94 protein-coding genes and 3 pseudogenes (1 of these 97 only partly in view) are annotated in these 115343 nt (G+C 66.3%); 54 read left to right on the forward strand and 43 right to left on the reverse strand.

Annotation, left to right across the window (positions count from 1 at the left end):
• Window positions 1-39 precede the first annotated feature (39 nt).
• Window positions 40-909, reverse strand: coding sequence for a LysR family transcriptional regulator (locus BX604_RS22835; protein ID WP_098553149.1), 870 nt, complete (start codon window positions 907-909; stop codon window positions 40-42).
• Between the two features lie 138 nt (window positions 910-1047).
• Here BX604_RS22835 and BX604_RS22840 point away from each other — a divergent pair, with 138 nt between their 5' ends.
• Window positions 1048-2226, forward strand: coding sequence for a multidrug effflux MFS transporter (locus tag BX604_RS22840; RefSeq protein WP_098553150.1), 1179 nt, complete (start codon window positions 1048-1050; stop codon window positions 2224-2226).
• A gap of 151 nt (window positions 2227-2377) precedes the next feature.
• On the opposite strand, the gene BX604_RS22845 is transcribed toward BX604_RS22840, so the two are convergent.
• Together BX604_RS22845 and BX604_RS22850 are read right to left on the reverse strand one after the other, a co-directional pair.
• Complete coding sequence (locus BX604_RS22845) at window positions 2378-3307, reverse strand: agmatinase (RefSeq protein ID WP_098553151.1); 930 nt, start codon at window positions 3305-3307, stop codon at window positions 2378-2380.
• A gap of 39 nt (window positions 3308-3346) precedes the next feature.
• A complete protein-coding gene (locus BX604_RS22850; protein ID WP_244109145.1) occupies window positions 3347-4603 on the reverse strand; it encodes an MFS transporter in 1257 nt (418 codons plus the stop codon).
• A 204-nt stretch (window positions 4604-4807) separates the two neighbouring features.
• Between BX604_RS22850 and BX604_RS22855 the strand changes: the two genes are divergently transcribed.
• On the forward strand, window positions 4808-5758 hold the full coding sequence (locus BX604_RS22855; protein ID WP_098553153.1) for a LysR family transcriptional regulator: 951 nt from the start codon (window positions 4808-4810) through the stop codon (window positions 5756-5758).
• A gap of 188 nt (window positions 5759-5946) precedes the next feature.
• Window positions 5947-7134, forward strand: coding sequence for a beta-propeller fold lactonase family protein (locus BX604_RS22860; RefSeq protein ID WP_098553154.1), 1188 nt, complete (start codon window positions 5947-5949; stop codon window positions 7132-7134).
• Window positions 7135-7253: 119 nt separating this feature from the next.
• Here the strand turns inward: BX604_RS22860 and BX604_RS39075 are convergent, their stop codons facing one another.
• Window positions 7254-7463 carry a hypothetical protein gene (locus BX604_RS39075; RefSeq protein WP_179894853.1) on the reverse strand — a complete coding sequence of 70 codons (210 nt, stop codon included), beginning with the start codon at window positions 7461-7463 and terminating at the stop codon, window positions 7254-7256.
• A 268-nt stretch (window positions 7464-7731) separates the two neighbouring features.
• Between BX604_RS39075 and BX604_RS22870 the strand changes: the two genes are divergently transcribed.
• The 4 genes from BX604_RS22870 (at window position 7732) to BX604_RS22885 (ending at window position 11202) form a co-directional block, all read left to right on the forward strand.
• Window positions 7732-8187, forward strand: coding sequence for a hypothetical protein (locus BX604_RS22870; RefSeq protein WP_098553155.1), 456 nt, complete (start codon window positions 7732-7734; stop codon window positions 8185-8187).
• Between the two features lie 97 nt (window positions 8188-8284).
• A complete protein-coding gene (locus tag BX604_RS22875) occupies window positions 8285-9097 on the forward strand; it encodes an alpha/beta fold hydrolase (protein WP_098553156.1) in 813 nt (270 codons plus the stop codon).
• Between the two features lie 180 nt (window positions 9098-9277).
• The gene (ampC, locus tag BX604_RS22880) at window positions 9278-10447 is read left to right on the forward strand and encodes a class C beta-lactamase (RefSeq protein WP_098553983.1); all 1170 of its coding nucleotides are present in this window, start codon (window positions 9278-9280) and stop codon (window positions 10445-10447) included.
• 92 nt (window positions 10448-10539) lie between these two features.
• Window positions 10540-11202, forward strand: a complete 663-nt coding sequence (locus BX604_RS22885) for an ankyrin repeat domain-containing protein (protein WP_098553157.1) — start codon at window positions 10540-10542, stop codon at window positions 11200-11202.
• Between the two features lie 108 nt (window positions 11203-11310).
• Here BX604_RS22885 and BX604_RS22890 read toward each other — a convergent pair whose 3' ends face one another.
• From BX604_RS22890 to BX604_RS22905, 4 genes are read right to left on the reverse strand one after another with little or no spacing between them, the layout of a single operon-like run.
• Complete coding sequence (locus BX604_RS22890) at window positions 11311-12099, reverse strand: ABC transporter substrate-binding protein (RefSeq protein ID WP_098553158.1); 789 nt, start codon at window positions 12097-12099, stop codon at window positions 11311-11313.
• Window positions 12100-12140: 41 nt separating this feature from the next.
• Complete coding sequence (locus BX604_RS22895) at window positions 12141-13577, reverse strand: FAD/NAD(P)-dependent oxidoreductase (protein ID WP_098553159.1); 1437 nt, start codon at window positions 13575-13577, stop codon at window positions 12141-12143.
• Window positions 13574-13873, reverse strand: coding sequence for a (2Fe-2S)-binding protein (locus tag BX604_RS22900; protein ID WP_098553984.1), 300 nt, complete (start codon window positions 13871-13873; stop codon window positions 13574-13576). Before BX604_RS22900 ends, BX604_RS22895 begins: the two co-directional genes overlap by 4 nt.
• Window positions 13866-14990, reverse strand: a complete 1125-nt coding sequence (locus tag BX604_RS22905) for an NAD(P)/FAD-dependent oxidoreductase (protein ID WP_098553160.1) — start codon at window positions 14988-14990, stop codon at window positions 13866-13868. The genes BX604_RS22900 and BX604_RS22905 overlap by 8 nt, the downstream gene beginning before the upstream one ends.
• Window positions 14991-15139: 149 nt before the next feature.
• On the opposite strand from BX604_RS22905, the gene BX604_RS22910 reads away from it, so the two are divergent.
• Window positions 15140-16054, forward strand: a complete 915-nt coding sequence (locus BX604_RS22910) for a LysR substrate-binding domain-containing protein (RefSeq protein ID WP_098553161.1) — start codon at window positions 15140-15142, stop codon at window positions 16052-16054.
• An 85-nt stretch (window positions 16055-16139) separates the two neighbouring features.
• Here BX604_RS22910 and shc read toward each other — a convergent pair whose 3' ends face one another.
• Window positions 16140-18203 carry a squalene--hopene cyclase gene (shc, locus tag BX604_RS22915; protein WP_098553162.1) on the reverse strand — a complete coding sequence of 688 codons (2064 nt, stop codon included), beginning with the start codon at window positions 18201-18203 and terminating at the stop codon, window positions 16140-16142.
• Between the two features lie 52 nt (window positions 18204-18255).
• Between shc and BX604_RS22920 the strand changes: the two genes are divergently transcribed.
• Window positions 18256-18978 (forward strand): TetR/AcrR family transcriptional regulator, encoded by a 723-nt coding sequence (locus BX604_RS22920; protein WP_098553163.1) that lies wholly within the window; start codon window positions 18256-18258, stop codon window positions 18976-18978.
• 21 nt (window positions 18979-18999) lie between these two features.
• On the opposite strand, the pseudogene BX604_RS22925 reads toward BX604_RS22920, so the two are convergent.
• From BX604_RS22925 to BX604_RS22940, 4 genes and pseudogenes are all read right to left on the reverse strand, one after another.
• A pseudogene (locus tag BX604_RS22925) lies at window positions 19000-20387 on the reverse strand (amino acid permease).
• Window positions 20388-20665: 278 nt separating this feature from the next.
• Window positions 20666-21607, reverse strand: coding sequence for a citrulline utilization hydrolase CtlX (gene ctlX, locus BX604_RS22930; RefSeq protein WP_098553164.1), 942 nt, complete (start codon window positions 21605-21607; stop codon window positions 20666-20668).
• Window positions 21608-21669: 62 nt separating this feature from the next.
• Entirely contained in the window at window positions 21670-22749 is a 1080-nt protein-coding gene (locus BX604_RS22935) for an ornithine cyclodeaminase (RefSeq protein ID WP_098553165.1), read from the reverse strand.
• A gap of 253 nt (window positions 22750-23002) precedes the next feature.
• The gene (locus tag BX604_RS22940) at window positions 23003-24109 is read right to left on the reverse strand and encodes a helix-turn-helix transcriptional regulator (RefSeq protein WP_098553166.1); all 1107 of its coding nucleotides are present in this window, start codon (window positions 24107-24109) and stop codon (window positions 23003-23005) included.
• 396 nt (window positions 24110-24505) lie between these two features.
• On the opposite strand from BX604_RS22940, the gene BX604_RS22945 reads away from it, so the two are divergent.
• Together BX604_RS22945 and BX604_RS39080 are read left to right on the forward strand one after the other, a co-directional pair.
• On the forward strand, window positions 24506-24757 hold the full coding sequence (locus tag BX604_RS22945) for a hypothetical protein (RefSeq protein ID WP_098553167.1): 252 nt from the start codon (window positions 24506-24508) through the stop codon (window positions 24755-24757).
• A 345-nt stretch (window positions 24758-25102) separates the two neighbouring features.
• Window positions 25103-25267, forward strand: coding sequence for a hypothetical protein (locus BX604_RS39080; protein ID WP_175800679.1), 165 nt, complete (start codon window positions 25103-25105; stop codon window positions 25265-25267).
• Window positions 25268-25472: 205 nt separating this feature from the next.
• On the opposite strand, the gene BX604_RS22950 is transcribed toward BX604_RS39080, so the two are convergent.
• From BX604_RS22950 to BX604_RS22965, 4 genes are all read right to left on the reverse strand, one after another.
• A complete protein-coding gene (locus BX604_RS22950; protein ID WP_098553168.1) occupies window positions 25473-26807 on the reverse strand; it encodes an MFS transporter in 1335 nt (444 codons plus the stop codon).
• Window positions 26808-26946: 139 nt separating this feature from the next.
• Window positions 26947-27687, reverse strand: a complete 741-nt coding sequence (locus tag BX604_RS22955) for an SDR family NAD(P)-dependent oxidoreductase (protein ID WP_098553169.1) — start codon at window positions 27685-27687, stop codon at window positions 26947-26949.
• Between the two features lies 1 nt (window position 27688).
• A complete protein-coding gene (locus BX604_RS22960) occupies window positions 27689-28426 on the reverse strand; it encodes a GntR family transcriptional regulator (RefSeq protein ID WP_098553170.1) in 738 nt (245 codons plus the stop codon).
• A gap of 35 nt (window positions 28427-28461) precedes the next feature.
• A complete protein-coding gene (locus BX604_RS22965) occupies window positions 28462-29013 on the reverse strand; it encodes a VOC family protein (RefSeq protein WP_098553171.1) in 552 nt (183 codons plus the stop codon).
• Window positions 29014-29253: 240 nt separating this feature from the next.
• Here BX604_RS22965 and BX604_RS22970 point away from each other — a divergent pair, with 240 nt between their 5' ends.
• From BX604_RS22970 to lpdA, 3 genes are read left to right on the forward strand one after another with little or no spacing between them, the layout of a single operon-like run.
• The gene (locus BX604_RS22970) at window positions 29254-31485 is read left to right on the forward strand and encodes an alpha-ketoacid dehydrogenase subunit alpha/beta (protein WP_098553172.1); all 2232 of its coding nucleotides are present in this window, start codon (window positions 29254-29256) and stop codon (window positions 31483-31485) included.
• Between the two features lie 35 nt (window positions 31486-31520).
• Window positions 31521-32792 (forward strand): dihydrolipoamide acetyltransferase family protein, encoded by a 1272-nt coding sequence (locus BX604_RS22975; RefSeq protein WP_098553173.1) that lies wholly within the window; start codon window positions 31521-31523, stop codon window positions 32790-32792.
• 8 nt (window positions 32793-32800) lie between these two features.
• The gene (gene lpdA, locus BX604_RS22980; RefSeq protein ID WP_098553174.1) at window positions 32801-34198 is read left to right on the forward strand and encodes a dihydrolipoyl dehydrogenase; all 1398 of its coding nucleotides are present in this window, start codon (window positions 32801-32803) and stop codon (window positions 34196-34198) included.
• A gap of 162 nt (window positions 34199-34360) precedes the next feature.
• On the opposite strand, the gene BX604_RS22985 is transcribed toward lpdA, so the two are convergent.
• Window positions 34361-35302 (reverse strand): dihydrodipicolinate synthase family protein, encoded by a 942-nt coding sequence (locus BX604_RS22985; RefSeq protein WP_098553175.1) that lies wholly within the window; start codon window positions 35300-35302, stop codon window positions 34361-34363.
• Window positions 35303-36249: 947 nt separating this feature from the next.
• Here BX604_RS22985 and BX604_RS22990 point away from each other — a divergent pair.
• The 8 genes from BX604_RS22990 to BX604_RS23025 all read left to right on the forward strand — a co-directional run bounded on the left by BX604_RS22990 (window position 36250) and on the right by BX604_RS23025 (window position 47109).
• Entirely contained in the window at window positions 36250-37299 is a 1050-nt protein-coding gene (locus BX604_RS22990) for an ABC transporter substrate-binding protein (RefSeq protein WP_257146399.1), read from the forward strand.
• Between the two features lie 42 nt (window positions 37300-37341).
• Complete coding sequence (locus BX604_RS22995; protein WP_098553177.1) at window positions 37342-38235, forward strand: branched-chain amino acid ABC transporter permease; 894 nt, start codon at window positions 37342-37344, stop codon at window positions 38233-38235.
• Complete coding sequence (locus BX604_RS23000) at window positions 38228-39115, forward strand: branched-chain amino acid ABC transporter permease (protein ID WP_179894858.1); 888 nt, start codon at window positions 38228-38230, stop codon at window positions 39113-39115. Before BX604_RS22995 ends, BX604_RS23000 begins: the two co-directional genes overlap by 8 nt.
• Window positions 39112-39903 (forward strand): ABC transporter ATP-binding protein, encoded by a 792-nt coding sequence (locus BX604_RS23005; RefSeq protein ID WP_098553179.1) that lies wholly within the window; start codon window positions 39112-39114, stop codon window positions 39901-39903. The genes BX604_RS23000 and BX604_RS23005 overlap by 4 nt, the downstream gene beginning before the upstream one ends.
• Window positions 39900-40619, forward strand: a complete 720-nt coding sequence (locus tag BX604_RS23010; protein WP_098553180.1) for an ABC transporter ATP-binding protein — start codon at window positions 39900-39902, stop codon at window positions 40617-40619. Before BX604_RS23005 ends, BX604_RS23010 begins: the two co-directional genes overlap by 4 nt.
• A gap of 74 nt (window positions 40620-40693) precedes the next feature.
• A complete protein-coding gene (locus tag BX604_RS23015; protein ID WP_098553181.1) occupies window positions 40694-42013 on the forward strand; it encodes an NAD(P)/FAD-dependent oxidoreductase in 1320 nt (439 codons plus the stop codon).
• 460 nt (window positions 42014-42473) lie between these two features.
• Complete coding sequence (gene dapA / locus BX604_RS23020) at window positions 42474-43400, forward strand: 4-hydroxy-tetrahydrodipicolinate synthase (RefSeq protein ID WP_257146400.1); 927 nt, start codon at window positions 42474-42476, stop codon at window positions 43398-43400.
• A 241-nt stretch (window positions 43401-43641) separates the two neighbouring features.
• Complete coding sequence (locus BX604_RS23025; RefSeq protein WP_098553985.1) at window positions 43642-47109, forward strand: indolepyruvate ferredoxin oxidoreductase family protein; 3468 nt, start codon at window positions 43642-43644, stop codon at window positions 47107-47109.
• Between the two features lie 715 nt (window positions 47110-47824).
• Here the strand turns inward: BX604_RS23025 and BX604_RS23030 are convergent.
• The 3 genes from BX604_RS23030 to BX604_RS23040 all read right to left on the reverse strand — a co-directional run bounded on the left by BX604_RS23030 (window position 47825) and on the right by BX604_RS23040 (window position 49963).
• Window positions 47825-48583, reverse strand: a complete 759-nt coding sequence (locus BX604_RS23030) for an ABC transporter substrate-binding protein (RefSeq protein ID WP_098553183.1) — start codon at window positions 48581-48583, stop codon at window positions 47825-47827.
• 122 nt (window positions 48584-48705) lie between these two features.
• On the reverse strand, window positions 48706-49479 hold the full coding sequence (locus tag BX604_RS23035) for a maleate cis-trans isomerase family protein (RefSeq protein WP_098553184.1): 774 nt from the start codon (window positions 49477-49479) through the stop codon (window positions 48706-48708).
• A 136-nt stretch (window positions 49480-49615) separates the two neighbouring features.
• Window positions 49616-49963, reverse strand: coding sequence for a RidA family protein (locus tag BX604_RS23040; RefSeq protein WP_098553185.1), 348 nt, complete (start codon window positions 49961-49963; stop codon window positions 49616-49618).
• Window positions 49964-50426: 463 nt separating this feature from the next.
• On the opposite strand from BX604_RS23040, the gene BX604_RS23045 reads away from it, so the two are divergent.
• Entirely contained in the window at window positions 50427-51668 is a 1242-nt protein-coding gene (locus tag BX604_RS23045; RefSeq protein ID WP_098553186.1) for a D-amino acid dehydrogenase, read from the forward strand.
• A 122-nt stretch (window positions 51669-51790) separates the two neighbouring features.
• The gene (locus BX604_RS23050) at window positions 51791-53173 is read left to right on the forward strand and encodes an aspartate aminotransferase family protein (protein ID WP_098553187.1); all 1383 of its coding nucleotides are present in this window, start codon (window positions 51791-51793) and stop codon (window positions 53171-53173) included.
• A gap of 180 nt (window positions 53174-53353) precedes the next feature.
• Here the strand turns inward: BX604_RS23050 and BX604_RS23055 are convergent, their stop codons facing one another.
• Complete coding sequence (locus BX604_RS23055; RefSeq protein WP_098553188.1) at window positions 53354-54076, reverse strand: GntR family transcriptional regulator; 723 nt, start codon at window positions 54074-54076, stop codon at window positions 53354-53356.
• A gap of 541 nt (window positions 54077-54617) precedes the next feature.
• Here BX604_RS23055 and BX604_RS38515 point away from each other — a divergent pair.
• Together BX604_RS38515 and abaF are read left to right on the forward strand one after the other, a co-directional pair.
• Window positions 54618-54797 carry a hypothetical protein gene (locus BX604_RS38515; protein WP_143748079.1) on the forward strand — a complete coding sequence of 60 codons (180 nt, stop codon included), beginning with the start codon at window positions 54618-54620 and terminating at the stop codon, window positions 54795-54797.
• A 104-nt stretch (window positions 54798-54901) separates the two neighbouring features.
• Window positions 54902-56281, forward strand: coding sequence for a fosfomycin efflux MFS transporter AbaF (abaF, locus tag BX604_RS23065; RefSeq protein WP_098553190.1), 1380 nt, complete (start codon window positions 54902-54904; stop codon window positions 56279-56281).
• A 208-nt stretch (window positions 56282-56489) separates the two neighbouring features.
• On the opposite strand, the gene BX604_RS23070 is transcribed toward abaF, so the two are convergent.
• Window positions 56490-57122 carry a helix-turn-helix transcriptional regulator gene (locus BX604_RS23070; protein ID WP_098553191.1) on the reverse strand — a complete coding sequence of 211 codons (633 nt, stop codon included), beginning with the start codon at window positions 57120-57122 and terminating at the stop codon, window positions 56490-56492.
• Between the two features lie 189 nt (window positions 57123-57311).
• Between BX604_RS23070 and BX604_RS23075 the strand changes: the two genes are divergently transcribed.
• The 5 genes from BX604_RS23075 to BX604_RS23095 all read left to right on the forward strand — a co-directional run bounded on the left by BX604_RS23075 (window position 57312) and on the right by BX604_RS23095 (window position 62378).
• Window positions 57312-58436 carry an asparaginase gene (locus tag BX604_RS23075; RefSeq protein WP_098553986.1) on the forward strand — a complete coding sequence of 375 codons (1125 nt, stop codon included), beginning with the start codon at window positions 57312-57314 and terminating at the stop codon, window positions 58434-58436.
• 99 nt (window positions 58437-58535) lie between these two features.
• Window positions 58536-58946 (forward strand): RidA family protein, encoded by a 411-nt coding sequence (locus tag BX604_RS23080; RefSeq protein ID WP_098553192.1) that lies wholly within the window; start codon window positions 58536-58538, stop codon window positions 58944-58946.
• 29 nt (window positions 58947-58975) lie between these two features.
• The gene (locus BX604_RS23085) at window positions 58976-60298 is read left to right on the forward strand and encodes a dicarboxylate/amino acid:cation symporter (protein ID WP_098553193.1); all 1323 of its coding nucleotides are present in this window, start codon (window positions 58976-58978) and stop codon (window positions 60296-60298) included.
• 114 nt (window positions 60299-60412) lie between these two features.
• Window positions 60413-61384 carry an ornithine cyclodeaminase family protein gene (locus BX604_RS23090; RefSeq protein ID WP_098553194.1) on the forward strand — a complete coding sequence of 324 codons (972 nt, stop codon included), beginning with the start codon at window positions 60413-60415 and terminating at the stop codon, window positions 61382-61384.
• A gap of 25 nt (window positions 61385-61409) precedes the next feature.
• The gene (locus tag BX604_RS23095) at window positions 61410-62378 is read left to right on the forward strand and encodes a threo-3-hydroxy-L-aspartate ammonia-lyase (protein ID WP_098553195.1); all 969 of its coding nucleotides are present in this window, start codon (window positions 61410-61412) and stop codon (window positions 62376-62378) included.
• 174 nt (window positions 62379-62552) lie between these two features.
• On the opposite strand, the pseudogene tnpA reads toward BX604_RS23095, so the two are convergent.
• Window positions 62553-62973: pseudogene (tnpA, locus tag BX604_RS23100) on the reverse strand (IS200/IS605 family transposase); the annotation flags it as partial.
• Window positions 62974-62983: 10 nt separating this feature from the next.
• Between tnpA and BX604_RS23105 the strand changes: the two are divergent.
• Window positions 62984-63436 (forward strand): annotated as a pseudogene (locus tag BX604_RS23105) (RNA-guided endonuclease InsQ/TnpB family protein); the annotation flags it as partial.
• Window positions 63437-63688: 252 nt separating this feature from the next.
• On the forward strand, window positions 63689-64369 hold the full coding sequence (locus tag BX604_RS23110; protein WP_098553196.1) for a GntR family transcriptional regulator: 681 nt from the start codon (window positions 63689-63691) through the stop codon (window positions 64367-64369).
• Window positions 64370-64659: 290 nt separating this feature from the next.
• Here BX604_RS23110 and BX604_RS23115 read toward each other — a convergent pair whose 3' ends face one another.
• A complete protein-coding gene (locus tag BX604_RS23115) occupies window positions 64660-66831 on the reverse strand; it encodes a glycoside hydrolase family 28 protein (protein WP_098553197.1) in 2172 nt (723 codons plus the stop codon).
• 573 nt (window positions 66832-67404) lie between these two features.
• Between BX604_RS23115 and BX604_RS23120 the strand changes: the two genes are divergently transcribed.
• The 4 genes from BX604_RS23120 to BX604_RS23135 all read left to right on the forward strand — a co-directional run bounded on the left by BX604_RS23120 (window position 67405) and on the right by BX604_RS23135 (window position 71505).
• Complete coding sequence (locus BX604_RS23120) at window positions 67405-68391, forward strand: TRAP transporter substrate-binding protein (RefSeq protein ID WP_098553198.1); 987 nt, start codon at window positions 67405-67407, stop codon at window positions 68389-68391.
• The gene (locus BX604_RS23125) at window positions 68388-68966 is read left to right on the forward strand and encodes a TRAP transporter small permease (protein WP_098553199.1); all 579 of its coding nucleotides are present in this window, start codon (window positions 68388-68390) and stop codon (window positions 68964-68966) included. The genes BX604_RS23120 and BX604_RS23125 overlap by 4 nt, the downstream gene beginning before the upstream one ends.
• 4 nt (window positions 68967-68970) lie before the next feature.
• Window positions 68971-70323 carry a TRAP transporter large permease gene (locus BX604_RS23130; RefSeq protein ID WP_098553200.1) on the forward strand — a complete coding sequence of 451 codons (1353 nt, stop codon included), beginning with the start codon at window positions 68971-68973 and terminating at the stop codon, window positions 70321-70323.
• Between the two features lie 90 nt (window positions 70324-70413).
• Window positions 70414-71505 carry a lactonase family protein gene (locus BX604_RS23135; RefSeq protein ID WP_373562432.1) on the forward strand — a complete coding sequence of 364 codons (1092 nt, stop codon included), beginning with the start codon at window positions 70414-70416 and terminating at the stop codon, window positions 71503-71505.
• A gap of 136 nt (window positions 71506-71641) precedes the next feature.
• Here the strand turns inward: BX604_RS23135 and proP are convergent, their stop codons facing one another.
• The 7 genes from proP to BX604_RS23175 all read right to left on the reverse strand — a co-directional run bounded on the left by proP (window position 71642) and on the right by BX604_RS23175 (window position 82492).
• Entirely contained in the window at window positions 71642-73111 is a 1470-nt protein-coding gene (gene proP / locus BX604_RS23140; RefSeq protein WP_098553201.1) for a glycine betaine/L-proline transporter ProP, read from the reverse strand.
• Window positions 73112-73588: 477 nt separating this feature from the next.
• Window positions 73589-74656 carry a porin gene (locus BX604_RS23150; protein ID WP_098553203.1) on the reverse strand — a complete coding sequence of 356 codons (1068 nt, stop codon included), beginning with the start codon at window positions 74654-74656 and terminating at the stop codon, window positions 73589-73591.
• 231 nt (window positions 74657-74887) lie between these two features.
• Entirely contained in the window at window positions 74888-76882 is a 1995-nt protein-coding gene (gene acs, locus BX604_RS23155; protein WP_179894859.1) for an acetate--CoA ligase, read from the reverse strand.
• Window positions 76883-77139: 257 nt separating this feature from the next.
• On the reverse strand, window positions 77140-79053 hold the full coding sequence (locus tag BX604_RS23160; protein WP_373562433.1) for a sigma-70 family RNA polymerase sigma factor: 1914 nt from the start codon (window positions 79051-79053) through the stop codon (window positions 77140-77142).
• Window positions 79037-79354 carry a high-potential iron-sulfur protein gene (locus BX604_RS23165; RefSeq protein WP_098553204.1) on the reverse strand — a complete coding sequence of 106 codons (318 nt, stop codon included), beginning with the start codon at window positions 79352-79354 and terminating at the stop codon, window positions 79037-79039. The genes BX604_RS23160 and BX604_RS23165 overlap by 17 nt, the downstream gene beginning before the upstream one ends.
• Window positions 79355-79430: 76 nt before the next feature.
• On the reverse strand, window positions 79431-80690 hold the full coding sequence (locus tag BX604_RS23170) for a c-type cytochrome (protein ID WP_098553205.1): 1260 nt from the start codon (window positions 80688-80690) through the stop codon (window positions 79431-79433).
• A 74-nt stretch (window positions 80691-80764) separates the two neighbouring features.
• Window positions 80765-82492 (reverse strand): methanol/ethanol family PQQ-dependent dehydrogenase, encoded by a 1728-nt coding sequence (locus BX604_RS23175; RefSeq protein WP_098553206.1) that lies wholly within the window; start codon window positions 82490-82492, stop codon window positions 80765-80767.
• 637 nt (window positions 82493-83129) lie between these two features.
• On the opposite strand from BX604_RS23175, the gene BX604_RS39710 reads away from it, so the two are divergent.
• The 4 genes from BX604_RS39710 to BX604_RS23195 all read left to right on the forward strand — a co-directional run bounded on the left by BX604_RS39710 (window position 83130) and on the right by BX604_RS23195 (window position 87514).
• Window positions 83130-83993 (forward strand): energy transducer TonB, encoded by an 864-nt coding sequence (locus tag BX604_RS39710; protein ID WP_098553207.1) that lies wholly within the window; start codon window positions 83130-83132, stop codon window positions 83991-83993.
• Between the two features lie 10 nt (window positions 83994-84003).
• Window positions 84004-84723, forward strand: a complete 720-nt coding sequence (locus BX604_RS23185) for a MotA/TolQ/ExbB proton channel family protein (protein WP_098553208.1) — start codon at window positions 84004-84006, stop codon at window positions 84721-84723.
• Entirely contained in the window at window positions 84720-85148 is a 429-nt protein-coding gene (locus tag BX604_RS23190) for an ExbD/TolR family protein (protein WP_098553209.1), read from the forward strand. Before BX604_RS23185 ends, BX604_RS23190 begins: the two co-directional genes overlap by 4 nt.
• 68 nt (window positions 85149-85216) lie before the next feature.
• Window positions 85217-87514 carry a TonB-dependent receptor gene (locus BX604_RS23195; RefSeq protein ID WP_098553990.1) on the forward strand — a complete coding sequence of 766 codons (2298 nt, stop codon included), beginning with the start codon at window positions 85217-85219 and terminating at the stop codon, window positions 87512-87514.
• Here the strand turns inward: BX604_RS23195 and BX604_RS23200 are convergent.
• Window positions 87499-88500: an alpha/beta fold hydrolase gene (locus BX604_RS23200; protein ID WP_098553210.1), complete on the reverse strand. Its 1002-nt coding sequence runs from the start codon at window positions 88498-88500 to the stop codon at window positions 87499-87501. The two genes, BX604_RS23195 and BX604_RS23200, sit on opposite strands and share 16 nt — an antisense overlap.
• A 248-nt stretch (window positions 88501-88748) precedes the next feature.
• Here BX604_RS23200 and BX604_RS23205 point away from each other — a divergent pair, with 248 nt between their 5' ends.
• The 6 genes from BX604_RS23205 (at window position 88749) to pqqE (ending at window position 94245) form a co-directional block, all read left to right on the forward strand.
• Window positions 88749-90755, forward strand: a complete 2007-nt coding sequence (locus BX604_RS23205; protein WP_143748081.1) for a sigma-54-dependent Fis family transcriptional regulator — start codon at window positions 88749-88751, stop codon at window positions 90753-90755.
• A 299-nt stretch (window positions 90756-91054) separates the two neighbouring features.
• The gene (pqqA, locus tag BX604_RS23210) at window positions 91055-91129 is read left to right on the forward strand and encodes a pyrroloquinoline quinone precursor peptide PqqA (protein ID WP_006410019.1); all 75 of its coding nucleotides are present in this window, start codon (window positions 91055-91057) and stop codon (window positions 91127-91129) included.
• 64 nt (window positions 91130-91193) lie between these two features.
• Window positions 91194-92117, forward strand: coding sequence for a pyrroloquinoline quinone biosynthesis protein PqqB (gene pqqB, locus BX604_RS23215; protein ID WP_098553211.1), 924 nt, complete (start codon window positions 91194-91196; stop codon window positions 92115-92117).
• Between the two features lie 4 nt (window positions 92118-92121).
• Window positions 92122-92841 carry a pyrroloquinoline-quinone synthase PqqC gene (gene pqqC / locus BX604_RS23220; RefSeq protein WP_098553212.1) on the forward strand — a complete coding sequence of 240 codons (720 nt, stop codon included), beginning with the start codon at window positions 92122-92124 and terminating at the stop codon, window positions 92839-92841.
• Window positions 92838-93119, forward strand: coding sequence for a pyrroloquinoline quinone biosynthesis peptide chaperone PqqD (pqqD, locus tag BX604_RS23225; protein ID WP_096508948.1), 282 nt, complete (start codon window positions 92838-92840; stop codon window positions 93117-93119). Before pqqC ends, pqqD begins: the two co-directional genes overlap by 4 nt.
• A 1-nt stretch (window position 93120) precedes the next feature.
• Window positions 93121-94245: a pyrroloquinoline quinone biosynthesis protein PqqE gene (gene pqqE, locus BX604_RS23230; protein WP_098553213.1), complete on the forward strand. Its 1125-nt coding sequence runs from the start codon at window positions 93121-93123 to the stop codon at window positions 94243-94245.
• A gap of 29 nt (window positions 94246-94274) precedes the next feature.
• Here the strand turns inward: pqqE and BX604_RS23235 are convergent, their stop codons facing one another.
• The 5 genes from BX604_RS23235 to BX604_RS38525 all read right to left on the reverse strand — a co-directional run bounded on the left by BX604_RS23235 (window position 94275) and on the right by BX604_RS38525 (window position 100398).
• Window positions 94275-96659 (reverse strand): LPS-assembly protein LptD, encoded by a 2385-nt coding sequence (locus BX604_RS23235; protein WP_441301359.1) that lies wholly within the window; start codon window positions 96657-96659, stop codon window positions 94275-94277.
• Window positions 96660-96693: 34 nt separating this feature from the next.
• Window positions 96694-99030, reverse strand: a complete 2337-nt coding sequence (gene bamA / locus BX604_RS23240; protein ID WP_098553992.1) for an outer membrane protein assembly factor BamA — start codon at window positions 99028-99030, stop codon at window positions 96694-96696.
• Between the two features lie 11 nt (window positions 99031-99041).
• A complete protein-coding gene (locus BX604_RS23245; RefSeq protein WP_098553214.1) occupies window positions 99042-99362 on the reverse strand; it encodes a hypothetical protein in 321 nt (106 codons plus the stop codon).
• Window positions 99363-99501: 139 nt separating this feature from the next.
• Complete coding sequence (locus BX604_RS23250) at window positions 99502-99876, reverse strand: hypothetical protein (RefSeq protein ID WP_143748082.1); 375 nt, start codon at window positions 99874-99876, stop codon at window positions 99502-99504.
• 315 nt (window positions 99877-100191) lie between these two features.
• Entirely contained in the window at window positions 100192-100398 is a 207-nt protein-coding gene (locus BX604_RS38525) for a hypothetical protein (RefSeq protein WP_143748083.1), read from the reverse strand.
• A gap of 107 nt (window positions 100399-100505) precedes the next feature.
• Here BX604_RS38525 and BX604_RS23255 point away from each other — a divergent pair, with 107 nt between their 5' ends.
• Both BX604_RS23255 and BX604_RS23260 read left to right on the forward strand, forming a co-directional pair.
• The gene (locus BX604_RS23255; protein ID WP_098553216.1) at window positions 100506-101765 is read left to right on the forward strand and encodes a hypothetical protein; all 1260 of its coding nucleotides are present in this window, start codon (window positions 100506-100508) and stop codon (window positions 101763-101765) included.
• A gap of 414 nt (window positions 101766-102179) precedes the next feature.
• Window positions 102180-102536, forward strand: a complete 357-nt coding sequence (locus tag BX604_RS23260) for an STAS/SEC14 domain-containing protein (RefSeq protein ID WP_098553217.1) — start codon at window positions 102180-102182, stop codon at window positions 102534-102536.
• 112 nt (window positions 102537-102648) lie between these two features.
• Here the strand turns inward: BX604_RS23260 and BX604_RS23265 are convergent, their stop codons facing one another.
• On the reverse strand, window positions 102649-102960 hold the full coding sequence (locus BX604_RS23265; RefSeq protein WP_098553218.1) for a DUF4148 domain-containing protein: 312 nt from the start codon (window positions 102958-102960) through the stop codon (window positions 102649-102651).
• A 672-nt stretch (window positions 102961-103632) separates the two neighbouring features.
• A complete protein-coding gene (locus BX604_RS23270; RefSeq protein WP_098553219.1) occupies window positions 103633-104052 on the reverse strand; it encodes a winged helix-turn-helix transcriptional regulator in 420 nt (139 codons plus the stop codon).
• Between the two features lie 272 nt (window positions 104053-104324).
• Between BX604_RS23270 and BX604_RS23275 the strand changes: the two genes are divergently transcribed.
• The 5 genes from BX604_RS23275 to BX604_RS23295 all read left to right on the forward strand — a co-directional run bounded on the left by BX604_RS23275 (window position 104325) and on the right by BX604_RS23295 (window position 107412).
• Window positions 104325-105197, forward strand: coding sequence for an NmrA family NAD(P)-binding protein (locus BX604_RS23275; protein WP_098553220.1), 873 nt, complete (start codon window positions 104325-104327; stop codon window positions 105195-105197).
• Window positions 105198-105276: 79 nt separating this feature from the next.
• The gene (locus BX604_RS23280; RefSeq protein WP_098553221.1) at window positions 105277-105648 is read left to right on the forward strand and encodes a DoxX family protein; all 372 of its coding nucleotides are present in this window, start codon (window positions 105277-105279) and stop codon (window positions 105646-105648) included.
• Between the two features lie 576 nt (window positions 105649-106224).
• Window positions 106225-106428, forward strand: a complete 204-nt coding sequence (locus BX604_RS23285; RefSeq protein WP_096508928.1) for a cold-shock protein — start codon at window positions 106225-106227, stop codon at window positions 106426-106428.
• Between the two features lie 275 nt (window positions 106429-106703).
• Window positions 106704-106928 (forward strand): hypothetical protein, encoded by a 225-nt coding sequence (locus tag BX604_RS23290; protein WP_098553222.1) that lies wholly within the window; start codon window positions 106704-106706, stop codon window positions 106926-106928.
• Window positions 106929-107055: 127 nt separating this feature from the next.
• Window positions 107056-107412, forward strand: coding sequence for a lysozyme inhibitor LprI family protein (locus tag BX604_RS23295; protein WP_098553223.1), 357 nt, complete (start codon window positions 107056-107058; stop codon window positions 107410-107412).
• A 55-nt stretch (window positions 107413-107467) separates the two neighbouring features.
• On the opposite strand, the gene BX604_RS23300 is transcribed toward BX604_RS23295, so the two are convergent.
• The 3 genes in view from BX604_RS23300 to BX604_RS23310 are tightly spaced (at most 3 nt apart) and all read right to left on the reverse strand, a layout consistent with a single transcriptional unit that may run on beyond the window.
• Window positions 107468-108949, reverse strand: coding sequence for an efflux transporter outer membrane subunit (locus tag BX604_RS23300; RefSeq protein WP_098553224.1), 1482 nt, complete (start codon window positions 108947-108949; stop codon window positions 107468-107470).
• 3 nt (window positions 108950-108952) lie between these two features.
• On the reverse strand, window positions 108953-112279 hold the full coding sequence (locus BX604_RS23305; protein ID WP_098553225.1) for an efflux RND transporter permease subunit: 3327 nt from the start codon (window positions 112277-112279) through the stop codon (window positions 108953-108955).
• Window positions 112276-115343 carry the 3' portion of an efflux RND transporter permease subunit gene (locus BX604_RS23310; protein ID WP_098553226.1) on the reverse strand. The gene runs 67 nt beyond the window's last position, so the window shows 3068 of its 3135 coding nt (coding positions 68-3135); its start codon lies beyond the right edge, outside the window — the gene reads right to left on this strand; its stop codon occupies window positions 112276-112278. Before BX604_RS23310 ends, BX604_RS23305 begins: the two co-directional genes overlap by 4 nt.

The following is a 115343-nucleotide window of genomic DNA, read 5'->3' on the forward strand; positions in this document are numbered from 1 at the left end:
GCGGATCGTGGCGCGCCGCTCGGCCGCGCGTCAGCGTCGTCAGTGCGCGAACGTCTCGACGAGCGCGTCGACGACGACGCGCACCCGCGCCGTATGGGCCAGATCCTGATGGAGCACGAGCCACGTCTCGTACGGTTGCGCGCGCTGCCGTTCGGGCCAGATGCGCACCAGTTCCGGATCGCGTTGCGCGAGGTACGCAGGCAGCTCGCCGAGCGCGAGGCCGGCGCGCACGAACGTGGCGAGCATCAGGCTCGAATCGAGTTCGGCCACGATGCGTCCGTCGGCGGCCGATTCGCCGGCGAGCGTGTCGTGCTGCCGTTGCGTGACGCCCGGCTGGTAGCGCGCGATGTCGTGGCCCGCGAAGCGGCTGCCGGGCTGCGGTTCGCCGAAGCGCGCGAGATAGCGCCGCGTCGCATACAGCCCGACGTCCCAGCGCGCGAGCAGCCGCACGATCAGGTCGGGCGGGTCGGGGCGAGTCGTGCGCACCGCGATGTCGGCCTCGCGCCGCGCGAGATCGAGGACGCGCGTCGTCGTGCTCAGGAGCACGCGCACGTCGGGATGGCGTTGCTGCAGGCGTTCGATCGCCGGCACCACGAAGTCGACCGCCAGCGCATCGGTCGTGGTCACGCGCACTTCGCCGGCCACGCGCGCGTCGGCGCCTTCGCTGCGCCGCTCGAACGACACGGCCAGCCGCTCCATGCCCTCGGCGGTGTCGAGCACCTGCCGGCCGCTGTCGGTCAGCACGAGCCCGCCGGTGGTGCGCAGGAACAGCCGGCTGCCCAGCGTGCGCTCGAACGCGCCGAGGCGGCGCCCGACCGTCGTCTGGTCGATGCCCAGTTGCTCGGCCGCGCCGCGCAGGGTGCCGGCGCGGTGCGCGGCGAGAAAGATGCGAACGTCGTCCCAGTTCATGTCGTGCCGAGGTGATGCGAATTTGCAGGTAGATCGTGCGATTTCGTGCATTTTCACATGCACGGCCGATCTCTACCATGCGGCGCCTGAGTTCGATCACATGCGCGCCGGCCGGACCGGCGTGCGAGGAGCCTTGTCATGCCGCGTCTTTCCCTGATCCTCGTCGTCGCGATGCTGAGCGCATTCGGCCTCGTCGCGTCGGACGTCTACCTGCCCGCGATGCCGGGCATGGCCGCCGATTTCGGCGTCGCCGGCTGGCGGATGCCGCAGACCGTGTCCGCGTACCTGCTCGTGCTGGCGTTCGCGCAACTGGCCTACGGGCCGCTGTCCGATCGTTACGGCCGCAAGCCGGTGCTGGTGGCCGGCATCCTGGTCTACATCGGCGGCTCGCTCGGCTGCGCGTCGGCCGGCAGTTTCGCGACCTTCGTCGCGTGGCGCATGGCGGAAGCGGCCGGCGCGGCGGCGGGGCTCGTGATCGGCCGCGCCGTGATCGCGGACACCTGCGACCAACGCGTGTCCGCGAAGGTCTACGCGGTGGTCTATCCGCTGGTGTCGCTGTCGCCGGCGCTCGCGCCGGCGATCGGCGGGCATCTCGCCGCGTGGGCCGGCTGGCGCGCCGACTTCGTGTTCGTCGCGGCATTCGGCGGGGCCGCGCTCGCGAGTACGCTCGCGCTGCTGCCGGAAACCCGCCCCGCGCATGCCCGCGCCCGCACGTCGCCGTTCGCCGGGTTCGGCCGCGTGCTGCGCGATGCCGCGTTTCGCCGCTATACGGCGGTGGTGTGCGCGATCTACTGCGCGTGGTTCGTGTACCTGACGCAATCGCCGTTTCTGTTTGCGGCGGCGGGGCTGGACGAGGCGCGCCGCGGCTGGCTCTACCTGCCGCTGACGGCCGGCATCATCGTCGCGAACGTCGTGGCGAAGCGCCTGCTCGACCGCTGGCCGTACGACCGCATCGTCGCGGCCGGCATCGCGTGCTTCGTGCTCGGCGGCGTGGCGTTCGGCATCGCGAGCGCGTGCGGGGTCCCGGGCGTCGCGGCGATCGTCGTGCCGATGTGCATCGTCAGTCTCGCGAACGGTTCGTCGCTGTCGCTGGCCGTGTCCGGTGCGGTGGCGGGCCGGCACGGTCATGCGGCGACCGCGTCGGGGCTCGTGGGCTTCTGCCAGATCGGCAGCGCGGCGCTGGTCGCGACGGGCGTGAGCGCCATGGCCGGCACCGGCCGGACGGTGCTGGCGGTGTCGATCCTCGTGCTGTCGCTCGTTGCGCTGGCGGCGTGCGTGTCGCGGTCGCCGGCCGCGGGGGCGGTCGATCCGGTGTGACGCGGGAACGGGAAACGGGGCCGGTCGCCATCCCGCACTACCCTGTCATGGCTGCAAGGGCGAAGAAGTTGGCCCGCCGTCGGCGGGCGATGATGGCGATCGTTCCGATCGCAGCTATCGGCGTGCCGGAGGCCGCGCCGGGCCGCGACGCTTATTGCGCGAGTCGTCGCGCGCTGGTGCCGATCACGTTGGTCAGCAACCGTACGATCGTCAGCGCGGTCATCTCGCGCACGTCGAGCGCCGGGTGATATTCGACGATGTCGATCCCCGCGAGCCGCGCATGGGCGCACAGGTGGCGCAGGATCCCGCGCGTCTGATGGAACGACAGTCCGCCCGGCAGCGGCGCGACGACGCCCGGTGCAATGGCCGGATCGAGGCCGTCGATGTCGACGGTCACGAACCACGGCGCATCGTCGGTCAGGTGCCGCGTGACGGCCGCGATGCCTTCGTCGTGCACGACGTCCGCCGGAACCAGCACGTTGCCCGAGCGCAGCGCGTCGTCGACGTCGCTCGCCCGTGCGCTGCCGCTGCCGCGCAACCCCACCTGCACGATCCGGTTCACGAACGGCATCTCGCGGATGCGCCGGATCGGGCTCGAATAGCCATGCCGCTCGCCGTTTATTTCGTCGCGGAAATCGAGGTGCGCGTCGAACTGCAGCACGTTCACCGGCCCGTGTTCCGCGAATGAGCGCACGCACAGCGCCGGAATCGAATCGTCGCCGCCGAGCACGATCGGGATCGCGCCGCGCTCCAGCAGCGACGCGACGGCGGCGGTCACGGCCGCCGCGTTGCGCGCGACGTCGAGCGTGCCGGGCAGGTTGCCGCAGTCGACGCAGGTCGCGTCGGTATCGCCGAACAGCGTGCCTTGCAGGTCGAAGTCGTAGTGCGTGATCTGCCGCCCGTAGCGGAAGCTGCGCTCGCGCACGCGGTCAGGCGCGTTCGACGCGTCGCAATGCAGCAGCGCCGGGCCGTACGGCACGCCGTAAGGCGCACCGAGCACCGCGAACGTGGCGCAGACCTTGTCCGTATCCGGCTCGATACCCTGGGCAAGAAACGGTACCTTCGGTGAATCGCAAAGCATGTTGTCCTCGTGAAGTGGTCGCGGGTAATCGTGCGGACGTCAGTCGGCGATGACGTGTTCGAGCACGTCGTCGCGGATCGGGCCCAGCATGAAGATGTAGATCAGGCAGCCGATGATCGCCATGATCGACGCCGAGATCAGGCCCGGCGTGAACGAGCCGGTCGCGTCCTTCAGCAGCCCGATCACGGCCGGGCTCGCGATGCCCGCGAGGTTGGAGATGCAGTTCTGGAAGCCGGCGACCGTGCCGGCCACCGAGCGCTCGCCGCGTGCAGACACGTCGGCCGGCAGCGCGAGAATGCTCGACGTCGCGACCGATACGCCGAAGAACGCGATCGACAGGAGCAGCAGCGCGAGCCATGCCTGCGTCGCGAGCCCGGCGAGGCCGATCGTCGCGCTCAGCGCCATCCCGACGACGATGCAGACCTTGCGCGCGAAATTCAGGCCATAGCGGCTGGCGGCGATGCGGTCGGAGATCCAGCCGCCGACCCACGATCCGACCAGGCCCGCGAGACCCGGCAGGATCCCGTAGAAGCCGAGCTGCAGCAGGCTGAAGCCGCGTTCCTTCACGAGGTAGGTCGGGTACCACGTGATGAAGAAATAGACGACGTAGCCCTGGCACGCGAAGCCGAGCGACATCGCCCACACCACGCGCGACGTGAACAGCTGGCCCCATTTGATGCGAACCGGCGCACGCTTCCCGGTGGGGGCGTCCTGCCCGACATGCTTTGCTTCGGCATCGTTGACGAAGCGGCTCTGCGACGGAAACTCGCTCGCGACGCACAGCCACACGACGACCCACACGAGCCCGATCACGCCGGTGAAGATGAACGATGCGCGCCAGCCGTATGCGGTGATGATCGCGGTGCAGATCGGCAGCGCGATCAGCGTGCCGCCGCGCGCGCCGCAGTCGTAGATGCCGGACGCGAGGCCGCGTTCGGTCGGCGGGAACCAGCGCTCGACGAATTTGGTTGCGGACGGGAAGGCCCCGGCCTCGCCGACGCCGAGCAGAAAGCGCAGGCCGAGCAGCGATGCGCCGCCGCGCGCGAGGCTCGTCGCCATCGTGAAGGCCGACCACCAGACGACCGCGCCCGCGAACACGAGCTTCGCGCCGAATTTGTCGACCAGCATCCCGGCCGGGATCTGGCATGCCGCGTAGGTCCAGAAGAAGGCACCGAGGATCAGACCCGATTCAGCGGACGACAGGTGCAGCTCCGTATTCATGTACGGCAGCGCGACCGCGAGGTTCGCGCGGTCCATATAGTTGGTGACGATCGCGAGGAACGCGAGAAACACCATGAACCATCGGAATTTCGTGGGCTTTTGCGCCCCTGAGTTCGATCTTGTCTGCATCGTTGTCCCCTGACTTCGCGGATCCGCCGCTCTTGTGTTCAAAGGCGTGATTTCAGCGAATTCCGCGCTGTTCCGCCAATACATTGTCGGACCGGAGTCCATAACCGTGGGTTATGCTCTCGCGATGGCGAAGCGTTTGAAGGAGAGGACATGGCAAGGCGAACGCTCAACTATCACCAAGTGGAGTTGCTGTACGAAGTGGTCCGGTGCCGCACGCTGACGGCGGCCGCGCGCAACCTGCACATCTCGCAGCCGGCGGTGACCAAGCAGTTGAAGCTGCTCGAGGAGAGCCTCGGCGTCGAGCTGTTCAAGCGCGAAAAGGGCCGCTTGCTGCCGACCGCCGAAGCGATCCTGCTGTTCGAGCAGACCGAGCGGACCAATGCGAGTCTGCACGCCCTCAACGAACTGGCCGACGGCCTGCGCGCCGGCACGCTCGGCCGTCTCGGCATTTGCGCGTATCCGGCGGTGACGGAGCGGCTGTTGCCCGAGGCGATCACGGTGTTCCAGGCGAAATATCCGAAGGTGTTCGTCGAGGTCGCGATCGAGAATGCGGAACGGATGCTCGATCTGGTCGAGAGCCAGCAGATGGATCTCGGCATCTGCGCACCGTTTCGCGCGATGCGCAACGTCACCGAGCAGCACCTGCTCGATTCGACGATCGTGTGTGCGATGCGCGCGGACGATTCGCTGGCCGTGCGGCGTACGGTGACGCTCGCCGATCTCGAGGAAGGTGGGCTGACGAGCGTCGATGCGCTGGAAGACATCCCGGCGCTCGAGGCGCTGCTGTCGGCAACCGAGAACCGGCACGTGATCCAGGCGCGCGTGTCGAGCTCGGCGCTCGCGTGCCGGATGGTGCAGTTGGCCGGGCGCCGCGCGATCGTCGACAGCCTGACGGCCGCGTCGATCGATGCGACGGGCCTCGCGTTCGTGCCGATCGACACGATTCCGCCGCGCCGGATCGCGATGCTGCGTCCGTCGCTGCGGCCGGGGAGCGCGCTGACCGAAGCGTTCTGCCGGATTCTCGAAAGCCAGGCGCAGCGCCTTCAGGTCGACATGACGCGCCGGTGCCGCAGCCCACGGCGCGGGGCTGCGCGGTCCTGATCCCCGCTTCGCGGGCGATGCACGCGGCGTCTCTCCGTTCGGCGGCGTCGACCGGTTGCGGCGGCGCGGGACCGCGCACGTCGCGCCGGCTTTTTGCGCTTTCGTGCATCATGCGACTGCATCGACCCGTCGAGCAGCGGGGTCGTGCCATTCCTTGCGTCCGCAACCGATCCGGAGAACCGACCGCCATGCATTCGAACCCTTTCCGCCTGCGCCGCGCCCGCCTGCTCGCCGCGCTGACCCTTGCCACGACCGCCGTCGCCGCGCAGGCGGCCGACTGGATCGTGTCCGGCAACGACGGCAAATACCAGCGCGTCGAAGGGCGCGACACTTATCTCGCGGCGCCGCCCGCCGATACGCTGACGCTGCTCGACGCGAGCGTCTTCCCGCCGAAGGTCGCGCTGCAGGTCGACGTCGAGAACGGTATCCAGGGGCCGCCGCAGGCCGTCGCGATCACGCCCGACGCGAAAGTGGCGCTGGTCGGCGCGCCGACGCGCTACGACACGGGCGCGAAGCAGCTCGTGTACGACACGTTCCTGCAGGTCGTGAGTCTCGACGCGTCGCCGCCGGCCGTCACGCGCATCGAACTCGGCACGCATCCGCAAGGCATCGCGATCGACCGCTCGGGCCGGCTCGCGCTCGTCGCGAACGTCGACGGCAGCGTGTCGATCCTGCGGATCGACGGCACGCACGTCACGCTCGACGGCAACCTGAAGATCGGCAAGAAGCGGCTCGCCGGGATCAGCTTCACGCACGACGGCAAGCATGCGCTCGTGTCGCTGCGCGACGAGCAGGGCGTCGCGGTGCTGAACGTCGACGACGGCAAGGTGACCGACAGCGGTACGCGCCTGAGCACGGGCGTTGCGCCTTACACGATCGACGTGTCGAGCGACAACCGCTGGGCGGTGGTCAGCAACGTCGGGCTCGCGGGGCTGCCGGGCTACCCGGGCACGCTCGCCGGCGACGCCGATTCGATCGCGCTGATCGACGTGTCGCACGTGCCGTTCCGCACGGTCCAGTACCTGACGGTGCCGTCGTTGCCGGAAGGCGTCGCGATCTCGCCGAACGGGAAGTGGATCGCCGTGCAGGCGATGGACGGCTCGAACCTGACGCCCGACAACCCGGGCCGCCACAAGCTCGGCAAGGTGGTGCTGTTCGAGATCCGCGATGGCCGCGCGGTGCAGGTGAGCGAAGTGCCCGGCGGCGAGGCCGCGCAGGGCATCGTGTTCACCGCGGACAGCAAGCACGTGATCGTGCAGTTCAACGTCGAGCGGCAGCTCGCGCTGTATGCGGTGGAAGGCGGCAAGCTGCGCGATACGGGCAAGCGCATCGCGCTGTCGGGCGGGCCGTCGTCGCTGCGCACGTTGCCGCGGTGACGGGCGGCGCATGCGCCGGAACGGCATGCGCGTCGTTCCGGTTCATGCGCGAGCAAGCGGGGTTGCGGTGAAAAACAGGGCGTGCGGTCGCGAAGGCCGCGGCGTGCCGCCGCCGGCCGTTACGGACGCAGCACGTCGAACCCGCCGAACACGACCACGCCGCTGAGCGCGATCATCGCGACCGAGTGCTGGCCGAAATAGAGAATCGCGGCGGCGAGCCACGTCGTCAGGCAGAAGGCGCCGATGCGGGCCATCGTGAATACCTCGAAATGCGTGATGAAGCGTGCGCGCGGCGCGGCCGGCGCTTCGTTGCGTCGACGCGAGCGCACCGCACGCGACGTGCCGGCGCTGGACGACCTGGCGGGGGTGCTCGACCGGGCGGGCGCCGATACGGGCGTGCCGTGCGGCGCAGCGGGGAGCCGCCGACGCGTTGCATCGGCAGACCAGCCGGCGATTTTACCAGCGCGACGGGTGCGTCAATCTGGCCCCTTCGGGAAATTCGCGTCGTTAAAGTTTCGTCGGACGAATGCCGTAAACCGATTGGAAGGTATTCCCGATCAACCGATACGAGTCGCAGACTCACGACGGACCGACACGATGCAGATCGCTCTCTCCTCAGCCGCGCAGACCCCGCTGACCACCGGCGATGCGGCCGCCAGCCCGTCCGGCACGGCGGCAGCCTCGACTTCGACTTCGACCGCCACCTCGACAGCCTCGGCCTCGGCATCCTCGCCGACGAGCGGCGCCGCGTCGTCCGACGCCGCGGGCCAGACGCTGGGCGCGTCGGGCGGGTCGGCGGTGGACCCGGCGGTCGCGCAGTTGAAGCAGCTCATCGAGCGCTTGCAGAAACAGCTCGCGCAGTTGCAGCAGCAAATGGCGAATGCCGGGCAGCGCGCGAAGAACGATCCGGCCGCCGCGATCGAGCAGCAGTCGCTGAGCGCGGAAGCCAGCTCGATCTCGGCCGCGCTGTCGACGGCGATCGCGCAACTCACGCAGGCGCTCGAGCAGGCGGGCGGCTCGACGTCCGGCGCCCTGGTGTCGACCCAGGCCTGACAGACCGCCGCCGCCCCGCATGTGCCGGTGCGGGATGAGCGCGCGCGGCGCGCATTACAATCGGAAGCTCGTCTCTCCCCGACAGGACGGCAGAACGATGAATGCGCCCATCACCGACGACGACCTCGTCCGTTTCGACACGCAAGGCGGCACGCCGCTGCCGCCGGCCGACACCGAAGCCTGGCTGGACCACGATGGCGCGCGCATCTGGCACGCGTCGTTCGGCCACGGCCCGCCGGTCGTGCTGCTGCACGGCGGCCTCGGCCACGGCGGCAACTGGGGCAACCAGGTGCCGGCGCTGCTCGCGGCCGGCTATCGCGCGATCGTGATCGACAGTCGCGGCCACGGCCGCAGCACGCGCGACGACCACCCCTATTCCTACGACCGCATGGCCTCGGACGTGCTCGCGGTGCTCGACGCATTGCGCATCGACCGCGCCCGCTTCGTCGGCTGGAGCGACGGTGCGTGCATCGCGCTCGTGCTGGCCGCCCGCGCGCCCGATCGTGCGGCGGGCGTGTTCTTCTTCGCATGCAACATGGATCCGGGCGGCACGAAGGAGATGGCGCCGAGCCCGCTGATCGACCGCTGCTTCGCGCGACACCGGAAGGACTACGCGCGACTGTCCGCGACGCCCGGGCAGTTCGATGCGTTCGTCGCGGCCGTCGGCGAAATGATGCGCACGCAACCGGATTACAGCGCGGCCGATCTCGCGGCGATCGCCGTGCCGGTCGCGATCGTGCAGGGCGAGCACGACGAATTCATCCGCGTCGAGCATGCGGCGTATCTCGCGCGCACGATTCCGGGCGCGACGCTGACGCTCCTGCCGGGCGTCAGCCATTTCGCGCCGCTGCAGCGGCCCGCGCTGTTCAACGCCGCGATGCTCGCCTTTCTCGAGCGCTTGCCGGGCTGACGTTCGGCCAGCCGGTTCACGCGCCGCATAAGAATTTCTTTCTGCTCGCGCAAAATTTCATCGCTTGTTGGCGCGCGGCCGGCGGCGGATAGTCCTGCTTCGCCGGGCCCGCCGCCATTGCCGCGCGGCGCATCGGGCCCGGCGCCCATGCAAACCACCGACATCGAAGGAACCGCAACCATGCGATTCAACGCGATACGCATCGCCGCGACGCTGCTCGTCGCCGCATGCGCCGCCACCACGGCCGGCCGCGCGGCCGCGGCCACGCAGGACGACATTCACGACACCGTGACGCGCAACGTCGCGCCGCTGATGAAGCAGTACGCCATTCCCGGCATGGCGATCGGCATCGTCGCCGACGGCAAGCCGTACGTGTTCGACTACGGCGTGATGTCGACGCAAACCGGCCAGCCCGTGACCGGCGACACGCTGTTCGAGATCGGTTCCGTCAGCAAGACGCTGACCGCGACGCTCGCGTCCGACGCGCAGGAGCGCGGCGAGCTGTCGCTGTCGGACCCGGCCGGCAAGTATCTGCCCGCGCTGCAGGGCAAGCCGTTCGGCGGCGTGACGCTGCTCGAGCTCGGCACGCACACGCCGGGCGGCATGCCGCTGCAGGTGCCCGACAGCGTGCGCGACGATGCGGGCCTGATGCGCTATCTCGACGCGTGGCGGCCCGCGTACATGCCGGGCACGCGCCGCACGTACTCGAACGTCGCGATCGGGATGCTCGGGCGGCTCACCGCGAAGGCGATGCACCGCGATTTCTCCGTGCTGATGGAGCAGCACCTGTTCCCCGCGCTCGGGATGATGCATACGTACATCGACGTGCCCGCCGCGCGCCGGGCCGACTACGCGCAGGGCTATACGCAGGACGGCAAGCCGATCCGGATGACGGGCGGCATGCTGTGGCAGCCGGCGTACGGCGTCAGGACGACGGCGGCCGACCTGTTGCGCTTCGTGCAGGCGAACATGGGGCTCGTCGACACATCGCCACGGCTGCAGCGCGCGCTCGAGCGCACGCACACCGGCTATTTCCATGCGGGGCCGCTGACGCAGGACCTGATCTGGGAACAGTATCCGTATCCGGTCGCGCTGCCGACGCTGCTCGACGGCAACGCGCCGGCGATGCTGTTCAACGCGACGCCCGCGACCGCACTCCAGCCGCCGCTCGCGCCGCGCCAGGACGTGTGGATCAACAAGACGGGGTCGACCAACGGCTTCAGTACGTATGTCGCATTCGTTCCCGCGAAGCGCGTCGCGATCGTGATGCTCGCGAACCGCAGCTTCCCGATCGAGGAGCGCGTGAAGACCGCATACCGGATCGTCGAGTCCGTGACCGGCAAGCCGTAACGTCCGTCACGCCCGCCCATGCGGAAATGCTTGTGATGGGCGGGCTATCCGGTGCACGATGCGCGTGACACTGGCCGACGGAGGGCGATCGCTTGAGTCTCGTATGGGATGGAATCATCGGCGCCGACATGCTCGACGCCGCACACGTCGCGAGCCGGCATGCGCTGGCCGACGCGGCACGCAACGGCGACTGGGCGACGATGCTGGCGCTCGCCGCGCGCGAGCCTCATCTCGTCAACGCGACGCGGCCGGGCGGCACGTCGCTTTATGCGCCGCTGCACCAGGCCGCATACGGCGGCGCGGCGCCGACGGTCGTCGCCGAACTGCTGCGGCTCGGCGCGTGGCGCATGCTGCGCGATGCGCAGGGCCGGCGGCCGGTCGATATCGCCGTCGCGCGCGGCCATCGCGCGCTCATCAACCTGCTGACGCCGCAGCTCCGGCGCAGCGTGCCGCACGACACGCTGGCGAACATCCAGCGCCATTTCCACACGATGATCGTCGGGCGCATCGCGCACCTGCGCGTCGATGCGCTGCGCCTGCCCGAACTCGAACCGCTGCTCGAATTCGACGCGCAGGCGCCGCGCACGTGGTTCGCGGTGCCGGGCATGTATGGCGGGTTCGCCTATGTGCTGCAGGAGGACGGCGATGCAACGACGCTCGTGTCGGCAAGCTGGAGCCGGGTGGTCGGCGGGTCGGGGCAGCGGCACGCGATCACGGCGAACGGCTGTACGCTGGTCGAAGAGGGGTTCGTATGAGGCATCGGGAGATCCCGCGATCGATGTCGGCGGCGACAGCGGCACCGTCGCCCGGCGGTGCGCCGGGGCGATCTGGGATCGCCCGGCCGGATGCCGCTGAAGGGGCGCTCAATTCCCGTACATGTCGAAGTCGAAATACTTCGACTGGATCCGGTTGTACGTGCCATCGCTGCGAATCTGCGCGATCGCGCGGTTCAGCGCGTCGCGCAGGTCGGTGTCCGCCTTGCGCACGCCGGCCGCATCGCCGTTGCCCATGATCTTCGGGTCGAACACGACGCCGCCCGCGAACGAGAAGCCCTTGCCGCGCGGCGTCGACAGGAAGCCGAGCTGGCCCTGCACCGCATCCATCAGCACGCCGTCGACGCGGCCGGTCACGAGGTCCGCATACGCCTGGTCGTAGCTCGGATACGGCACCACCTCGACCTTCGCCGCCGACCATTTGTCGCGCGCATAGGTTTCCTGGATCGTCCCCTGCTCGACCGCGATGCGCTTGCCGGCGAGCTTCGCCGCATCGGGCAGCAACCCCGAGCCGGCGCGCGCGATCAGCCGCGTCTGGTTGCGGTACAGGCGATCGGTGAAGTCGATCTGCTGGCGGCGCTGTTCGGTCGCGGCCATCGACGACAGGATCATGTCGAACTTGCGCGCCTGCAGCCCCGGAATCAGCCCGTCGAAGCTGCTCGACACCCATACGCATTTCGCGTTGAGCTTCGCGCACAGTGCGTTGCCGAGATCGATGTCGAAGCCTTTCACGCTGCCGTCGGTCGCGGTCGATTCGAACGGCGGGTAGGTGGGATCGACGCCGACGCGGATCGTCGTCCATTCCTTCGCCGAGGCGAGCGTCGCGACGGCCATCGCGGCCGCGGACAGCAGTATCGTGATGCGCGTCGTGTTCTTCATGATCAGGCTCCGTTCGTGTGGACTGGCGTGGGGGGGGCGTGTCAGCTCGGGAATTCGCCGCGCCGGAAATCGTTCGACAGTTCGAGGGCGTCGGCCATCTCGCCGACGGTGACCGGCTTGATCGGCGCGCGGATCCGGTAGTGACCCACGTCGCCGACGTCGCGCTGCTGCACGTCGGCGATCAGTTCGCCGACCGTGGTGCCGCACCAGCGTCCCTGGCACGGGCCCATCCCGCAGCGCGTGAACGCCTTCATCTGGTTCGGCCCCTGGCAGCCGAGCGCCGCGAGCTCGCGGATCTCGCCGGCCGTGATTTCCTCGCAGCGGCACACGATCGTGTCGCCGTCGGGACGCCGCAATGCGGCGCCCGGCGTGTACAGCGCATCGAGCAGCGGCCGCACCGCGAGATGGCGGCGCAACGCGTGCAGCACCGGGCGCTCGCGTGCGTGTTGCGCGTGACGATCGAGCGCGCCGAGCGCGGCCGCGATGTCGAGCGCCGACACTTCGCCCGCGAGCGCCGCGGCCTGTGCGCCGCCGATGCCCGCGCCGTCGCCGGCGATCCAGACGTGCGCGACGCTGCTGCGCCCGCGTGCGTCGCAGTGCGGACGCCAGCAGGCCGCGCGTTCGTCCCATTCGTGCGCGCAGCCGAGCGAGCGGGCGAGCTGCGTCGACGGAATCACGCCTTGATGGAGCAGCACGAGCGACGTGTCGAGCGATTGCGCGGTGCCGTCCGCGTCGAGAAAGCGAATGTGTTGCGCGCGACCGTCGCCGTCGATGCGGACGTCGGTCGCGCCGCGATAGACCGGGATGCCGGCGTCGCGCACCGTGCGCAGCATGCGCCAGCCCTTGAGCAGATAGTCGGCGCCGCGCAGCGCCGGCAGCGCATGCGGCAGCGCGTGGCGCCAGGCGTCGCGCGGCGTCGTGTCGACCAGTGCGCGCACGCGCCGGCCCGCATGCAGCAACTGCGCGGCGAACAGCCACAGCAGCGGGCCGCTGCCCGCCAGCACGGTGTCGGCCGACGGCGCGAGCCCCGATGATTTCAGCAGCGTCTGCGCGGCGCCGACGCCCATCACGCCGGGCAAGGTCCAGCCGCGCACCGGCCACGGGCGTTCCTGCGCGCCGGTTGCAATCAGTACCGCGCGCGCGCCGATTTCGAGCGTGCCGCCGGACGAGCCGCTTTGCGTGAGCATCGCGACCGGTTCCGGTTCGAACGCGATCTGCCACACCGTGCTGCGCGGCAGATAGTGCGCGCCGCTCGCGCGCAGCCCGTCGACGAGCGGGCGGCCCGCTTCGTAATCCTTGCCGAGCCAGCGCGCGAGCGTCGCGGGCGCGTCGGTGACGTTGCGATAGATCTGGCCGCCGGGCGCGCCGCCTTCATCGGCGACGACGACGGACAGCCCCGCATGGCGCGCGGCGGCAGCCGCCGCCATCCCGGCGGGCCCGGCGCCGACGATCAGCAGGTCGTACTGGCGGCCCGTCATGCGAGCCTCGCCTTGCCGCGCATCGCGCCCACCTGCATGCCGTCGCGCACGGGCGTCATGCAGCCCTGCACGTTGGGCACGCCGTCGACTTCGACGAGACAGTCGAAGCACACGCCCATCATGCAGAACGGGCCGCGCGGCGTGCCGCTCACCGCGCTCGTGCGGCACGCGGTGGCGCCGGCGGCGAGCATCGCGGCCGCGACGCTGTAATGCGCGGGTACGTCGTGCGGCGTGCCGTCGATATGGATGCGCACGCGCTCGCGCGGCGCGGCGGCGGGAACGATGGATTCAAACATGCCGGGCATCCGTGGGCGCGGCAAAGCGCGCGGTGGTGAAGGCGGACAGGTCGGCGGGCGCGGTGTCGCCCGCGATCCACGGCGCGACGAGATCGGCATGCGCGGCCGCAAGCGTCACGCCGCTGTGGCAGATCGCGACGAACGCGCCGGGGTGCGTGGTCGATTCCTCGTAGACGGGCAGGCCGTCGGGCGTCATGATGCGCAGCGCACCCCATGCGCGCACGATGCGTGCGTGCGCGAGCGCCGGAAACGCGGTGCGTGCGCGGCGCGCGATGTCGACCATCGCGGGGCGCGTCTGGCCGTCGTCGAAGCCGACGTCCTCGGCCGAGTCGCCGAGCAGGACCGAGCCTTCCGGCGTCTGGCGCACGACCAGCGTCGGATAGTCGAGAAACGGCGCGAGGCGCTCGGTCACCATGATCTGGCCGCGCAGCGGCGAGATCGGCGCGAGCATGTCGACCATCGGCGCGAGCCGGGCGTTGTCGAGGCCGGCCGCGAGCACCACGCGCCCGGCTTCGAGCGGGCCTTCGCGCGTCGCGATCTCGAAGTGCCCGGCGCGCGGCCGAATCTCGCTGACTGCGTTGCGCGGCAGGTACACGCCGCCGCTTCGCAAGAATGCCTGCAGCATCGCGCGCAGCGTGTAGAGCGGATTCGCGTGACCGTCGTTCGGCGACCACAGCGCGCCGGCCAGCGCCGGCGACGCGGCCGGAATCCGTTTGCGCAGCACAGCCGGATCGAGCACGTCGTACGACAGCGCCGCGTCCTGCCGATGCAGCGATTCGAGCAGCGCGGCCGCGCTTTCCAGTTCGGCGCCGTGTTCGAAGAGTTCGATCCCGCCCGGGCGTTCGAATCCGCAGTCCACGCCGGTCTCGCGCTGCAATTGCGCGGCGAATGCCTGCCAGCGTCCGGACGATTCGCGCGACCAGCGCGCGTAGGGCAGGCAGCGCCCGCCCTTGCCCTGCACCCACACCAGCCCGAAGTTGCCGCGCGCCGCGCGAAACGCGATGTCGTCGCCGTCGCACACGGCGACGCGCTTGCCGAGGCGCGCGATGCCCCACGCGAGGGCCATGCCGACGAGACCGCCGCCGGCCACGACGACGTCGAAGCGGCGCACGGTCATGTGCGGCTCCGGTGGTGGTCAGTCGATCTCTGCATGTTATGGGCCATGATGGCGCGGTTCCTGGCTTGTCTTGCGTTGCGGAACCGATGTTCGGGCAGGCAAAATAGACTGTCCAATACAGCTTGATCAACGACCCATAATCCAATGTTATGACCACGCCATCGCTCAGGATTCGTCAGATCGAAGCGTTCCGCGCGGTGATGCAGCGCCATACCGTCACGCGTGCGGCCCGCGACCTGCATATCTCGCAGCCGGCCGTGAGCCGGCTGATCGCCGATCTCGAGGAACGGGTCGGCTTCGTGCTGTTCGAGCGCGAGCAGGGGCGTTTCACGCCGACCGCGCAGGCGCGCGTGCTGTACGAGGAGGTCGAGCGCGCGTTCGTCGGGCTCGATCGGGTCGCGCAGGCCGCCGAGCAGATCCGCGCGATGCGGCGCGGCACGCTGCGCGTGGCCGGCTCGCCCGCCGTCGCGCTCGACCTGCTGCCGGAACTCGTCACGCGCTTCTCGGGCGCGCATCCGGGCGTCGACATCACGCTGCTCGCGCACAGCGCGTCCACGGTCGTCGACAAGGTCGCGTCAGGGCAGTGCGACGTCGGGCTGATCGCCGAACCCGTGCCGCATCCGGCGGTGCGCGGCGAACGGCTCGCGGAAGCGGCGATGTGCTGCATCGTGCCGCGCGGGCACCGGCTCGCGCGCAAGCGTGTCGTGCGGCCTGCGGACCTGCGCGACGAACCGTTCATTTCGTTTCCGCCGAGTTTCGAGGCGCGCAGTGCGATCGACCGCGTGTTCGTCGAGGCCGGCGTGTCGCGCGTGCTGTCGATCGAGGCGCAGCTGTCGCAGACGATCGTCGCGTTCGTCGCGAACGGCGCGGGCGTCGCGTTGATCGATCCGGTGACGGCCGCGTATGCGGGGCAGCGCGTGGCCGTGAAGCCGTTCGAGCCGGCCGTGCCCGATCATTTCTATCTGGTGACGTCCGCGTCGCAGCCGCTGTCGATGATCGGCGACGCGTTCTGTACGGACTTGCGGGATGTGTTTGCGCGGATGCGGGCGCAGTGCGACGCGTAGGCGGGAAGAGGAGGGGAATCGTCCTGATCGCGCCGGACGCCGTGGGGCGTGCCGGCGCGTTGCCATTTTCGGCCGGGGTTTCGGCTCAGGCGAGTGCGCTGTCCGTGGCGCGTGTCGCCGGTACACCGGGTGCGCCAGGCGTGGACGACGTGGTTGCACCCGCATCCTTCGCCTCCGCCAGCCGCCGATAGCGCGCGAGCGCCCACAGCGGGAAGTACGCGGTGTAACCGTGATACTTCAGGTAGAAGATGCGCGGAAATCCCGGCGCATTGTGCGACCGGTGCCACCAGAAGCCGTCGTCCTGCTGCACCGATTGCAGATACGCGATGCCGCGCTGCACCGAGTCGGACTCGCAGTCGCCGAACGCCATCTGCGCGAGCAGCGCCCACGCGGTGCAGTTCGACGTGCTTTCGCCGCCATTGGTGCCGGCGAGCGCCGGGTCGATGTAGCTGTCGTTCGTCTCGCCCCAGCCGCCGTCGGCGTGCTGTCGTGCCCGCAACCACGCGAGTGCGCGCGCGATGTACGGCTGCGATGCGTCTTCGCCGGCGAGCGCGAGGCCCGCGAGCACGCTCCAGGTGCCGTACAGGTAGTTCGTGCCCCAGCGGCCCCACCAACTGCCGTCCGGCTGCTGCGTGCGCTTCACGTAGTCGATCGCGCGCACGAGCGAGGCGCGATCGTCCGCGCGCCGCGTGACGCCGAAGCACAGCAGCACGCGGCCCGACACGTCCTCGGTCGGCGGATCGAGCAGCGCGCCGTGATCGGCGAACGGGATCGCGTTCAGGTACAGGCGATCGCAGTCGGCGTCGAATGCCGCGAAGCCGCCGTTGCGCGATTGCAGCCCGCGCATCCAGTCGAGCGCGCGCGCGACGCGCGCCGCATACGGATGCGAGCCGTCCGCGTTGCGATGCGTGCGGCCGCGGCGATCGAGCATCGCGGCGACGACCGCACTGTCGTCGATGTCGGGGTAGTACGGGTTCGCGTACTGGAACGCCCAGCCGCCCGGCTGCGTGTCGGCGGGCGCGTTCTCGATCCAGTCGCCGCGCAGGTCGTTGACCTGGCGCTCAGCCAGCCAGTCGTAGGCGCGCGCGATGCGTTCGTCGAGTCCATCCGCCGCCGGCGTGCCGGCTTCCGCCGCGGCCACGCCGCGCGCCTGTTCGAGCGCCATCGTGCTCCACGCGGTATCCCATACCGGCGACAGGCACGGCTGGCAGTACACGCTGCCGTCGGGCCGCGCGACCAGCAGCTTTTCCAGCGCGTTCTCGCAGTCGCGGCGCAGCGGATGATCGTCCGGGTAGCCGAGCACGTCCATCATCTGATAGCTGTACACGATCGGCGGAAAGATCCCGCCGAGCCCGTCCTCGCCGTTCATGCGTGCCGCGCACCACGCCTCCGCATGCCTGATCGCGCGTTGCCGCAGGCGCTTCGGCAGCAGCGGCTCGACGTGGCGCACCACGCGGTCGAGCGCGAGGAACGCACGGCGCATCCCGCGCGCGGGCGGGAAGTAATGGCGTTCCTGGTCAGGCGGTGTGACGAACAGCTCGGGGATCGCGACGTTGCGCGGATTGCGCGCACGCGCCTTCAGCGAGCACAGCACGAGCAGCGGCACCATCGTCGTGCGCGCCCAGTACGCGACCTTGTACATCGAGATCGGCACCCACTTCGGGAACAGCACGAATTCGATGGGCATGAACGGCGCCGCGCGCCACGGCACCTGGCCGAACGTCGCGAGCAGGATGCGCGTGAACACGTTCGCGCGTGCCGCGCCGCCGAGCTTCAGGATCGCGTCGCGCGCGCGGACCATATGCGGCGCCTGCTCGCTGTCGCCGGCGGCCTTCAGCGCGAAGTACGCTTTCACGCTGCACGACACGTCCGGGTCGCCGTCGACGTACAGATCCCATCCGCCGTGCGTGTCGAGCCGCTGGATCGCACGCAGGTAGCGGGCCATCTTTTCCTGGCGCGCGTCGTCGATCCGGTCCATGAAATGCATCATCAGGATGTATTCCGCGGTGATCGTCGCATCGGATTCGAGTTCGAAACACCAGCTGCCGTCGGGCTGCTGAAGACGCGCGAGCGCGTCGCGGCCACGGGCGATCGCGGTGTCGAGCGCGGACCAGGGGAAAGAGGCAGGCTTGTTCATGCGGCGGATCATACCATCCAGCCGGAATGTTTATCTCGAGACCGCCGGTGCTAACATCGCCCCCATGAAAAAACGCCTCGAACCCGCCTTGCGTGGCGCATCCGTGCCCGACGACTCGGCCGAACCGGCCGGCGCGCGGCGCGCCGACGCGCTGGACGCGCCCGCTGCCGCTACCGCCGTCGGCGTGCGGCGAAAAAAAGCGCCTGAACAGGTGCGTGCGCAGTTGCTGGAGGCCGCGTCGGAAATCGCGACCCATCACGGCGTGGCGGCATTGACGCTCGACGCGGTGGCCGAGCGCGCGGGCGTCACGAAAGGCGCGCTGCAATATCACTTCGCGAACAAGCAGGGGTTGCTCGATGCGCTGTTCGGGCAGGCGACCGAGCGCTTCGCGACGCAGATGGCCACGCGCCGGGCCGCCGATCCGCACGGCGAAGGGGCGGCGGCGCGCGCGTATCTGCACGCGGTGCTCGACACCGCGCAGCCGGCGGCGAGTACCGACGTGCTGCGCGTGCTGGTTGCTTCGATGATTACCGAGCAGGAGACGCGTGCGCGCTGGTCGGTGCCGATGCGCGAGTGGACGCGCCCGGATCCGGTGCCGCTCGAACAGGCGGCGACGCTGATGATCTGCCGGCTCGCGGCCGACGGGCTGTGGATCTCGGAGTTGCTCGACAGCGTGGAGATTTCGGCCGAGCTGCGCGCGGAGATCGTCCGGCAACTGGACCGGATGAGCGGCGGCGCGCCGCCGGCCGCCGCGCGCAAGGCGACGCGCGGCGGCCGGCGCGGCTGAGCGCGGTTTCAGTCCGCGGGTTCAGTCGAGCGACGACGCGCCAAGTGGCGCGGACATGCGCTGCGCCTTCGTCATGAAGAACACGCACGTGACGAGCGCGATCCAGAGCGGACCGACGATCACCGCGATGCGCGTCGCGGGAAACGCGGCCATCAACGTCACGACGCCAGCAGGAACACGAGCGCGGCCACGTTGGTCGACGGGAAGAACGGCACCCGGCACGGCAGCTTCGCGATGTCGGCGGCGGAAAGCGTCTTGCGGAACCGGTAATGGGACACCAGGATGACGCCCCACGTCCACAATGCGCCGAACGTCGACACGGCCGTCAGCCAGACGAACACGTGTTTCGGGCTCACGTAGTTGAGCAGCACGCCGAGCAGCGAGCAGGCGCAGGAGAACGTCAGCGCGATCGCCGGAATGCCGTTGCCCGAGATGCGGGCGAACATCGCCGGCGCCTGCTTCTGGAGCGCGAGGTTGTAGAGCAGCCGGGAGGTGCCATACAGATTGCTGTTGCACGACGACAGCGCGGCGGTCAGCACGACGAAGTTGATGATGCCCGCGGCCGAGTGAATGCCGAGGCGATCGAAGGTCAGGACGAACGGGCTGCCCTGCGTGCCGATCTGGTTCCACGGATAGATCGACATGATCACGAACAGCGCGCCGACGTAGAAGATCAGCACACGCCAGAACACCGAGTTCACCGCGCGGGCGAGCGTCTTCTCGGGATTGCGCGCTTCACCGGCGGTGATGCCGAGCATCTCGATGCCCTGATACGCGAACATGACCATCGGTAACGCCTTCAGGACCCCGACGATACCGTTGGGCATGAAGCCGCCGTGCGACCACAGGTTCGAGATGCCGGTGGCGATGCCGCCGTTGCCGATGCCGAAGACGATCATCCCGGCGCCGGCGACGATCATCAGCACGATCGTCACCACCTTGATCAGCGCGAACCAGAATTCGAACTCGCCGTACGCGCGTACCGCGATGAAGTTGACCGAAGTCACCGACGCGAGCGCGGCGAGCGTCCAGATCCATGTCGGGACGTGCGGAAACCAGATGTGCATGTAGACCCCGGCCGCGGTGATCTCGCACATGCTGCCGACGAGCGCGGTGAGCCAGTAGGTCCAGCCCGTCAGATAGCCGGTCAGCGGGCCGAGATAGTCCTGCGCGTAGCGGCTGAACGATCCCGCGACGGGATTCGTGATTGCCATTTCGCCGAGCGCGCGCATGATGATGAAGATCGCGACACCCGCGAAGGTGTAGCTGAGCAGGATCGCCGGCCCGGCGGTCGTAATGGCGCTGCCCGAGCCGAGAAACAGCCCGACGCCGATGGCCGTGCCGAGCGCCATCAGGCTGACGTGGCGCTCCTCGAGTCCTCGATGCAGCGATGCTTGCCGTTGCGACATGTTGTCTCCGTTCATTGCCGCGGTGCCGGCGACGCACGCCTGCCGGATGCGGCTGTTGTATGTTGGGATGGGTGGGGATGGATGACCTGCGGCGGATGCGACGGATCACGTCCGTCGTCTGCCGTGTCGTGCAGCGATTATTTCGAAGAGCGGCGCCAATGGACAGTGAGCAAACGTGCCGGATTGCGCGCGGCGATGCGCAAACTGCCGGCGCCGGTCGACGCTTTGTGCAACGGCGCCGGTGTCTGCATGGCCACGACCGGCGAGCGCGATTCGACTCAGCCGTGACGCCGCGCGAGATGAATGCCCGCGAGCATGCAGCGCACCGAGCCGCCGGCCAGCTCGATCGTCGGCACGTCGAGCGGCAGCAGCCGCGCCGAGCGCTCGATCGTCGCGCGTTGCTCGCCGGTCAGGCAGTCGAATGCGCGTCGCGACAGCGCGAGCACGCGCCCGTCCTTGCCCGACAGTTCCAGCGTATTGCCCGCGAAATTCGCGATCTGCGCGTAGTCGAGCGCGATCACCGTGCGGCCCGTTTCGGTCAGGCGTTGGGCGATTTCGTCGCGGCGCCGGCGATCGGCGATGAGGTCGAGGCCCACCATCGCGAACTCGGTCGCGACGCTCATCATCACGTTCGTGTGATAGATCGGCCGCCCGTTCGCGTCGGCCGTGTCGAAGCAGATCGGCTCGAAGTTGAAGTTCGTGCAGAAGCGTTCGAGCGCGACCGGATCGGCGCGGCGCGAGCGCGCGGTGTACGCGATGCGTGCGACGTGATCGAGCACCATCGCGCCGGTGCCTTCGAGAAACACGTCGTCGTATTCGAGCCCCGAGTAGTCGATCACGTCCTGCACGCGATAGTCGGCCTTCAGCATTTCGATCACGTCGGCGCGCCGCTCGCGGCGACGGTTCGGGCTGGCCATCGGAAACAGCGCGACGTGCCCGCCCGGATGCGTGGAGAACCAGTTGTTCGGGAACACGGAGTCGGGCGTGTCGTGCTCGCCGTGGTCGTCGAACACGTGCACGCGCACGCCGGCGTCGGCGAGCGTTTGCGCGGCGGCCGTGACTTCGTCGCGCGCGGCGTCGGACACCGACGTCGTGTCGCGTGCGCCGCCGGCGGCCGTGCGCTGGAACGCGTTGTCGGCGGCGGTCTGCGGGTTCGGCAGGAAGCGGTGCGGCCGGATCATCACGACGGCGGCCGGCGCCTGGATCGATACGAGATTCATGAACGGTAGTGGCAGGAGGCGAGAGGCGAGAAACGGGGCGGCGCGCACGCCGCCCGTGACGGTCAGCGCGCGAAGGCTGCGACGGCTTGGGCGACGAACGTCGCGTGACCCTGGGCGATCGCGTCCGGATCGTCGATCAGCGCGAACAGGTTCTTCGGATCGACGGCCGGCGGAATCAGCGCGATCTCGATGCCGGCGTTGTGTTGCTGCGCGAGCGCGTACAGGTAGCGCAGCGCTGAGTAGTCTTCGAGTGCGAAGCCGACCGAGTCGAACACCGTGACTTCGTCCGCGCGTTCGCGGCCGCTCGTCTCGCCTTGCAGCACGCGCCACAGTTCGGTGACGGGGAAGTCGGCCGGCATCTGCTGGATCTCGCCTTCGATGCGCGACTGCGGCTCGAATTCGACGAACACGCGGCCCGCATGCAGCACGCCCGCGTCGAGTTCGGTCTTGCCCGGGCAATCGCCGCCGACCGCGTTCAGGTGCATACCGGGCTCGATCATGTCGGCCGTGACGATCGTCGCGTAGGCCTTGTCGGCGGTGACGGTCGTGACGATGTCGGCGCCGCGCACGGCATCGGCGGTCGACGCGGCGCGCACGACGCGCAGGGCCGGATACGCGGCGAGGTTCTTCACGAGCTTGTCGGTGGCGAGCGGATCGACATCGAACACGCGGATCTCTTCGATGCCGAGCAGCGTGTGGAACGCGATCGCCTGGAATTCGCTTTGCGCGCCGTTGCCGATCAGCGCCATCGTGCGCGAGTCGGGGCGGGCGAGCGCCTGCGCGGCGAGCACGGAGGTGGCGGCGGTGCGCAGCGCGGTGGTCAGCGTGAGTTCGGCGAGCAGCAGCGGGTAGCCGGTGTCGACTTCGGCGAGTGCGCCGAACGCCATCACGGTGTGCATGCCGCGCGCGGCGTTCACGGGGTGGCCGTTCACGTACTTGAATGCGAACAGCGAGTCGTTCGCGACGGGCATCAGTTCGATCACGCCATTACGCGAATGGCAGGCCACGCGCGGCGACTTGTCGAAGTCGGCCCAGTGCAGGTAATCGGCGCGCAGCGTGTCGACGAGTTCGTGCAGGAACGGTGTGACGCCGGTTTGGGCGATCAGTCGGGCGGTGGCGGGAACGTCGAGGAAGCGGGTCATCGGTCTGTCTCCAGGAGTGAGCGCGGCACAGCGTGCCGCTCGATGGAGACATTATTTCGATTCCCGCAGCCAACACATAGCAGGCAAACGTGGCAGATTTCTTGCGGGAACGCGCAAAGCGCCAGGGGAAATCGTGCAATGTGTGCGAGTCGTCCGGAAGGATCGCCTGCATGCGCAATCGACTGACGGTTCACGCCGGCTTCACGGAAAACGTTGCGTACTCCGCATCAGCGGGTTGTCGCAAGCGCCGTTTCTAATCGCCGAACAACGCAACCAGATCCGCGATGCGCCGAACCCCCGTCTTCCGGAAGATCGCCTTGATCTGGCTGCGCACGGTGCTGATCTGCACGCCGGTGCAGGCCGCATAGTCGGCCGGTGTCTGTCCGCGCGCGATGCCCGTCGCCACCGCCATTTCCGCACGCGTGAGCGAGAACGGACGCTGTTCCGCCTCCGGTCGCACGATGCGCTGGAACGGGCGGCGCAACAGCAGCATCGCGAGCGGCCGCGTGTCGCGATCGAGCGGCGCGGTCAATTGCGGCTTCAGCGGCACGACGTGGATTTCCAGCGTCGGGCGTTGCTCGCGATCGAGCGCATAGAGCGGCAACGGTTCGACGATCGGCTGCGGTGAACACGCATCCCTGACCCGTTGCACGAGTTGCACCGCGACCTGCGGCGCCCACAGCACGAGCCGATCGGCTTGCGTGCGGATCTCCGTCGATTCCTGCAGCATCGCGAGCGCGGCTGCATTCAGATAGCGTACGCGCAGCGTGTCGTCGACGACGATCACGGCGCGCGGCAGCGCATCGAGTGCCGCGGCCAGCAGCGGCTCGCGGCTCGTCGCGGGCGGCGCGGCGGTTTGCCGGAGGCGGAACACGTTGGGCAGGTGATCGAGCACGCGCTGCAGCTCGCGGGTCGTGTGCGCATCGTACGGCCGGTGCTTGAGCGGGCGATGCACGGCGAGCATCAGCCGCCGGTCGCCGTCGAGTCGCATGCCGCCGCACGAGTAGCGCAGCCCTTCGCGGATGTAGAAGTCCTGGTAATACTCGCTGCGCGCGATCACCTGATCGGGCAGGAAGCGATGCATCGGATACATGCGACCGGCCGGCTCGCGCATCAGCACGCCGCGCGCGAGATCGAGGCCGTGATAGTGGCTCGCGTACGCATCGGCCCAGGCCGAGCCGTAGCCGGCGAAGTGGTATTCGAGGAAGGTGCCGGTGCGCGCATCGTGCACGAAGCAGTTCGCGGCCCGCGCATCGGCGAGCGCCATGAGGGCCTCGAGCGCGACATCCCACTGTGCGGGGTCGATGGCGGCCGTGTAGAGCGCCGCGATCGACTCGTCAGCCGATCGTACCTTGGACATCCCCGTTCCCCGGTTGCCGCACGCGCGGCGCGTCGCGCGTGTCGTCGCACCGCGTTCGCCGGATCGTGCGCGCTGGCACGTGATGCGGACGCGGTGCCATTGATTCTAGCAAGCGTCCTCAATTTTGGGGATGCCGGCGACGGGGCGAGTGTCTACGATCGACAACAGAATATCGGAGTGCGAATGCAGTCGATGCAGCGCGATGACAGCAGGTCGCGCGACTGCGCGGCCATTGATCCGATGATATGAACGAAGTCGTCGCGCCTGCGGGTGATGTTCTGACACAGGACACGCGTACCGTGCCGGAAGGCGAGTACGGCGAGCGGGCGGACGAAGGACCATGCGGCGCGCGCGGATTGCGACAGGCCCGCGCCGTGTTTCGGGGAGCTGCATCAGATGCTGACTAGAGACTATGTAGAGCGGGAGCTCTCGCACATCCAGCGCATGGTCGCGCTGCTGGAAAGCGATACAGAGGCGGGTGACGTGGTGCTGCCGTGCGCGATGCGCGTGAGTCGTCCGAGTTACTGGCGGGGCCGGATCGAAGCGTTGCTGGTCATCCCCGGGTTGCCGCGCGACGTCAGGCGGCTCGGCGATGCGCTGCTCGTGAAGATCGGAGGGATGGAGTCGCGCGTGGCCGTGCTGAAGTAGTGAACGGTGCGCTCGCGGCCTTCCTTGCACCTGACTGACGGCATCCCCGCGATGCCGCGCCGGTGGCATGTGTCGCATGTCGAAGCATCGCTGCCAGCAGTATGATGGATACGGCGTCTGGTCCCTGGCCGACGCGCTCTCCGGTACTTCAAGACCGCGCCAGCCTGACGGCCATCGGCTTCGCATGTCCTCGCGCCCCGATTCCACGACATTGCCGCGCTGTTCCCCGGGCCCGGATCTTGCGGCCCGCTGCATTCCACGGACACAGCGAGGGCGATGTGCGACACGGTCGCACGCGGTCGCCGCCAGACGCGATTTCCGGTCTGACCGGTCAGGAGCAACATCATGCTTACCGTTCTCTTTCTCGTCGCCCTCTTTGCGTTGATCGTCGCCATGCACCGCGGCGTAACCCGCCAGGCCGATGCGAAACTTCGCTCGGAATTCGACACCGAAGGCGCACGCGCCGACGTGTCGCGCGGATTGATGCGGGCTGCGGGATATAGCGTCTGACGCCGCCGGGTACACCGGTATTGGTGAAAGACCGGCTGCGCGCGAGTCCGTCACGGGATGGCGGCGCGGCGGCGAGGGATGCGTGTCTGTCGTGGTGCGACGTGCCGACGTCGAAAGCGGAGGGGCACGCACCAGCTCATGCGCGAATGCTTGCGCGCACGAGCCGGCCGTTGCATGCGTCACGCGTTGCGTGACCGCGCAATGTTCACACGAATTCCTTCGCGGCGGCAGGTCCGTTCGCGGCCGGCTCATCCGGCCAGCGCAGCATGGCCGCGCCGATCGCGCCGACGAAGGTCAGGGCGGCGAGCACGTACAGGCCGCCCGAGTTGTTCGCCGCGACCGAATCGGCGAAATTCTTCACGCTCGGCGCGACGAACCCGCCGAGCAGCCCGAGGCCGTTGATCAGGCCGATGCCGCCGGCCGCGGCCATGCCGGCGAGCCGCCGCGTCGGGAACGTCCAGAGTACCGGCTGCACGGCGATGAAGCCGGATGCGGCAAAGCAGAGCGCGACGATCGCGACGAACGGGCCGCTGTCGGCCGACACCGCGATGCCGAGCCCGCTGATGGCGAGCGTGATGGCGGCGACGACGCGATGGCAGCGGTAGCGGTCCGCGATGCGCGGCACCCAGAACGACGCGACGATCGCACAGATCCACGGAATCGCGGTGACGAGCCCCACCTTCACGCCGATGTGCGTGCCGAGCAGATGCGCGACCTGCGTCGGCAGATAGAACGTCACGCCGAACACGGCCATCTGCACGATGAAGTAGACGACGGTGTACTGGATCAGTCGCGGGTCGACGAACACGCGCCGCAGTGCCGCGCCGCCGTGCGCGGCTTTCTCGCGGCTTTCATTCGCGAGCGTGGCCACCAGCGCCCGCTTCTCGTCGTCCGGAAGCCAGCGCGCTTTCTCGGGCGAATCGTCCAGATACCAGTACGCGACGAGGCCGACGACGGACGCGGCCAGCCCCTCGATCATGAACATCCATTGCCAGCCATGCAGATTCCCGACGCCGTCGAGCTGCAGCAGCAGACCGGAAACGGGGCCGCCGAAAATGAATGCCAGCGGCGCGCCGAAATAGAACAGGCCGATCATGCGGCCGCGCATGTGATCGGGAAACCAGTACGTGAGATAGAGGATCACGCCGGGAACGAAGCCGGCCTCCGCGACGCCGAGCAACAGGCGCAGCGCATAGAACGACGTCTCGCCGCGCACGAACATCATCGCCGCCGAGATGAGGCCCCACGGCACCATGATCCGGCTCAGCCACAACCGCGCGCCGTAGCGATGCATCGCCAGATTGCTCGGCAGTTCCAGCGCGGAATAGCTGAGAAAGAACAGCCCCGCGCCGAGCGCGTAGGCCGTGTTCGAGATGCCGATCGACACCTGCATCGCTTCTTTCGCGAAGCCGATGTTCGCGCGGTCGAGGAACGACAGCACGTACATCAGCAGCAGGAACGGCATCAGGCGGCGGCATGCACGGCGCGTGGCCTGGGCGACGAGCGCGGGCTGGGCCGCGTCGCGAGTGGGGTGGGTCATCGTGTCTCCTGTGTGGCGCTGGTCCGGCCGCCTGGTCTGGTTCGATTCGTGATGGGCTCGGCCGGGGAAATCATTGAGGAATCCATATCGAATGACGTGGTCGATTTCCCCGGCGAATGACTGCGATACTGCTGGACGGTCAGCCGGCCATGAACAGGCCGCCGTTGACGTGAATGACTTCGCCGTGCACGAAGCTGGCCATGTCGCTGCACAGGAACGCGACCACCGACGCGATTTCCGCGGGCTTGCCGTAGCGCTGCATCGGCGTGCTGGCGAGCAACTGCGCACCCTTTGCATCGAGCAGCTTTTCCGTCATCGGCGTCGCGATGATGCCGGGCGACACGGCGTTGACGCGCAGCGTCGGGCCGGTCTCGAGTGCGAGGCTGCGCGTGAACGCGATCAGTGCGCCCTTGGAGGCCGAATAGTGCGCGTGGCTGAAGCTGCCGCGATGGCCGGCCATCGACGTGAGGTTCACGATCGAGCCGCCGGCGCGCATCACTGGAAGCGCCTGGCGCGTCAGGCTGAAGACGCCGTCGAGATTGATCGACATCACGCGGCGCCATTCTTCGTCGGTGATGTCCTTCACGAGCCGCTCCGGATAGATCGCCGCGGCAGGCACCAGGAAGTCGATGCCGCCGAAGCGCGCGACGGCGGTGTCGACGATGCGCTGGATATCCGCCGGCTGCGACGCATCCATGCGCACGACGGCCGTGCGTTCACCTTGCGGATCGAGGCTCGCGGCGAAATCGTGCAGCGCCGCTTCGTCGACGTCGCCGAGCACGACGCTCGCGCCCGCGGCATGGAAGTGTTTCGCGATTTCCCGGGCGATTCCGCCGGCCGCGCCGCTCAACAGCAGTACCCTGGATTCGAAATTCAGCAAGTCATTCTCCTTCAAACAGATCGTCGTGTTGTTCGAGCTCCTTGCGGGTCCGGCGGATATGGCCGTACAGGACCCGTTCGGCTTCTTCTGCATCGCGTCGCTTGATGGCCTCGACGAGCAGCCGGTGCTCATAGTTGATGATCCAGCGCTTTTCGCTGCCGAGCAGCTTGGTGTACGCGCGGCGATAGTGCTGCGTGGTGTTCCAGAACCGCTCGACCATCGTGTTGAGCGACGGCATGCCGGATGCCTGGTACGTCAGCAGGTGGAACTCGCGATCGAGCCGCAGGAAGTGCTCGATGTCGCTCGTCCCCGGTGTTTCCGTGCCGCGTTCGATTTCGTCGCACAGCGCCTCGATGCGCGCGATCGTTGCGTCGTCGAGCCGGTGAATGCTCTCGCTGAGCGCGAGCGGCTCGATGCGTTCGCGAATCTTGTAGATCTCGACGCATTCCTTCAGGTTAAGTTGCGACACCCACGCGCCGCTATTGGGCACGAGCGTCACGAGCCCTTCGGATTCGAGCATCCGGAAGGCTTCGCGCACCGGCAGCCGGCTCGCGCCGAACCGCTCGGCGATTTCTTCCTGATAGATGCGTGCGCCCGGGCGCAGCGTCCCGTCGAGGATCGACGTGCGCAGCGCGTTCGCGACCCGCCGGCTCGCCACGGTTTCCGCGTGTTGTTCAGCGGTTTTGTCCGACGACGCGTGCGTGTCGTTCTGCGCGGGTTCCCGCTTTGCCTTGACCATCGGTTGTGTCCTCACATCGTGCCGTTGCCGCGCGTTCAAGCGTCCGGCTTGCCTGGATGCCAAAGCCGGACTGCCGCGTCGGCTTCGTATGCCTTGCCGTTCGGGAAGCTCACGAGTTCGAGCTGCATCCCCCACGGCGCGAGGAAGTATAGCCAACGCTGTCCCGCGCTCGGCCCCTTGCTGAAGGTGGGCTCGCCGAGCGTGCGCACGCCCTTCTTGCGCAGGTACGCGGCGGCCACGTCGATGTCCTCGACGTAGAACGCGAGGTGATGGCCGCCGACGTCGCTGTTGCGCGGCGGCTCGCGCCGCTGCTCCGGCGCGGCGTATTCGAAGATCTCGAAGTTCGGCCCGTTCTTGCAGCGAAAGAAGCGCAGCTCGCGCATCACCGTGCGCGGCGCGACGTTCAGGTGCGTCTGCATCCAGTCGTCGTCCGACGCGAACGGCCCGAGCGAATACACCCATTCGCAGCCGATGACGTCGACGAAGAACCGCGTGGCCTCGTCGAGATCGGGCACGGTGAAGCCGATGTGTTCGGTGCCGACGAGGCCGGGCAGGCCGCGTGCCGACGAAGGGGAAGAGAGGGTCATCGTGTCTGCGGACGCCGCCGGTTGAAAGGATTGGAATGAAGTGTAATGGATCCATGTATGCGAATCAATGCCGAAGTAAACCCGTAAACACCGCAAATTTTCTTGCGAATGGATCCATAGTCTGGGAAAGTGCGGCCAGTGACACAGCCATTCCCGTCGTCGCGAACGCTGGCCGGCCGCCAGGATCGCGACGTTTTTCGCCGTACGAGGCACCCCGATTTCCCATCAAGAGAACGTCCAATGCCAGACATCGTTGCCCTTCAACCCGCCGCGCCGTGGATCGAGCTGCACACCACCGACGCGGACTGGGACGCCGCCGATCCCGCGCTGCTCGCGACCATGCTTGCCCAACTGCACCTGATCCGCGCGTTCGAGGAAACCGTGCTCGAGCTTGCCGGGCAGGGGCTCGTGCACGGCCCCGCGCATTCGAGCATCGGCCAGGAAGGCGGCGCGGTCGGATCCATCCTGCCGCTCACCGCGCACGACACGATCAACGGCGCGCATCGCGGCCACCATCAGTTCCTCGCGAAGGCGCTCACGTATCTCGCGCCGGCCGGCATCGATCCGCGCGAGCCGGTCACGCCCGCGATCCAGACGCTGCTGCAACGCACGCTCGCGGAAATCCTCGGGCTCGCGCAGGGCTTCTGCCGTGGGCGCGGCGGCTCGATGCACCTGCAATGGAACGAGGCGGGCGCGCTCGGCACCAATGCGATCGTCGGCGGCGGCGTGCCGCTCGCAGCCGGTTCGGCCTGGGCGCATCGGCATGCCGGCACCGACGCCGTGGCGTTCACGTACTTCGGCGACGGCGCGACCAACATCGGCTCCGTGCTCGAGTCGATGAACCTGGCGAGCGCATGGAAGTTGCCGCTCGCGTTCTTCATCGAGAACAACGGCTACGCGGTGTCGACCAGCGTTGCCGAGTCGACGGCGGAGCCGCGACTGTCCGCGCGCGGTCTCGGCTTCAGCATTCCCGCGTGGCGCGTGGACGGCATGGATCCGCTCGCGGTGTACCTCGCGACGCAGGCCGCGCTCGAACACATGCGTGCCGGCAACGGGCCGGTCGTCATCGAGGCGCAGGTCTACCGGTTCTTCCATCAGAACGGCCCGTTCGCCGGCAGCGCATTCGGCTATCGGTCGAAGGACGAGGAGCAGGCATGGCGCGTTCGCGACCCGCTGCTGCGCGTCGCGGCGCAGATGCAGCGGCGCGGGCTGATCGACGCGGACGGCGTCGCGGCGCTGCGGGCCCGCGCGCAGGCGGCGATGGCCGACGCGGCCGCGGCGCTGACGGAGGCCGACGATGGCGCGCCGCATCCGAAGGGCGGCATGAACGGCACGTCGCTCAAGCGCCGCATTCGCGCGGAACTGTGGCCGAAGCCCGATTTTCGCGATGTCGGCCTGCGCGGCGACCTGAGCGAATTACACGGCGCGCGCGTCGAGGAGCAGTCGACCTTCGCCGGCAAGCTGGCGTCGCGCCGCTTCATCGACGTCGTCGCCGACGTGATGGCGCGCCGCATGGAAACCGATGCGCGCGTCGTCGTGATGGGCGAGGACGTGCATCGGCTGAAGGGCGGCACGAACGGCGCGACCCGCGGGCTCAGCGAGCGTTTCCCGGGGCGCGTGCTCGGCACGCCGATCAGCGAGAACGCGTTCGCGGGCCTCGGCGGCGGGATTGCGCTCGATGCGCGCTTTCGTCCGGTCGTCGAATTCATGTACCCGGATTTCATGTGGGTCGCCGCCGACCAGATCTTCAACCAGATCGGCAAGGCGCGCCACATGTTCGGCGGCGACAGCCGCGTGCCGCTCGTGTTGCGCACGAAGGTGGCGATGGGCACCGGCTACGGCTCGCAGCACTCGATGGATCCGGCCGGCATCTTCGCGACCGCGCCGGGCTGGCGGATCGTCGCGCCGTCGACGCCGTTCGACTACGTCGGCCTGATGAACGCCGCGCTCGCGTGCGACGACCCGGTGCTCGTGATCGAGCACGTCGACCTGTATGCCGCGACCGGCGATGCACCGGTCGACGATCTCGACTACCAGTTGCCGTTCGGCAAGGCCGCGGTGCGCCGCAGCGGCGAACAGCTGACGATCCTCACCTATCTGTCGATGGTTGCGCATGCACTCGACGCGGTGGCGGCGACGAACGTCGATGCCGACGTGATCGATCTGCGCTGGCTCGATCCGGCGAGCATCGACTGGGACACCATCGGCGCGAGCATCCGCAAGACCGGCAACGTGCTGATCGCGGAGCAGGGCGCACGCGGGACGTCCTACGGCGGCTGGCTTGCCGACGAGATCCAGCGCCGCTTCTTCGACTGGCTCGACCAGCCGGTGCAGCGGGTGACCGGCGGCGAAGCGTCGCCGAGCATTTCGAAGGTGCTGGAGCGCGCGGCGATCGCGCGCACCGAAGAGGTGGCCGATGCGCTGCGCGACGTGATGGCGGCAAAGGGCACGCCGCTGACGCTCGCCGCGTGACGGCCGATTCGAATACGACCGAGGAACGAAGATAAATGGCGAAGATTTTTCGCATGCCGGAGATATCGGCGAATGCGACGCATGCAGTGTTGCAGAGCTGGGTCCGGCAAGTGGGCGATGCGGTGAGCGCGGGCGACGCGATCGCCGAGATCGAAACGGACAAGGCGCTCGTCGAAGTGAACGTCGACGAGGACGGGACGCTCGCGCGCGTGCTGGCGAAGGCCGGCGACGAAGTGCCGGTCGGTGCGCCGATCGCAGTGGTGGTCGGGCGCGGCGAAGCGGACATCGATATTGATGCGCTGCTGGCCGGGCACCGGATCGACGCGGGCGGTACGGCGAACGGTGACGCGGATTGCGCGGCGAACGACTCGATCCGTATAGATGCGGCCGCAACGAGTGCGACGGCACACGGGCGCGTGTTCGCGAGTCCGCTGGCGCGCCGGCTGGCTGCCGCGCAGGGCATCGCGCTGGAGACGCTGCGCGGCTCGGGGCCGAACGGACGCATCGTCAAGCGCGACGTCGACGCTGCAGCGGACGCGGCGGGGCGTCAGCCAGCCGGTTCCGGCGGCATCGTGCCGGCGCGGGTGCCTGCCGCGCCCCCGGCCGCTGCGTCCACGACGTTGCCCGATGGCGTCGAAGCGATTCCGCATACCGGCATGCGCCGCGCGATTGCGCAGCGGCTCGCACACAGCAAGTCGACCGTGCCGCATTTCTATCTGGACGCAAGCTGCCGTGTGGACCGCCTGATCGCGCTGCGTGCGGAAATCAACGCAAGCGGTGCGACGAAGGTGTCGCTGAACGATTTCGTCGTGAAGGCGGTCGCGATGGCGCTGCGCCAGGTGCCGCAGATGAACGTGACGTGGTCGGACGAGGCGCTGCATCGCCATGCGCATGCCGACGTCGCGGTGGCCGTGTCGACGGACACGGGTTTGCTGACGCCGGTCATCCGGCATGCCGACGACCTGACGCTGTCCGCGTTGAGCACGCGGATCGCCGGCCTCGCGACGCGCGCTCGCGCGGGCCGCCTGCTCCAGACGGAACTGGAGGGCGGCAGCTTCACGGTCAGCAACCTCGGCATGTACGGCACGGAGTCGTTCAGCGCGATTCTGAATCCGCCGCAATCGGCGATTCTCGCCGTCGGCGCGGCGACGCCGCAGCCCGTCGTCGTCGACGGGGCGCTCGCGGTCGGCACGCTCATGCGGTGCACGCTGTCGGTCGATCATCGCGCGATCGACGGTGCGCTGGCCGCGCAATGGCTGAAAGCGTTCGAGCAGCTCGTCGAAAACCCGCTGTCGATCCTGGTCTAGAGGTCATCATGAATGAACAGCGATTCGACATCGTCGTGATCGGCGGCGGGCCGGGCGGTTACGTCGCGGCGATCCGCGCCGCGCAGCTCGGGATGAAGACGGCGATCGTCGAGAAGGCGGCGCTCGGCGGCATCTGCCTGAACTGGGGCTGCATTCCGACGAAGGCGCTGCTCCAGACCGCGGATGTCCTGCGTCTGCTGAAGCGCGCGGGCGATTTCGGGATTCGTGCCGAGGTGCACGACGTGCAGCTTCAGGATGCGGTGCAGCGTTCGCGCGACATCGCCGCGCAACTGGGGCGCGGTGTCGCGCACCTGATGAAGAAGAACGGCGTGCGCGTGTTCAACGGGCGCGCACGGCTGAAAGGCGACAAGCGTATCGAGGTCGTGACCGGCGATGGCGATACGGTCGGGCTCGTGGCCGGGCACGTCGTCCTGGCGACGGGTGCGCGGCCGCGCGAGCTGCCGTCGCTGCAACCGGACGGCGACACGATCTGGACGTACTTCGATGCGCTTCGTCCGGCGACGTTGCCCAAGCGCCTGCTGGTGGTCGGCGCGGGAGCGATCGGCATCGAGTTCGCCAGTTTCTATCGCGCGCTGGGCGCCGAAGTGACCGTGGTCGAACGGGCCGCGCAGGTGCTGCCGAGTGAAGACGAAGAGGTCAGCGCGGCGCTCGCGCATGCGTTGAGCGCGCAGGGCATCGTGCTGCGCACGGCCAGCGGCGTGACGCGTGCCGAGCGGCGCGCGCCGGGCGGCTGGCGCGTCGAGGTCGACGGCGCGCAGGCGGGTTCGCTCGACGTCGACGTCATCCTCGTTGCCGCGGGCGTGACCGGCAACGTCGAGGATCTCGGGCTCGAGCACACGCGTGTGCAGGTCGATCGCGGCTACATCGTCACGCATGGCTTCGGCGCGACGGACGAACCCGGCGTCCATGCGATCGGCGATGTGGCGGGCGCGCCGTGCCTCGCGCACAAGGCGAGTCACGAGGGCGTGTCGTGTGTGGAGCACATCGCGGGGCTTCACGCGCATCCGCTCGACACGAACCGGATTCCGGCGTGCACGTACAGCCATCCGCAGGTCGCGAGCATCGGTATCAACGAGCAGCAGGCGCGGGCGGCCGGGCGAGCGGTGCGGATCGGCCGCTTTCCGTTCGCGGCGAACGGCAAGGCGTTGGCCGCGGGCGCGACCGAGGGCTTCGTGAAGGTGCTGTTCGATGCCGATTCGGGCGAGCTGCTGGGCGCGCACATGGTCGGCAACGAGGTGACCGAGATGATCCAGGGCTATGCGATCGGGCGGCAACTCGAAACGACCGAGCAGGAGTTGATGAGTACGGTGTTCGCGCACCCGACGCAGTCCGAAGCGATGCACGAGGCCGTGCTGGCCGCGTATGGGCGTGCGCTGCATGTGTGAGTGGGGGGAGGTTTGTCGGGGCGTGTAGTTTGCGCTGACGCAGCCCGACCTTGCGAGGTTTCCACCGGACGCCCCAAACGAAAAAGCCACGGATTCCTCCGTGGCTTTTTTCATCACGCGGCCGTTTCACGGCCGCGTATCGCAAGCATCGCGCGAAACCGCTTACGCGATCGTCTTCGACCAGTTCGCGTACCAGCTGCGGAACAGCGCGTACTGCGCTTCCGCGTAGTTGCGTTGCGCGTCGCTCAGTGCATCCGTTTCGTTGAAGTGCAGCGTGTATTCCGTGTCGCCGTTCAGCACCATCAGGTGCTTGTAGAACAGGACCAGATCGCAGCCTTCGTCGAACGACGACAGCACGGCCAGCGCCGATTCCAGTTCCTTCGCACGCACACGCGCCACTGCATCGCCTTGCGCGGCCTTCTTGCACAGGTCGACCAGTTGCAGCACTTCGCGCGGCAGCGCGTTGCCGATACCGGTGATCGCGCCTGCTGCGCCGCAGTTCACGAAGCCGTGGAACACTTGCGTGTCGACACCGGCCATCAGCGTCACGCTATCGTCCTGCGACGTGATGTTTTCCGCTGCGTAGCGCATGTCGGCGGCGCCGCCGAATTCCTTGAAGCCGATCAGGTTCGGGTGTGCGCGGCGCAGTTCGAAGAACAGGTCGGCGCGGGTCGCGAAACCGTAGTACGGGCTGTTGTAGATCACGGCCGGCAGGTTCGGCGCGGCGTTCAGGATCGCGGCGAAGTGGGCCTTCTGGGCTGCCGGCGACGCGCCACGCGACAGCACGCGCGGGATCACCATCAGGCCGTGCGCGCCAACCTTGGCGGCATGCGCCGCGTGCGACACGGCTTCCTTCGAGTTCACGGCACCGGTGCCGACGATGGTCGGCACGCCGGCTTTGACCAGGCGCGCGACGCCTTCCTGGCGCTGCGCTTCGGTCAGCAGCGGCCAGTCGCCCATCGAGCCGCAGTACACCACCGCGCGCATGCCGAGTGCCACCAGCTCCTTGCCCTTCTTTACCAGCGCGTCGAAATCCGGCTGACGGTCAGCGGTGCACGGAGTCATCAGGGCCGGAATGGTGCCGGTAAAAATGTTGTCGCTCATCTCGTTTCCTCACATTCAGATAGGGTCAACTGCCATTGCTGGCAACGTGGGCTGCATGCGCGCTCGCCGTCTCGTTCGTGCTTCTTGCGATCCGGACGGCGGCTGGCCGCCTCTTGTTTGCCTCGGTGCCGAAACGTTGCCTCCGGTTCCGCCCGAGAGTCAGCCATCGACGGAAGTCATTCTAGCCAGTTCGCATATTTTATACAATATAAAATAAAAGGGGCGTGACGAAACGGGTCGTTCCGGGGGCGTGACAGGGCGGAAACCCGCGTCGCAGCGGCTTCCGGCGGGGATGGCGGGCGTATGCCGATGACGCGGGACGATGTCTCTTTCGGGGCACTTGCTCGCGAACCGCCCCATCATGGGAAATGGAAGATGACGAGAGGAGATTGGGCGACGGCACGCCGTGTCGGCGAGAGGGGCCAAAGTGATCGCCCGTGGTCAGAATCGCCCACGCAACAGCGGGACAGCCGGCCGCGCCGTCGACCGACTGTCATGACCGCCGGGCGTCGGGGCGTGTGGCGTGCGACCCGCATCGAGGTTGCGGTATCACGGTACGACGATGGCGCGAGATCGGGGAAAGCTAGAATACAAAAGTGTCGACACTATGATAGCCTGAAAGCATCGATCCACTTCGCTCCCATCCGTCAAGCCTGACTGGATCGTCCCATTGCACGCTTGGGACGACATGATTGTCGCGAGCAGGCTCGCCGGATAGATAACCGTGGTTTGCCGGCAGCAACGGCCTCCAGCTGACTGCCGCGCGGGGCGGAGGCGACGCACGGTTGCTGTCCCGATGTCTTGTCAGGCCCGCGAAACTTTATTGACACGCATTTTTTTGCGCTAATGTGTCGACACTTGTGTAGTTTATAACTCTCCGTTCAAGGGGTGCCACCATGAAGTTTGCGAAAGTGCTGTACACCAGTGTTGCCGCGACTGTCTTGTTGATGTCGGCCGGTGCGTCGCTTGCCCAGACCGTATCGTTGGGCGCCGTGCTGCCGCTTACCGGCGCCAGTGCATCGGTTGGCGACGACCAGCGGCGAGGCATCGAGCTTGCCGTCGAGCAGGTGAATGCCCGCAATGGCGTGCTCGGGCGGAAGCTGCAGGTCATGGTGGAAGATTCGGGCGGGGTCGCCGCTACCGCGCTTGGCGCCGCACGCAAGCTGGTCTCCGTCAACAAGGTGCCGGTCGTGATCGGGGAGTTCTCGTCGGGAATCACGATTCCAGTCGCCGAGTATGTGGTCCAGCAGGGTGACGTGCACATCAACATCGGTTCGTCGAGCCCCCAGGTCCGGAAGATCGGCGACGGGTCGTTCAGCGTCATCGGCCTGGATGATCTTTCGGCCCGCTTTGCCGCGACGGATGTGTTCGCTCAGAACCTCAAGGATGTCGCCTTCATCGCGCCCAACAACGCATACGGGCAGGGTGTCGCCTCCGAGTTCAAGAAGCGCTTCGAAGCCATCGGCGGCAAGGTGTCGTCGCTCGTGCTGTACAGCGAAGGACAGTCGACGTACCGCCGTGAGCTTCAGCAGATGAGCCGGTCCCGGCCGCAAGCTTACGTCTACAGCGCATACGGGCAGGAAGCGGCGACCATCAACCGCGAGGCCTATGAACTCGGGCTCAACAAGACAAAGTGGTACGGCATCTACCTGACGATGTGTACCAGCGATACGGTGCCGCAGGCTGCACAGGGGCAGGAGGGACTCGAGGTCGCGTCGATCGGCCAGGGCGGAAAATCGTACGAAGACGCGTACCGCCAGAAGTACAAGGAAGCGCCGAAGTCGTCGTTTGGCAGCTATGCGTATGACGGTGTCATGGTCTCGGTTGCCGCGATCAACAAGGCCGGGTCGACCGACCCCGCGAAAATTCGCGCGGCGATGCATGCGCTCGGTTCCTATAGCGGCGCGACCGGTACGATCTCGTTCGACGCGGGCGGCCAGCGCCAGGACCAGCCGTACGACAAGGTCAAGTTCGATACGAAGGTCGTCGCCCGATAAGCCCTGTCGCGCTTCTGCGCGGCAGGCTCCAGGAGAGCTGCCATGCTGCAATTCCTCGTCGACGTGCTGATCCGGACGTCCGACATCACGCTCGTCGCTGTCGGTCTGAGCGTCGTCTATTCGCTCGTCAAGTTTCCCAATGTCGCTCATGTGCAGTACGCGATGCTGGGCGCGTTTGCGACGCTGGGTTTCACCAAGACCGGCCTTCCTTTTTCGCTTGCCCTGATCGGCTCCTGCATCGGCACCGGGCTGCTTGCGGTGGTGCTGAATGCGCTGGTGTTCAAACGGCTGCTTCGCTCGGGCAGTTCGATCGCCATGATCGGCTCGCTCGCGATTTCGATGATCCTGATTGCGTCGATTCTGGGCGTGGCGGGCTCGCGTCCGTGGCGGTATGCGTCGACGCTGTCGAGCCCGTTGCAGGTCGGTTCCACGACGATCTCGATCGACCAGGTCACGTCGATCGCGTGCGGGGCCGGCTGCGTTGTGCTGCTCGCGATCCTGCTGTTCAGGACAGGCGTCGGGAGATCGATGCGTGCGATGTCGGCGAATCCCGCTCTGGCCGCCGCAACGGGTGTCGATGGTGTCCGCGTGGTGAACGGCATCACGTTCCTGAGCGGCGTGCTGGCTGCGCTGGGCGGGACGATGCTCGGTCTGACCGAGACGGTGCACGTTGGCCTCGGGAGCAATCTGCTGCTGCCCGTATTCGCCGCGGCGATTCTCGGCGGGCTCGGCAATCCGCTCGGTGCGGCGGCTGGCGCACTCTTGATTTCGATCGCGGAAACGCTCGTGACGAACCTGGATTTCGGCTGGATGTTCGGCACGTCGGATGTGTATGTCCCCGCGACGTACATCAGCGCTGCACCATTCCTCATCTTGCTCGTCACGTTGCTGTTCAAGCCGTATGGCATTTTCGATCGGGAGGTCCGACGTGTATAGCTTCGTTCTCCATGTCGCTACGCTGAGCTGCATCTACGCGCTTCTCGCGCTTGGCTTGAACCTCCAGGCCGGTTTCGCGGGCCTGCTCAACTTCGGATTCGTGGCGTTTGCCGGCGTGGGGGCATACGCTTCGGCAATCATGTCGACGCTGGGATATCCGGTGCCGGTGGGACTCGTGCTGGGTGTGGCGGCTGCGATGGCCATCGGATTCGTGATGGCCAGCCTGGGCCGCAATCTTGCGTCGGACTACTGGGCAATCGCAACACTTGCGATTGCCGAATTGATCCGGACGGTGGCGTTGAATGAAAACTGGCTGACCGGGGGAGCGCAAGGGATCAGCGGTGTGCGCCCCATGATTGCGACGCGTTCCGGTGCGGAAAACGACCTTGTGTTCTTCATGCTTGCACTCGTATTGACCGTGATTGCCTACTTCGCATGTCGTCGACTGTCGCGCGGACGATTCGGGCGGGCAATCCGACTGATGCGCGAGGAGCCTGCATTGGCGACGAGTCTCGGATATCGGCTGGTTCCGCTCAAGGTCAAGGCGACGATGACCAGTGCCGCGGTTGCATCGATCGGCGGTTCGCTGCTGGCTCATTACATGAGCTTCGTGGGGCCCGATTACATGCTCGCATCCGAGACGTTCGTGGTCTGGACGATGGTCATGATCGGGGGGCTCGGAAACAACCTCGGGGTCGTGCTCGGCGCATTCGTTGTGGAAGTGATCTACAGCGCCGTGCCGTTCGTCAAGGATTACCTCGACATCAACAGCGATATCGCCGGTGCAGTGAGGCTTGGCACGATTGGATGCGTGCTTCTGGCATGCCTGCTCCTTCGTCCTGGCGGCATTGTTCCTGAACGAATCCGGAGCCCGCAATGAGCACGATTCTCCGTTTGCAGGACGTCGACAAGTCGTTTGGGGGCAATCACGTGCTTACCGGCCTGAACCTTCAGGTACGAACCGGTGAGATCGTCGGCCTCCTGGGGCCGAACGGATGCGGCAAGAGCACGGTACTCAATGCGATCACCGGTTATTGTTCGATCGAACGAGGCGTGATCGAAATCGACGGCGCGGCCGTCAACGGATTGCCTCCCGACAAGATCGCGAGGAAAGGCGTCCGGCGCACGTTTCAGCTTCCGTCGATGCCAACCCGGATGACGGTGAAGGAGACCGTCATGGCTGCATCGGTTCGTCGTCACGGATTGATGAGTACGCTGGCGGGATTCGGTGCGGTTCGAAGAATCGAATGCGAGACGCGGGATCGCGCAGAGCGTCTTCTGGACGAACTGCTCCTGACCAAAGTGGCCCATTTGCCCGCGGCATCGATTTCGGGCGGGCAGAAGAAGCTGCTTGGCATCGCCTGTGCGCTGATGGAGCAGCCGGCACTGCTTCTGCTGGACGAGCCGATGGCCGGCGTGCATCCGAACCTGCGGGCGGAGCTGGTCACGACGCTCAAGCGGATCAACGCGCAGGGCATTACGCTGGTCATCATCGAGCACGACATGCACTTCATTGCGGAAACCTGCAGCCGGTGCGTCGTGCTGGACAAGGGAAAGACGGTTGCGGACTGTCTGCCCACGGAGCTGGAAAACCACGAAGGCGTTGTCGAGGCCTATCTCGGCAAGAAGCGCCCCTTGAACCGTCAGGCAGTGGGAGCAGCCTCATGATCTCGGTCAGAAACGTAGTGGCGGGATACTCGCGGGACGTCGACATTCTCCGCGGCATCTCGATTGGCGCGAAGCAGCCGGAGATCGTGACCATCCTGGGCCCGAACGGTTGCGGGAAGTCCACGCTCCTCAAGACCATCGCGGGTTACCTGCTGCCGAGACAGGGGGCGATCTCGCTGGACGATACGGACATCGGACACGTGCCGGTGTTCAGGAAGATTCGTCAGCACGAGATCGGATTCGTGCCGCAAACCGACAACGTGTTCGGCACGCTGTCGGTCTGGGAAAACCTCGCGCTCGGCGGCCAGTTCATGTCCGAGCAGGATCGGCGGAACAGGCTCGACCAGTTGTACGCGATGTATCCCGTTCTTGCACGAAAATCGGCCGTGCGAGCATCGAGTCTATCGGGTGGCGAGCGTCAGCTGCTGTCGCTGGCCCGTGCGCTGATGCCTCGCCCGCGATTCCTGCTGCTCGACGAGCCCTCCGCCGGGCTCTCGCCGAAGATGCTGTCGGAAGTGTTCGACGCGATTGTCGAACTGCGCGATACGGAACATGTCGGGGTGTTGATGGTGGAGCAGAACGCGACGGAAGCGCTCCGTATCTCGGATCGAGCCTATGTCCTGTCGATGGGGCAAGTCGCGCTCGAAGGCAATGCCGCCGATCTGTTGGCGAGCGACGAGATGCGAAGGCTCTACCTGGGCGGGCGAACACATTGAAGCGGTACGTGCATGCCCGTTGCGCGGAAGCCGGCCACGGCGGCCTCTGATTCGCTCCATTCCAGGACCTTGCCATGCTTGATGCACATCGCGACTCCAGTCGCTTCCCGCCGTCGCTATGGGCGGCGACCTCGGCCCCGGCCCTGCCGACCACGCCGCTTCCGGCCGGCACGACCTTCGCGGACCTGCTCGTGATCGGAGCCGGCTTCACGGGCGTCAGTGCCGCGCTGCACGCGGCGCAACGTGGCGCGCGCGTGGTCGTACTCGAGGCGGCCGAGATAGGCTGGGGAGCGTCAGGGCGGAACAACGGCCAGGTGATTCCGGCGATGACACGCGCCGATCCCGATGCGATCGTCGCGGAATACGGTTCGGACAAGGGTGAATCGCTCGTCTCGATCATCGGCACATCCGCGGATGCCGTATTCGATCTCGTGCGACGGCACCGCATCGACTGCGCCGCCGTGCAGGCCGGCTGGATCCAGCCGGCGCATCGCGAGAGCCGCCTCAAGCTCGTGCAGGCGCGCGTCGACCAATGGCAGCGGCGTGGCATCGACGTCGAGATGCTCGACCGGGATCGCACGGCAGCGCTGACCGGTTCGTCGTTCTGGCGTGGCGGCTGGCAGAACCCGACCGGTGGGCACTTGAATCCGCTGGCGTTCGTTCGTGGGCTGGCGCAAGCCGCGCGGGACGCCGGCGCCAGCCTCCATTCCCGGACGCCCGTGTCGTCCCTGGTTCGGGACGGGAGCCATTGGGTGGCGTCGCACGGCGGTGCCCGCGTGCTTGCGCGCCGGGTGTTGATCGCCACCCATAGCTATACCGGGCGAGCGACGCGCGCGCCATGGCCCGGTATCAGTCACGCGCTGCTCCCGATGAGGTCATACCAGATCGCGACACAGCCGTTGCCCGACGCGCTACGCGCCACCATCTTGCCTTTCGACCATGCGATGTCCGATACGCAGGCCGATCTTCATTTCGGGCGTTTCGACCGGGACGGTCGGTTCGTCAGCGGCGGAGCGCTCGTGGTGCCCGCCGGGTTTGAACGTCGACTTCCGGCGCGGATCGGCGAGCGGCTGCGGCGCATGTATCCGCAGCTGAACGACTTTCCACTTCGGTTCGAGTATCTGTGGCATGGCGATTTCGCGATTACGCCGGATCGGATGCCGCGCTTCGTGCGGCTCGACGACGGTCTCTATACCTGGTTCGGTTGCAACGGGCGTGGCGTCGCATTGTCGACGGTCGCGGGGCGCGAGCTTGCCGAAGTCGCGTTGACCGGGGACGAGAATCGATCGCCGCTGCCGTTCTCGACGCTCCGGACAATTTCCGCGCATGCATTCGTCAGGCGGCTCGCAATCGGCGCGATGCTTTATTACCGATGGAAGGACCGGCGCGATTAGGCGGGCCGCGCATGAGACGGCAACCCGTCGTCGGATACCGGATGCGCGTCGCATCGGGCGCGGAAACGGTGCGCCGACCGACGCGACGCGATCCGGACGTCATGCGTTCACGCATCTTCCTCGAGGGCGTCCGTTCGACCTGACCCGATCGTTCGTCATTGCCCGACTGCGCCGCGCCGCCGCGGCAGTCGCTGCCGCACTTGCGAGCCTGTCGTGCGTCAGGTCCGCGGCAAGCCCGACGACGATTCCTGCTCCAGCCAAGCGAGCACGGATTCGAGCGGTGGTATCCGGTGTCCGTCGCATGAACATGAAGCGGCAAAATCAACATCAAAGTGTCGACACTTGTGTATCATTGTGAGTGTTGCGAAGCTGCCTTCCGTCGGTTGGCAAAGGTGTCGTGGGAACCAGCGAGCTGGCCGGTGGCGCTCGCGAAGCCGCAGAAACCGCGCAGGAGAGAGACATGGATTATTCAATGACCCGCGTACCGCTTTCGGTCGAATCGACGTTGCCGCGCGGCAGTATCGTCGCGCTGATTACGCCATTCATGAAGGACGGGGGCCTGGACCGGGCGGCTTTGCGCACGCTGATCGACTTTCATGTCGAGAACGGCACGGCTGCTGTCGCTGTTGCCGGCACGACCGGGGAGTCTTCGACGCTTTCGCATGCAGAACACCGTGAAGTCATCGCTGCGGCGGTCAGGTACGGCGCGGGCCGGATTCACGTCATGGCCGGCGTGGGCGCGAATTCGACTGCGGAAGCCGTGGCGCTTGCGCGGTTCGCGTCGGAGGAGGGCGTCAGTTCGGTGCTGAGCGTCGTGCCGTACTACGTCAAGCCCACGCAGCAGGGGCTGGTCGATCATTTCACCGCGCAAGCCGACGTCATCGACATTCCGCTGGTGCTCTACAACGTTCCCGGGCGCACGGTCACCGACATGACCGTTGCGACGGTCGCGCATCTCGCACGCCATCCGAACATTCGCGGCCTGAAGGATGCAACCGGAGACATGGCGCGTGCGGTCGAGATCCTGGCTGCGTTGCCGCCGGAGTTTGCGCTGTACAGCGGGGACGACTTCACGTCATTGCCGTATCTGATTCTCGGCGGGTGGGGCGTCATTTCCGTTCTTGCCAATATCGTGCCGGCGAAGGTCGCCGAGCTTTGCTCGCTCGCTGAGCATGGCGAGATTGCACACGCACGCCGCATGTTCGTGGAACTCCAGCCGCTGACGCGCGCGCTCTTTGCAGAAACCAGCCCTGGCCCGGTCAAGTACGCCGCCAGCCTGCTCGGGCAATGCGCCGCGACGATGCGGTTGCCGCTGGTGATGCCCGAGGAGCCGACACGCCGGCTGGTCGAACGATGTGTCAACGGAGCGCTCGAGCATGTTGCGTGAACCTTCGAGCGGCTGCACCGGCGATTTCGCTGTCGACGGCCTGCCCGATCCTGGCGCACTCGACAGGCTCGCTCGATGGTTCGCGGCGAACGGTCGTTCCGCTTCGACCGTATGGCGCGCGGTGTGCCGGACGCGCACGAGATGATGATCGCCCGCTCGTTGCCGGCGCGCGAAATCGACATGTGGAACTGGACGGCTCCATCCCGGAAGCGGGTAGCGGAGCGAAGGAGTGAACGTGACAATGCATAAAGTTACCCTCGACGACAAGTATGCGCTCGACACCGGCCGGATCTTCCTCACCGGCGTCCAGGCCCTCGTCCGGCTCCCGCTGATGCAGCATCGCCGCGACAAGGCCAGCGGACTCGACACCGCAGGTTACATCTCCGGTTATCGTGGATCGCCGCTTGGTATGTATGACGCGGAACTCGGCAAGGCGAAGCCATTCCTCGACGGCGCCAACGTCGTCTTCGTGCCTGGCGTGAACGAGGATCTGGCCGCGACCGCGGTCTGGGGGACGCAGCAGGCCGAGGTCGGCGGTGAAGGCAAATACGACGGCGTGTTTGCGATCTGGTACGGCAAGGGCCCGGGCGTCGACAGGAGCGGCGATGCGTTCCGGCACGCGAATCTGGCCGGCAGTTCGAAGCACGGCGGCGTGCTCGTCCTGATGGGCGACGACCACACCTGCGAATCGTCGACGACCTGCCACCAGTCCGAGTTCGCGCTGGTCGACGCATCGATCCCGATCCTCAGCCCGAGCGGCGTGCAGGAGATTATCGATTACGGTCTGTACGGCTGGGCGTTGTCGCGCCATTCGGGATGCTGGGTCGGTCTGAAGTGCGTGAAGGACACGGCAGATGCTTCGGCGGCCATCGACGTGGATCCGGAGCGTGTGAATGTGGTCGTGCCCGGCGATGAGGCGATGCCGCCGGGCGGGTTGAACCTGCGGCAACCGGATACGCCGCACGAGCAGGAGTACCGGCTGCACAACTACAAGCTGGACGCGGTGCGCGCTTTCGTCCGCGCGAACCGGCTCGACAAGGTCATGCTTGGCAATGCGAAGCGTCGCATCGGCATCGTCACGCACGGCAAGAGCTATCTGGATGTGCGTCAGGCCATCGACGACCTGGATGTCACCGACGCCGAACTGGAAGCGCTGGGCGTCGCGATCTACAAGGTCGCATGTACGTGGCCGCTCGAACCGGAAGGGCTTCGCGAATTCGCCAGCGGGCTGGATCTGCTGATGGTGGTGGAGGAAAAGCGCAGCCTGCTCGAGTCGCAGATCAAGGACATGCTGTATCACGTGCCGAATGCGCCCGCGGTGATCGGCAAATCAGACGAGCACGGCAAGAAGCTGTTTCCGGTGGAGATGTCGCTCAACTCCGTGCAGATCGCCATCGCGCTCGGTCAGCGCATCGCGCATCTCGACGGCGGCGGCAGGCTCGCCGAGCGTGTGACGTTCCTGGCCGAATTGAGCGAGGTCGCGTTTGCGCCCGAGGCGATGCAGCGCAGCTTCTACTTCTGCAGCGGATGTCCGCACAATTCCTCGACGGTGATCCCGCAGGGCAGCAAGGCGTATGCCGGCATCGGATGCAGCTGGATGGCGCAAACGATGGACCGCAATACGCTTGGCTATACCCAGATGGGCGCGGAAGGCATGGCCTGGGTAGGCGAGGCGCCGTTTTCCACGCGAACGCATATGTTCCAGAACATGGGCGACGGCACGTACTTTCACTCGGGGTTGCTCGCCGTTCGGGCCGCGCTTGCCGCCAGGACGAACATCACCTTCAAGATTCTGTATAACGACGCGGTTGCAATGACGGGGGGGCAGCGTCACGACGGTCAGTTGAGTCCGATGACGATTTCCACTCAGGTGCATGCCGAGGGCGTGCGCCGCATCGCGGTCGTCTCCGACGATCCGTCGAAGTATCCGGCGGACGCAGGATGGGCGCCCGGCGTGACCATTCATCACCGCTCGGAGCTGCAGAAGGTACAGGAGGCGTTGCGTGACATCCCGGGCGTGACCGTGCTTGTCTACGACCAGACCTGCGCGGCCGAAAAGCGCCGGCGCCGCAAGCGCAAGCAGTTCCCGGATCCCGCAAAGCGTCTGGTGATCAACGATCTCGTTTGCGAGGGGTGCGGTGATTGCGGCGTGAAATCAAATTGCGTGTCGTTGGTGCCGCTCGAGACCGAGTTCGGGCGCAAGCGAGAGATCGATCAATCGTCGTGCAACAAGGATTACTCGTGCAACAACGGTTTTTGCCCGAGTTTTGTGACCGTGCATGGCGGGAGTCCGAGGCAAGCGGCCACGATCCGGCCCGACGCGACGCTTTTCCCGGCGCTGACGGAGCCTGAATTGCCGTCGCTCGAAACGGGTGTATTTTCGATGATCGTCACCGGTGTCGGCGGCACCGGCGTCGTGACGATCGGTGCGATTCTCGGCATGGCCGCGCATCTCGAAGGCAAGGGGTGCGGCATCCTGGACATGGCCGGCCTCGCGCAGAAAGGCGGTTCGGTGTGGTCCCATCTGCGATTCGGCAAGAACCCTGCCGCGATCAAGGCGATCCGAATCGCTACCGGCGGCGCGGATGTCGTTCTCGGATGCGACATGGTCGTGGCCGCCAGCCGCAAGACGCTCGCGGCCACCCGCAAGGGCGCGACTCGCATGCTGGTCAACACGCACGAGGTCATGACGGGGGAGTTCACCCGCCACCCGGATCTCGCGTTCCCGGCGTCAGACCTGCGCGCCGGCATGGTCGACGCTGTCGGCGAACAGCACGTCGAATTCGTCGACGCGACGAAGTATGCGCTCAGCCTGTTCGGTGACACGATTGCCGGGAACATGTTCATGCTGGGTTACGCCTATCAGCGCGGCCTGATCCCGATCAGTGCGGACGCGATCCATGCCGCGATCGAGCTCAACGGGGCGGCGGTCGCCTCGAACCAGGAGGCGTTTCGGTGGGGGCGTCGTGCCGCGCTGTCGCCGAGTGCGGCGGAGAAGGCGCTGGTTGCGGCGAAGCCGCGACGGGAGTCGCAGCATATTTCCACGACCGTCGACGAGATGATCGAGCGGCGCGCGGTGTTCCTCACCGCGTACCAGGACGCCGCCTACGCGCAACGCTATCGCTCGCTGGTGTCGAGGGTCCGCGAATGGGAGCGTCGCATCTCGCCCAAGGCGGACGTGGTCACCCGTGCAGTCGCGAGCGTCTACTTCAAGCTGCTTGCCTACAAGGACGAATACGAAGTGGCACGACTGCATTCGTCGCCCGAGTTCGTCGAGAGCCTGAAGCAGCAGTTCGACGGCGATTTCCGGATCGCATTCAACCTTGCGCCTCCGCTGCTGTCGGGCAAAGACGAACTGACCGGCGAACCGCGCAAGAAGGAGTATGGCGCGTGGATTCTGCCGGTTTTCCTGATGCTCGCGAAGCTGAAATGCCTGCGTGGAACGGCTTTCGATGTATTCGGCCACACGGCGGAACGCAAGCTGGAACGCAGCCTGATCGCCCGCTATGAGCAGACCGTCGACGCGATCATCTGTCACGGGAATGCCCGGAATCTGCAGGCGGCGCTGCGCGCCGCGTCGATCGCCGGAAAGATCCGCGGATACGGACACATCAAGGAGCGGAACTTCCAGTCGCTGGACGCAGAATGGGGCGCCGCCGTGGCACAGCTTTCGCGTCCGGCGGTCATCGCGCTGAAGGAGGTCGCGTAGACGTCGCGGCGAGCAAAGAGGGGAAGGGAGGAGACATGAAATTTCAATGCGAGCGGGGCGGAAAAGCGGGGCAGGTGACCGGCGCATTCGGCGACCCGGGATAGCATGTCGATGGATGCGCGGCACGCGATGCGCGGGTGGCGCATCGCGCTCGGTGCCCGACTGGCTGCGTCGATTCGCAAACTCGGGCCGAGTGCGGCCGCATTCGAACTGGACGCGATCGATGCAATGTCAGTCGACCGATTTCGCCGGGGACGTGATCAACATCGCATCGGTTCCCGGTCTGCGCGTTGCGCGGCAGGCCGTCACAATAGGGTCTGCAAGGCCGGGGTGGTTCGGATGGCCACGGCGCCCGTACTGGCACGCGCGCAACATCGGATTCGCGTGAACGCGATCGTACCGGGCTTACTTTGCAACGGACGCCGGCGCGCAATGCGTCACGGGCCTTCCGATGCGCCGCCCCGGAGAGCCGAACGAGCCAACCGGGCCATGATTCGCCGCGACGACTTCAGCCGTCCCGCCAGACATTGCCGCAGCTGCTCGCTACTGCGCGGAGCGGTCGGTATTCCCTTCGGATCGCCTTGCTTCCCGAGCTTCCGCTGGTGCAGTAAAACGAAGTGGACCGACGCCTTGGAGGGGGAACCTCGATGACGGACTGCGAGCCGCGCACGCGCGGCTCGCTTCAAGGTGTTGACGCGGGCGATGGCGGGAATGCTCAGCCGCCGTACAAGTCGAAATTGACGTACTTCGCCTGGATCTTCTTGTAGGTGCCGTCCTTGATCATGTCGGCGATCGACTTGTCGATCTGTGCCTTGAGGTCGCCATCGTTCTTGCGCAGGCCGATGGCGGCGGCCCCCGTCTGTCGCTCCGGGCCGGCGAATGCGAAGTTCGCGCCGGCCGGTGTCTTCAGGAACCCGAGCGCGGCTTGCACTTCGTCCTGCAGCGCGGCGTCCAGGCGGCCCGACTGCAGGTCCGCGTAGACCTGGTCCTGGTTCTGGTAGGACACGACGTTGACGCCCTTCGGCGCCCAGTTCTCCTTTGCGTAGGTTTCCTGGATCGTGCCCTGCTGGACGCCGACCGACTTGCCCTTGAGCGATTCGGGGGTCGGCGCCAGATTCGTGCCCTTCCTGGCGACGAGACGTGTCGGTGTGTTGTAGAGCTTCTGCGAGAACGCGATCTGTTCGGCCCGCTGGGGCGTGATCGTCATCGAAGACAGTACGGCGTCGAACTTCTTCGCCCTCAGCGCCGGGATCATGCTGTCGAAGTCCTGCTCCACCCACAGGCACTTCGCGTTCAGGCGGCGGCAGATTTCGTTGCCGAGATCGATGTCGAAACCGACGACCTTGCCATCGGGCGCCTTCGATTCGAATGGCGCATAGGTGGGATCCACACCGAAGCGGATCGTCGTCCAGTCCTTGGCGAAAGCGCCCCCGGCGGCGCAGGCGAGGGCGACAAACAGCGCAAGTCTTTTCATGAAGTCTCCATAAGTGAACGTTCCGGCGCGACATTTCGAGTGATGTCGGCCTTTCGCTACGACGACGGCGACCAGCGGCATGTAGCGATGTTCGGCAAGCGGCTCTGAACCCGCAGGTAGAACTAGACGGTAAATAGCCGGCCGAACTGCGGCAGCTTGTCCGTGACTCGAGCGAGTCGAAGCGCATGCCAGGCCATTGCGTGATTGCTCGACGTCACCGGCTTGCCGAGTTCGCTCTCGATGGCGGTCACCTGATCCGCGAGCCGGAGCGACGTGCACGAAACGAACACCGCGTCGACATCGTCATGGCGGCCGATCCTGAGAATGGCGCGTCGCATCGATTCCGCGTCGATCCGCGCGACTTCGTTGTCGTCCGAATGCTCGAACGATCCCATGCGCATCACGTTGATTCCGCGGCTGCCCAGGTATTCACGGAGCGATTCATTGATCGTGCGTACGTACGGCGTCAGGAGCGCGATACGGCTTGCGCCAAGTGCGTTCAGCGCAACGCGAGCGGCCGTGACCGGCGTCGTGCAAGCGACTTCCGGACGCGCTTGCCTGATGCGCTCGATCACGCTTTCTTCGCCGAGAACCATGGAGGCCGACGTACAGCCGAATGCGACCACGTCGAGACGTTCGCCCGGCCGGATCACCGCGACGCCGGGCGCGATCAGCGTGTCCATCTTCCTGAGCGTTTCCGGCGTGATTTGAGCCGAATTGGCAATGCGGCTTTCGTAGAAGCCGACACCATCGAGTGCCAGGAGCTTGCGCCATTCGTACTCGATCGTATGGTCGGTCGCGAGCACGACCAGGCCGATCGCCGCGCGGTGCGAGATTCCGTCATCGAGCGCGAAATCGAGCCGCTCGTAGCGCTCGACAGATTCCAGGGTATCCATTTGATAGGAGTCCATTCAAAATTGTTCGATTCGCCAGATGGGTCGCGTCCCTGATGCGCCGGACGCGGGTCCGGCTTGCGCATGGCTGTCGACGGCGCTGACGCTCGCTCCGGCGGTCGTCAGCGCGTACGTAGGGTCACACCGCCGCGATGACCCCGATCTCGACGGTGTATTGCGGGAACGCGAGCTTTGACTCGACACATGCCCGCGCCGGGGCCTCGCCCTCCGGAACCCAGGCGTCCCAGATTTCATTCATCTCGTTGAACGTGGTGTAGTCGGCGAGCCAGATGCTGGCTGACAGGATTCGGGTCTTGTCGGAGCCGGCCTGCTCGAGCAGCCGGTCGATCTTCGCGAGTATCTGGGCCGTCTGACCCTTCACATCCTGACTCGGGTCGTCGGCGACCTGTCCGGCGAGAAAGGCCAACCCGCCATGTACGACAGCCTGGCTCATGCGTTTGCCGCTTCCGTAGCGCTTGATCTGCATTGCTTCTCCTTGAAAAGTAACGGTGTCTACGAACACAGCCTACTTCCAGAAACACACAACTGTCGACACATTTATCGACAATAAGGGAAATTCCTGTTCGCCCGAACCGTGCTGTCCAGCGTCCCGCTTGATCTATCGGCGTGCGTGCGGCACCCACGCGCCAGTGCGCAACCAGGAACCTTGCGCCGTTGTCGCTGCCCGGCGACTGCGGGATGCCGCCATTTTCCAGTGTGGCGTTGTTGCCCTCATTGATTTTGCCTTTTTGTGGATATACAGTGTTGTCGACACTTTTGGTTATGTCGCGACGTCGGGTGAATGCCGAGGCAACGATCAAGCCGCGATCCGGCGCGAAAGTCATCGCGCGTCGTGCATCGCGCCACTGCCTCGCATCAGCATCAGCGTGCCGTGCCGTGGCGCGATGTCGTGTCACCCACATCCAATACGCTTCGGACTTGAGGACATCATGAGAGTTATCGTGCTGGGCGGCGGGGTAGTCGGAGTCACGACTGCGTACCAACTTCAAAGGGATGGCCACGAAGTCGTGTTGATCGACCGCCAGACGGTCGTGGCTGGCGAGACGAGCTGGGGAAATGCGGGGATGATCGCGCCGGGCCACTCGTTCGTCTGGTCGTCGCCAAGGGCGCCGATGACGCTGCTGAAATCGCTGGTCCTGAAGGATCAGGCGTTGCGTTTCCGGTTCTCCGCCGATCCGCGTCTCTACACGTGGTCCTGGCGTTTCCTGATGGAGTGCACGTCGGAAAAGGCTCGCCGCAATACCTTGCTCAAGCATCGGCTTGCCGCGTACTCGCAAGCCGTCCTTCAGCAGGTCATTGCCGAGGATCCCCTCGACTACGACAGGAACGATCGGGGCATTCTCTACTTCCACCGGAGCCAGGAGGCGCTGGACCGGGGCGTGATGCAGATGAAACTGCTCGAATCGGACGGCCAGATCATCAAGGTGCTATCGCGCGATGAAGTGGTTGCGCTCGACCCGGCACTCTCGTCGGCGAAGGACGGGATCGTCGGCGCGATTCATTGCCCGACCGACGAAACGGGCGATCCTGCGAAGTTCACGCGGGCGCTGGCCGAAAAGGTCGCCTCGCGGGGGGGAGAGATCCGGACCGGTGCCGTGATTCAGCGGCTGGAAACATCGGGGAGCGAAATCGTCGGAGTCCACACCGATAGCGGCCTCGTGAAAGGCGACGCCTACGTGCTTGCGCTCGGCAGCCATAGCCCCGTGCTCGCCCGACAGATCGGGGTCCATCTGGCGATCTATCCGGTGAAAGGATACTCGCTCACCATCCCGATCGAGGGTCATGCTTCGCCGCCCAACGTCGCAGCGGTGGACGAGCACAACCTTGTCGCCGTGTCGCGATTCGGCGACCGGATTCGGGTCACGGCGACAGCGGAATTCGCCGGCTACGACACGAGCCACAAGCCGTCCGATTTCGCGTTCATGAAACGCGTGACGCAGGAACTCTATCCCGACGGCGCGAACTACGATCGCGCGGAGATGTGGGCCGGACTGCGGCCAATGACGCCGAGCAACCTGCCGTGTTTCGGTCGCCAACGGTATCGGAACCTGTTCATGAATACCGGTCACGGCCATATCGGGTGGACGATGTCTCACGGATCCGCCCGAATCACGGCTGACCTGATTGCCGGGCGCAAGCCGGCGATTTCGATGGAGGGTCTCGTGGCGTGACAGTCGCGCAGGCCGACAGACGACGCGTACGCCGCCGCGTCACTGTCGATGTCGCAGCGACCTCGAGCGCGCGTTGCGACTCATCAACCTTTTGAAAGTGTCTTGAACGAAGGAGGCAGGCGATGCAACGTACGGATATGCACAGCAGCGACATCAAGCACTACATTCATCCGTATACCAACCTGAGTTCGCATCAGTCGGTCGGTCCAATGGTGATCGAGCGCGGCGAAGGCGTTTATGTGTATGACGACCAGGGCAACCGTTATCTCGAGGCTCTCAGCGGACTCTGGTGCGCGGCGCTCGGCTTCAGTGAATCCCGCCTCGCGGATGCGGCCGATCGACAGATGCGCCGGCTTCCGTTCTATCACGCGTTTGGCCACAAATCGTCGGAACCGTCGATCAGGCTCGCCGAGAAACTGATATCGATGGCGCCGGTGCCGATGTCGAAGGTGTTCTTTGCGAACTCGGGATCCGAGGCCAACGATACGGCGATCAAGCTGGCCTGGTATTACAACAACGCGCTGGGCAGGCCGAAGAAGAAAAAGATCATCGCCCGTTCCCGGAGCTATCACGGCGTGACGATCGCGACGGGAAGCCTGACCGGATCGCCGACCAATCATCAGGACTTCGATCTGCCGATCGACAGGGTTTTGCACACGGATTGCCCGGACTTCTATCGGTATGGACTGCCGGGTGAGACCGAGGAAGCATTTGCGACCCGATGTGTGAGCGCCCTCGAGCAGTTGATCCTTGCGGAGGGCCCGGATACGATCGCGGCTTTCTTCGCAGAGCCGATCATGGCGTCTGCCGGGATGATTCTTCCGCCCGTCACATACGTCGAAAAGCTCCAGGCGGTGCTGAAAAAGCATGACATCCTGCTGATTGCCGATGAGGTCATTTGCGGATTCGCCCGAACGGGCAAGATGTTCGGTACGGAATCGTTCGGGATGACGCCCGACGTGATTACGCTTGCCAAGCAGCTCTCAGCCGGATATGCGCCGATTTCCGCGGTGATGGTTTCCGAGCGAATCGACCATGCAATGATCAGCGAGAGCGAGAAAATCGGCACGTTCGCACATGGATTTACCTGCAGCGGGCATCCGGTTTGTGCGGCAGTGGCGCTCGAAGCGTTGCGCATCTATGAGGATGACGACATGGTCGGGCGAGTGCAGGCGCTCGCGCCGCATTTCCAGGCGCGCGTCGCGGCACTCGGCGAGCACCCGCTTGTCGGTACGACACGCGGACACGGATTGATCGCGGCCCTCGAACTCGTTGCCGACAAGGGCACGCGGGAGTCGTTCGCGCAGTCCGCGGGTGTCGCGTCTTACGTAGGCGAGCGCGCGCGCGTACATGGCATGATCACCCGGGCGTCAGGCGACGTCGTGAATTTCTGCCCGCCCCTGATCATCACGCACGACCAAATCGACGAAATGTTCGACGCGGCGACGAGCGCGCTGGATGACACGGCACAGTGGCTCGCCGCCGGGCGCGTAAGCGCCGCGTGATCGGACGAGCGTCGGGGGTGCGGGCCTCGAACGGGCCCGCGGCTTCCGATGGCAACCGGTCGGCGATGGAGTGAAGCGCATGACCTCCGCTTCGGCGGCGTGACCATGGCGTCCGGAGCGACGCCGCTCTCCGTCGATTGATCGGCGCGGGTCGCTGCGCGCGATGCGACGGAACCGTTGTTACTGCGAGAAGAGCTTCACGACCCCGGCGTCGACGACTTTCGTGATTTCTTCCATGCGGCACGTAATGTGCGTCTCGGTCAATTCACGGCAACGCTGTGCATCGCGTGTTTCGATCGCATCGAGAATCTCGAGATGCTCGGAGAACGCATCGTGCCCTCGCTGTTCGAGATCGACCCAGCGAACGAAATGAATGCGTGCATTGATCCCGTACAGTGCCCGCACCATCTCGTTGTTGCCGGACAAGGCCACGAGGCGGACGTGAAACTCCTCGTCCCGAGTGACCAGTTCGGCTGCCGGCGCGTTGGCCTTGTTCTTCATCACGTCCTTCCAGAACTTGCGCAGCGCCCGGATGTCCTTGGCATCGGCGCGCTCGACGGCCAGCTGTACGGCAGACGCCTCGATGCTGCGACGAAACTCGAACAGGTCGAAGATATCCTGGCGGTTGAGCTCCCGGATAAAGAACCCGCGATTGGGGACGAAATGCAGCAGGTTCTCGGCGACGAGCCGGTTGAGGGCCTCACGAAGCGGGGTTCGACTCACCTGGAATTTCTCGGCGAGTTCGAGTTCATTGATTCTTTCACCTGGCCGGATGGTGTAGATGACGGCCATGGCTTTCAATTGTTCGTACAGGTCGTTGACCGTGAGCCCGGCGCGCTTCGGTGCGCTGGTCTCGCGTACGCGCGGTCGCGATTCCCGCAACAATGACGAATAGCCTGCCATTTTCCAGATATCCTTCGGGCGCCTGCGGCGCCGATCAATCAATGTTTCGCTGCGAATTCCGATGCTTGCGCGCCGTGGTGTTCCCGGCGTTCGTGGCGGCCCGCGTGTCGCGCTGGCGACACGTCGCCGGATGAGGTGCGTGCCTGCAAACCGTCGGGACTGCGCGGTGCATCGGACTCGAAAGTGTCGGCATGTCTGTATTCTACATGCACGGTTCAAATGTGGCGTCACGTGCATCTACCGGGCGCCGGCTGCCGGATTCGTGACGGGCTCGGCGCTGCGTTGCTCCATTGAGTCGGCGAGTTCGCTTCGAATGCCGGGGGATGCGCGGTGCATGCGTTTCCCGTCGTCTGCCGAGGTCGATGCATCATGAAGCTGTCCGCCGACGGGTCGATACCTGCGTCGGGCAGTCGGAGTGACGGCTCAGCGCCTCGTTACCTCCCGACTGCAGCGCGCTTTGCCGCTTCATCAGTCGCTCAGCCGTGCGGCACGCCACCGCGAAGCCTTTCCGGCTCATCTGCTCCCAGACCTTGGATACGTCGTGGACCTGCATGCGGGCCTGCCGGATCGGCTTGATCTCCGGTTGCAGCGCTTCCTCGCTGCCGCGCGGGCGCGGTTGCTTTCCCTTGCCGCGGCGGTTGTCTGTTCGCGCTTTGCCCGCCTCGATTCAGCCGGCCGCCTGCCGCCCTCCGTGTCGCATTTCTGCCGAAAGCATTTTTGAGATTTCGTAGATCGTGTATTGAATATTGTATAAAATCTTTCGGCGCGCTTACTCGCGAGCCGCCCCGTCAAGGGAAATGGAAGATAACGAGAGGAGATACGGAGATGACAGGTCAGGTCGGCGAGGCAGTCTCGCCAGGTAGCGCAACCGGCGTGCAGGACGCGGCGTCGAAGCGGGAATTGAAACGGGTCGTCGCGGCGTCGATGGTCGGTTCGGTGGCGGAGTGGTACGAGTTCTTCCTGTATGGCACGGCGTCGGCACTGGTGTTCGGCACGCACTTCTTCAAGAAGACCGGCAATCCGATCGACGGCCTGCTCGCCGCGTTCGCGCTGTATGCGGTGGGCTTCGCCGCGCGCCCGATCGGCGGGCTGGTGTTCGGTTACTACGGCGACAAGTTCGGCCGCAAGTATCTGCTGCAGGTGAGCCTGGTCGTGGTTGGTATCACGACCTTCCTGATGGGCTGCCTGCCGACCTTCGATTCGATCGGCTACTGGGCGCCGGCGCTGCTGGTCACGCTGCGCCTGATCCAGGGCTTCGCGTTCGGCGGCGAGTGGGGCGGCGCGATCCTGCTGGTCAGCGAACACAGCCCGGACAACCGCCGCGGCTATTGGGCCAGCTGGCCGCAAGCCGGCGTGCCGGCCGGCAATCTGGTCGCCACCATCATCCTGCTGGTGTTGTCGAGCTCGCTGTCGGAGGCCGACTTCCTGTCATGGGGCTGGCGCGCGGCGTTCTGGTTCTCGGCGGTGGTGGTGCTGATCGGCTTCTGGATTCGCCGCAAGGTCGACGATGCGCCGATCTTCAAGGAAGCGCAGGCGCGCCGCGAGAAGAAGCAGGAAAAGCAGCTCGGCGTGGTTCACGTGCTGAAGTACCACTGGCGTCAGGTGCTGATCGGCATCGGCGCGCGTTTCGCCGAGAACATCCTGTACTACATGGTCGTCACGTTCTCGCTGACCTACCTGAAGCTGGTCGTCGGCTTCGACACCACGCGGATCCTGAAGCTGATGTTCGCGGCCAACGCGATCCACTTCGTGTTCATCCCGCTGATGGGGTTGATGTCCGACCTGGTCGGCCGCAAGCCGGTGTACCTGACGGGTGCGGTGCTGACCGCCGGCTGGGGTTTCGTCGCGTTCCCGATGATGGACACCGGCAACGACTGGATCATCATGGCCGCGATCGTGCTGGGCCTGTTCATCGAATCGATGACGTACTCGCCGTATTCGGCGCTGATGACGGAGATGTTCCCGACCAACGTGCGCTACACGGCGCTGTCGCTGTGCTACCAGGTCGCGCCGCTGATGGCCGGCTCGCTCGCGCCGCTGATCGGGTTGTCGCTGCTGGACCGCTATCATTCGTCGACGCCGATCGCGCTGTATCTGGTCGCCGCGGCGGCGATCTCGATCGTGTGCGTGGGGCTCGCGAAGGAAACGCGCGGCAAGTCGCTGCGTGAGGTCGACGCGGAGGCCAATCGGCTGACCGGCGCGTGACTCGGGCGTGATCGCAGATGGGAAGCCACCCGAGAGGGTGGCTTTTTTTGTGGCGCATCGAAAGTGGACTCGCCACTGCTCGAGAGTGACGGGTGCTTTCCTGATGACAACGCTCATTCATCGCGAAGATGACTCGGCCAGTCATCTTCGAATCAGCTACCTTCCGCTACCTGACCCGGCAAACCAGCAATGCATGGGGCATTCGCCGTTACTTGGCGTCGTTGTATACAGTTGCACGCGACACGCCGAGGTGTTGCGCAATCATCTCCATCGACCGCTTCAGGTCCAGATACCCCTCGTCCTTGAGCGTCTGCATCAGCGTTCTGCGCTGGTCAGTACGAAGCGATTGCGGCGTGGTTGCCAAACCGACCGCGAACCGATCGATTCGCTCTCGAAGGGAGTCGGCTGTCGAGGGGTCGAGCGATTCGTGGATCGCATCTCCGCTCGCAACTGAGAACTGTTCCAGCAATGCCCCAATGCTGCGAAACAGCGTCACGTCGACGTTCAGGCACAGTGCGGCAAAGTAGTGCCCCTCCGAATCCTTGATCCCGATCGACGTGCTTTTTGCCTGGCGCCCGTCGCTGAACCGATTCGTATAGTTCGCCAGAACTTGCGGGTAGCTATCGTCGGCAATTCGGGCCAGCCCAAGTTCCGTCGCAGGATCGCCGACTTGCCGTCCAGACAAGTTGTTGTGGATGGTCAGAATGGCGTGCTTGGGTGAGCGAAGGTCGTGAACCACGACCTCCGTAAAAGGCGCCAACGTCGCCCCCAGCCCAGCTGCGATTTGCTGGACCTGCTCAAGAATTGTCTGCTGCTCGCGAGTAAGTCCTGTCTTAGCCATCTTAGACTCTTCATCTACATTTGGTCATATTGTATAGGGCCTTTGCGCGTCCAGGGGAACCTCGTAATTTCCCTTATTTTACAAATTGTCCAGTGTTGGATAATTCGTCTTGACCATGTGCTGGCACGGTGCTCCCTTTCGATGGCGCAGCGCGCGGTCTGGAAACACACTACGGCAAGGAGCCATCCCATGAAAGTGACGAATATCCGCCCGACCGTCGTGCTGCGAGGATGCTTCGCGGCGCTTCTGGCGCTGACTGCATGCAACTACGCAAGTGCCGCGGATGTCCAGCAAGCCCCGTCCGCGTCCAGCGCGAACCCTGCACCGCACAAGCCGAGGATTCTCGTGCTTGCAACCGGCGGAACGATTGCAAGCACGGCCGATCCGCGCTCGGCAATCGGATACAACGCGGGAGGTATCACCGGGGAGCAACTCCTGGCTAGCGTCCCCAGCATTGGAAAGCTTGCTTCGATCAAGGCCGAGCAGCTTTCGAATGTCGGCTCGCAAGACATGAATAACAAAATCTGGTACCAGCTGGTCAGGCGAATCAAGCAGGCCATTGACCGAGACGAAGCTGACGGCATCGTGATTACGCACGGGACCGACACGATGGAAGAGACGGCGTTCTTCCTGGACAACGTGTTGTCGACGAGCAAGCCGGTGGTGCTGGTCGGATCAATGCGCCCCAGTGATGCCAACGGCGCCGATGGTCCGAGCAACCTGTACGAAGCAGTGGAAGTTGCAGCTAGCCCGCAATCGGTCAACCGTGGCGTCCTCATTGTGATGAACGACACCATTCAAGATCCGCGGTGGGCGACAAAAACGAACACCACTGCGGTGCAAACCTTCCTGAGCCCGAATGCCGGTCCTCTCGGTTATGTCGACTCGGCGTCGATTCGCTACCTCTCGCCGGCACCGGCTGGCCCCAAGAAGGCACTGAACCTGCCGAGCGAAGGGCTGCCGCGTGTAGACATCGTGTACGCACACAGCGATATGGACGCGACGCAGATTGATGATGCGGTGCGCGACAACGCGAAGGGGATCATCCTGGCAGGCGTCGGGGACGGGAACGCATCGAAGGTGGCCCTGGATGCCATGGAAGCTGCGGTTCGCAAGGGCATCGTGGTCGTGCGCTCGACACGCGCGAGTTCAGGGTTCGTCAATCGCAACGTCGAGGTGTCGGACGACAAGAATGGCTTCGTCGCGTCCTATGACCTGAACCCACAGAAGTCCCGCGTCCTCGCTCAACTGCTCATCGGAAATGGCGTGACCTCGTCAGGCAAGGTTCAGGAAGCGTTCAGCGCGACGTACTGAGCGCCATCACATAACGAGCTGCATTCCTTACGGCTTAAATTTAGTTATACAAATTATCTGGCGTCGATCGAGATGCCTAAACCGAACTCGGGAAATCGAATGTCCACTCAAGACCAGGCTACGGCCTTGAACTGCAAGAACGCATCCGGCATCACGCCGCCTGCTGGGCACTATTCTCACGTTTGTATTGCGAACGGCTTCGTCTTTGTGTCCGGGCAGTTGCCGATCGATGAGCAAGGGAAGCCGCTGAGCGATTTGTCGTTCGACGCTCAAACCAGACAGGTTCTGCGCAACGTCGATACATGCCTGGAGGCCGCCGGCGTAACGCGCGACAGCCTGGTGCAAATTCGCGTGTTCGTATCGAATATCGAGCACTGGCCGCTCTTCAACACGTTGTATGCGGAGTGGATTGGCGCTCACAAACCGGCGCGCGCCGTTGCCGAGTCACGCTCGTTGCACTACGGCGCTGCCGTCGAAGTGGAAGCCATCGCGCTGGCGCCCACGCCCTGACACCCAGAGACATCGGAACAGACACCATCATGAAAAAATGGAAGCTTTCCCACTGGATTATGCTCAGCATGGTCCTCGGCGTAGTCGTCGGCTACGCATGCCATCAATACGCCGCCGACGAAGCCACCGCCAAGTCTATCGCCGGCAACTTCGGCGTGGTGACCACGATTTTCCTGCGGATGATCAAAATGATCATCGCGCCGCTGGTCTTCGCGACTCTTGTGTCGGGGCTCTCCAGCATGGAAAGCGGAAAGGCCATCGGACGAATCGGCACGAAAGCGATCGGCTGGTTTGTCGTCGCCTCACTGCTGTCGCTGAGCATCGGCCTGTTGTTCGTCAATATTGCCCAACCCGGCGCGCATCTCAACATGCCTTTGCCCGCCGCAGACGCGGCGACTAACCTGAAGACGAGCGCACTGAACTTCAAGGACTTCGTAACGCACATGTTCCCGAGCAGCATTGCCGAGGCCATGGCGGAAAACCAAATCATGCAGATTCTGGTTTTCTCGCTGTTCTTCGGCATCGCGTTGGGCAAGGTGCGTGGTGCTCCCGGCGAGTTCCTGAAACGCTCGATTGACGGCCTCATGGACGTGATGCTTCGCGCCACCAATGCCGTAATGAACTTCGCTCCGATCGGTATCTTCGCCGCCATCGCCGGCGTCGTTACCGTGCAAGGGCTTGGGGTCATCGTTACCTACGGCAAGCTCATTGGGTGGTTCTACGTCGCGCTGTTCGCACTGTGGACCGCGCTTTACTTCGCCGGCCGGGCCGTGCTGGGTCGGCGCATGCCCGAACTGCTGAAGGCCGTGCGCGAGCCGATGATGATCGCATTCTCGACCGCGAGTAGTGAGGCTGCCTATCCGGTGCTGATGGAAGTTCTGCAGCGATTCGGCATCCGCAAGCGTCTGGTCGGCTTCGTTCTGCCGCTGGGATATTCGTTCAACCTGGATGGCTCCATGGTCTACCAGGCGTTTGCAGCGATTTTCATCGCGCAGGCATTCGGGGTGCATATGCCCATCGGCACCCAGATTTCGATGCTTCTCATCCTGATGGTAAGCAGTAAAGGCATGGCCGCTGTTCCCAGGGGATCGCTGGTCGTCGTTGCTGCAATCTTGCCGATGTTCAAGCTTCCCGAGGCTGGATTGCTGCTGGTGATGGGCATCGACCAAATTCTCGACATGGGGCGAACCGCGACCAACGTATTCGGCAACAGCATTGCCAGCGCCGTGGTCGCAAAGTGGGAGGGCGAGTTGTCTGCCGCCGGCACGACGGAGGAGAGCGAGCACTCCGTGGCCGGGCTTGCCGCAGATTCGCCTTCCGCGTCCGGGTACGGCAACGCGCAATCATCCTGACTGTTCGCGGGCGCCGTGTACTTGATGTCAACGCGCCCGCGAACTTGACAATTTGTATAGTTTTAGAAAAAATATAAAACCCTGCTGTATTACGCCAAACAGACTTACGTAAAGATGCCGACAGACGCCCAACTTCTTCTTCTCGACCGGGACATCGTCGAACCCGCCCTTCAATCCGAGCAAGTCATGTCTGCCGTTCGCGAAGCCTTTGTTTTGCACAGTCAAAGGGCTGGGCGGGTTTTCCCGGTTGTCCGTGAGAAGCTCCACACCGGCGGGGTGTTCGGAATCAAATCCGGTGATGTCGCCAGTCGGGATCTTCTCGGTTTTAAGGCGGCCGGATTCTGGTCGGAAAACCGAGGCCGAGGTGGCGAACCTCATCAGGCAACGGTCGCCCTGTTTGACCCGCACACGGGCCGCCCGGTTTGCATCATGGACGGGAATGCAATTACCACGGCCCGGACGGGTGCGGCGGGTGGCTTGGGACTGCAGCAGCTCGCACGCCCCGAGAGCACTCGAATCTGCCTTTTCGGCACGGGGGTACAGGCGCGTGTTCAACTCGATTACGCACTGAAACTGCTGCCGCAACGTTGTACGGTGCAATACGTGACGATCAACGGAGAGCCGGAGCCGGCGTTCGAATCGGCATTCCAGGGCCGATGCGCGATCAGTATTACTCAGGATCGCAACAACGCGGTGGCCAATAGTGATGTGGTGATCACTGCCACACCTGGCGGTGGCCCGCTGTTTGACGCCGATGCGGTTCAGCCGGGGACCCACCTGACTTGTGTGGGTGCCGACACGGCGGGCAAGCGAGAGCTCCCGGACGGCTTGCTGAATCGCGCACATATTTTCGTGGACGACCTGGATCAGGCGCGAAGCATTGGCGAGTGTCAGTGGGCCCCGGAGCTGCAGGGTACTGAAATTGGCGACCTGCTGGCTGGCAAGGCATCAATTGACCGGTCTCCGGGCGATATCACGGTATTCGACATGACCGGGCTCGCGCTCCAGGACTTGACGGTCGCACGCTTCCTGTATGAACAGTCCATCGAGAACGGAGCCGGAATCTCCGTTTCGTGGCCCTGGTGAATGACATTTAATTAGCGAGTCTCACATGACTACTTTCGAACTTCCTACGTACGCCGACGTCGAGGCAGCAGCAGCCCGAATCGCGGGCATTGCAAACCGAACCCCGGTTCAAACGTCGCGCACGCTGAACGAGCTTGTCGGCGCGGACGTATTCCTCAAGTGCGAGAATTTCCAGCGCATGGGCGCATTCAAGTTTCGCGGCGCATTCAATGCGCTTTCGAAATTTTCGCCCGAGCAGCGCAAGGCTGGTGTTGTTGCCTTCTCCTCCGGGAACCACGCCCAAGGGATCGCCCTGTCCGCGAAAATTCTGGGCATGCCGGCGACGATCGTCATGCCGCATGATGCCCCCGCAGCGAAGGTCGCCGCGACGAAGGGGTACGGGGCGAACGTCGTCATCTATGACCGCTATTCCGAAGACCGCGAAGCAATCGGGCGCCGACTCGCGGATGAGCAAGGCCTCACATTGATTCCGCCGTATGACCACCCGGACGTACTCGCAGGGCAAGGGACTGCCGCGAAGGAACTGTTCGAGGAAGTGGGCGCACTCGATTATCTTTTTGTGCCGCTGGGCGGCGGTGGTCTGCTCTCTGGCACGGCGCTCTCGACTCGATCCCTCGCGCCGCAGTGCGTGCTGTATGGCGTCGAACCGGAAGCCGGGAACGATGGCCAGCAGTCGCTGCGGAGCGGGGAAATCGTTCATATCGACACGCCCAAGACGATCGCAGACGGTGCGCAGACCCAACACCTCGGGAACTACACGTTCGAAATCATCAAGCGTGACGTCAACGATATCCTGACGGCACCGGATACCGATCTCGTCAACGCGATGAAGTTCTTTGCGGCCCGCATGAAGATGATTGTTGAGCCGACCGGGTGCTTGGGGCTTGCCGCCGCGCTGAATTTGAAGGACACGCTCAAAGGCAAGCGCGTCGGTATCATCATCAGTGGCGGCAATATCGACCTCGATCGGTTCTGCTCGCTGGTAGCGGCTTAGCGCTACAACGCGCGCCTGTTACGGATCGTCCGTGGATGTTCACCAATCGGGCATGAAGGACCGTTCATGCCCGATTGCAGTCATGCGTTGATCTGAATGCGCGTCAAACCTCGTTTCTTCAGGACGAGGAAGGATAGTGCGGACGCCGTAGGCGTCCTTTGCGGCTGCTAATGCGGTTTTTTGCTGTTCGATGTATTGGCGGACGATTTCGATAGGCGCTCCGCCACAATTTCCCGCAAAGCAAGACGGAGACCACAGCGCCCCGCCCCACGACTTTTTCCGAATGCGGGCGCATTCTGCCGGTTCATGCGACTTGAGACGCCGTTGAAGCTGTTCACCAGCGACGACACGGAATCCTTGGGCGGGTAGTGCACCAGCAGGTGTACATGGCCGTTCGCACCATCGAACTTCACCCGTTCGGATTCGAAGTCCAGACAGACACTGGCGAAGATGCTGCGCATGTCGTTCAGCATCTCCGTGGCAAGCACATTGCGCCGGTGCATGTGGTCAGGAAGACCACATGCACACGGATCAGAAAGACGCAATGGCGACCACGTCGAATGGCTTGACTCTCGCTTGTGGGCCACGCATACAATGGCCCGATCTACCTGCACAAAGCCACGACCACGATCAGCCAAAACCACGCGATGGTGTGCATCGAGGACTTGCGGGTACGAAACATGTCGAAGGCGGTGGCTGGCAGCCCCGATGCGCCGGGCAAAAACGTTCGGGCCAAGTGCGGCCTGAACAAAGCCATCCTCGATCAGGGCTGGTTCGAATTTCGTCGTCAGCTGGACTACAAGCTGGCGTGGAACGGCGGCTGGCTCATTGCCGTGCCGCCGGCGAATACGAGTCGCACGTGTCCGGCCTGCGAATACGCGAGCGCAGAAAACCGGCAGACGCAGGCCGCATTCCGCTGCGTCGCGTGCGGTCATGAGGAGCATGCCGATGTGGTCGGTGCGCTCAACATACTGGCGCGGGGACACCGCGTTGCAGCCTGTGGAGAGCCGGTGCAGTCAGGCCGCTCCGTGAAGCAGGAACCCGCCGAGGCGCTTTGAGATAAGCATCATCGTCTCAGACGCGGCAGGAATCCGCCGCCTTCAAGCGGCGGAGGATGTCAAGCAATTGGCAAAACGCTCGCACCGTCGTCGGCTGTGCCCTGAGTCGTTCGGTCCGCTCGACGAGCTTGCGCGCAATCAGGTGCCGCTCCTTGCCCCACCCCCGCTCTGCTAATATTGTAGAAAATATGCAATATCCGTCGCCGCGGCGTCGGCGCTTGCCTGACCGCCATCCCCCGTCCGAACCGCAACATGAACGAGAAACGCCCGCCACTTGTCTACGCCACGCGCGCCGAAGCCGCAGCGAATGAATTGCGTCGCCGTATCCTGACGGGGGAGTATGTCGACGGCTATCAGCTGCGCCAGGATGCGCTGGCCACCGAGCTGGGCATCAGCCGCATCCCGCTGCGCGAAGCGCTGGTGCAGCTCGAAAGCGAAGGGCTCGTGAAGATCCTGCCGCACAAGGGCGCGATCGTGTCGGAGCTGTCGCCGGAGGACATCACCGAGCTGTTCGAGCTGCGCGCGCTGCTGGAGCCCGTGCTGCTGAAAAAATCCATTCCGAAGCTGACCGTCGACGATTTCGCGCGGCTCGATGCGATCCTCGAGGAATACAGCGAAGTCCTGCACGCGAGCCAGTCCGGGCGTTGGGGCGAGCTGAACACAGAACTCCATCATCTGCTGCTGTCACGCGCCGATCAGCCGAAGACGTCGGCGATCGTCGCATCGCTGCTGCAGCAGACGGACCGCTACACGCGCGTGCAACTGTCGTTGTCCGAAGCCGCACGCGACGTCGCCGAATCCGAGCACGCCGAACTGGTCGCGTTGTGCCGCAAGGGCGACACACGTACGGCGGCATCGCTGCTGAAGCGGCATATCGAGCATGCGGGCGGCGAGTTGAATGCGTTTTTGCGGGACCGGCGCGCCGGTCGCTGACATCGTTGCCGCGCACCGCGCGGTGCAAACCCGTCGTGGTCGGTTTCAGCGGTGACGCGGGGCACGAATGCGGTGCACGGGTTCCCGCCGCATGACCGAACCGGTTTGCCTGCGCTCACGCCGCGCTAACCGCCGCCGATTCCCTGCGGCACCTTCCCCGTTCCGCGACACACCGTGCACGGCTACCCTTCAACCATGCCGGTGCCGCGACACGCGGTACACAGATCCTCGCCGACCCCCGACCCCGGTCCCCCGCACGAACGCGAGGAGCCGGGGTCGTCGCATCGTCGTTACAACGACGGCGCCCACGTCGAGCCGAACGGGTTCGACTGGTCGATGCCGGGGAAGTCGACGAACGCCTTGCTGCAGTCGAGCACGCTGGCCGGATCGATCGTGCGGGTCGCGGTGCCGTTCACGACGACGCGGTTCGCGGTCGACGCGAACACCGGCAGGTTCACATTGTGCAGCGTGAGGTTCGCGTCGGATGCGATCGTCGAGATGCCGTCGGGCGTATCGGCCACCACGTCGGTGAGCGACATCACGAGCGGGAACGCCGGTTCGCCGTAGCCGCCGGTATTCGCTTCGAACCCCTGCAGCTTCACGCCCGCCGTGCCCATGATCACGACGTTGGCGATCGAGATGTCATGGAAGTTCGGATACAGCGGCCCGCTCGCCGGCACGGCCTTGGTGCTGTAGTACGGGGTGAACAGCAGCGCGTTCTTCGCATCGCGGATGCAGATGTCCGAGTAGTGGATGTTGCTCACTTCGCCGCCGCGCGCATAGTCGGACTTGATCCGCAATCCTTCTTCCGAATCCCAGAACGAATTGTCGTAGACCTGAACGTTGGTCACGCCTGCGTTGGTCTCGCTGCCGATCGAGATCCCGTGCCCCCAGTAGATGTGGTTGTGCGCGATCACGACACCGGCCTTGCGATCCGAACGCACGTCGCGATTGCCGTCGATGCCGAACAGGCCCGAGCCGGCGGGCGACGGGTTGCTGCTGCCCTTGAGCGCGATGTCGTCGTCGCCGGTGCTCACGTAGTTGTACGCGAACACGAAATTCTTCAGGTAGCCGTCGAACGAAACCGCGCCGGTCGAACTCGTCGTGCTGCCGGTCGACAGCGTCGTCGAGGTCGGCTTCGATGCGGAACCCGGGTCGAACGCGTCGGTGTTCTTCACGTTGTCCGCGTTGAAGGTCTGTCCGTTGTACAGCGGGTTGCCGTTGCCGGCCGGGTTCGCGAACGCGGCGAGCGTCGGCGTCTGCACCTTCACGTTCCAGATCGTCAGCCCGTCGACGCCGCTCGGCACCACGTGGAAGTTCGGGCTGTTGTTCAGCGTGACGCGGTACAGCGTCAGGTTCTTCGCGTAGTTGAACACCATCAGCCGGAAATTCGACTGCGAGCCGAAGCCGGTCGTGCCGTTCTGCACCATGTTGCCGAGATACGCGAGATCCCACCACGTCATGTTGCGCACGGTCGACTTCGAATCGACGACGGTGCCGCCGTCGTCGCACGCGGTGCCATCCGGTGCAACGTTGCCGCTCTTGTACGCCGCGTACGTGTTCGAGCAGGTCATGTCGACCTTCATCAGCGGGTATTTCGCGTCGGACGTCACGAGCTCGGCGTAGCCGCGCCCGTCGATCCGGCCGTCGCCGACCACCGCCGAATTCACGAGGTTCGTGCCGGTGATCAGCGCGAGGCAGTTCGACGAGCTGCCGGCCTTGGTCGCGCTGACGGCCGTGTTGCCGCAATACGGCCCGGCGGCGTTCGGCGCATACGCCTTCACGTCGCGCGACGCGTACAGCGTGACGCCCTTGTCGATCCACAGCGTCACGCCGGACGGCAGCGTCAGCGGCCCGCTGATGAAGCTGTTGCCGGCCCCGCCCTGATTGACGATGAGCCGCACCGCGAACTTGCTCGCGCGGTACTTCGGCTTCGCGAGTTCCTCGCCGGACGCGCCGGCGAGGTTCACGTTCGGCGCGGCGGCGGCTTTCTGCGCGGCGGTGGCCGATGCGTCGGCGGTGGCGATGGCGGCGCCCACTTGCGCGTCGACCGCCGCGCCACACGCGTCGAGCGCGGCCTGGATACGCGCCTGGTCGGGGTTGGCCGTCGTGCTCGACACGGCCTTGCCGACGCCCGCGATCGACGGATCGGCCTCCGGCGGCAGCGAGCCGTCAGGGCGGCTCACGAGCGTATTGGCGGCTTCGAGCGTGCTGCACACCTGCGTATCGGCGGGTAGCGTCGGCTCGGCCGGCAACGCGGCGTCGACGGTGGTCGTGCCGACCTGGAACACGCTCGCGGCGGACGGCGCAGAGGCAGGCGTAGGCGCGGCCGCGCTGGTGCCGGCACCGGTGCTGGAATCGTCGCCGCCGCACGCGCTCAGCGCGGCGGCGGTCGCCAGCAGCGCCGCGAACAGGCCGAGGACGCGCGGGCGTGCCTTCGGCCCGGAAAGTCGGGATGTCATGACGGATATCTCCTGATGTGGCCTCGCCTGAGGGCAAGGCCGGGTTTGGTATCGGGTCATTCGGGCGGGGCGCGGCAGCACGGCGCGAACGCGCCGCGTGCACGGCCTGCCGGCAAGCGAAGAAACGGCGGCGCGAGCCGCCCGTGCAGGTCGTCAGACGAGCGCTGGTCGCGCCGCGATGCAGTCAGGCCGCCACACGCTCGTGGCGGGGCGGGGCCGTGGCTGCTTCGTGATCAGTCATCCTATAACGATGGAAATGAAAACGAAAGATGGCGGTCAGCGTCGGGAAAACGACCCGGCAGCGTGTCGATTCAAATGTGGACCCGTTTCCGGAAAACGTTTCGCCGGCTGCCCGTCAAGCAGAGAAGGCTTTTCCCCTTAGGCCGCCGTAAACCCGCATCAGAGGCCGTTATAGGGGTATGCACCAAGTGAGTTAAACGATTAACCGACGTACATTTCGAACGACACGTCATACAACGTATGACTGCGATTAGACGAAAGGCCGGACACCGACGCTTGCGGATGCCGCCACGATCGCCGCGAAACAACGAGCAACCATCAAGGAGACTGACGATGAAACACCGATTCACCCGCTCCCGTACTGCACTGGCCGTCGCGCTGATGGCCGGCTTCGCGGCATCAGCCCATGCCCGCGTGTTCCGCTCGGCGGACGTGCACGGCGACAACTTCCCGACCAACATGGCGGTCAAGTACATGGGCGACGAGCTGTCGAAGATGACGGGCGGCAAGGACTCGATCAAGGTGTTCGGCAACAGCGCGCTCGGCTCGGAGAAGGACACGGTCGACCAGGTGCGGATCGGCGCGATCGACATGGCGCGCGTGAACGGTGCGTCGTTCAACGAGATCGTGCCGGAGTCGCTGATCCCGTCGTTCCCGTTCCTGTTCCGCGACATCGACCATTTCCGCAAGGCGATGTACGGCCCGGCCGGCCAGAAGATCCTCGATGCGTTCTCGGCGAAGGGGATGATCGCGCTGACGTTCTACGAGAGCGGCGCGCGCTCGATCTACGCGAAGCGCCCGGTGCGCTCGCCGGCCGACATGAAGGGGCTGAAGGTGCGCGTGCAACCGTCCGACCTGATGGTCGACGAGATCAAGGCGATGGGCGGCACGCCGACGCCGATGCCGTTCGCCGAGGTGTACACGGGCCTGAAGACGGGCCTCGTCGACGCGGCGGAAAACAACATGCCGTCGTACGAGGAAACCAAGCATTACGAAGTGGCGCCCGACTACTCGGAGACGGAACACGCGATGACGCCGGAAGTGCTGGTGTTCTCGAAGAAGATCTGGGACACGCTGTCGCCGCAGGAGCAGACGGCGATCCGCAAGGCCGCGGCCGATTCGGTGCCGTACTACCAGAAGCTGTGGACGGCGCGCGAGGCCTCGGCGCAGCAGACGGTGACGAAGGGCGGCGCGAAGATCGTGCCGGCCGCGCAGATCGACCGCGCGGCGTTCGTGAAGGCGATGCAGCCGCTGTGGACCAAGTATGAAAAGACGCCGCAGATGAAGCAGATCGTCGACGAGATCGAGGCGACCAAGTGACCCGTCGCACTTCCCTGAACGGCGCGGCGGCCGTGGGCTCCCCGGACGCGGCCGCCGCGGACGGGGCGGCACCGTGCCGCCCGCGCGCGGCCGCGCCGCTGTTGCGCTGCGTGAACGACCTGCTGTTCCGTGCGCTGGCGGTGATCGCGTCGCTGTGTCTCGCGGCGCTCACGCTGCTGGTGTTCTATGCGGTGGTGATGCGCTACGTGTTCGAGGACGCACCGGATTTCGTCGAGCCGATCGCGTTGTTGCTGGTGATCGTGATCGCGATGTTCGGCGCGGCGATGAAGGTGCGCGACGGCGGCCATATCGGGCTCGACTCGCTCGTGCGGCGTCTGTCGGCGGGCCCGCGCATGGCGGTGATCGCGATCCAGCACCTGAGCCTGATCGCGTTCGCGATCGCGATCATGATCGGCTGCGGCAGCATGGCCGCCGAGACGATGGGCGACCGCATTCCGATCATCGGGCTGCCCGAAGGCGTGCGCTACCTGATCACGATTCCCGCGGCGATCGCCATCATCCTTTTCTCGCTCGAGCACCTGCTCGCGCTTCGTCGCTCTTCGTCGGGACAATAACGCCATGGAACTCGCGATTCTGTCCGTCAGTTTTCTGATATTCCTCGTGCTCGGCGTGCCCGTTTCGTTCGGGCTGGGGCTGGCATGCGTGCTGACCTACATGGTCGAAGGGCTGCCGATCGCAACCGCGATGCAGTCGATGATCTCGGGGATGAACGCGTTCTCGTTCCTCGCGGTGCCGTTCTTCATCTTCTCCGGCGAACTGATGCTGCACGGCGGCATCGCGGACCGGATCCTGCGCTTCGCGCAGGCGACCGTCGGCCATTTCCGCGGCGGTCTCGGGATGGCCAACGTCGTCGCGTGTACGTTGTTCGGCGGCGTGTCCGGCTCGCCGACCGCCGATACGTCCGCGATGGGCGGCGTGGTGATTCCGCTGATGAAGCGCGAAGGCTACAGCGCCGCCTACGCGGTCAACGTGACGACCCACGCGTCGCTCGCCGGCGCGCTGATGCCGACGTCGACCAACATGATCATCTACGCGTTCGCCGCGCAGGGGATCACGGGGCTGCTGCACGGCCAGCAGGTGAGCGGCGTGTCGATCGGCGACCTGCTGTTCTCCGGGCTGCTGCCGGTGTTGTGGGTGATGGGCTTCGTGCTTGCCGCCGCGTACTGGCAGGCCGTGCGTCACGGCTACCCGCGTCGTGAAGACGGTTCGTCGGCGCTGCCGCTGTTCCCGGGCTGGTATGCGGTGCTGCGCAGCTTCGTCGGCGCGGTGCCGGGGCTGATGGTGATCGCGATCATCCTCGTGTGTGTCGCGAAGGGGATTGCGACCGCGACCGAGGCGGCCGCGATCGCGGTGGTGTATTCGCTCGTGCTGACCGCGTTCGTGTACCGCACGCTGACCGTCGCGAAGCTGCGCCGCGCGCTGTCGCATGCGGCGCGCACGACGGGCGTCGTGCTGCTGCTGATCGCGGTGTCCAACATGCTGCGTTTCCAGATGTCGTACCTGGAGATTCCGGATGCGATCGAAGGTCTGCTGAAGCAGTCGACCGCCGCGCCGTGGCTGATGCTGCTGTACATCAACGTGATCCAGGTGTTCCTCGGCACGTTCGTCGACATGGCCGCGCACATCCTGATCACGACGCCGCTGTTCCTGCCGATCGCGATGGCGTGCGGCGTCGGGCCGGTGCAGTTCGGGATCATGCTGCTGCTGAACTGCTCGCTCGGCCTGGTGCACCCGCCGATCGGCTCCGTGCAGTTCGTCGGTTGCGCGATCGGCAACGTGTCGATCGGCGAGACGACGAAGATGGCGTGGCCTTACTACCTTGCGATCTTCAGCGCGATCAACATCGTCACGTACCTGCCGTTCTTCTCAACCTGGCTGCCGAGCCTCATCAGTGGCCACGCGGTGTACTGATCGCTTGCGTGACCCGCCGCGGCGCCGGACGACTCACGTCGTTCGGCGCCGCAATCACATGTGCCGCGTCATTTCCCGACCTCGAACACCATGAACATGAAGACACTTCGGCGCGCCGCCGCGGCCGCCGCATTCGCGCTGGCCGCATCGGCCGCGCACGCCGCGACGTATGCGTACGTCTCGAACAGCGACAGCCGCGACATCTCGGTGTTCGGCGTCGACACGTCGAACGGCGCGCTGCGCGCGATCGAAACCGTGCCGGTCGGCGGCGCCGTGATGCCGATGGCGCTGCCGCCCGATCATCATCGGCTGTATGCGGCGCTGCGCTCGACGCCGTATCGCGTCGTCAGCTTCGCGATCAATCCGCTCGACGGGCGGCTGATCGAGCTGGGCCGCGCGCCGCTCGCGGAGAGCATGGCCTACGTGTCGACCGATGCATCGGGCCGCTACCTGTTCTCCGCGTCGTACGGCGGCAATCTGCTCGCGGTGAACCGGATCGGCGCGAACGGCGTCGCGGGCGACGTGCAGCAGACGATCAGGACCGGCCCGATGGCGCACGCGATCCGGCAGTCGCCGGACGGCCGCTATGCGTTCGCGTCGGTGCTCGGCGCCGATGCGTGGCTGCGTCTGCCGTTCGATGCGTCGAGCGGCAAGCTGACCGACACGGCCGAGCCCGCGTACCGGCTGCCGGAGAAGTCGGGCCCGCGCCATTTCGTGTTTTCGTCGAACGGGCGGTTCGCGTACCTGATCGACGAGCTCGACGGCAAGCTGCACGTGATCGCGCTGTCGCACGGCGATGCCGATGCGCGGCCGATCCAGACCGTGTCGATCCTGCCGCCGGATTTCCACGGCGACAAGCCGTGGGGCGCGGATCTGCACCTGACGCCGGACGGCGCATTCCTTTACGCGTCGGAGCGCACGTCGAGCACGCTCGCCGCGTATCGCGTCGACGCGGCGTCGGGCAGGCTCACGCGCATCGGCACGTTCGCGACCGAGCAACAGCCGCGCGGCTTCGCGATCGACCCGTCGGGCCGGTATCTGCTCGCGGCCGGGCAACTGTCGCCGACGCTCGCGGTGTACCGGATCGACCGGGGCACCGGGCACCTCGACGCAATCGGCAAGTATCCGGTCGGCAAGGGCGCGAACTGGGTCGAGATCGTCACGTACGACGGAACGAACTGACGGCCGGCGCGGCCGGTGCCGCGTCGCGGGCATACACGGCGCCGGTCATACGCAGCGGCTGCAAGCTGGGCGACGATGCGCGGCTTCGCGTGCGTCGTCGAACGCACGCTGTTGATGCGCGGCGCGCCGGCAGGCGTTACGCGCGTTCGCCGACCGGCGTGAACTTGCGGGCGCGCACGCGGCCCTCGTCGGCGCCGCGGCGAATCAGGTCCTGCGCTTCGGCACGGCTCGCGACGCACGGCGCGGAGCCAGGCAGCGGCCGGCGCGCCGACTCGCGCAGCGCGAGCACCGACACGATGCCGATGAACGACGCACCCATCAGGTAGTAGGCCGGCATCATCAGGTCGCCGGTGCGATCGACGAGCCATGCGGTGACGAGCGGCGTCGTGCCGCCGAACAGCGACACCGACACGTTGAAGCCGATCGCGAGCGCGCCGTAGCGGATCCGCGTCGGGAAGAGGGCGGGCAGCGCCGACGGCATCACGCCGGTGAAGGTCGACAGCAGCGTGCCGTAGATCAGCATCCCGCCGAACACGGGCAGCATCCCGCCGGTGCGGATCAGCATCAGCGCCGGCACCGACAGCACCAGCAGCCCGACGCAGCCGAACATCATCACCGGCTTGCGGCCGAGCCGGTCCGACAGATGCCCCGCGTAGAGCGTCATCGGCATCATCAGCACCATCACGAGCAGCACCATGAAGAGCCCGTGCGTTTCGTTGAAGTGCAGCGTCGCGGACAGGTAGTTCGGCAGGTACGACAGCGCCATGTAGTCGGTCACGTTGAAGATCAGTACGAGCCCGACGCACTGGAGCAGCGGCCGCCACTGTTCGGCGAGTAGCGTGCCGAACGACTGCTTCGGGCGCGATCGTTCGTCCGCTTCGCGTGCTTCCGCTTCCTTCTTGAACGCCGGCGTTTCCTCGAGCTTGAGCCGGATGTACAGGCCCACCAGGCCGAGCGGGCCCGCGATGAAGAACGGCACGCGCCAGCCCCACGACAGCAGCGCTTCCTGCGACAGCGTCGCCGTCAGCACCGCAACGGTCGCCGCACCGAGCGTGTAGCCGATCAGCGTGCCGAACTCGAGGAAGCTGCCCATGAAGCCGCGGCGCTTGTCGGTCGAGAATTCGGCGATGAAGGTGGCGGCGCCGCCGTATTCGCCGCCGGTCGAGAAGCCCTGCACGAGGCGGGCGACCAGCAGCAGCACGGGCGCCATGATGCCGATCGACGCGTAGCTCGGAATCAGGCCGATCGCGAAGGTGCCGACGGCCATCATGATCATGGTGGCGGCGAGCACGCGCTGGCGGCCGATGCGGTCGCCGAGCGGGCCGAACACCATGCCGCCGAGCGGGCGCACGAGGAACGCGGCCGCGAACGTGCCGAAGGTCGCGAGCAGCTGCGCGGACGGGCTGCTGGACGGGAAGAACACTTTGCCGAGCGTGACGGCGATATAGCTGTAGACGCCGAAGTCGAACCATTCCATCGCGTTGCCGAACGCCATGGCCCCGACCGCGCGCTTCAGGACGGCAGGGTCGACGATCGTGATGTCATCCAGCTTGAGGGCCTTGCGTGAAGATCGGGCTTTCGCGGCGTGCGCGTGCGATGAACTCAAGGAACGCTCCTGGCAGGGCCGTCGCCGCCGGACGGCAGGTGTGCGGCACGCAGGCCGCAGGACCGTCGGGGACGAAGGCGTTGTCTCTGGATCGCCGTGATGTCGAGGATGCGGCGCGCAGCGCGCGACACCCGGCGAGTGTGTTGGTGTGAAGCAGTGTAGAGAAACGGGCGGAGCCGACTATCGGTCATGCGCCCGGAAACCGGTCGTAAACGACACGGTTGGCGCACCGGGACAACCCGCCGCGCGGCAGAGGCAGGCATGCATCCTGCGATCCGGACAGCGGCGCGAGCGGTCTATACCGGGCATGGACGAGCATGAATGCCGCACGATGGAGCGTGCGTGCGTCGTGCGGGACGACGGGATGAACGCGGATTCACAGGGTGCGAAAGTTGTCGTGAATCCGGGGGCGGGTAAACGGTTCGGACTGCGAATCCAGAGCGGCGACGGTTCGACACACCTGCCGCCGCTCGTGGATCAGAACATGTGGCGGATCCCGACGTTCGCGCCGACGGTCGTCCCGGTGACCGCGTAAAGCGCGTTGTTGATCCCCAGCCCGGTCTCCATCGCACCGTGGTTGTTGACCATCGCGACCTGGGCGTACAGCGCGGTCGCCTTCGACAGGTTGTAGCTCGCGCCGACGGCCGCGAGCAGCGAGTGATTGGCCGTGTCGTTGCGATCGCTCGTGAACCACACGCCGCCGTTCACGTCGACGGCCGGCGTCGCCTGATAGTCGAGGCCGCCGCCGTAGACGTTGCTGCTGAACGATCCGCCGACCTTGTAGCTCGCGAACGACGCCTTCGCGGTGACCGGGCCGAACCGGTACGCGGCGCCGATCGTGCGCCCGACGAACGCGACGGTGCTCGGCGTCGGCGTCGGGTTGGTGCCGTCGTTGCCGTCGTAGAACGCGGCGTCGAGCATGAAGCCGCCATGCTCGTACTTGAGGCTCGCCGAGTACTGGCGGCCGGCCTGGAAGTCGCCGGCCTTGCCGCCGAGCGCGATCATCGCGCTGCCGGTGAGGCCGGCGATCGTCGGGCTCGTGTACGACACGGCGTTCGGGTTGAACAGGCCCGTCACGAGCACGTTGTCGACATAGTTGATCAGTCCGCTGCCGAAGTGCGAGAAGCTGCGCGGGTCCGAATCGAAGATCGCGAGCAGGAACGGCGAGTACTGCACGCCGGCCTTGACGGTGCCGAAGCCGCCGTCGAGCCCGACCCACGCCTGGCGGCCGAAGAAGTTGCCGTTCGAATGGGCGAACGCGCCGTTGGTGACGGCAAAGCCGCTTTCGAGCTGGAATCGGGCCTTGAGGCCGCCGCCAAGATCCTCGGTGCCGGTCATCCCGAACGTCGTCGGCGTCATGCCGGTGTCGGTCATCGCGAACTGATGGCCCGCGTTCCCGCCGGTGCTGGCGTCGAGCGTCTTGCTCGTGTACAGCAAGGCGGCGTCGAGGTTGCCGTACAGCGTCACGCTGCTCTGCGCGAACGCGCCGGTGCAGGCCATCGTGCCGGCCAGTGCGGCGCAGCCGATCCAGATCTTGCTTGTCATGGTGTGTCTCCAGTGTTGTTGTACGTCCGGGTGCATCGAACAGGGGAATGCGACGCCAGCTGCGCGAAGCGCGGGCGGTCGCACGGGCCGCGCACACAGGGTGGGGCGCGGCGGGACGCACGCGCGCGGACGGGTAGCGGCCGCGCGCGACGCGTTCATGGCGGGGATGGCGGCCGGAACGCGCGTGCGTCGAAGAGGTCGGGTAGAACAGGCGGATGCGGACCTTGCCGGTCAGAGCGAGCAGCCAAGCTGGTCGAGGATCGCCGGGTTCTCGAGCGTGGACGTGTCCTGCGTGATCGCCTCGCCCTTCGCGAGCGAGCGCAGCAGACGCCGCATGATCTTGCCCGAGCGCGTCTTCGGCAGGTTGTCGCCGAAACGGATGTCCTTCGGCTTCGCGATCGGCCCGATCTGCTTGCCGACCCAGTCGCGCAACGACTTCGCGAGCGCCGCGGCCTCTTCGCCTTCCGGGCGCGAACGCTTCAGCACCACGAACGCGACCACCGCCTCGCCCGTCGTGTCGTCCGGACGGCCGACCACCGCCGCTTCGGCAACCAGCTCATGCGAGACCAGCGCCGACTCGATCTCCATCGTGCCGAGCCGGTGGCCCGACACGTTCAGCACGTCGTCGATCCGGCCCATGATCGTGAAGTAGCCGGTGTCCTTGTCGCGCACGGTGCCGTCGCCGGCCAGGTACAGCCGCCCGCCGAGTTCCTCGGGGTAATAGCTCTTCTTGAAGCGCTCCGGGTCGCCCCAGATCGTGCGGATCATTGCCGGCCACGGACGCTTGACGACGAGAATGCCGCCTTGCCCGTTCGGTACGTCCTGGCCCGTCTCGTCGACCACCGCCGCCATGATGCCCGGCAGCGGCAGCGTGCACGAACCCGGCACGGTCGGCGTCGCGCCCGGCAGCGGCGTGATCATGTGGCCGCCGGTTTCGGTCTGCCACCACGTGTCGACGATCGGGCAACGCTCCTGGCCGACGTGCTTGTGGTACCACATCCACGCTTCAGGATTGATCGGCTCGCCGACCGTGCCGATGATGCGCAGGCTCGACAGGTCATAACTCTTCGGGTGGACCTTGTCGTCGGCCTCGGCGGCCTTGATCAGCGAACGGATCGCGGTCGGCGCGGTGTAGAACACCGTGACCTTGTGGTCGCCGATCATCTTCCAGAAGCGGCCCGCGTCCGGATAGGTCGGCACGCCCTCGAACACCACCTGCGTGCCGCCGCATGCGAGCGGGCCGTACGTGATGTACGTGTGGCCCGTGACCCAGCCGATGTCGGCCGTGCACCAGAACACGTCGTCGGGTTTCCAGTCGAAGGTCCACTTCATCGTCTGCGCGGCCCACAGCAGGTAGCCGCCCGTGCTGTGCTGCACGCCCTTCGGCTTGCCGGTCGAGCCCGACGTATACAGGATGAACAGCGGATGCTCGGCGCCGACCCATTCCGGGGCGCACGTGTCGGACTCGGCGTCGGACAGTTCGTGCATCCACAGGTCGCGCTCGCCGTGCCAGTCGATCTTGCCGCCGGTGCGGCGATAGACGATCACGCTCTTGACGGCGTCGCAGCCGCCCATCGCGATGGCCTCGTCGGCGATGCTCTTGAGCGGCAGCGTCTTGCCGCCGCGCGCCTGTTCGTCGGCGGTGATGAGCGCGACGGCGCCCACGTCGACGAGCCGCTCGTTCAGCGATTTCGCGGAGAAGCCGCCGAACACGACCGAGTGGGTCGCGCCGATGCGCGCGCAGGCCTGCATCGCGACGATGCCCTCGACCGACATCGGCATGTAGATGACGACGCGATCGCCCTTGGCGATCCCGCGTTTCTTCAGCGCATTCGCGAAGCGCGACACGCGTGCGAGGAGGTCCGCATAGGTGACACGCGTGACGGTGCCGTCGTCGGCCTCGAAGATCACCGCGACGCGCTGGCCGTTGCCGGCTTCGACGTGGCGGTCGAGGCAGTTGTACGACGCGTTGAGCTCGCCGTCGTCGAACCACTTGTAGAACGGCGCGTCGCTCTCGTCGAGCACCTGGGTGAACGGCTTGTGCCAGCTGAGGCCCTCGCGTGCGAGACGCGCCCAGAAGCCTTCGTAATCGCGTTCGGCTTCGGCGGCAAGCGCGCGGTAGGCCGGCATGCCGGAAATGGTTGCGCGCGCGCGCGTGTTGGCCGTCGGTTCGAAGATTCTGCTTTCCTGAAGGATCGATGCGATGGCGGTCAAGGTGTGCTCCATGAAAATCGCGGGTGGTGGCTTGCATGTCGAAACGCAACTTGCATGCCAATCGCGTGTCGGTATCCGGTCGGAACGGCGTCAACGTCGTTCTCGCGCGGTTTGCATCGTTCGATCCGGACTGCAAAGCATTGGGGAATCGAATGCAGGGCATCGTCGCTGCCGCACGCGTTGCGTCGAAATGCAGCAGCGGTGTTGCAGGCGTCAACACGGCGAGCAACGAGCAACGCACGTCGCCCGCGCCGCCGGCCGCACGCGTGCTACGCGATGAGCGACCGGAGCACGCCGAGCGTGTCCGACGCGCGAAGACGGTCGAGTGCCGACGCTTCGATCTGGCGCACGCGTTCGGCGGACAGGTTCAGGTGGCGGCCGATGTCGCGCAGCGAACATCCTTCGCCCGCATGCAGCCCGTAGCGCAGCCGCAGGACCATCGCTTCGCGCGGCGGCAGCCGGTCGATCGCGCACGCGACGGCATCGCGCAACTGCGCGGCGCCCGCCGCGTCTTCGGGCGAGGGCATCGCCAGGTCCGGCACGACGTCGACGAAGGTCATCTCGCCCTCCGGCGACACCGGCACGTCGGCCGACATCGGCTCCTTCACGATCGCCATCAGGTCGCGCACCTTGTCGACCGGCTCGCCCATGTGCGCGGCCAGTTCCGCCGGCGTCGCGGCCGCGCCCGAGCGCTGCCGATGGTCGCGCGCGAGCCGCTTCAGCTTGTTGAGCGCGTCGACCGTGTGGGTCGGCACGCGGATCGTGCGTCCGAGATCGGCGAGCGCGTGCGTGATCGCCTGCCGGATCCACCACGTCGCGTAGGTCGAGAAGCGGAAGCCGCGCCGGTAGTCGTAGCGCTCGATGGCCTTCAGCAGCCCGATGTTGCCTTCCTGGATCAGGTCGGCGAACGGCAGGCCGCGATCGGGATAGCGCTTCGCGATCGACACGACCAGCCGCAGATTCGCATCGAACAGGCCCGTGCGCGCCGGCTGCATCGCGCGTTCGATGGCCGCGAGACGCGCATCGAGCGATGCGGTCGCGCGCGGCGGCAGTGCCGATGCGGCGGCCCCGCGCACGATCGCGTTGCGCGCATGGACGAAGTCGGCCGAACGTCGCGTCAGCGCCGGCCCGCAGGCGGGATGCGCGGCAATGCACGACGCGAGCCAGCCGCCGTGGTCATCGTCGGCCGGCTCCGCGAACGACGGCGGGACGCCCACGTCGGCCAGCATGCGTTCCAGCCGGCCGCGCAACGCACGGTGGCGGCGTGCGCGGGCGCGCAACGGCTCGCTCATCCGTTCGAGCGCGCGCGCGGACAGGTGCAATGTGCCGAGCAGCGCCGCGGCGTCGCGGACGTGCGAGCGATATGCGGCAGAAGCGGCGTCGCCGGACCTCAGCGCCGCGCGCATGCCGTCCGCGAGCGCGTCGATGCGGGCGAGTCGCGCGACGACCGCGGTGCGCCACGCGGAATCGTCCTGCCGCATCCGCGCGCCGTCATCGTCATCGTCGTCGTCGTCGTTGCGGACGGGTTCGCCGGTACACGCGGACGACGCCTCCGCCGCGCGATTGGCGGACGGCGCATCGTCGCACGGACCGTCGGCGAGAAAGATCACATAGGTCGATGCGGCGCTCCGGCGTTCGGCGATCTCGTGGCGAATCGACACCAGCGCATCGAGCGCATCCGGATCGCCGCACAGCACCGCGACCGCCGCCGCCCGGCCGCGCTCGATCCGTCGCGCGTACGCGAATTCCTCGTCGCGCGTAAGGAGCGGCGTCGTGCCCATCTCGCGCAGGTATAGCCGGACCGGATCGGTCGTGCGCGGGGCGAGCAGGTCGGCCGCGGCAAATGAGCCGGCGCTGTCGGCCCACGCACGCACGGGCGGCGCGGGCCGGAAGTAGCGCTCGAGCGTCCAGCCGCTCGCGGACTCGCTGCTGTCGCACACCGCGATGCCGAGTTCGACGAGCACCGCGGCGGCCGCGTCGATGCCGCTTTCGTTCGCGTTTTCGTCGGGCAGCACGTCGATGATGTCGCCGCGCGTGACGAAGCCGCGCGCGAGGCCGGTCGCGATCAGCGTGTGCAGGTGCGCGACGGCGTGCGGCAGCGCGCCGTCGTCGGTCGCGGCGACGCGGGCCGGCGCGTGTTGCGCCGGCATCCCGTCGCGCGCCACGTCACGCGCGCTTGGCATACACGTTGCACCAGCCGTCGGCCGCCACCGACTTGCCGCCGAACATCGGGCACGTGCCGCTCGCATCCGCCGCTTCGCCCTTGTAGAAACGGCAATTCGCGCAGCGCTCGCCGGCCTGGTATTTCGGGAACTTCGCGGTGTCGACGCTCGATGCGCGGGCGCGATAGCCGAGCGTCTTCGCGGCGGCGTCGTTCTCGTCGACGAGCGGTGCCGCCGCGAGTGCCGTGCGCGACGCGGCGAGCGCCGCGCACAGGCCGAGGGTGTTGACGATGAAGGTTCTGCGGGAGGTGGGGGACGTCACGGTCGTTTCCTGGTGAAGATGAAATCGTGGGGAAGGGCGCGGCCCGCGTCGCGTGGCGAGGCCGCTTGCCCGGGGGTTACTGGCTCGCGTCCTTGTGCGCGGCGGGACCGGCGACGAGCGGCGCGTTCGAGGCGCGCGCGGTATCGGCCGTCAGCTTGCCGTTGCCGGCGACATAGCCGTTCGACGCGAGCAGGAAGGCCATCAGGTCCGCGTAGTCGTCGTCCTTCAGCTTGCCGGGCTGGTCGGCGGGCATGTTGGTTGCCATGTAGCCGAACACGCCGCCGATCGTCAGGTGCGAATGCGACAGCGGCGCGAACGACGGGCCGCTCAACGCGGGCGCGGTATTGCCTTCGAGGTCGACGCCGTGGCATTTCGCGCACGCGCTGCCGTAGATCGCCTTGCCGTGCGCGGCCTGCGCGGCATCGAACGTCGGCGCCGGGTCGCCGGTGCTCGCGGCAACCCGGATGAAGCCGCCGCCGGCGGGCAGGTTGCGCGCGCGCAGCAGGCCGCCCGGCGCATGGCGGCCGGCCGCCAGCGCGCCGTCGGCGACGCGTGCCGGCGCGCGCGACTCGTGTGCTTCGAGCGCGCTGCCGGGCAGCGACCACTTGCGGGTCAGGGCGTCGAGCCGGCCGTCGTGCTTCATCTGCGTGAGCGTTGCGTCGACCCGCTGCTGCAACGCGGCCGAGCGCGACGCGAATGCAAACGTGAGCTGCCAGTCCGCATACGGAGACGACGTCGCGCCGATGCGGAACGTCTGCTTCGGATGCGCGGCCTGATACGCGACGACGGCCGGATACCAGACGATCGCGCGATGCGCGCGGCCGCGGGCGACCGCGTCGACCGTTTGCTCGGAGGTATTCTCGAGATCGAAGCGCGCGCCCTTCTGCTGGACCGCGATCAGTTGCGCGGGGCTCGCGTAGGTCGCCGCGACGATTTCGCGGCCGGCCGGCGGCGTGCCCGCGTCGCGGCGCGTGACGCTGACGTAGCCCGAGCGCAGGTAGCCCTGCGAGAACAGCAGCCTGGTATCCGATGCGTCGGCGATCGCCGAGCGCGGGAAGCCCGCGAGCACGTCGCAATCGTGGTCGAGGATGCCCGCGAGTTCGTGTGCGGATACGCCGTCGTCGTCGCTGCCGCCGACGTCGTGCGCAGAGAAGGTGGCGGCAACGCCGGCCGCGCGGAACACGTCGCGGGCGACGGCCTTGTCGAGTGCGGCCGTCGGCGTGCCGGGCAGCGAGCAGATGCGCACCGGCGTCGCAGCCGTGGACAGCGCCGGGGTCAGCGCCGTGCCTGCCGCGAGCGCGCAGGCCACGGCGAGGCGGGAAAGTCGAAGGTTCATGATCGTCGCTCGGTTGGAAACGGTGAGGCGCCCGCGCCGGCGGCGCGGGTGCGATGCGGTCGACCGGACGCCGATCAGCCGCGGTTCAGGGCGAACACGTACAGCGTGCCGCCGCGCGGCACGTCGTCCGCCGCCTTGGCCATCGGGCCGCCCCAGATCGGGTTCGCACCGCCGTAGCCCGCGAGTACCGCGACGTACTCCTTGCCGTCGACTTCGAACACCGACGGCTGCGCGATGATCCCGCTCGCGAGCTGCGGGCTCTCCCACAGCACCTTGCCGGTCGACACGTCGAACGCGTACAGGTGGCCGTCGAGCGAGCCGCTGAATGCGAGGCCGCCCGCGGTCGTCGCGACGCCGCCGTTCCACGGCAGCTTGCTCCAGTGGCTCCACACCTTCTTGCCGGTGTTGACGTCGATCGCCTGCAGTTCGCCGTAGCCTTCGCTGCCCGGCTCCGGCTTGATCTCGAAGCCTTCGCCGAGATACGGCAGCCCTTCCATGTAGTTGACCGACTTGCCGGACAGGCTCATGCACGCATGCAGCGCCGGCACGATCGCGAGATGGTGCTCGGGGTCGTACGACACGGACCACCAGTTCTTGCCGCCGAGGAAGCTCGGGCACGTATCGATCGTCGTGCCGACCTTCGGATACTTCGCGGGATCCTGGATCGGCGCGCCGTCTTCCGTGTAGCCGGTGACCGAGGTCGCCTTCACGAACGGCTCCGCGTAGATCAGCTTGCCGGTATCGCGATCGATCGCGTGGAAATAGCCGTTGCGGTCCGCGTGGAGGATCGCGTCGTGCTCCTTGCCCTTGTACGTGATCGTCGCGAGCACCGGCGTGTTCACGCCGTCATAGTCCCAGGTGTCGTGCTTCGTGTACTGGTAGTGCCACTTGAGGTCGCCGTTCTTCGGGTTCAGCGCGAGCAGCGAATCGGAGTACAGGTTGTCGCCCGGGCGCAGGTCCGCGAGCCACGGCCCCGGGTTGCCGACGCCCCAGTACAGCGTGCGGGTCGCCGCATCGTAGGTGCCGGTCAGCCAGGCCGGCGCGCCGCCGTGCGCCTGCATCCCGTCGGGCCACGTGTCGCCGTGCTTCTCGCCCTGGCCGGGGATCGTGAAGCGCTTCCACAGCAGCGCGCCGTCGCTCGGGCTGAGCGCGGCGATGAAGCCGCGTGCGCCGTATTCGCCGCCCGAGCTGCCGACGACGATCGCGCCGTCGAGTGCGAGCGGGGCGAGCGAGAACGCATAACCGAGGCCCGGTTCGAACATCTGCTTCTTCCACACGAGCGCGCCGGTCTGCGCGTCGAGCGCGGCGACTTCGCCGCTCAGCATCGCGACGTAGACGTTCTTGCCGTACAGCGCCACGCCGCGGTTCACGACGTCGCAGCAGGCGGTCTTGAACGACTCCGGCCCGAGCTTCGGCTCGAATTTCCACAGTTGCGCGCCGGTGGTGGCATCGAACGCGTAGACGTTGTCCTTCGGCGTCGTCACGAACAGATAGCGGCCGTTGACGATCGGCGTGGCTTCGAAGCCCTGCTTCAGTTCGGCGGGAAACTTGTAGCTCCATGCCTGCGTCAGCTGCTTCACGTTCGACGTGTCGATCTGCTTGAGCGGCGAATGCGCCTGGCCGTTGTACGTGCGGTAGTAGGTGAGCCAGCCCGGATCGCGCTGCGCATCCGTGAGCCGCTGGTACGTGACGGCCGGATAATCCGCGGCGGCGTCCACCAGGCCGGGATTCAAGGCGATGGCCGCCGCTACGGCGATGCCGATCGTTGCCAGTCGGCTCGTCAAAGCCGGGACTTTCTTCATGGTTGTCTCCTGAGTCATTGTGGTCGCACCGCGGCCAACACGCGGCCGGGCCGGCGGGGTGGTATTCCGGGTCCAGTGCGCAGCCAGTCACGCAAATCGCATGCCATTGCCGCGCGAGCCGCGCCGCGCAACGCGCAGCGGCCAATTGCGCGTGCCGCGACGGGATTGGCGCGGCGTCGCGGGTGATCCGTGCCTGTTGCGTTCGGGGACAGCCGCGGGCGCAGTGTTGCGAAACATGACAGTGCGCGCCCGGGTGCAGCGCTCAGGCATCGCAGGGCGCGCGACGCGCTGCGGCGTTCTTCGTCGTTGAACGCAGCGGCCTGCGATGGCGGGCACGCGAGCGTCGTCGATGGGCGCGATCCGGATCGCGTGGTGCGGTGCGACTCGCCCATGCCGTGGACGATGCGCGCCGCGAATGCGCGGTCGAGCGGCGCGCATCGCTTGCGCGGCGGTGGGGGCGCCGTGCCGCTGATCCAAATTGACACAGGTGCAACAGGGTTGGCACGAACTGCAACAGGTGCGAGGCGTCGCGCGGTTGGGCGGGTGCGTCGGCCTGTTGTACGCACGGGCGATGCGCGCATCGGCATGCTTCTTGCCCCTCGGAACGGGAAACGATTTCGCGCAGCGAGAGACCGTCATGAATGTTCCGATTTCGTCCGATGCCGTTCGCCGATCAGACCGTCGCCGTCTGGTCGCGCTGGCGTACGGCATCGCACCGGCCGGTCCGCATGCGGCGACGATCGCGATGCCGTCCGCGGCGCGTTCGCGCGAATCGTCGAAGGTCGTTGCGCTGACAGTGCTCGTCGTGCATTCGGCGCTCATCGTTGTGCTCTGGCATGCGGCCGCATCCGATACGCGATCGACGCTGCCGCGCGCGCTCGCGGTCGAAGTGGAGGCGAGCGAAGCGATGAAGACCGGGCCGGACGTGCAGCGCCGCGCGAACGTCGTGACTTCAGCGCCGCCCGCGCGTGCGCATGCGAGCCGTGATGCGGCCGTGCATCGGGACGTTCGGCCGAGCTTGCCGGCGCCGCGTCTCACCGGCCACGCGAGGCCCGCGCAATCGCCCGCCACCGCGGTCGAGCGGCCCGACGGCGACGTCGCCCGCACCACGCCCGCGCCGAAGGCCGCAGCAACGACTGCTGCGATCGCATCGGCCGATACCGTGCCGGCGGCACCCGCACCCGCCGTGCAGCCCGCACCGCCCGCGGCCGAACCCGTCACCGCGCCACGCTTCGCTGCGGCCTATCTGCACAATCCCGCACCTGATTACCCGGACGTCGCCCAGCGGCGCGGCTGGGAAGGCACCACCTTCCTGAACGTGCACGTGCTCGCGAACGGGCGGCCCGACCGGGTCGTGCTGGCGGCAAGCAGCGGACACGATGCATTCGACGACGCAGCGGTGGCGGCCGTGACCGACTGGCGCTTCGTGCCGGCGAAGCGCGGCGCGCAAGCGATCGACGGCTGGGTCCGGGTGCCGGTCGTGTTCAAGCTCGAAAACTGAGGAATCCGTCATGTCGAACTACATCCAGTACGCAGTGGTGGGCGCGTTCGCGTTGCTCGCGATGCTGTCGGTGCTCACGTGGACGCTGATCGTCGCCAAGGCGCTGCTGTACGCGCGCCTCGCAGTCGGCAACCGTCGCCATGCCGCGCGTCGAAGCGACCGCATGGCACTGACGATGCCAACGGACGACGACGCGGCCAGCAGCATGAACGCGCGGCTGCAGCGCGCGATGTGTCATGTGCTGCGCGACTTCGCAGCAGCTGAACCGGACGCTCCGGCCGCGCTCGTCGCATGGGATCGCCGCGACCTGCTCGAGCGCACGCTCGCGCGCGAGATCCGCCGCGAGCAGCGCCCGCTCGAGCGCGGGCTCACCCTGCTCGCGTCGACCGCGAACGTCGCGCCATTCGTCGGCCTGTTCGGCACGGTGTTCGGGATCGTCCACACGCTGCAAGCGATGACGGCGTCGGGCACCAACGGTATCGAGGCGATCGCGGGACCGATCGGCCAGGCGCTGGTCGCGACCGGCGTCGGCATCGGCGTCGCGATCCCGGCCGTCCTTGCGTACAACCTGTTCCTGCGGCGGCTCAAGACCGTGACGGCCGCGCTCGACGAGTTCGGGCAGGACCTGATCGCGCTGGCCGAGCAGCGGCAATTCCGGCTCGATGCGCCGGTGCATGCCGCGACGCCGGAAGCCCGCAACGCGGGTGCCGCGCGTCGGGCGGCCGTATGAAGACCGATTGCCGCGATGCCGATGCTGGCGAGCCGCTCGGCGAAATCAACGTGACGCCGCTCGTCGACGTCGTCCTCGTCTTGCTGGTGATTTTTCTGGTTGCCGCGCCGCTGATGACGCATGCGATTCGCGTCGACCTGCCGAAAACCGCCGCGACTACGCACGACACGCACGCGTCGACCGTCATCGTGGCCGTCGACGGTCACGGCGCCGTCTACGTCGACGGCCGGCCGACCGCACCGTCCGACGTCGAATCCGTGCTGGCCCGACACGTCGCGCGCGATCCGCGCACGAGCGTCAGCCTGCACGCCGATCGCACCGAGCCGTTCGGTACGGTCGCCGCCGTCATTGCGTCGATCGGACGTGCCCGCGTCGCGCACGTTGCGATCGCGACGGCCGACGGAGCAGGCGGTACGGCGCACTGAATGGATCGACCGTTGCGTCGATTGCCGTCCACGCGTCGCATAACTACAACGAAACAGGAGACATGGAAATGAATGAAACCGATGTGGCGAAGCGCCGCTTCGTCGCCCGGCGCGCCGGCGTCACGCTGTGCTTCGGCGGCATGCTCGGCGGCTGGCTCACGCCCGCGGCGGCGCAGGTTGAGCCCGCGGCCAACGTCGATGCGCCGACGCTCGCGCCGGTCGTCGTCGTCGGCACGACGCCGCTGCTGGGTATCGGCACGCCGCTGTCGCGCGTGCCGGCCAACGTGCAGACGTTTCGCGGCAGCGATGTCGCACACCAGCACGACAGCGTATTGACCGACTTCTTCGAGAAGAACGTATCGAGCGTCGCCATCAACGAAGCGCAGGGCAATCCGTACCAGACCGATGTGACCTATCGCGGCTTCACGGCGTCGCCGGTCCTTGGCACGCCGCAGGGTCTGTCGGTCTTCGTCGATGGCGTGCGCGTGAACGAGCCGTTCGGCGACGTCGTGAACTGGGATCTCATCCCGCAGGCGGCGATCGACACGATGCAGCTGATTCCCGGATCGAACCCGACCTACGGGCTCAACACGCTCGGCGGCGCGCTCGCGATCACGACGAAGAACGGCAAGACGAGCACGGGCGGCTCGGCGGAGGTGTCGGTCGGCTCGTGGGGACGCAAGATCGCGCAGATCGAGCAGGGCGGACGCATCGGCAGCAACCTCGACTACTACGTGACCGGCAACGTCACGAACGACAACGGCTGGGCCGATCACAACGGCAGCCGCGTGCGGCAGGGCTTCGGCAAGCTGCGTTACACGGATGCCGATACGACGCTGTCGATCTCGGCCGGCGGCGCGGACAACTCGCTGCAGGGCACGCAGACGATTCCGCGCTCGTTTCTCGACAATCGCGCGCAGGCCTATACCTACCCCGACCTGAACCAGAACAGCGCCGCGTACGTGACGGTGTCGGGCGACCATTCGTTCAACGATCATGTCCAGCTCAGCGGCAACCTCTACTACCGGCACTATCGCAACACCAACGTCAGCAGCAACGTGAACGACGATTTCGGCAGCGTCGACGACGGCGTCACCGACACCGTGCAGGCCAGCAACGACAAGTCGGTGGTCGCGACCGACAGCTTCGGCGCGAACCTGCAGCTGACCCTGCTCGGCAAGCTCGCCGGCATGGACAACCAGTTCGTCGTGGGTGCGTCGGCCGATCTCGCGAACTCGGATTTCCAGCAGTCATCGCAGGATGCCGCATTCACGGATACGCGCGCGCCGATCGGCATCGGCGATTTCACGCAGACGACGCACGCGAAAACGCGCAACGGCAACTACGGTTTCTACTTCGATGACACGCTGGCGCTGACGCGGCAGTGGTCGCTGACGCTGGCCGGGCGCTACAACTGGGCGCGCGCGGCCATCGAGGACGTGAGCGGCCTGCAGCCGCTGCTGACGGCGCGTCACTCCTTCTCGCGGTTCAATCCGGCCGTCGGCGTCACGTGGAATCCGGTGCCGGGCTTCACCGCCTATGCGACGTACAACGAAGGCATGCGCTCGCCGACCGCGATCGAGCTCGCATGCGCCGACCCCGCCGCGCCGTGCTCGCTGCCGAACGACTTCCTCGCGGACCCGGCGCTGAAGCCGGTGATCGCGAAGACGATCGAGCTGGGTGCGCGCGGCCGCGTTGGCCAGGCGACAACGTGGAGTGCGGCGGTGTACAACACGACGCTCGACGACGACATCCAGTTCATCAGCAGCGACGGCGGCGCGAGCACGCTCGGCTATTTCCAGAACGTCGGCAAGACCCGCCGGCAAGGCTTCGAGCTCGCCGGGCACACGCGGCTCGGGCCGGTCGGCATCGGGATGAGCTACAGCTACGTCGACGCGAGCTACCGCTCGACGTGGACCGAAAGCAGTGCGAGCAATTCGAGCGCCAATGCGCAAGGCAACATCGTCGTCCACTCGGGCGACCGCATTCCCGGCATTCCGTCGAGCACCGTGAAGCTGCGGCTCGACTATGCGGCGACGCCGAAGTGGACCGTCGGCACCAACCTCACGTATCGCAGCGGCGTGTTCGCGCGCGGCGACGAGAACAACCAGGATGTGAACGGCAAGGTGCCCGGCTATTTCCTGATCGATCTCGATACGACGTGGCAGGTGTCGAAGCATCTGCAGCTGTTCGCATCGGTCACCAACCTGCTCGACAAGCGTTACGCGAGCTTCGGGGTGCTCGGCCAGAACTTCTTCAACGGGCCCGGTCATTCGTTCGACGGACTCGACCCGGTCAACGAGCAGTTCGTCGGGCCGGGCGCGCCGCGCGGTGCATGGATCGGTGCGCGCTATGCGTGGGATTGAGCGTGCCTGCCGGCATGCGGCGGCGGGCACGCCGTGATGGCCAGCATCGCGCGCAAGGCGCGAGCGACGCCCCGCGCCAGCGCGTCGTCGCTCGCGAGATGGCCGGCCGGCACGCATTCGACGACGGCGTCCGGCACGACGCGCGCGAGACGCTCGACGTTCCCGACCGGGCAGACGCGGTCGCGCGTGCCGTGCACGGCATGCAGCGGCACGCCGGCTTGCGCGGCCTGTCGCGCGCGCGCGAGCAGCGGCCGCTCGCCGAGCCAGCACGCACGTTGCAGGTAGTGCGCCTGGATCCGGTATTTGTCGATCAGCCGCTCGACGGTTCGGTGCGTCGGGCGCGCACCGCGCGCCGGCCGCCCGGTCAGGATCGAGTCTTCGTACGCGTTCCATGCGAGCGCGATCGCACGCTGCCGGGCCGGGCCGGCACCCGGTTGCAGACGCCGCGCGCAGCAGGCGATCAGCCGGTCGGCACGCGTGGTGCCGGCGGCGCCCGTCAGGCGCAGCCATTCGCGTGGCGCCCGCGCGCGTGCGCCGACGAACAGCCCGCGCACTTCGCGCGACGACGTGAGGAACAGGCCGCGCAGCACGACGCCGGTGACGCGCGACGGATGCTGTCCCGCATAGGCGAGCGCGAGGGCCGCGCCCCACGATCCGCCGACGACACCCCAGCGGTCGATGCCCAGTTGCGCGCGCAACGCATCGAGGTCGCCGATCAACTGCATCGTATTGTTGTGACGCAGGCCGCCGCGCGGCGTCGATGCGCCCGCGCCGCGCTGGTCGACCAGCACGACGCGCATCCGCGTCAGGTCGAACAGGCGCAGCACCGCGGGACGGCAGCCGCTGCCGGGGCCGCCGTGCAGCACGACGACCGGCGCGCCGTGCGGGTTGCCGGCTTCGGTCCAGGCAATGGTGTGCGCATCGCGGGACAGGCGATGCAGTGGCCGGGTACGGGAGACGGAGCGGGGTTCGGAGGGTCGGGTCATGTCGGCCGGCAGTGAAGGGGAAACACGAAGGCCCGGCGCAAAGCCGCCGCAGCCGATTTGGATGAAGCGAGAATCGCGCCCGTGACGCGGATAGGGATTCGTCCGATCGTCTTTCATTAGCCTTTCGATTTGTTTCGGCAGCGCCGCGACGACACGGATTCGCGTGCGAATCGCATCGTGGCCCGATGTTTGCTTGTATCGACGGCAAAGAGTCCGGCAACTGACCGGAGGGATCCCAGGAGGAGACAATGCGCGATGACGTTCATCCGACGGCCAACGCACCGGCCGCGCATGCGCCCGGCTGGCCGGCGCCGACGATCCAGAAGTCGCATGAGCGGTCCGAGACGTTCGGGTTGCAGGCATCGGCCCGCCCCGACTACGACTTGCTGTCCGGCACCGCGCTCGCGCTCAAGCGCGAGCAGAACCGCGTGCTGTGCGTGCATGCGATGCCCGTGATGGAGACGCTGCACGAGCAGATCGTCAATACGCAGAGCATGATCGTGCTCACCGATGCGGAAGGGCTGATCCTGCATTCGATCGGCGACGACGATTTTCTGCGGCGCGCGGAACGGGTCGCGCTGCGCCCCGGTGCGAACTGGGCGGAGAGCCGGCAAGGCACCAATGCGATCGGCACCGCGCTGGCGGAGCTGTGTCCGATGGTCGTGCACGGCGACCAGCACTTCCTGGCCGCGAATCATTTCCTGACCTGCTCGAGCGTGCCGATTCTCGATCCGTACGGCGACGCGATCGGCGTGCTCGACGTGACCGGCGACCATCGCAGCTATCACCAGCACACGATGGCACTCGCGAAGATGTCGGTGCAGATGATCGAGAATCACCTGTTCACGACGACCTTTCAGGAGACGCTGCAGGTGTCGTTTCACGGCCGCCCGGAATTCCTCGGGACATTGATGGAGGGGATCGTCGCGTTCACCGCCGACGGCCGCTTCCTGTCGGCCAACCGCAGCGCGCAGTTCCAGCTCGGGATGCCGCTCGCCGCGCTGCGCGCGCATACGCTGGCGTCGCTGTTCGACGTGACGAGCGCGCAGCTGATCGACCGGATGCGCGCGAGCACCGAGCCGCACGTGGCCCTGAACCTCGGCAATGGCGCGGTGGTGTGCGCACGCGTCCAGTTCCGGCGCGCGCTGCGCGCCGAGGGCAGCCGCCCCGCGGAGGTGCACGACGGCGCGGCGCCGGCCGCGCGGCCGCACGCCGCGCAGCATGCGGCAAGCCTGTCGCGTCTCAGCTATCTCGACACCGGCGATCCGCAGGTGGCGGCCGTGATCGCGAAGGTCCGCAAGGTGATCGGCAAGGACATCCCGGTGCTGATCACCGGCGAGACCGGGACCGGCAAGGAGCTGCTCGCGCAGGCGATCCACAACGACTCGCCGCGCCGCGACGGGCCGTTCGTCGCCGTCAACTGTGCGTCGATTCCCGAGACGCTGATCGAGTCCGAACTGTTCGGCTACGAGGAGGGCGCATTCACCGGCGCCCGCCGCAAGGGGGCGACCGGCAAGCTGCTGCAGGCCAACGGCGGCACGCTGTTTCTCGACGAAATCGGCGACATGCCGTATCCGCTGCAGGTGCGGCTGCTGCGGGTGCTGCAGGAGCGCATCGTCAACCCGCTGGGCTCGACGAAGGCGATCGGCGTCGACATTGCGATCATCTGCGCGACGCACCGCGACCTGCGCGACATGATTGCGCAGAACCGCTTTCGCGAGGATCTGTACTACCGGCTCAACGGTCTCGTCGTGCGCCTGCCGCCGCTGCGCGACCGCACGGATCTCGCGGTCGTCGTCCAGAAGATGCTGCAACGGGAGACGCTGTCGGGGCCCGGCCGCCGGCCGTTGAGCGTCGCGCCCGACGTGATGGCGCTGTTCGAGCGCTGCGCGTGGCCGGGCAATTTCCGGCAGCTCGCGAACCTGCTGCGCACCGCGTCCGCGATGGTGGACGACGACTGCGAGATTCGTTGCGAGCATTTGCCGGACGATTTCTTCGACGACGTGCGGCGCGGCGGCGAGCCGGCGGCCCAGGGTGGCTGCGTGTCGACGCTCGCCATGGAAGCGCCCGCGTGCGCGGCTGCAACCGGCGATGCGCGCCTGCAGGACGTGGCCGCGTCGGCGATCGCGGCCGCGCTTGCGCGCCATGGCGGCAATGTGTCGGCCGCCGCACGCGCGCTCGGCGTGTCGCGCAACACGATCTATCGCAAGATGCCGGCGGTCGGGCCCGATTCGCTGCAACCGGACGACGCGTGACGCGCCGCGACTGTCACACCGGTGTGTCAGGTTGCAACACAGGGTGTTCAAGGATTCAACACCTGTCACGCCCGCGACGCCCGCCCGCGGCCGTCACCTGACGGTTTCTGAAAGTTTTTCGTCTGGAATTCGTAATATTTCCCGCATCACGACGAGGCGGTGGCCGTCGCACGCCATCACGCGCCTTTGCACGCGCCGGCACGTCGCCAACCCAGCCCCGGCACGCTCCTTGCTGAACGGATATCGGCCGCTCGATCGATGCGGTTGTTCGACTCACCCACTCAACAAGGAGACACATCATGCAATGGACCACCCCCGCGTATACCGACCTGCGCTTCGGTTTCGAAATCACGATGTACATCGCCAACCGCTGATCGACCCGCGTGGTGCCGCCCGCATCGACGGACACGATGCGGGCGGCATCGGGAGCATACGCAGATGAAGATCAAGATACTCGGCTCGGGCGCCGGCGGCGGGTTGCCGCAATGGAACTGCAACTGCGGCAACTGCCGCCGCGCGCGCGCCCGCCACGACGGCATCCTGCCGCGCACGCAATCGTCGATCGCGGTCAGCGGCGACGGCGTGGGCTGGGTGCTGGTGAACGCGTCCCCGGACATCCTCGCGCAGGTGCGCGCCGATCCCGACCTGCAGCCGGCCCGCGCGATTCGCGACAGCGCGATCGTGGCCGTCGTGCTGTGCGATGCCCAGATCGATCACGTGACAGGGCTGCTGATGCTGCGCGAGCGCACGTCGGCGCTGCCGCTCTACGCGAGCGCGCCGGTGCTCGACGATCTGTCGACGGGGCTGCCGCTCGTGCCGTTGCTCGGCCACTACTGCGGGGTGGACGTTCACACGATCGCGCCGGGCGAACCGTTCGCGATACCGGGCGCCGGCGGCATCCGTTTCACCGCGGTGCCGGTCGACAGCAAGCCGCCGCCGTATTCGCCGCGCCGTGCGGCGGGCGTGCCCGGCGACAACATCGCATTACTCATCGAGGACACGACGAGCGGCCGGCAGGCGTTCTATGCACCCGGGCTCGCCGATGTGGATGACGGCGTGCGTGCCGCGATGCGCGATGCCGATCTCGTGCTGGTCGACGGCACGTTCTGGACCGGCACCGAGATGATCGACCTCGGCCTGTCGTCGAAGCACGCGGCCGACATGGGGCATCTCGCGCAATGCGGCGACGCGGCGCGGCCCGGGATGATCGAGCGGCTTCGGCTGTTGCCGGCCGGCACGCGCAAGGTCCTCACGCATATCAACAACACGAATCCGATTCTCGACCCCGGTTCCGCGGAGCATGCGCAGTTGCGCGAGCACGGCATCGAGGTCGCCCACGATGGCATGCAATTCGAGGTTTGACCACATGAACGCACCGATTTCCGCCGCCGCGTTGCACGCGACGCCCTGGAGCGCGCAGGAGTTCGAGGCGCAGCTGCGCGCGCTCGACGCGCGCTATCACATTCATCATCCGTTCAACCGGCGCCTGAATGCCGGCGCGTGCTCGCCGGCGCAGATCCGCGGCTGGGTCGCGAACCGCTTCTACTACCAGGTCAGCATTCCGTTGAAGGACGCGGCGATCCTGTCCAATTGCCCGGACCGCGACACGCGGCGGCTGTGGGTCGAGCGCATTCTCGATCACGACGGGCATGGCGACAGCGCAGGCGGGATCGAGGCGTGGGCGCGACTCGGCGAGGCGGTCGGCATCGATCGCGCGGAACTGTGGTCGCTCGCGCACGTGCTGCCCGGCGTGCGGTTCGCCGTCGACGCGTACGTCAATTTCGCGCGGCGCGCGCCGTGGCAGGAAGCCGTGTGCTCGTCGCTGACCGAGATGTTCGCGCCGCAGATTCACCTCGACCGGCTCGCGGGCTGGCCGTCCCACTATCCGTGGATCGAAGCGGACGGGCTGCAGTATTTCCGCAGCCGCGTGCCGCTCGCGCAGCGCGACGTCGAGCACGGGCTCGCGGTGACGTTGAGCCACTTCACGACACCGGACGCGCAACGGCGCGCGCTCGACATCCTGTCGTTCAAGCTGGATGTGCTGTGGTCGATGCTCGATGCGATAGAAAAGGCGTATCCCGTATGAACTCCAACGACGCCGTCAGCGGCGTGCCGCTGCGCCCCTCGCTGAGGGGCATGTACCGCCTGCAATGGGAGTCCGCACAGGATGCGTACGTCCTGCTGTATCCGGAAGGCATGGTCAAACTCAACCCGAGCGCGGGCGAGATACTCGCGCGATGCGACGGCACGCGCGAGCTCGACGACATCATCGACGAACTCGAGCGACTGTTCAGCACGTCGGACCTCGCGTCGGACGTCTATCGTTTCCTCGATCATGCGCGACTGCGCGGCTGGCTCGACTGACATGAACCCGACATCCGATCCGAACCGTCCGTCCGCGCCGCTGTGGCTGCTCGCGGAGCTCACTTACCGCTGCCCGCTGCATTGCGCGTTCTGCTATAACCCGGTCGATTTCGCGACGCACGGCGCCGAGCTCGATACCGATGCATGGCGCACGGTGATCAGCGACGCGCGGGCGCTCGGCGCCGCGCAGATCGGGTTTTCCGGCGGCGAGCCGCTGCAGCGCGGCGACCTGGAGGTGCTGGTCGAACATGCGCGGTCGCTTGGCTTCTATACCAACCTGATCACATCGGGCGTGGGCCTGAATGCCGCGCGCATCGACCGGCTCAAGGCGGCCGGGCTCGATCATATCCAGTTGTCGTTGCAGGATTCGACGCGCGAGCTGAACGATTTCCTGACGAGCACGCGCACGTTCGACCTCAAGCGCGGCGTCGGGCGGCTGATCAAGTCGCACGGCTATCCGATGGTGCTGAACTGCGTGCTGCATCGCTACAACCTGCCGCACGTCGGCCAGATCATCGAGATGGCGCTCGACCTGGGCGCTGATTTTCTCGAACTCGCCAATACGCAGTACTACGGATGGGCGATGCTCAATCGCGACCAGTTGATGCCGACCATCGAGCAACTGCGTGAAGCGGAGGAAACGGTCAACCGCTACCGGAAACTCGTCGGCGAACGCTGCAAGATCCTGTTCGTCGTGCCGGACTATTTCGAGCAGCGTCCGAAGGCATGCATGAACGGCTGGGGTTCGGTCTTCCTCGGTGTCGCGCCGGACGGCACCGCGCTGCCGTGTCATGCCGCGCATGCGCTGCCCGGCCTTACGCTGCCGAACGTGCGCGACCGGTCGCTGAAAGACATCTGGTACGAGAGTGACGCGTTCAACGCGTTTCGCGGCGACGGCTGGATGCGCGAGCCGTGCCGCACGTGCGACGAGCGACATGCGGATCACGGTGGGTGCCGGTGCCAGGCGTACATGCTGGCGGGCGACCCGGCGGAGGCCGATCCCGTGTGCGCGAAGTCTGCGCATCACGGTCGCGTCGAACAGGCGGTGCAATTCGCGCGACGGCCAGCGCGGCAGGACGAGCATCCGCTGGTTTTCCGGAGTGTCGCCAATTCGATGATGCGTTGAGATCCGCCGGTGCCGGCGCTGCGTCGCGCTTACGGATAATCGGTGAACCGCGACGCCGGCGCCGGCAGCGTCGGTGTCGAATAACCTGGCACATTCGCGCGGAATTGCTGCAGCAGCCCGTTGTCGATGCGGCTCAGTCCGTTGAGCTGCAACTGCACCAGCACCCGCGTACCGGTGGTCGGCGACGTCGTCCCGTTGTAGTTGGTGTACTTCTGCAGCGCGACGCTGACGGCCCAGCAGTCGGCCGCATACTGAAACCCGAGCAGCCCGCCGACGAGCCGGTGCGCGGCCAGATCGTAGTCGATCGACCCGACGCCCGACAACGCATGCGTCAGCGGCCACTGCGCGGACAGCAGCACCTGGTTCTCCGGCTCGTCGTCGAGCGTCGCGTTCGCGCGTGCATACAGGTAGGCGAGATTGATCACCCTGCCGTTGGCCGGCTTCCAGTCGACGCCGGCTGTCGCCTGCGTGAGTTCGTTGCTCGACTGGTTGTATTCGACCGCCTGCTGCAGCTCGAGGGTCGGGCCGAGATGGAGTGCGGCGCCTGCGACCACATCGGACGGGCCGACGGTCGGCGGCGTGTCGTCCGGCATCGTGACCTGCGACGCGCGGAAGTAGTATTCCTGCGCGAGGACGAACCGTGCGAGCTCGGTGCCGCTGCCCGCGTCGATGAAGCGGGTGGTGACGCCGGCCGTCAGCCGGTTCATGTCGCTCACGCGGTCGCCGCCGACGAAGCGGTTGCTCGTGAAGATCTCCGCGAGGCCGAAGTCGATCGGCGCGGTGTCGAACGCGGGCGCGAACGTCTGGTTGCGGTACGGCGTATCGACGTAGTACAGCCGCGGTTCGAGCGTCTGGATCATGTCGATGCCGAACAGCCGGACCGCGCGCTCGAACGTGGCGCCCATGTCGAGGCTCGCGGTCGGCACGTTGACCGTGAAGTTCTTCGGTTGCCCGGCGGGCGCGTCGCTGCCGATCGACGTCAGGTCGTACGACGCCGCGTGCCACTGCAGCATCGGCGTGATGTACCAGCCGGGCGCGACGATCGGGTAGGCGACGTGCGCGTCGAACGTCATCCGGTTGCCTTCGGTCGAATCGGCGGACGGGATCGTGAAGCGCGTGGCGTTCGCATCGACGCCGAAATCGAATCCGCCGACGTTGTAGCGCGTGTATTTCGCGTCGAGCTCCGGCGCGCGGTTGTACGGCGGCGCGGTCGTGAACGACTGCCAGTTCTGCACGCGCGCGAGCACCGACCACGGACCGTGGTTCCACGTGACGCCCGCTTCCTGCTGGAACAGCGTCTGCGAGCCGACTACCAGCGAATTCGCGCTCGAGAAGTCCGACGGCACCGACGCGTCGGACACGCGGTTGTAGTTCGCATACGCGGCGAAGCCGTTGCCGAGGTTCTCGCGATGCTGGAACGCGATCGAATACCGGTTGGTGTGCGTCGTCGCATCGTCCGGCAGCACGCTCGCGGAGAACGAACCGGAATAGGTCGGGCTCAGATAGCGGAAGTCGGTCGTCAGCATCGCGCCGCGCTTGGTCATCAGACGCGGCGTGACCGTGAGGTCGTAGTTCGGCGCGAGATTGAAGTAGACCGGGACGGCGATGTCGTAGCCGCTCGTCGAGCTGACCGCGAACGTGGGCGGCAGGATCCCGGTGTGCCGCTCGCCGTTCAGCGGAAACGACATCCACGGCGACGCGAACAGCGGCAGGCCGGCGAATACCAGCACGCCGTCGTGCGCGACGCCTTCGCCGGCGTCGTTGTCGAGGTCGAGTCGCGCCGCATGCAGATACCACGCGGGCGAGGTCGTGCAGTGGCAGGTCGTATACGTGCCGTCGTAGACCACTTCGCGCGCGTCGTCGACCAGGTCGATGCGCGAACCCGAGCCCGTGCCGCCGGTCAGGTTGAAGCGGTAGTGCGGCGACGCCATCGTGCCTTCGACGCTGTCGATCCGCAGGTGCGCATCGGGGCCGGAGAAGGCGTTGCCGTCGTGCACGATCCGCACGTGGCCGTACGCATCGGCCGTGTCGGTATCCTCGTCATAGTGGATCGCATCGGCTTTCACGACCGACGGGCCGCGGCGCAGTTCGGCGTTGCCGTGCAGCGACAAATCCTCGTCGACGGTGCCGGTGGCCGTCGCGCCGATGCCGAACGTCGTCGCGGCCTGCCCGGGCGCGAGCGGATGCTCGACGAGCTGCGACGCGATGCGCAGGCCCCACGCGTCGCCGATCCGGTAAGGATCGGCGGCCGCGTTCAGCAACTGCGCAGCGGCGTTGCGCGGCGCGCCGAGCGCGACCGACAGCGCGACGTCGATGAGCGCCGCGACCGCCCACGCACGCAGCCGCGCGATGCCCGGTATCGCGATGCTGTCGACTGGCGCAGCCGGGCGTGCGGGCGTGCGCCGCGACGTCACCCCGCGCGCGGCGTCGAGCGGGTCGGAAGGGGGATCAGAACGACGTGCCAATCTGGAACTGGAATTTCTGGTATTGATCGCCGGCGTGGCGCACGATCGGGAGGGCGTAGTCGATCTTCAGCGGGCCGATCGGCGAGATCCATTCGAGCCCGAGCCCGTAGCTGTAGCGCAGGCCGTTCGCGCCGACGCTGTTGCCTTCGGTGCCCCACACGTTGCCGCCGTCGACGAACGTGAACACGCGCAGCGTGCGGTCGTAGCCGGTGCCGGGCAGCGGGACGGTCATCTCGACGTTGCCGACCACCATCTTCGAGCCGCCGATCGGGTCGCCCGTCGTTGCGTCGCGCGGGCCGAGCGAGCTCGGCTCGTAGCCGCGCACCGAGCCGATGCCGCCCGCGAAGTAGTTCTTGAAGATCGGGTACGGCTGGCCGCCGAGACCGTTGCCGTAGCCGGCCTGGAAGTTCATGCCGAGCACGAGGCCGCGCGTGAACGAGTGGTAGTACTGCGCCTGCACGTCGGTCTTGTAATAGGACACGGTGCCGATCGGCGTGCCGTATTCCGCATTCGCCTGCATGTAATAGCCGCGCGACGGAATCAGCGCGCTGTCGCGCATGTCGCGCGACCAGCCGATCGTGAACGGCGCGACGTTCGACACGCGGCCGAACGTGTTCACGTAGTCGAGGTAGCTTTGCGGCGTCGTCGAATCGACGTCGAGGCGATCCTGTTCGAGCCCGAGCCCGAAATACACCATGTCGCTCTCGGAGAACGGGATGCCGAACTTCGTGTCCACGCCGTACGACACGATCCGGAAGCTGGTGTCGTTCGTGCTCGAGTAGTAGAGCGGCTGCGTCGTTCGGTAGTACACGTCGGTGATGCGCTTGACGCCGTCGATCGTGAAGTACGGATCGGTTTGCGACACGCTCAGCGTGCGCATCGTCGTGGCCGTGTTCGCGTTGACGGCGATCGACTGGCCGCTGCCGAACACGTTGTCCTGCGACACGCCGGCGGAGATGATCGGGCCTTCGCCGGACCCGTAGCCGACGCCGAGCGAGATCGTGCCGGTCGGCTTCTCCGTGACCTTCACGTCCACGTCGACCTGATCCTGGGTGCCTTCGACCGGCACGGTCGTCACGTCGACGTCGGTGAAATAGCCGAGGCGGTTGATGCGATCCTTCGACAGCTTGAGCCGCGACGAGTCGAACCACGCATCCTCCATCTGCCGCATCTCGCGCCGGATCACCTCGTCGCGCGTGCGCGTATTGCCGGAGATGGTGATATGCCGCACGTACACGCGGCGCCCCGGCGTGACCTGCAGCGTCAGGTCGACCGTGTGATGCTTCGCGTCGATCTGCGGGACGGCGTTGACGGTCGCGAACGCGTAGCCGTATTCGCCGAGCTTGTCGATCAGCGCCTGCGTCGTGTCCTTGAGTTTCGCCGCGGAAAACCGCTCGCCGGCGTGGATCGCGACGATGCGGTTCAGTTCGGCGTCGCGCCCGAGCAGGTCGCCGGCGAGCCGGACGCCCGAGATCGTGTACGGCGCGCCCTCGTGCAGCACGATCGTCAGATCCATATCCTTGCGGTCCGGCGACAGCGACACCTGCGTCGAATCGATATTGAATTCCAGATAGCCGCGATCGAGGTAGTACGCGCGCACGGCATCGAGATCGGTCGCGAGCTTGTCCTTCGAATACAGGTCGTCCTTCGTGTACCACGAGAACCAGTTCGGCGTGGAAAGCTGCATCTCGTCGCGCAGCGTGCTGTCGCTGAACACGTGGTTGCCGATGAACGCGACCTGCCGGATCTTCGCGCTCGGCCCTTCGATGACGGAGAACAATAGCGCGACGCGGTTGCGGTCGATCGGGCTCACGGTGGTCGTCACTTCGGCCGCGTAGTAACCGCGCGTCAGGTACTGGCGCTTCAGTTCCTGCTCGGCCTTGCTGACCAGCGACGGATCGTAAGCGCGCCCGGATACCAGGCCGACCGACTTCATCGCTTTCTCGATCGCATCCTTGTCGAACTCGTGCAGGCCCGAGAAGTCGATCGTGCCGATCACCGAACGCTCGGCGACGTTGACGATCACGACGTCGCCTTCGGTGCCGATCCGCACGTCGTTGAAGAACCCGGTCGCATAGAGAGCGCGGATCGCGGCGGATGCCTTGTCGTCGGTGAAGGTGTCGCCGATCTTGAACGGCAGATACGAGAACACGGTGCCCGGCTCGATGCGCGTCAAGCCTTCGACGCGGATGTCGCGGATCGCGAAACCGGTCGACGCCGGCGCGCCGGGCGCCGCTTGCGCGGCCGGCGCCGGCTGCGCGTGGACGGGGAATGCGACCGGCGTGAGCCAGCAGAGCCGGGCAAGCCAGCGGAACTTCATCAAGCGCGTCTTCACTGCGGGCGGACCCCGTCGTCGTATTGCGCATGGCGTACGCGCAGTCGCGATATCGTGTCGACATGCGATTCGGCGATCAGGCGCACCGTCGTGTACGCGTTGTTGCAGGCCGCGTTCAGCGACAGCCCGGTGGCATAGCGGCCGGCCAGCCGGCAACGGAAGATCGGGTTCGCGTCGAACGCATGCATGCCGGCCGCCTCGGCTTCGGCTTGCCGCGTATCGACCGGCAGCAGGCGCCACGCGCATGCGCCGAAATCCGACGGGGCATAGGCAGCGGTGCGCCGGGCGAGCGCGGCGGTCGAGGGAGTGGTTCGCATGATGGGCGTGTCCTGGAAGAAAGAAATGGCAGGCCGCGATCCGGCGCGGCATCGCGGGATTCGTCACAATATTTCGTATGACGAAATAAAGGAATTGCGGCCGATCATCGTCACGATGACGATCGGTCCGGTCAGCGCATCAGTTCAGCATCGCGCGATTCAGGGGAGCGCTCGTTTCCGGCTCGCAGGCGAGTGCTTCGACGAGGGTCGTCAGATTGCCGGACGGCAGCGCGAAGGCGATCCAGCCCATCCCGATGTGACGCATCGACAGCACCGCGCCGTTGTAGTCGGCAAGCCGGTCCACGCGCCAGCATGGGTCGACCTGCAACGGATAACGTCCGTCCGGTGGCTCGGGCGGATGCGTCGGCTGCATCGCGGCGCGTGCGGCCGCGAGCTGCATGATCATCTCGTCGATATCGCGCACGCCGAGCGCACATGTGTGGCCGTCGATGGTGAACCTGATCACTGGAAACCCGGATTCGCTGGAGACTTCCATATGCATCGTGTGATCCATGATCGGGCCTTTCACTTTCGCTTTCACTATCGGAGAACTGCCGCGTCCGGTAGGGCCGGGGTGCGCGGTGACGGAAGAATAGGTCACACAATCGTCAAATAAATTTCAGGATTGTTTCGTCATATTCAGCGCATGCGTGTCGCTCGCGTCGTAAGCGGAATGAACGGGAGCGCGTGCAAGAGTGGCCGTTCATTATTGAGATATTTGGCGACCGTGACAGCGGGCGATGTGCGCGATCGGTAATCGATTCCGCTTCGTCATGCGAAAGGTGTCTTCGTTTACGGGGTTTTCGTGTCGAAAGGCGGATTGGGCCAGTCAAATTAACGAAATATTTCGAACCGTTGCATTGAAATATGTGGCGCGGGTGGTATTGAAGCGGCGGCGCGTCGCCAGCCGGAAGCGCTCCATCTGCCATATGGTTGCATGCACAACCAATTCGGAGGATGGAAGAAGAACGTAAGTTTCTCCGCGTCGGGGATCGAACGCGTACCGAAGCAGCGCATGTTCCATCTGCGTCGGCATCGACGGTAAATCCCCGTAACGAAACCCGTAACGCGGGTAACCGCGGCGGCACCTACACTGAATCGACGTGATGGAAACCCCCACGCAACGATCTGACGACGGTATTCATGAACTCGACGCAAGCGGTGTTTCTGCATTCCGGATATGGCGCGACCGATGGCTGGCTGTGGTCATGCCTGCGCGACCTCGACGGCGTGATCGCCTACGACGAGCCGCTGCGCGCGATGGTCGCGTCGGTCGACTACGAGCAATACGCGAGCACCGGATCGGACGGCGCGCCGGCGGCGATGCCGGCCTTCGGCGCAAGACCGGCCGTGAGCGTGTCCGATTCGCTGAGGCGCGATGCGCTCGGCATGTCGCGTATCGAAACGACCTTTTCGGCCAACCAGTTCGAAGAGGCGACGCCCGAATACGCGGGCGACATCGAGTATTTTCTGCGTGCGCTGATGACACAGGCGTTCGAGCGGGATTGCATTCCCGTGTTCCGCTTCGGCGAATCGCCCGGCCGTCTCGCGTGGATGCGTCGCACCTTTCCCGATGTGCTGCATATCGTCGTCGCGCGCAATCCGCTCGCGCAATGGCAGTCGTATTGCGACCGGCTCGTCGCCCACCATGACGCGCACTGGATCGCGCTGCCGTTTCTTGCGCTCGCGTGCGGCCGCAACGTGCCGGCCGTCGAGCGCGTGATCGTCGGGCTGCGCATCGAGCTGCCCGACGAGATTCCGGGCATCGGCGATCGCACGGCCGATCGCTGCGTCGAATTCTTCAAGGCGCATGCGGCCTACGTCGGGCCGGCCGCCGCGTATCGCGCCTTCCTAGGTTACTGGCTGCTCGCGATGCGACATGCGCCGACCCACGCGGACGCCGTGTTCGATTGCGATCTGGCGGCGCGCTCGCATGCGTATCTGGGGGCCGCGGAGGCGTGGATCGCGAACCTGACCGGCTTGACGCCGCCGATGCGCGCCGCGCACCGCAACCACGCGATACGCAGCCAGACGCTGTCGTTCGCGGATAACGAGGATGCACACCTTGCCGCGATGGAAGTCGGCAAGACGCTCGTACGCGATGGCAGCGCACCGGTCGACGCGCTTGCGCTGTGGGCCAGCAAGCTGGCCGATGCGACGCTGAGCGCGCGCGCCGATGCGGATGCCACTGCGGCCTATGCGCAAATGTGCGTGGACCAGGCGATCCGCATCGTCGATCTCGCGGCGGCGGGCAGCTTCGGGTGCGATACGGCGCTTGCGAGCGAACTGGCGATGATGAAGGCGGCGCTCGGCGGGTTTGCAGAGCAGGGCGCTGGCCGACGGGCGGGGCCGTGGTCGCGCCTGACGCGTACCGCGCGGAATTTTCTCGCGACGCGGCGGTAGGCGGGGGCGGTCGGGGCCAGTGTGCATGTGACATCGCCAGGGCTGATGCGTCATTGGCGTGACGTAAGCCAGGGTGTCGCAGGAATGTGTGCACATTTGATCGGGAAAGGTGCCCTTGGCAGCCCTGGGTTCTCCAGCGGCTCGAACATGCGGGAGCGAAGTGAGCCGGTTGGCTGATTGCCGGTGGGGACGGCGGTGGCCGACCATCAATTGGCGCTCGACGTGTGGAGCCGAACGTCCGCAGGCTTGTGTGGAAGCGTCGTTCGCAACGCATGAGCGCCGACAGGCACCAGAACGAAATGCGGTGCTCGAAACCCGCCCGGGCGCGTGGAAAGGGGTAGTATGAGAAAGTCATCGAACGCTAGGCTCATCCGTGCATGAGCGTGTAACGTCTTCCTAGCTAGGGGTCCTGCCATGATCCTGTATCACACCGCCCCCGATTCATCGGTCATCGAAATATCCGTCGAAGGCAAAATCACCGACAGCGAACTGCGCGAAGCCATCGAGCGCATGCGTGGTGATCTTGAACTGAACGGCAAGACTCGTGTGCTCGAACGCATTGAGCATTTCACCGGCATCGAGCCGAAGGTGTTGTGGACCGACCTGACGCTCGGCGTCTCCGTCGCCCGCAAGGTCACGCGCGCCGCGGTGGTGGCCGACGCGCGCTGGATTCACGCCTCGATGCACTTGGCGCGGTTTTTTACAAAGGCCGATATCAAGGCGTTCCACGTCAACGAGCTGGAACAGGCGCGGGCCTGGATCAATGCCTGAACGTCGTCTCCAGCCGACCGCATCGGGCGCAGACCTGCCTGCAACGGACGGCCGACTTCACTTCCTGTTCAATCTTTTCAAGAAGCCGAGGGTGGTAGTGGCTCCGGGCTTCTCACCCGGGTTGAACCTGGTGGCACTCCGTTTCGAACCAATAGTCGACCAAGCGCTGCGCCGCCTGTAGATCGTCCGGGTAGTAGGGGTCGTCGTACCATGGCGAGGGGTCGTAGCCCGCTTTCCTCAGCGCCGCAAGCTCGCTTTGGTGTTGCGCCATCGTCGGAGGCGCGTTGCTTCTAAGCGCGGCCAGATCACGGCACTCCGTCGGGGTCAGATGTGGCCCGTTTTGCGGCACGCCGCCGGCGACACATCCAGTCAGCAGGAGCGCCAAGACAACAAGCGTCGAGCGGTTTTTGGGGAAGTTTTCCATAGCGCATCTCCTCCACGCGTCTGATTGGCGCAACGCAAACGGTGCGATGCCGCTGGGCGCGTGTGACTTCCGCGTTTATTTTGCCTTAGGCCGGTCATCGGCACCGGAACTGTACAAAAAGAAGAAAATCAGGCGCCAGTGGCACTCATGGCTGTCACACTTCGACAAGAGAAAGGGATCAACAAGGGGAGGCTGTGGCCTTCCCGGGGACGGCAGCGGGACCGACCGCTTTTGCGAATCCGACGGGCTGCCAGACCACTCAATCCCGCTCCAGGGAGCGTCTTGAGCGGGTGATACAGCGAGGCACGCCTACGTCTCTTGTCGGCCACCATCGGACCTTCGTCGACCGCTGCAAATGGACGGTCGGATGCCCGCAAATCGGTCGGCAACGGACATTCACCGGGCGACGTGACGCCAATAGCGCGTCCACAACCGGGGTTCCGGTCGGATAATAATTTGGCAGTTCTGAATGCGGTCTTTCCCTCGGCCTCCAAAGTCTGCCAACAGCACATTCAGATTTCACGACGGTCTTTTCTGATTGGAAAGCTGGTTTTCCTTCCGCGGAGACGACGAGCACGAAACGCGTGATACGTCCTTCCGAGCCATCTGCAAAACGGGATATAAGCGGGGCGCTTCAGGCTTTCGCCATCACCCTCACATCGGGCTGCGCGTCTAGCGCGGGACGTCACCGGATGCGCCGTCAAAGCGGGCGCGTGCGGCATGGATCTCGGGATAGCGACGATCGGCCCAATCGATGAGGGCCGCCATCGGCTCCAGTAGCGATTGGCCTAGTGGGGCCAGACGATATTCGACGCTTGGCGGGCTGGTGGGAAAAACATGGCGCGTGATGAGCCCGTCGCGCTCCAGATCGCGGAGTGTCTGGGTAAGCATGCGCTTGGAAATGTCCGAGATGGCCCGGTGAAGCTCACTGAAGCGCTGCGATCGCGTCGCGAGCGCCATGATCATAAGCATGCTCCATTTGTCGCCGATGCGGTCGAGCACGTCACGAATCGCGCAGTGTGCGGGTTGGGCGTCGCCCAGTTCGCGTTGATATCGGCTGAATCTCTCGATCGCATTCTGGGCGGTGCTCATTCGGGTTCCCCTTAACTCTTCTGGTAACAAAAAACTGCCTCCTTCCGGTGCGAGGCATCGGTCTCTATGATAGACCTGCCCTCGAACAAAGACTTCTTCTCAGGTAGCCCGGATATCGAACCCTGTTACCGCCCGTTTGTGTACCAGACTCCGGCGGGCATCCAGGCAGGCGTGTGGCGGAGCCGCGGATGGAAGCCACAGATTCCAAAAACATCGCATTCAGCCGCAGAAGTGTCGGCGTGTAAGGGCAATACAAATTTCAGGAGAACTACATGTTTTTAGTCATGGGAATTACAGGACGCGTAGGCGGCGCCACGGCCCAACATCTGTTGGCACAAGGTAGAAGAGTACGGGCGTTGGTCCGCAATCGCGAGAAGGCGACAGTCTGGGCGGATCAAGGCGTGGAACTCGTCGACGGCGACTGGAATGATGCGGCCACCATAGAGAGGTCGCTCGAAGGGGTCGACGGCGCATTTGTCATGTTGCCGGCTGTCTGGGCACCCTCGCCAGATTTCAGGGAAGCAACGAGCGTGATCGCGAACTATGTCGAGGCGCTAACCGGGGCAGCACCGCCGCGGGTGGTTGCGCTGTCGTCGATGGGTGCGAACAGAACCAGCGGCCTGGGAATGATCACGGCCCTGTCGCTTCTGGAGCAAGGACTGCGCCACCTGACGTCGCCGGTCGCCTATGTGCGAGCCGGCGGATTCTTCGAAAACTTCCTCTACGGTCTGCACGTCGCCCAGGGCGGCACGCTACCCGTCTACTACAACCCGACGAGCCGGAAGTCGACCATGGTCGCGACCGACGATGTCGGCGCCGAGGTGGCGACGCTGCTGACCGGGCCGGCGTGGTCCGGGCATCGCGTCGTCGAGCTTGGCTCGATGGTCAGCGCGGATGAAGTCGCGGCCCAACTGGGCGAAGTCATGCAGCGCGACGTCAAGGCCTTTCCCATCCCGCGGGCCGGGTGGGCAGCAGCGTTCGAACAGTTCGGCATCCAGAAGGGACAGACTGGACCCGCCGAAGCGATGTTCGATGCCGTCAACGCGGGCTGGATGGATCTCGGCGTCGCGGGTACAGAGCACATCGCGGGCACGAAGTCTCCTCGCGACGTCTTCGCGGCGGCCCACAAGGCCATTACGGCATAAACAACAGAGATCGGCCGGCTCGTCGAAGAGGCGGCCACACTAGTCCTCCGCTGCGCACTCAACAGAGAAGGTAGAACGAATGTCCAAGATCACCTGGCGCCAGGTATTCCCTTTGGTTCTTGCCGCATTTTTCGTCGTCGGATCGCTCAGCAACATCGTCGCCCCGCGATCCATCTTTGAGGAATACCTGAAGTGGGGATATCCGCACTGGTTCCATTTCGTGACTGGTTCGCTGGAACTCATGACGGCCCTTCTGCTCGCGCGAGCACGGACGCGGCTGTGGGGCTCGGCGCTCGGCTGCACCGTGATGTTGGCAGCGCTGGCGACTGTCGCAGTGCACGGCGAATATGGACACGGGGTAGCGCCACTCGTCGTGGCGATACTATCGATTGCTGTTGGCCGGCTTGCCTGGCGCGAGCGGTTCGCTGCCGGCTCTATGGCTCGGGCCTAAATCTTACGCGGCGTTCAAGAGGTTAAAGGCGTGCCGGAAGTGCCAATACCAACCCGTTGTCGGTTTCAAATCCCGGTTGGAACGGGGTTCACTTATTGAATTGAGCTTGGCGATTGGTGGTCCAATCGGGCGTCCGAAGCACGTCGGAAGCGGTCGTCGACGTCTTGTGCTCGCGATCGGCCGCTCAGGGTCGGCAGCGGCCACTCATTCCGGCCGCTGTCTGCCGCGCGCTGCCATCCGGAAAATGGGGTTGAAATCATGGAAAATTCAGCTTTACTAACGTCCGGCGTATCAGGCTGATGTCAGGCCGACGCGACGACACGGCAACGTCCCGCGAAGCGGGCAGGGGGCCACATCGCCTCGCCTTCAAACCGGACTGCCTGACGACACAGTTACAAGATAGCCATTGACTTCGTCGTTTCCGGCAGTTAGTGTAGGCGCCGAAGTCCAAGAAGTCCGATTGCTGTTCATCAATTGCTCGCTCCCCCAAGCGGTATTCGTTGTCCTCTCCCTCCTTGACGCTTCAAGCGCTCTTCAACAGAGCAAATCTTCATATTTTTTTCTCAAGGATTCATCATGGATACCGGTATCGTTAAGTGGTTCAACGACAGCAAAGGCTTTGGCTTCATCACTCCGGACAACGGCGGTGACGATCTTTTCGCGCATTTCTCCGAAATCCGGACGGAAGGCTTCAAGACGCTCGCTGAAAACCAGAAAGTGAGCTTCGAAACGAAGCAAGGCCCGAAGGGTCTGCAAGCGGCCAACATCCAGCCGCTGTAAGTTTGAAGGGCCCGGCTTTCCGCGACGGACGCCGGGTCGCAGCGACATCCTCACGGAGCGTTGTCTCCTAAAGTTGGCGCGATCGTTCCTGGCTGCATCGGTTGATTCAGCGGCCTTCTACGCGCCACATGCCTCGTTGCACTTCAATCTCCCCCTCCGGCAGCAACGCCTTTTTCGCGCTTTCCGACTGCTTTAGATTCAGCTCGCAATGGCTTTGAATCGGTGCATATTTCGCACGGCACAGGCGCGTCCGAACATCATTATTAAAATTAAAAATGCAAAACAAACGAATTCAACAGTACAACGGCTATGCCGTCCAACCCTCGGCGCATCGCTTGCCCGACGGGTGTTTTTCATCCAACCTGCTGCTCGAACGCAGCGGTAGCTCGTGCGCCGAAGGCCGCTACCAGTTCTATTCGCTCGATTACTTCCCGAGTGAGCGACAAGCGCTGCAGCACTCGGCCCGTTGGGCACGCAACTGGATCGACACGCGCGGCTAACGCCATCGTCTCGGGTCGGCGGCAACTGCCGACCCTGATCGCACACGGGTACCTGCGCCCTCATGAGCCGGCTCCTTTACCATGGAGCCTTCAGAATCATGCAGACCATCGGTCTGCTGAAGAAGCCATGAAAAAGACGATCTGCGTTGCATTGCTGCTGCTCCCCCTGAGCGCACTGGCCGACCCATGCGTCGGCAACGGAAACGTCCATGACGATTTGTCGTGTGTCGACCGTTCCCTGGCTGAATCGAAGCAGGCACTCAACGCGATCTATCGAAAAATTTACGCGTCCACGCAATACAAGAACGCGTTCGAACAATCCGAGAAGGCCTGGCTCACCTACCGCGACACGCAGTGCAACGGCTACATCGCAGCCGAGGCGTCGCAATCGCAAGGCGAGGGCCCGGGCTTGATCACGCGAGACTGTCTCCTCACGATCACCCGGCAGCGCGTCGACTATTTGAAGACGCTGCTCGCGAAGTAATGGATCACGGGCACGAACCGAATGCGTGCCCGCGACGACACTGCCGAGCCGCCCGTCACCCCGGCGCGTTTTCCCGATGCGGTTTCGGCTGCGTCACATCGAGCGCCGAATCCGACCACCCACCTCCCAGATCACCGAACAGCGTCGCAGTCGCGACGAGGCGTTCCTGCTGCACGTTCAACGCATTCTCCTGTAGCGCGAGCAGCGTCGTCTGCGCTGTCGCGACCGTCGTATAGTCGACGGTGCCGGCCTGATATTCGTTGAACGCGATGTCCGCGCCGCGCTTCGCGTCGGTCACCGCGCGTTCGAGCACGGCGGCCTGATCGGCGAGCACGCGCACGCTCGCCAGATCGTCCTCGACGTTTTGCAGCGCACCGAGCACGGTGCCGCGATAGTTCGCGACCGCTGCATCGTAAGCGGCCTTCGCGGCCGCGACTTCGCCGCTGCGCTCACCCCCATCGAACAGCGTTTCCGACGCGCTGGCGCCGAGCGACCACACATAGTTCGCAACATGCAGCAGCCCCGCGAGCGGCGAGGCGGAGAAACCGGCCACCGCGGACAGCGAGATCGTCGGATAGTACGCGGCGATCGCGACGCCGATCGCCGCATTCTCCGCCGCCATCTGCCGCTCCGCGACGGCGATATCCGGCCGCCGTTGCAGCAGCGTCGACGGCACGCCCACCGGCACGTCGGGCAGCGCGGGCAGGGTCGCGTCGTGCGCGATGTCGAGATCCTCCGGATTGCGGCCGACCAGCACCGCGATCGCATGCACGTACTTCTCGCGCGACACGTCGAGCGCGATCAGGCTCGATTGAGCGCTCTCGAGCTGCGTTTGCGCGGTGACGAGATCGGACGGCGGAATCGTGCCGGCCTTGTCCTGGTCGGCGATCACGCGCAGGTACGCCTGGTCGGCCTTGACGGTCGCGTCGAGCAGGTCGCGGTTCGCATCGGTGACGCGCAGGTCGATCACGGTCGTCGCGAGCGTCACCTGCTCGGACAGCGCGGCGTTCGCATAGGTCGCGGCACTGGCCTGCGCGCTGGCCTTGCGTTCCTCGACGGTGCGCCGCACTTCGCCCCACAGGTCGGGCGACCAGCTCACGTCGCCTTCGAGCGCACCGGCATTCGCGACCGACGGCGTGAGCGCGCCGGTCGTGCGCTGCCGCGTGGCGGAACTCGTGACGGACACGGTCGGAAAGAGCCCGGCGCGCGCTTCGCGCACGAGTGCGAGCGCCTGCTGGTAGTTGTAGTAGTCCTGCCGAACTGTCTGGTTCGACACGGTGACCAGCGGCTCCAGCTGGTCGAGCAGCGGGTCGTGGAAGGCGGTCCACCAGTCGCCTTTCGGGCCGTCGGCGTCGGGCCGCGCGAGCGTCCAGCCCGGCAGCTCGCGATACGTCGCGGGTGTCGCGACAGCCGGGCGATGATAGTCGGGGCCGACTGCACAGCCGGCGACGGCGAGCGCGGCCGTGACGCAGAGCACGCGGGCGCGCAGCCGCGACGCGTGCTGCACGGGTGCCGGAACGGAGCGGGGGAGTTTCATCGGTCAGGGCCTCGATTCGGGCCGCTGCTGGCGCGGCCACCGCGACGCGCCGCGCGTGAGTCGTGCGCGCAGCCGGTCGAGATACAGATAGATCACGGGCGTCGTATAGAGCGTGAACACCTGGCTGATCACGAGTCCGCCCATCACCGTCACGCCGAGCGGCTGGCGCAGCGACGCGCCCTGGCCGATCGCGAGCGCGAGCGGCAGCGCGCCGAGCACGGCCGCGGCGGTCGTCATCATGATCGGCCGCAGGCGCCGCACGGCGGCCTCGTGAATCGCGCGCCGCGCGTCGACGCCTTCGTCGCGCTGCAGCGCGATCGCGACATCGACCATCATGATCCCGTTCTTCTTCACGATGCCGATCAGCAGGATGAAGCCGATCATCGAGATCACCGAGAACGGCACGCCGAACACGAGCAGCGCGAGCGTCGCGCCGATGCCGGCCGACGGCAGCGTCGACAGGATCGTCAGCGGATGGATGGTGTTCTCGTACAGCACGCCGAGCACGATGTAGACGACCGTGAGCGCCGCGACGATCAGGAGCGGCACCGCATTCATCGAGTTGGTGAACGCCTGCGCCGCGCCGGCGAACGCGCCGTGCACCGATGCGGGCATGCCGATCGACTGCTCGGCGTCGGCGATCGCGGTGGCGGCATCGCTCAGCGAGCCGTGCACGGGCAGGTTGAACGAGATGGTCGCGGCGACGAGGCCGCCCTGATGGTTCACCTGCGTCGCGGTATGGCTGTTCGAGAACAGCGCGAGCGCGGTGAGCGGCACCATCGTTTCGGCCGACGTGCTGTCGGCGCTGCCGGTCGAGCTGCCGCCCTTGCTGTTCGAGATGCTGTTGGTCGACGCATTCGCTTCCGCGTTCGCGTTCAGCGCGTTGGTCGTGCCGTTCGCGGCCGACGTCGCGACGCCGACCGTCGCGCCGGCCGCGAGGGTCGCGGTGGCGGCTGGCACGGTGCCCGACGAATACTGCGTCTGCGCGGTGCCGCTCGCGTTGCCGGCGGCCGTGCTCGCGAAGATCCGGCCGAGCGACGACGGGAACTGCCAGTACTGCGGTGCGACTTCCATCACGACGAAGTACTGGTTCAACTGGTTGTAGATCGTCGACACGGTGCGCTGCCCGAACGCGTCGTACAGCACGTTGTCGATCTGGTTCGGATCGAACCCGTAGCGCTTCGCGGTCGCGCGGTCGATCGTCACGGTCGTCTGCAGCCCGTGCTGCTGCAGATCCGAATTCACGTCGACGAGCTGGCCGCGGTAGCGGTTCAGCGCGTCGACGAGGCGCGGCGTCCACGTGGTGAGCGCAGCCGGATCGTCGCTCGTCAGCGTGTACTGGTATTCGGCGGCCGACTGCCGTCCGCCGATCCGCAAGTCCTGTTGCGCCTGCAGGAACAGCCGCGCGCCGGATACGGCCGCCAGCTTCGGCCGCAGCCGGTTGACGACGTCGGTGGCCGACGCATGGCGCTGCGCGAGCGGCTTCAGCGCGACGAACACGTTCGCGGTGTTCAGCGCGCGGCCGCCGGTGAAACCGGCCACCGCCGCGACGGCCGGATCCTGCTGGACGATGGCCTGAAGCTGCGCGAGCTTCTGCCGCATCGCGCCGAACGAAATGCTCTGGTCCGCGATGATCTGCCCCATCAGCGTGCCGTTGTCCTGCTCGGGGAAGAAGGTCGCGGGCAGCAGGCGGAACAGCAGCAGGTTGCCGATGACGAGCGCGATCAGCATGACGCCGACGAGCGGCGCACGGTCGAGCACGGCGTCGAGCGAGCGCGAATACGCGTCGCGCAGCCGGTCGAGCGTCGCCGCGATGCGGCGGCCGGGGCGGGACGGCTTCGCGTCGAGGCGCTGGCGGCTCAGCACGTATGCGCACATCGTCGGCGTGACGGTCAGCGAGATCACCATCGACAGCAGGATCGCGATCGACAGCGTGACCGCGAACTCGTGGAACAGCAGGCCGACGATGCCGGGCATCAGCAGGATCGGCAGGAACACCGCGATCAGCGACACGCTCATCGACACGACCGTGAACGCGACTTCCGCGCTGCCGCGCAACGCGGCCTCCTTCGGCGCATAGCCGGCTTCGAGAAAGCGCGTGACGTTCTCGAGCACGACCACCGCATCGTCGACGACGAAGCCGGTGCCGATCGTGAGCGCCATCAGCGACAGGTTGTCGATGCTGTAGCCGAGCAGGAGCATCGGCCCGAACGTGCCGATGATCGACAGCGGCAGTGCGACGGCCGGAATCAGCGTCGCGCGCGGCGACAGCAGGAACACGAACACCACGCCGACGACGAGCAGCACCGCGATGCCGAGCGTGCGCTCGGTGTCGGACACCGACGCGTTGATCGACTGCGAATGATCGACCGCGATGCCGACGTGCACCGAGCCTGGCAGCGCGGCCTCGATCACCGGCAGCCGGGCGCGGATCTGCCTGACCGTGTTGACGACGTTGCCGCCCGGCTGCGGAAACACGATCACGAGCACGGCCTGCTTGCCGTTGTAGAGGCCCGCGTTGCGCACGTTCTCGTTCGAGTCGAGCACCTGCGCGACGTCGTGCAGGTGCACGGCCGCGCCGTTGCGGTATGCGACGACGAGATCGCGATACGGCGCGGCCGTGCCGATCTGGTCGTTCGACAGGATCTCGTAGCGGTGGCCGCCCTGGTCGAGATGGCCCTTCGGGCTGTCCGCGTTCGCCGAGCCGAGCGACGCGCGCACGTCCTCGAGCCCGATCCCGTAGCTGTTCAGCTTGCCGGGCTGCAACTCGACCCGCACCGACGGCAACGCGCCGCCGCCGAGCGTGATCTGGCCGACGCCCTTGATCTGCGACAACTGCTGCTGGATGACCGAGTCCGCCGAATCATAGAGCTGCGCGGACGTCAGCGTGTCGGAGGTCAGCGCGAGCACCATCACGGGCGCGTCGGCCGGGTTGTATTGCCGGTAGGTCGGGTTCGAGCGCAGCGTGGTCGGCAGGTCCGCGCGCGCGGCCTGGATCGCGGCCTGCACGTCGCGGGCGGCGCCGTTGATGTCGCGGTCGAGGCCGAACTCGATCACGATCAGCGACGAGCCCACGTAGCTCATCGACGTGAGTTCCTGCACGTCGGCGATCGTTTCGAGCCGCCGTTCGAGCGGCTCGGCCACGGTCGACGCCATGATCTCGGGGCTCGCGCCCGCCATGTTCGCCTGCACGACGATCACCGGATACGCGACGTTCGGCAGCGGCCCGACCGGCATCCGGAAGTACGCAAGCGCGCCGGACAGCAGGATCGCGATCGCGAGCAGCGTGGTCGCGACCGGCCGCTGGATGAACAGCGCGGCCGGGTTCACGACGCGCTCCCGCCGTCCGGCGCGGCATCGCCGGACGCGGCCGCTTCACGCCGGCGCCGCACGCGTGCGGCCAGCCGGTCGAACAGCAGGTAGACCACCGGCGTCGTGAACAGCGTGAGGATCTGGCTCAACGCAAGCCCGCCGATGATCGCGAGGCCGAGCGGGCGGCGCAGCTCCGAGCCGGTGCCGGTGCCGACCAGCATCGGCAGCGCGCCGAGCATCGCCGCGAAGGTCGTCATCAGGATCGGGCGGAAGCGCAGCAGCGACGCCTCGAAGATCGCGTCGGCCGGCGCCTTGCCGTGGACGCGTTCCGCTTCGAGCGCGAAGTCGACGATCATGATCGCGTTCTTCTTCACGATGCCGATCAGCAGCACGATGCCGATGATCCCGATCACGTCGAGATCGGTGCCGGCGATCATCAGCGCGAGCAGCGCGCCGATCCCGGCGGACGGCAGCGTCGACAGGATCGTGACGGGGTGGATGAAGCTCTCGTACAGCACGCCGAGCACGATGTAGACGGCGACCAGCGCGGCCACCAGCAGATAGACCTCGCTCGACAGCGAATCCTCGAACGCGGCCGCCGCGCCCTGGAACGACGACTGGATCGACGGCGGCAGCGCGGCCGCGCGCTCGACGCGGCGCACGTCGTCGACCGCCGTGCTCAGCGATGCGCCGTTCGCGAGGTTGAACGACACCGTGACGGCCGGGAACTGCGCGAGATGGCGGATCGCGAGCGGCGTCTTCACGAGCCGGATCGTCGCGATCTGGCTCAGCGGCACCTGGCCGCCGCTGCTCGTCTGGCTCGGCAGGTACAGGTTGCCGAGCGACGCGACGTTCGGCATCGCCTCGGGCTTCGCGACCAGGATCACGCGGTACTGGTTCGACTGCTCGAAGATCGTCGACACGATGCGCTGGCCGAGCGAATCGTACAGCGCGTTGTCGATCGTCGCCGGCGTGATCCCGTAGCGCGCGGCCGCCTGGCGGTCGACGTCGACCTGCACGCCGAGCCCGTCGACGTCGAGATCGCTCTGCACGTCGGTGATCGAGCGCACCTGCTTCAGCTTCGCGACGAGCGTGGGCACCACCTGCTGCAGCGTCTGCCGGCTCGGGCCGCGCAGCACGAAGCGGTACTGGTTCGGCGACAGCGTCGTGTCGAGCGTCAGGTCCTGCACCGGCTGCAGATAGAGCCGCACGCCCGGCACGCCGGCCGTTTCCTGCTGGAGCCGCCGCGCGATGGTTTCCGCGCTGGCCGAGCGGTCGCCGTGCGCGCGCAGGTTGATCAGGAAGCGGCCGTTGTTGAGCGTCGCGTTCACGCCGTCGATGCCGACGTACGACGTGAGCGACGCGACGTCCGGATCCTTGAGCAATGCGTCCGCCAGTTGCGACTGGCGCTCGACCATCGCCGCGTACGACACCGACGTGTCGGCCACGCTGATCCCCTGGATCGTGCCGACGTCCTGCACCGGGAACAGCCCTTTCGGAATCGCGATGTAGAGGATCAGCGTCAGCGCGAGCGTCACGAGCGCGACGACGAGCGTCAGCGTCTGGTGCCGCAGCACCCAGGTCAGCGCGCGTTCGTACGCGCCGAGCGTGCGGTCGAACAGCCGTTCGCTGACGCGCTCGAAGCGGCTGGCATGCGACTGCGCTTCCGCATGCGGCCGCAGGATGCGCGCGCACAGCATCGGCACGACCGTCAGCGACACCACCGCCGAAATCAGGATCGTCACCGCGAGCGTGACCGCGAATTCGCTGAACAGGCGGCCGATCACGCCGCCCATGAAGAGCAGCGGAATCAGCACCGCGATCAGCGACACCGTCAGCGACAGGATCGTGAAGCCGATCTGGCCGGCGCCCTTCAACGCGGCGTCGAGCGGCGGCATGCCTTGCTCGATGTAGCGCACGATGTTCTCGATCATCACGATCGAATCGTCGACGACGAAGCCGGTCGCGATGATCAGCGCCATCAGCGACAGGTTGTCGATCGAGTAGTGCAGCTCGACCATCGCGGCGACCGTGCCGATCAGCGATACCGGCACCGCGATGCTCGGGATCAGCGTCGCGGGCAGGTTGCGCAGGAAGACGAAGATCACCAGCACGACGAGCGCGACGGCGAGCACCAGCTCGGTCGCGGCATCGAACACCGACGCGCGGATCACGCCGGTGCCGTCGCCGACGATCTGCACGTGCATGCCGGCCGGCAGCGTCGCTTCGAGCGCCGGAAGCTGCTGCTTGATCTGGTCGACGGTCGCGATCACGTTCGCGCCCGGCTGGCGCTGCACGTTCAGCACGATCGCGGGCGTGCGGTTCAGCCACGCGCCGCGCTCGACGTCCTGCGGCGCCTGCGACACGCGGGCCACGTCGCGCAGGAACACCGGCGCGCCGTTCTGGTACGCGATCACCGTGCCGAGATACGCGCTCGGGTCGGTGATCTGGTCGTTCGAGTTGATCGTGTAGTCGAGGTCGGGGCCGTCGAAGTTGCCCTTCGGCTGGCTGACGTTCACGTTCGCGAGCAGCGTGCGCAGGTCGTCCATGCTCAGCCCGTACGCGGCGAGCTTGTGCGGGTCGGCTTCGACGCGCACGGCCGGCACGTGGCCGCCCGCCGTCGTGACGAGGCCGACGCCCGGCACTTCGGAGATCTTGGTGGCGAGCCGGTTGTTCGCGGTGTCCTGCAACTGCGTGAGCGACATCGAGTTCGACGTGACCGCGAGCGTGAGCACGGGCTGGTCGGCCGGGTTCACCTTCGCATACGTCGGCGGCGCGGGCAGGCCGCTCGGCAGGTAGCTGTTCGCCGCGTTGATCGCTTGCTGCACGTTCTGCTCGGCGACGTCGAGGCTGACCGACAGGTCGAACTGCAGCGTGATGACCGACGCGCCTTCCGAGCTGTACGAGATCATCTGCTGCAGCCCGGGAATCTCGCCGAGCTGGACCTCGAGCGGCGCGGTGACGGTCGTCGCCATCACGTCGGGGCTCGCGCCGGGGTAGAAGGTCTGCACCTGGATCGTCGGATAGTCGACGTCGGGCAGCGACGACACCGGCAGGAACCGGACCGCGACCGCGCCGGTCA

This window comes from Burkholderia sp. JKS000303 (assembly GCF_002563755.1).
Classification (GTDB): Bacteria; Pseudomonadota; Gammaproteobacteria; order Burkholderiales; family Burkholderiaceae; genus Burkholderia; species Burkholderia anthina_B.

Coding starts and splice junctions, on each gene's coding strand:
- BX604_RS23080 (WP_098553192.1), top strand. CDS start 58,536: ATGTCCACTCAAGACCAGGCTACGGCCTTGAACTGCAAGAACGCATCC.
- BX604_RS23050 (WP_098553187.1), top strand. CDS start 51,791: ATGCAACGTACGGATATGCACAGCAGCGACATCAAGCACTACATTCAT.
- BX604_RS23290 (WP_098553222.1), top strand. CDS start 106,704: ATGCAAAACAAACGAATTCAACAGTACAACGGCTATGCCGTCCAACCC.
- BX604_RS38525 (WP_143748083.1), bottom strand. CDS start 100,398: ATGCCGACGCAGATGGAACATGCGCTGCTTCGGTACGCGTTCGATCCC.
- BX604_RS23185 (WP_098553208.1), top strand. CDS start 84,004: ATGTCGAACTACATCCAGTACGCAGTGGTGGGCGCGTTCGCGTTGCTC.
- BX604_RS22840 (WP_098553150.1), top strand. CDS start 1,048: ATGCCGCGTCTTTCCCTGATCCTCGTCGTCGCGATGCTGAGCGCATTC.
- BX604_RS23285 (WP_096508928.1), top strand. CDS start 106,225: ATGGATACCGGTATCGTTAAGTGGTTCAACGACAGCAAAGGCTTTGGC.
- BX604_RS22945 (WP_098553167.1), top strand. CDS start 24,506: ATGCTGACTAGAGACTATGTAGAGCGGGAGCTCTCGCACATCCAGCGC.
- BX604_RS23130 (WP_098553200.1), top strand. CDS start 68,971: ATGGAACTCGCGATTCTGTCCGTCAGTTTTCTGATATTCCTCGTGCTC.
- BX604_RS22935 (WP_098553165.1), bottom strand. CDS start 22,749: ATGACCCGCTTCCTCGACGTTCCCGCCACCGCCCGACTGATCGCCCAA.
- BX604_RS23055 (WP_098553188.1), bottom strand. CDS start 54,076: ATGGCAGGCTATTCGTCATTGTTGCGGGAATCGCGACCGCGCGTACGC.
- BX604_RS22950 (WP_098553168.1), bottom strand. CDS start 26,807: ATGACCCACCCCACTCGCGACGCGGCCCAGCCCGCGCTCGTCGCCCAG.
- bamA (WP_098553992.1), bottom strand. CDS start 99,030: ATGAAGTTCCGCTGGCTTGCCCGGCTCTGCTGGCTCACGCCGGTCGCA.
- BX604_RS23115 (WP_098553197.1), bottom strand. CDS start 66,831: ATGACATCCCGACTTTCCGGGCCGAAGGCACGCCCGCGCGTCCTCGGC.
- BX604_RS23010 (WP_098553180.1), top strand. CDS start 39,900: ATGATCTCGGTCAGAAACGTAGTGGCGGGATACTCGCGGGACGTCGAC.
- dapA (WP_257146400.1), top strand. CDS start 42,474: ATGGATTATTCAATGACCCGCGTACCGCTTTCGGTCGAATCGACGTTG.
- BX604_RS23255 (WP_098553216.1), top strand. CDS start 100,506: ATGAACTCGACGCAAGCGGTGTTTCTGCATTCCGGATATGGCGCGACC.
- pqqD (WP_096508948.1), top strand. CDS start 92,838: ATGAACTCCAACGACGCCGTCAGCGGCGTGCCGCTGCGCCCCTCGCTG.
- BX604_RS23045 (WP_098553186.1), top strand. CDS start 50,427: ATGAGAGTTATCGTGCTGGGCGGCGGGGTAGTCGGAGTCACGACTGCG.
- BX604_RS23250 (WP_143748082.1), bottom strand. CDS start 99,876: ATGGATCACACGATGCATATGGAAGTCTCCAGCGAATCCGGGTTTCCA.
- BX604_RS23245 (WP_098553214.1), bottom strand. CDS start 99,362: ATGCGAACCACTCCCTCGACCGCCGCGCTCGCCCGGCGCACCGCTGCC.
- lpdA (WP_098553174.1), top strand. CDS start 32,801: ATGAATGAACAGCGATTCGACATCGTCGTGATCGGCGGCGGGCCGGGC.
- BX604_RS23205 (WP_143748081.1), top strand. CDS start 88,749: ATGCGCGATGACGTTCATCCGACGGCCAACGCACCGGCCGCGCATGCG.
- BX604_RS23300 (WP_098553224.1), bottom strand. CDS start 108,949: ATGAAACTCCCCCGCTCCGTTCCGGCACCCGTGCAGCACGCGTCGCGG.
- BX604_RS22855 (WP_098553153.1), top strand. CDS start 4,808: ATGGCAAGGCGAACGCTCAACTATCACCAAGTGGAGTTGCTGTACGAA.
- BX604_RS22835 (WP_098553149.1), bottom strand. CDS start 909: ATGAACTGGGACGACGTTCGCATCTTTCTCGCCGCGCACCGCGCCGGC.
- BX604_RS22995 (WP_098553177.1), top strand. CDS start 37,342: ATGCTGCAATTCCTCGTCGACGTGCTGATCCGGACGTCCGACATCACG.
- ctlX (WP_098553164.1), bottom strand. CDS start 21,607: ATGAATCTCGTATCGATCCAGGCGCCGGCCGCCGTCGTGATGATCCGG.
- BX604_RS39080 (WP_175800679.1), top strand. CDS start 25,103: ATGCTTACCGTTCTCTTTCTCGTCGCCCTCTTTGCGTTGATCGTCGCC.
- BX604_RS23200 (WP_098553210.1), bottom strand. CDS start 88,500: ATGACCCGACCCTCCGAACCCCGCTCCGTCTCCCGTACCCGGCCACTG.
- ampC (WP_098553983.1), top strand. CDS start 9,278: ATGCGATTCAACGCGATACGCATCGCCGCGACGCTGCTCGTCGCCGCA.
- BX604_RS23030 (WP_098553183.1), bottom strand. CDS start 48,583: ATGAAAAGACTTGCGCTGTTTGTCGCCCTCGCCTGCGCCGCCGGGGGC.
- shc (WP_098553162.1), bottom strand. CDS start 18,203: ATGATCCGCCGCATGAACAAGCCTGCCTCTTTCCCCTGGTCCGCGCTC.
- BX604_RS22975 (WP_098553173.1), top strand. CDS start 31,521: ATGGCGAAGATTTTTCGCATGCCGGAGATATCGGCGAATGCGACGCAT.
- BX604_RS23160 (WP_373562433.1), bottom strand. CDS start 79,053: ATGCCAAGCGCGCGTGACGTGGCGCGCGACGGGATGCCGGCGCAACAC.
- BX604_RS23025 (WP_098553985.1), top strand. CDS start 43,642: ATGCATAAAGTTACCCTCGACGACAAGTATGCGCTCGACACCGGCCGG.
- BX604_RS39710 (WP_098553207.1), top strand. CDS start 83,130: ATGAATGTTCCGATTTCGTCCGATGCCGTTCGCCGATCAGACCGTCGC.
- BX604_RS22960 (WP_098553170.1), bottom strand. CDS start 28,426: ATGGTCAAGGCAAAGCGGGAACCCGCGCAGAACGACACGCACGCGTCG.
- BX604_RS23085 (WP_098553193.1), top strand. CDS start 58,976: ATGAAAAAATGGAAGCTTTCCCACTGGATTATGCTCAGCATGGTCCTC.
- BX604_RS22895 (WP_098553159.1), bottom strand. CDS start 13,577: ATGACGGGCCGCCAGTACGACCTGCTGATCGTCGGCGCCGGGCCCGCC.
- pqqC (WP_098553212.1), top strand. CDS start 92,122: ATGAACGCACCGATTTCCGCCGCCGCGTTGCACGCGACGCCCTGGAGC.
- pqqE (WP_098553213.1), top strand. CDS start 93,121: ATGAACCCGACATCCGATCCGAACCGTCCGTCCGCGCCGCTGTGGCTG.
- BX604_RS22875 (WP_098553156.1), top strand. CDS start 8,285: ATGAATGCGCCCATCACCGACGACGACCTCGTCCGTTTCGACACGCAA.
- BX604_RS23265 (WP_098553218.1), bottom strand. CDS start 102,960: ATGGAAAACTTCCCCAAAAACCGCTCGACGCTTGTTGTCTTGGCGCTC.
- BX604_RS22845 (WP_098553151.1), bottom strand. CDS start 3,307: ATGCTTTGCGATTCACCGAAGGTACCGTTTCTTGCCCAGGGTATCGAG.
- BX604_RS23275 (WP_098553220.1), top strand. CDS start 104,325: ATGTTTTTAGTCATGGGAATTACAGGACGCGTAGGCGGCGCCACGGCC.
- acs (WP_179894859.1), bottom strand. CDS start 76,882: ATGGAGCACACCTTGACCGCCATCGCATCGATCCTTCAGGAAAGCAGA.
- BX604_RS23135 (WP_373562432.1), top strand. CDS start 70,414: ATGAACATGAAGACACTTCGGCGCGCCGCCGCGGCCGCCGCATTCGCG.
- BX604_RS23270 (WP_098553219.1), bottom strand. CDS start 104,052: ATGAGCACCGCCCAGAATGCGATCGAGAGATTCAGCCGATATCAACGC.
- BX604_RS23015 (WP_098553181.1), top strand. CDS start 40,694: ATGCTTGATGCACATCGCGACTCCAGTCGCTTCCCGCCGTCGCTATGG.
- BX604_RS22965 (WP_098553171.1), bottom strand. CDS start 29,013: ATGACCCTCTCTTCCCCTTCGTCGGCACGCGGCCTGCCCGGCCTCGTC.
- BX604_RS23095 (WP_098553195.1), top strand. CDS start 61,410: ATGACTACTTTCGAACTTCCTACGTACGCCGACGTCGAGGCAGCAGCA.
- BX604_RS22970 (WP_098553172.1), top strand. CDS start 29,254: ATGCCAGACATCGTTGCCCTTCAACCCGCCGCGCCGTGGATCGAGCTG.
- BX604_RS23090 (WP_098553194.1), top strand. CDS start 60,413: ATGCCGACAGACGCCCAACTTCTTCTTCTCGACCGGGACATCGTCGAA.
- BX604_RS22920 (WP_098553163.1), top strand. CDS start 18,256: ATGAAAAAACGCCTCGAACCCGCCTTGCGTGGCGCATCCGTGCCCGAC.
- BX604_RS22990 (WP_257146399.1), top strand. CDS start 36,250: ATGTCGGCCGGTGCGTCGCTTGCCCAGACCGTATCGTTGGGCGCCGTG.
- BX604_RS22985 (WP_098553175.1), bottom strand. CDS start 35,302: ATGAGCGACAACATTTTTACCGGCACCATTCCGGCCCTGATGACTCCG.
- BX604_RS23170 (WP_098553205.1), bottom strand. CDS start 80,690: ATGAACCTTCGACTTTCCCGCCTCGCCGTGGCCTGCGCGCTCGCGGCA.
- BX604_RS22910 (WP_098553161.1), top strand. CDS start 15,140: ATGACCACGCCATCGCTCAGGATTCGTCAGATCGAAGCGTTCCGCGCG.
- BX604_RS23190 (WP_098553209.1), top strand. CDS start 84,720: ATGAAGACCGATTGCCGCGATGCCGATGCTGGCGAGCCGCTCGGCGAA.
- BX604_RS23110 (WP_098553196.1), top strand. CDS start 63,689: ATGAACGAGAAACGCCCGCCACTTGTCTACGCCACGCGCGCCGAAGCC.
- abaF (WP_098553190.1), top strand. CDS start 54,902: ATGACAGGTCAGGTCGGCGAGGCAGTCTCGCCAGGTAGCGCAACCGGC.
- BX604_RS22940 (WP_098553166.1), bottom strand. CDS start 24,109: ATGTCCAAGGTACGATCGGCTGACGAGTCGATCGCGGCGCTCTACACG.
- BX604_RS23150 (WP_098553203.1), bottom strand. CDS start 74,656: ATGACAAGCAAGATCTGGATCGGCTGCGCCGCACTGGCCGGCACGATG.
- BX604_RS22890 (WP_098553158.1), bottom strand. CDS start 12,099: ATGAAGAACACGACGCGCATCACGATACTGCTGTCCGCGGCCGCGATG.
- BX604_RS23280 (WP_098553221.1), top strand. CDS start 105,277: ATGTCCAAGATCACCTGGCGCCAGGTATTCCCTTTGGTTCTTGCCGCA.
- BX604_RS23040 (WP_098553185.1), bottom strand. CDS start 49,963: ATGCAGATCAAGCGCTACGGAAGCGGCAAACGCATGAGCCAGGCTGTC.
- BX604_RS23195 (WP_098553990.1), top strand. CDS start 85,217: ATGAATGAAACCGATGTGGCGAAGCGCCGCTTCGTCGCCCGGCGCGCC.
- BX604_RS22905 (WP_098553160.1), bottom strand. CDS start 14,990: ATGACCGTGCGCCGCTTCGACGTCGTCGTGGCCGGCGGCGGTCTCGTC.
- BX604_RS22850 (WP_244109145.1), bottom strand. CDS start 4,603: ATGGTGTTTCTCGCGTTCCTCGCGATCGTCACCAACTATATGGACCGC.
- BX604_RS22900 (WP_098553984.1), bottom strand. CDS start 13,873: ATGTTTGAATCCATCGTTCCCGCCGCCGCGCCGCGCGAGCGCGTGCGC.
- BX604_RS23005 (WP_098553179.1), top strand. CDS start 39,112: ATGAGCACGATTCTCCGTTTGCAGGACGTCGACAAGTCGTTTGGGGGC.
- BX604_RS23175 (WP_098553206.1), bottom strand. CDS start 82,492: ATGAAGAAAGTCCCGGCTTTGACGAGCCGACTGGCAACGATCGGCATC.
- BX604_RS23075 (WP_098553986.1), top strand. CDS start 57,312: ATGAAAGTGACGAATATCCGCCCGACCGTCGTGCTGCGAGGATGCTTC.
- BX604_RS23260 (WP_098553217.1), top strand. CDS start 102,180: ATGATCCTGTATCACACCGCCCCCGATTCATCGGTCATCGAAATATCC.
- BX604_RS23035 (WP_098553184.1), bottom strand. CDS start 49,479: ATGGATACCCTGGAATCTGTCGAGCGCTACGAGCGGCTCGATTTCGCG.
- BX604_RS22860 (WP_098553154.1), top strand. CDS start 5,947: ATGCATTCGAACCCTTTCCGCCTGCGCCGCGCCCGCCTGCTCGCCGCG.
- BX604_RS23295 (WP_098553223.1), top strand. CDS start 107,056: ATGAAAAAGACGATCTGCGTTGCATTGCTGCTGCTCCCCCTGAGCGCA.
- BX604_RS23070 (WP_098553191.1), bottom strand. CDS start 57,122: ATGGCTAAGACAGGACTTACTCGCGAGCAGCAGACAATTCTTGAGCAG.
- BX604_RS23120 (WP_098553198.1), top strand. CDS start 67,405: ATGAAACACCGATTCACCCGCTCCCGTACTGCACTGGCCGTCGCGCTG.
- pqqB (WP_098553211.1), top strand. CDS start 91,194: ATGAAGATCAAGATACTCGGCTCGGGCGCCGGCGGCGGGTTGCCGCAA.
- BX604_RS22870 (WP_098553155.1), top strand. CDS start 7,732: ATGCAGATCGCTCTCTCCTCAGCCGCGCAGACCCCGCTGACCACCGGC.